103 protein-coding genes and 4 tRNA genes are annotated in these 114,642 nt (G+C 60.5%); 66 read left to right on the top strand and 41 right to left on the bottom strand.

What is annotated here, in order from left to right; translation table 11 throughout:
• Positions 1–646 precede the first annotated feature (646 nt).
• Together ACB028_RS18365 and rsmD are read right to left on the bottom strand one after the other, a co-directional pair.
• Positions 647–958 carry a DUF1145 domain-containing protein gene (locus ACB028_RS18365; protein ID WP_042028997.1) on the bottom strand — a complete coding sequence of 104 codons (312 nt, stop codon included), beginning with the start codon at positions 956–958 and terminating at the stop codon, positions 647–649.
• Entirely contained in the window at positions 942–1,571 is a 630-nt protein-coding gene (gene rsmD, locus ACB028_RS18360; RefSeq protein ID WP_042028999.1) for a 16S rRNA (guanine(966)-N(2))-methyltransferase RsmD, read from the bottom strand. Before rsmD ends, ACB028_RS18365 begins: the two co-directional genes overlap by 17 nt.
• A 110-nt stretch (positions 1,572–1,681) precedes the next feature.
• On the opposite strand from rsmD, the gene ftsY reads away from it, so the two are divergent.
• The 11 genes from ftsY to hutH all read left to right on the top strand — a co-directional run bounded on the left by ftsY (position 1,682) and on the right by hutH (position 15,276).
• Positions 1,682–3,769, top strand: a complete 2,088-nt coding sequence (gene ftsY, locus ACB028_RS18355) for a signal recognition particle-docking protein FtsY (protein WP_371144902.1) — start codon at positions 1,682–1,684, stop codon at positions 3,767–3,769.
• A 51-nt stretch (positions 3,770–3,820) separates the two neighbouring features.
• The gene (gene ftsE / locus ACB028_RS18350; RefSeq protein WP_026457129.1) at positions 3,821–4,489 is read left to right on the top strand and encodes a cell division ATP-binding protein FtsE; all 669 of its coding nucleotides are present in this window, start codon (positions 3,821–3,823) and stop codon (positions 4,487–4,489) included.
• A 1-nt stretch (position 4,490) separates the two neighbouring features.
• The gene (ftsX, locus tag ACB028_RS18345) at positions 4,491–5,444 is read left to right on the top strand and encodes a permease-like cell division protein FtsX (protein ID WP_026457130.1); all 954 of its coding nucleotides are present in this window, start codon (positions 4,491–4,493) and stop codon (positions 5,442–5,444) included.
• Positions 5,445–5,894: 450 nt separating this feature from the next.
• On the top strand, positions 5,895–6,749 hold the full coding sequence (rpoH, locus tag ACB028_RS18340; protein WP_026457131.1) for an RNA polymerase sigma factor RpoH: 855 nt from the start codon (positions 5,895–5,897) through the stop codon (positions 6,747–6,749).
• A gap of 126 nt (positions 6,750–6,875) precedes the next feature.
• The gene (gene can / locus ACB028_RS18335; RefSeq protein WP_026457132.1) at positions 6,876–7,535 is read left to right on the top strand and encodes a carbonate dehydratase; all 660 of its coding nucleotides are present in this window, start codon (positions 6,876–6,878) and stop codon (positions 7,533–7,535) included.
• Between the two features lie 10 nt (positions 7,536–7,545).
• Positions 7,546–8,250: a histidine utilization repressor gene (gene hutC, locus ACB028_RS18330; RefSeq protein ID WP_026457133.1), complete on the top strand. Its 705-nt coding sequence runs from the start codon at positions 7,546–7,548 to the stop codon at positions 8,248–8,250.
• A 107-nt stretch (positions 8,251–8,357) separates the two neighbouring features.
• Positions 8,358–9,680 carry a YjiH family protein gene (locus tag ACB028_RS18325; RefSeq protein WP_371144901.1) on the top strand — a complete coding sequence of 441 codons (1,323 nt, stop codon included), beginning with the start codon at positions 8,358–8,360 and terminating at the stop codon, positions 9,678–9,680.
• A 156-nt stretch (positions 9,681–9,836) separates the two neighbouring features.
• The gene (hutI, locus tag ACB028_RS18320; RefSeq protein WP_371144900.1) at positions 9,837–11,060 is read left to right on the top strand and encodes an imidazolonepropionase; all 1,224 of its coding nucleotides are present in this window, start codon (positions 9,837–9,839) and stop codon (positions 11,058–11,060) included.
• Entirely contained in the window at positions 11,057–12,001 is a 945-nt protein-coding gene (hutG, locus tag ACB028_RS18315; protein WP_371144899.1) for a formimidoylglutamase, read from the top strand. Before hutI ends, hutG begins: the two co-directional genes overlap by 4 nt.
• A gap of 28 nt (positions 12,002–12,029) precedes the next feature.
• Positions 12,030–13,739 (top strand): urocanate hydratase, encoded by a 1,710-nt coding sequence (hutU, locus tag ACB028_RS18310; protein ID WP_371144898.1) that lies wholly within the window; start codon positions 12,030–12,032, stop codon positions 13,737–13,739.
• A gap of 4 nt (positions 13,740–13,743) precedes the next feature.
• The gene (gene hutH / locus ACB028_RS18305; protein WP_371144897.1) at positions 13,744–15,276 is read left to right on the top strand and encodes a histidine ammonia-lyase; all 1,533 of its coding nucleotides are present in this window, start codon (positions 13,744–13,746) and stop codon (positions 15,274–15,276) included.
• Between the two features lie 66 nt (positions 15,277–15,342).
• Here the strand turns inward: hutH and ACB028_RS18300 are convergent, their stop codons facing one another.
• The 3 genes from ACB028_RS18300 to ACB028_RS18290 form a co-directional block, all read right to left on the bottom strand.
• The gene (locus tag ACB028_RS18300) at positions 15,343–16,440 is read right to left on the bottom strand and encodes a calcium:proton antiporter (RefSeq protein ID WP_371144896.1); all 1,098 of its coding nucleotides are present in this window, start codon (positions 16,438–16,440) and stop codon (positions 15,343–15,345) included.
• A gap of 189 nt (positions 16,441–16,629) precedes the next feature.
• Positions 16,630–18,117 (bottom strand): EAL domain-containing protein, encoded by a 1,488-nt coding sequence (locus ACB028_RS18295; protein WP_371144910.1) that lies wholly within the window; start codon positions 18,115–18,117, stop codon positions 16,630–16,632.
• Between the two features lie 329 nt (positions 18,118–18,446).
• Entirely contained in the window at positions 18,447–18,617 is a 171-nt protein-coding gene (locus ACB028_RS18290; protein WP_156130737.1) for a hypothetical protein, read from the bottom strand.
• A gap of 66 nt (positions 18,618–18,683) precedes the next feature.
• Between ACB028_RS18290 and ACB028_RS18285 the strand changes: the two genes are divergently transcribed.
• The gene (locus tag ACB028_RS18285; protein ID WP_216993198.1) at positions 18,684–20,612 is read left to right on the top strand and encodes an EAL domain-containing protein; all 1,929 of its coding nucleotides are present in this window, start codon (positions 18,684–18,686) and stop codon (positions 20,610–20,612) included.
• Positions 20,613–20,633: 21 nt separating this feature from the next.
• Here ACB028_RS18285 and ACB028_RS18280 read toward each other — a convergent pair whose 3' ends face one another.
• Positions 20,634–21,560 (bottom strand): 1-aminocyclopropane-1-carboxylate deaminase/D-cysteine desulfhydrase, encoded by a 927-nt coding sequence (locus ACB028_RS18280; protein WP_371144895.1) that lies wholly within the window; start codon positions 21,558–21,560, stop codon positions 20,634–20,636.
• 86 nt (positions 21,561–21,646) lie between these two features.
• Here ACB028_RS18280 and ACB028_RS18275 point away from each other — a divergent pair, with 86 nt between their 5' ends.
• The 25 genes from ACB028_RS18275 to tldD all read left to right on the top strand — a co-directional run bounded on the left by ACB028_RS18275 (position 21,647) and on the right by tldD (position 50,175).
• Positions 21,647–22,513, top strand: coding sequence for an MSHA biogenesis protein MshI (locus ACB028_RS18275; RefSeq protein ID WP_342011068.1), 867 nt, complete (start codon positions 21,647–21,649; stop codon positions 22,511–22,513).
• Positions 22,513–23,106, top strand: a complete 594-nt coding sequence (locus ACB028_RS18270) for a PilN domain-containing protein (protein WP_342013814.1) — start codon at positions 22,513–22,515, stop codon at positions 23,104–23,106. Before ACB028_RS18275 ends, ACB028_RS18270 begins: the two co-directional genes overlap by 1 nt.
• Positions 23,106–23,753 carry a type 4a pilus biogenesis protein PilO gene (pilO, locus tag ACB028_RS18265; RefSeq protein WP_371144894.1) on the top strand — a complete coding sequence of 216 codons (648 nt, stop codon included), beginning with the start codon at positions 23,106–23,108 and terminating at the stop codon, positions 23,751–23,753. The genes ACB028_RS18270 and pilO overlap by 1 nt, the downstream gene beginning before the upstream one ends.
• Entirely contained in the window at positions 23,746–24,075 is a 330-nt protein-coding gene (locus ACB028_RS18260; RefSeq protein ID WP_342011066.1) for an MSHA biogenesis protein MshK, read from the top strand. Before pilO ends, ACB028_RS18260 begins: the two co-directional genes overlap by 8 nt.
• A 67-nt stretch (positions 24,076–24,142) precedes the next feature.
• Positions 24,143–25,876: a pilus (MSHA type) biogenesis protein MshL gene (gene mshL / locus ACB028_RS18255; protein WP_026455893.1), complete on the top strand. Its 1,734-nt coding sequence runs from the start codon at positions 24,143–24,145 to the stop codon at positions 25,874–25,876.
• A 92-nt stretch (positions 25,877–25,968) separates the two neighbouring features.
• Positions 25,969–26,859 carry an ExeA family protein gene (locus ACB028_RS18250; protein WP_026455894.1) on the top strand — a complete coding sequence of 297 codons (891 nt, stop codon included), beginning with the start codon at positions 25,969–25,971 and terminating at the stop codon, positions 26,857–26,859.
• On the top strand, positions 26,856–27,947 hold the full coding sequence (locus ACB028_RS18245) for a tetratricopeptide repeat protein (RefSeq protein WP_371144893.1): 1,092 nt from the start codon (positions 26,856–26,858) through the stop codon (positions 27,945–27,947). Before ACB028_RS18250 ends, ACB028_RS18245 begins: the two co-directional genes overlap by 4 nt.
• Positions 27,948–27,980: 33 nt before the next feature.
• Positions 27,981–29,690, top strand: a complete 1,710-nt coding sequence (mshE, locus tag ACB028_RS18240) for an MSHA fimbrial ATPase MshE (protein ID WP_371144892.1) — start codon at positions 27,981–27,983, stop codon at positions 29,688–29,690.
• Positions 29,691–29,693: 3 nt separating this feature from the next.
• A complete protein-coding gene (locus tag ACB028_RS18235; RefSeq protein WP_371144891.1) occupies positions 29,694–30,914 on the top strand; it encodes a type II secretion system F family protein in 1,221 nt (406 codons plus the stop codon).
• Between the two features lie 102 nt (positions 30,915–31,016).
• The gene (locus ACB028_RS18230; RefSeq protein ID WP_201942629.1) at positions 31,017–31,481 is read left to right on the top strand and encodes a hypothetical protein; all 465 of its coding nucleotides are present in this window, start codon (positions 31,017–31,019) and stop codon (positions 31,479–31,481) included.
• Positions 31,482–31,554: 73 nt separating this feature from the next.
• On the top strand, positions 31,555–32,226 hold the full coding sequence (gene mshB, locus ACB028_RS18225) for an MSHA fimbrial major subunit MshB (protein ID WP_026455899.1): 672 nt from the start codon (positions 31,555–31,557) through the stop codon (positions 32,224–32,226).
• A 14-nt stretch (positions 32,227–32,240) separates the two neighbouring features.
• Entirely contained in the window at positions 32,241–32,717 is a 477-nt protein-coding gene (locus tag ACB028_RS18220; RefSeq protein WP_201942627.1) for a prepilin-type N-terminal cleavage/methylation domain-containing protein, read from the top strand.
• 54 nt (positions 32,718–32,771) lie between these two features.
• A complete protein-coding gene (locus ACB028_RS18215) occupies positions 32,772–33,269 on the top strand; it encodes a type II secretion system protein (RefSeq protein ID WP_201942625.1) in 498 nt (165 codons plus the stop codon).
• Positions 33,256–33,816, top strand: coding sequence for a prepilin-type N-terminal cleavage/methylation domain-containing protein (locus ACB028_RS18210; RefSeq protein ID WP_201942623.1), 561 nt, complete (start codon positions 33,256–33,258; stop codon positions 33,814–33,816). The genes ACB028_RS18215 and ACB028_RS18210 overlap by 14 nt, the downstream gene beginning before the upstream one ends.
• Before the next feature lie 98 nt (positions 33,817–33,914).
• Complete coding sequence (locus tag ACB028_RS18205) at positions 33,915–34,700, top strand: type II secretion system protein (protein WP_234924682.1); 786 nt, start codon at positions 33,915–33,917, stop codon at positions 34,698–34,700.
• A complete protein-coding gene (locus ACB028_RS18200; protein ID WP_201942619.1) occupies positions 34,690–35,163 on the top strand; it encodes an MSHA biogenesis protein MshP in 474 nt (157 codons plus the stop codon). The genes ACB028_RS18205 and ACB028_RS18200 overlap by 11 nt, the downstream gene beginning before the upstream one ends.
• Positions 35,160–38,813, top strand: coding sequence for a DUF6701 domain-containing protein (locus ACB028_RS18195; RefSeq protein WP_371144890.1), 3,654 nt, complete (start codon positions 35,160–35,162; stop codon positions 38,811–38,813). Before ACB028_RS18200 ends, ACB028_RS18195 begins: the two co-directional genes overlap by 4 nt.
• Before the next feature lie 205 nt (positions 38,814–39,018).
• A complete protein-coding gene (locus tag ACB028_RS18190) occupies positions 39,019–40,059 on the top strand; it encodes a rod shape-determining protein (RefSeq protein WP_005340051.1) in 1,041 nt (346 codons plus the stop codon).
• 42 nt (positions 40,060–40,101) lie between these two features.
• Positions 40,102–40,995 (top strand): rod shape-determining protein MreC, encoded by an 894-nt coding sequence (gene mreC / locus ACB028_RS18185; RefSeq protein WP_061476914.1) that lies wholly within the window; start codon positions 40,102–40,104, stop codon positions 40,993–40,995.
• A complete protein-coding gene (mreD, locus tag ACB028_RS18180) occupies positions 40,995–41,480 on the top strand; it encodes a rod shape-determining protein MreD (RefSeq protein ID WP_026458460.1) in 486 nt (161 codons plus the stop codon). The genes mreC and mreD overlap by 1 nt, the downstream gene beginning before the upstream one ends.
• Before the next feature lie 2 nt (positions 41,481–41,482).
• Positions 41,483–42,070: a nucleoside triphosphate pyrophosphatase gene (locus tag ACB028_RS18175; RefSeq protein ID WP_042070296.1), complete on the top strand. Its 588-nt coding sequence runs from the start codon at positions 41,483–41,485 to the stop codon at positions 42,068–42,070.
• Between the two features lie 93 nt (positions 42,071–42,163).
• The gene (gene rng, locus ACB028_RS18170) at positions 42,164–43,633 is read left to right on the top strand and encodes a ribonuclease G (protein ID WP_042029033.1); all 1,470 of its coding nucleotides are present in this window, start codon (positions 42,164–42,166) and stop codon (positions 43,631–43,633) included.
• The gene (locus tag ACB028_RS18165; RefSeq protein ID WP_371144889.1) at positions 43,634–47,530 is read left to right on the top strand and encodes a YhdP family protein; all 3,897 of its coding nucleotides are present in this window, start codon (positions 43,634–43,636) and stop codon (positions 47,528–47,530) included.
• A gap of 28 nt (positions 47,531–47,558) precedes the next feature.
• Complete coding sequence (locus ACB028_RS18160) at positions 47,559–48,380, top strand: carbon-nitrogen hydrolase family protein (RefSeq protein WP_371144888.1); 822 nt, start codon at positions 47,559–47,561, stop codon at positions 48,378–48,380.
• 346 nt (positions 48,381–48,726) lie between these two features.
• Positions 48,727–50,175, top strand: a complete 1,449-nt coding sequence (gene tldD, locus ACB028_RS18155) for a metalloprotease TldD (RefSeq protein WP_026457711.1) — start codon at positions 48,727–48,729, stop codon at positions 50,173–50,175.
• A 144-nt stretch (positions 50,176–50,319) separates the two neighbouring features.
• On the opposite strand, the gene ACB028_RS18150 is transcribed toward tldD, so the two are convergent.
• The 3 genes from ACB028_RS18150 to ACB028_RS18140 all read right to left on the bottom strand — a co-directional run bounded on the left by ACB028_RS18150 (position 50,320) and on the right by ACB028_RS18140 (position 52,862).
• A complete protein-coding gene (locus ACB028_RS18150) occupies positions 50,320–50,523 on the bottom strand; it encodes a hypothetical protein (RefSeq protein WP_026457710.1) in 204 nt (67 codons plus the stop codon).
• Positions 50,524–50,685: 162 nt separating this feature from the next.
• On the bottom strand, positions 50,686–51,402 hold the full coding sequence (locus ACB028_RS18145) for a MarC family NAAT transporter (protein WP_026457709.1): 717 nt from the start codon (positions 51,400–51,402) through the stop codon (positions 50,686–50,688).
• Positions 51,403–51,545: 143 nt separating this feature from the next.
• Positions 51,546–52,862 carry an MFS transporter gene (locus ACB028_RS18140; protein WP_061476908.1) on the bottom strand — a complete coding sequence of 439 codons (1,317 nt, stop codon included), beginning with the start codon at positions 52,860–52,862 and terminating at the stop codon, positions 51,546–51,548.
• A 166-nt stretch (positions 52,863–53,028) separates the two neighbouring features.
• Between ACB028_RS18140 and ACB028_RS18135 the strand changes: the two genes are divergently transcribed.
• Complete coding sequence (locus ACB028_RS18135; protein ID WP_371144887.1) at positions 53,029–53,703, top strand: ATP-binding protein; 675 nt, start codon at positions 53,029–53,031, stop codon at positions 53,701–53,703.
• A 103-nt stretch (positions 53,704–53,806) separates the two neighbouring features.
• The gene (gene aphA, locus ACB028_RS18130) at positions 53,807–54,526 is read left to right on the top strand and encodes an acid phosphatase AphA (RefSeq protein ID WP_026458340.1); all 720 of its coding nucleotides are present in this window, start codon (positions 53,807–53,809) and stop codon (positions 54,524–54,526) included.
• 81 nt (positions 54,527–54,607) lie between these two features.
• Here aphA and ACB028_RS18125 read toward each other — a convergent pair whose 3' ends face one another.
• Positions 54,608–54,874 (bottom strand): hypothetical protein, encoded by a 267-nt coding sequence (locus ACB028_RS18125; protein ID WP_061476904.1) that lies wholly within the window; start codon positions 54,872–54,874, stop codon positions 54,608–54,610.
• 169 nt (positions 54,875–55,043) lie between these two features.
• Here ACB028_RS18125 and ACB028_RS18120 point away from each other — a divergent pair, with 169 nt between their 5' ends.
• Positions 55,044–55,865 carry an HDOD domain-containing protein gene (locus ACB028_RS18120; RefSeq protein WP_042070309.1) on the top strand — a complete coding sequence of 274 codons (822 nt, stop codon included), beginning with the start codon at positions 55,044–55,046 and terminating at the stop codon, positions 55,863–55,865.
• 126 nt (positions 55,866–55,991) lie between these two features.
• Positions 55,992–56,513 carry a GNAT family N-acetyltransferase gene (locus ACB028_RS18115; RefSeq protein ID WP_371144886.1) on the top strand — a complete coding sequence of 174 codons (522 nt, stop codon included), beginning with the start codon at positions 55,992–55,994 and terminating at the stop codon, positions 56,511–56,513.
• Positions 56,514–56,630: 117 nt separating this feature from the next.
• Here ACB028_RS18115 and ACB028_RS18110 read toward each other — a convergent pair whose 3' ends face one another.
• On the bottom strand, positions 56,631–56,807 hold the full coding sequence (locus ACB028_RS18110; RefSeq protein WP_371144885.1) for a hypothetical protein: 177 nt from the start codon (positions 56,805–56,807) through the stop codon (positions 56,631–56,633).
• 556 nt (positions 56,808–57,363) lie between these two features.
• Here ACB028_RS18110 and ACB028_RS18105 point away from each other — a divergent pair.
• The 3 genes from ACB028_RS18105 to mdtD all read left to right on the top strand — a co-directional run bounded on the left by ACB028_RS18105 (position 57,364) and on the right by mdtD (position 61,385).
• Positions 57,364–58,758: a D-arabinono-1,4-lactone oxidase gene (locus ACB028_RS18105; protein ID WP_371144884.1), complete on the top strand. Its 1,395-nt coding sequence runs from the start codon at positions 57,364–57,366 to the stop codon at positions 58,756–58,758.
• 43 nt (positions 58,759–58,801) lie between these two features.
• Entirely contained in the window at positions 58,802–59,929 is a 1,128-nt protein-coding gene (locus ACB028_RS18100) for a GTP-binding protein (RefSeq protein WP_371144883.1), read from the top strand.
• Between the two features lie 61 nt (positions 59,930–59,990).
• Complete coding sequence (mdtD, locus tag ACB028_RS18095) at positions 59,991–61,385, top strand: multidrug transporter subunit MdtD (RefSeq protein ID WP_371144882.1); 1,395 nt, start codon at positions 59,991–59,993, stop codon at positions 61,383–61,385.
• Here mdtD and ACB028_RS18090 read toward each other — a convergent pair.
• The 4 genes from ACB028_RS18090 to folB all read right to left on the bottom strand — a co-directional run bounded on the left by ACB028_RS18090 (position 61,370) and on the right by folB (position 64,987).
• Positions 61,370–63,205: a methyl-accepting chemotaxis protein gene (locus ACB028_RS18090; protein WP_371144881.1), complete on the bottom strand. Its 1,836-nt coding sequence runs from the start codon at positions 63,203–63,205 to the stop codon at positions 61,370–61,372. The two genes, mdtD and ACB028_RS18090, sit on opposite strands and share 16 nt — an antisense overlap.
• A 305-nt stretch (positions 63,206–63,510) precedes the next feature.
• The gene (locus ACB028_RS18085; RefSeq protein ID WP_371144880.1) at positions 63,511–63,999 is read right to left on the bottom strand and encodes a YbaK/EbsC family protein; all 489 of its coding nucleotides are present in this window, start codon (positions 63,997–63,999) and stop codon (positions 63,511–63,513) included.
• 107 nt (positions 64,000–64,106) lie between these two features.
• Positions 64,107–64,616: a 2-amino-4-hydroxy-6-hydroxymethyldihydropteridine diphosphokinase gene (gene folK / locus ACB028_RS18080; RefSeq protein ID WP_371144879.1), complete on the bottom strand. Its 510-nt coding sequence runs from the start codon at positions 64,614–64,616 to the stop codon at positions 64,107–64,109.
• On the bottom strand, positions 64,616–64,987 hold the full coding sequence (folB, locus tag ACB028_RS18075) for a dihydroneopterin aldolase (protein WP_371144878.1): 372 nt from the start codon (positions 64,985–64,987) through the stop codon (positions 64,616–64,618). Before folB ends, folK begins: the two co-directional genes overlap by 1 nt.
• Before the next feature lie 158 nt (positions 64,988–65,145).
• Between folB and plsY the strand changes: the two genes are divergently transcribed.
• The 7 genes from plsY (at position 65,146) to ACB028_RS18040 (ending at position 68,394) form a co-directional block, all read left to right on the top strand.
• Positions 65,146–65,808 (top strand): glycerol-3-phosphate 1-O-acyltransferase PlsY, encoded by a 663-nt coding sequence (gene plsY / locus ACB028_RS18070; RefSeq protein ID WP_026455833.1) that lies wholly within the window; start codon positions 65,146–65,148, stop codon positions 65,806–65,808.
• A 47-nt stretch (positions 65,809–65,855) separates the two neighbouring features.
• Positions 65,856–65,931, top strand: a tRNA-Phe gene (locus ACB028_RS18065).
• Positions 65,932–65,983: 52 nt separating this feature from the next.
• Positions 65,984–66,059, top strand: a tRNA-Thr gene (locus tag ACB028_RS18060).
• A 3-nt stretch (positions 66,060–66,062) separates the two neighbouring features.
• Positions 66,063–66,138: transfer RNA gene (locus ACB028_RS18055), tRNA-Phe, on the top strand.
• An 8-nt stretch (positions 66,139–66,146) separates the two neighbouring features.
• Positions 66,147–66,222, top strand: a tRNA-Asn gene (locus ACB028_RS18050).
• A 395-nt stretch (positions 66,223–66,617) separates the two neighbouring features.
• Positions 66,618–67,655: a diguanylate cyclase gene (locus ACB028_RS18045; protein ID WP_371144877.1), complete on the top strand. Its 1,038-nt coding sequence runs from the start codon at positions 66,618–66,620 to the stop codon at positions 67,653–67,655.
• A 160-nt stretch (positions 67,656–67,815) separates the two neighbouring features.
• Positions 67,816–68,394 (top strand): hypothetical protein, encoded by a 579-nt coding sequence (locus ACB028_RS18040; protein ID WP_042029055.1) that lies wholly within the window; start codon positions 67,816–67,818, stop codon positions 68,392–68,394.
• A gap of 225 nt (positions 68,395–68,619) precedes the next feature.
• Here the strand turns inward: ACB028_RS18040 and ACB028_RS18035 are convergent, their stop codons facing one another.
• Complete coding sequence (locus tag ACB028_RS18035) at positions 68,620–68,937, bottom strand: hypothetical protein (RefSeq protein ID WP_042029056.1); 318 nt, start codon at positions 68,935–68,937, stop codon at positions 68,620–68,622.
• A 325-nt stretch (positions 68,938–69,262) separates the two neighbouring features.
• On the opposite strand from ACB028_RS18035, the gene ACB028_RS18030 reads away from it, so the two are divergent.
• On the top strand, positions 69,263–70,150 hold the full coding sequence (locus ACB028_RS18030; RefSeq protein WP_371144876.1) for a diguanylate cyclase: 888 nt from the start codon (positions 69,263–69,265) through the stop codon (positions 70,148–70,150).
• A 668-nt stretch (positions 70,151–70,818) separates the two neighbouring features.
• Positions 70,819–71,874 carry an amino acid permease gene (locus ACB028_RS18025; RefSeq protein ID WP_223379787.1) on the top strand — a complete coding sequence of 352 codons (1,056 nt, stop codon included), beginning with the start codon at positions 70,819–70,821 and terminating at the stop codon, positions 71,872–71,874.
• A gap of 64 nt (positions 71,875–71,938) precedes the next feature.
• On the opposite strand, the gene ACB028_RS18020 is transcribed toward ACB028_RS18025, so the two are convergent.
• Positions 71,939–72,577 carry an exopolysaccharide biosynthesis protein gene (locus ACB028_RS18020; protein ID WP_026455838.1) on the bottom strand — a complete coding sequence of 213 codons (639 nt, stop codon included), beginning with the start codon at positions 72,575–72,577 and terminating at the stop codon, positions 71,939–71,941.
• A gap of 138 nt (positions 72,578–72,715) precedes the next feature.
• Complete coding sequence (locus ACB028_RS18015; RefSeq protein ID WP_026455839.1) at positions 72,716–73,021, bottom strand: monooxygenase; 306 nt, start codon at positions 73,019–73,021, stop codon at positions 72,716–72,718.
• Positions 73,022–73,140: 119 nt separating this feature from the next.
• Between ACB028_RS18015 and ACB028_RS18010 the strand changes: the two genes are divergently transcribed.
• On the top strand, positions 73,141–73,473 hold the full coding sequence (locus tag ACB028_RS18010; protein ID WP_371144875.1) for a winged helix-turn-helix transcriptional regulator: 333 nt from the start codon (positions 73,141–73,143) through the stop codon (positions 73,471–73,473).
• 322 nt (positions 73,474–73,795) lie between these two features.
• On the opposite strand, the gene ACB028_RS18005 is transcribed toward ACB028_RS18010, so the two are convergent.
• Positions 73,796–73,960, bottom strand: coding sequence for a hypothetical protein (locus ACB028_RS18005; RefSeq protein WP_268856269.1), 165 nt, complete (start codon positions 73,958–73,960; stop codon positions 73,796–73,798).
• 143 nt (positions 73,961–74,103) lie between these two features.
• Between ACB028_RS18005 and amt the strand changes: the two genes are divergently transcribed.
• Positions 74,104–75,519 carry an ammonium transporter gene (gene amt / locus ACB028_RS18000; RefSeq protein ID WP_371144874.1) on the top strand — a complete coding sequence of 472 codons (1,416 nt, stop codon included), beginning with the start codon at positions 74,104–74,106 and terminating at the stop codon, positions 75,517–75,519.
• Positions 75,520–75,596: 77 nt separating this feature from the next.
• Here amt and ACB028_RS17995 read toward each other — a convergent pair whose 3' ends face one another.
• The 9 genes from ACB028_RS17995 to ACB028_RS17955 form a co-directional block, all read right to left on the bottom strand.
• Positions 75,597–76,064 carry a glycine zipper 2TM domain-containing protein gene (locus tag ACB028_RS17995; protein ID WP_026455841.1) on the bottom strand — a complete coding sequence of 156 codons (468 nt, stop codon included), beginning with the start codon at positions 76,062–76,064 and terminating at the stop codon, positions 75,597–75,599.
• 98 nt (positions 76,065–76,162) lie between these two features.
• On the bottom strand, positions 76,163–76,660 hold the full coding sequence (locus tag ACB028_RS17990; protein WP_042029059.1) for a GNAT family N-acetyltransferase: 498 nt from the start codon (positions 76,658–76,660) through the stop codon (positions 76,163–76,165).
• A gap of 101 nt (positions 76,661–76,761) precedes the next feature.
• Positions 76,762–77,166, bottom strand: a complete 405-nt coding sequence (locus ACB028_RS17985) for a nitrous oxide-stimulated promoter family protein (RefSeq protein ID WP_371144873.1) — start codon at positions 77,164–77,166, stop codon at positions 76,762–76,764.
• Between the two features lie 88 nt (positions 77,167–77,254).
• Complete coding sequence (locus tag ACB028_RS17980) at positions 77,255–79,057, bottom strand: aminopeptidase P family protein (RefSeq protein ID WP_371144872.1); 1,803 nt, start codon at positions 79,055–79,057, stop codon at positions 77,255–77,257.
• 32 nt (positions 79,058–79,089) lie between these two features.
• Positions 79,090–79,755, bottom strand: coding sequence for a GntR family transcriptional regulator (locus ACB028_RS17975; protein WP_026455845.1), 666 nt, complete (start codon positions 79,753–79,755; stop codon positions 79,090–79,092).
• A gap of 190 nt (positions 79,756–79,945) precedes the next feature.
• Complete coding sequence (gene pckA / locus ACB028_RS17970) at positions 79,946–81,571, bottom strand: phosphoenolpyruvate carboxykinase (ATP) (RefSeq protein WP_124239487.1); 1,626 nt, start codon at positions 81,569–81,571, stop codon at positions 79,946–79,948.
• 148 nt (positions 81,572–81,719) lie between these two features.
• Positions 81,720–82,604, bottom strand: coding sequence for an Hsp33 family molecular chaperone HslO (gene hslO, locus ACB028_RS17965; protein ID WP_371144871.1), 885 nt, complete (start codon positions 82,602–82,604; stop codon positions 81,720–81,722).
• A gap of 86 nt (positions 82,605–82,690) precedes the next feature.
• On the bottom strand, positions 82,691–83,089 hold the full coding sequence (hslR, locus tag ACB028_RS17960) for a ribosome-associated heat shock protein Hsp15 (protein WP_026455848.1): 399 nt from the start codon (positions 83,087–83,089) through the stop codon (positions 82,691–82,693).
• A 244-nt stretch (positions 83,090–83,333) separates the two neighbouring features.
• On the bottom strand, positions 83,334–83,711 hold the full coding sequence (locus tag ACB028_RS17955; RefSeq protein WP_042029063.1) for a hypothetical protein: 378 nt from the start codon (positions 83,709–83,711) through the stop codon (positions 83,334–83,336).
• Between the two features lie 193 nt (positions 83,712–83,904).
• Between ACB028_RS17955 and ACB028_RS17950 the strand changes: the two genes are divergently transcribed.
• Both ACB028_RS17950 and ydiK read left to right on the top strand, forming a co-directional pair.
• Positions 83,905–85,302, top strand: coding sequence for a phosphatase PAP2 family protein (locus ACB028_RS17950; protein ID WP_371144870.1), 1,398 nt, complete (start codon positions 83,905–83,907; stop codon positions 85,300–85,302).
• Positions 85,299–86,390: an AI-2E family transporter YdiK gene (gene ydiK, locus ACB028_RS17945; RefSeq protein WP_371144869.1), complete on the top strand. Its 1,092-nt coding sequence runs from the start codon at positions 85,299–85,301 to the stop codon at positions 86,388–86,390. The genes ACB028_RS17950 and ydiK overlap by 4 nt, the downstream gene beginning before the upstream one ends.
• Before the next feature lie 190 nt (positions 86,391–86,580).
• On the opposite strand, the gene ACB028_RS17940 is transcribed toward ydiK, so the two are convergent.
• Positions 86,581–87,561, bottom strand: coding sequence for a DUF2971 domain-containing protein (locus tag ACB028_RS17940; RefSeq protein ID WP_371144868.1), 981 nt, complete (start codon positions 87,559–87,561; stop codon positions 86,581–86,583).
• Between the two features lie 575 nt (positions 87,562–88,136).
• Between ACB028_RS17940 and dhaR the strand changes: the two genes are divergently transcribed.
• Positions 88,137–90,032 carry a dihydroxyacetone kinase operon transcriptional regulator DhaR gene (gene dhaR, locus ACB028_RS17935; RefSeq protein ID WP_371144867.1) on the top strand — a complete coding sequence of 632 codons (1,896 nt, stop codon included), beginning with the start codon at positions 88,137–88,139 and terminating at the stop codon, positions 90,030–90,032.
• A gap of 87 nt (positions 90,033–90,119) precedes the next feature.
• Here dhaR and ACB028_RS17930 read toward each other — a convergent pair whose 3' ends face one another.
• The 7 genes from ACB028_RS17930 to ACB028_RS17900 form a co-directional block, all read right to left on the bottom strand.
• Positions 90,120–91,202: a glycerol dehydrogenase gene (locus tag ACB028_RS17930; RefSeq protein ID WP_371144866.1), complete on the bottom strand. Its 1,083-nt coding sequence runs from the start codon at positions 91,200–91,202 to the stop codon at positions 90,120–90,122.
• A gap of 136 nt (positions 91,203–91,338) precedes the next feature.
• On the bottom strand, positions 91,339–92,055 hold the full coding sequence (dhaM, locus tag ACB028_RS17925; protein ID WP_354688864.1) for a dihydroxyacetone kinase phosphoryl donor subunit DhaM: 717 nt from the start codon (positions 92,053–92,055) through the stop codon (positions 91,339–91,341).
• A gap of 2 nt (positions 92,056–92,057) precedes the next feature.
• Positions 92,058–92,687: a dihydroxyacetone kinase subunit DhaL gene (dhaL, locus tag ACB028_RS17920; RefSeq protein WP_042029074.1), complete on the bottom strand. Its 630-nt coding sequence runs from the start codon at positions 92,685–92,687 to the stop codon at positions 92,058–92,060.
• 9 nt (positions 92,688–92,696) lie between these two features.
• A complete protein-coding gene (gene dhaK, locus ACB028_RS17915; protein WP_216993160.1) occupies positions 92,697–93,767 on the bottom strand; it encodes a dihydroxyacetone kinase subunit DhaK in 1,071 nt (356 codons plus the stop codon).
• Between the two features lie 230 nt (positions 93,768–93,997).
• On the bottom strand, positions 93,998–95,356 hold the full coding sequence (locus ACB028_RS17910) for an NCS2 family permease (protein ID WP_026458174.1): 1,359 nt from the start codon (positions 95,354–95,356) through the stop codon (positions 93,998–94,000).
• Positions 95,357–95,657: 301 nt separating this feature from the next.
• Entirely contained in the window at positions 95,658–95,870 is a 213-nt protein-coding gene (gene cspA, locus ACB028_RS17905) for an RNA chaperone/antiterminator CspA (protein ID WP_026458175.1), read from the bottom strand.
• A 458-nt stretch (positions 95,871–96,328) separates the two neighbouring features.
• Entirely contained in the window at positions 96,329–97,231 is a 903-nt protein-coding gene (locus tag ACB028_RS17900) for a cation diffusion facilitator family transporter (RefSeq protein WP_371144865.1), read from the bottom strand.
• Positions 97,232–97,655: 424 nt separating this feature from the next.
• Here ACB028_RS17900 and ACB028_RS17895 point away from each other — a divergent pair, with 424 nt between their 5' ends.
• Positions 97,656–97,778 carry a hypothetical protein gene (locus tag ACB028_RS17895; protein ID WP_005306071.1) on the top strand — a complete coding sequence of 41 codons (123 nt, stop codon included), beginning with the start codon at positions 97,656–97,658 and terminating at the stop codon, positions 97,776–97,778.
• A 74-nt stretch (positions 97,779–97,852) separates the two neighbouring features.
• Here the strand turns inward: ACB028_RS17895 and ACB028_RS17890 are convergent, their stop codons facing one another.
• Both ACB028_RS17890 and ACB028_RS17885 read right to left on the bottom strand, forming a co-directional pair.
• Complete coding sequence (locus ACB028_RS17890) at positions 97,853–98,596, bottom strand: ABC transporter substrate-binding protein (RefSeq protein WP_042029081.1); 744 nt, start codon at positions 98,594–98,596, stop codon at positions 97,853–97,855.
• Positions 98,597–98,720: 124 nt separating this feature from the next.
• Positions 98,721–99,287 (bottom strand): single-stranded DNA-binding protein, encoded by a 567-nt coding sequence (locus ACB028_RS17885; RefSeq protein ID WP_026456622.1) that lies wholly within the window; start codon positions 99,285–99,287, stop codon positions 98,721–98,723.
• Between the two features lie 381 nt (positions 99,288–99,668).
• Here ACB028_RS17885 and uvrA point away from each other — a divergent pair, with 381 nt between their 5' ends.
• From uvrA to ACB028_RS17860, 5 genes are all read left to right on the top strand, one after another.
• Positions 99,669–102,494 carry an excinuclease ABC subunit UvrA gene (gene uvrA / locus ACB028_RS17880; RefSeq protein WP_371144864.1) on the top strand — a complete coding sequence of 942 codons (2,826 nt, stop codon included), beginning with the start codon at positions 99,669–99,671 and terminating at the stop codon, positions 102,492–102,494.
• Between the two features lie 117 nt (positions 102,495–102,611).
• Complete coding sequence (locus ACB028_RS17875; RefSeq protein WP_225633465.1) at positions 102,612–104,318, top strand: diguanylate cyclase; 1,707 nt, start codon at positions 102,612–102,614, stop codon at positions 104,316–104,318.
• 434 nt (positions 104,319–104,752) lie between these two features.
• Positions 104,753–105,367, top strand: a complete 615-nt coding sequence (ompW, locus tag ACB028_RS17870; protein WP_216993154.1) for an outer membrane protein OmpW — start codon at positions 104,753–104,755, stop codon at positions 105,365–105,367.
• Between the two features lie 220 nt (positions 105,368–105,587).
• The gene (locus ACB028_RS17865) at positions 105,588–107,567 is read left to right on the top strand and encodes a methyl-accepting chemotaxis protein (protein WP_371144863.1); all 1,980 of its coding nucleotides are present in this window, start codon (positions 105,588–105,590) and stop codon (positions 107,565–107,567) included.
• 8 nt (positions 107,568–107,575) lie between these two features.
• Positions 107,576–108,955 carry an ABC transporter substrate-binding protein gene (locus tag ACB028_RS17860; protein WP_371144862.1) on the top strand — a complete coding sequence of 460 codons (1,380 nt, stop codon included), beginning with the start codon at positions 107,576–107,578 and terminating at the stop codon, positions 108,953–108,955.
• 76 nt (positions 108,956–109,031) lie between these two features.
• On the opposite strand, the gene ACB028_RS17855 is transcribed toward ACB028_RS17860, so the two are convergent.
• A complete protein-coding gene (locus ACB028_RS17855; RefSeq protein ID WP_371144861.1) occupies positions 109,032–109,829 on the bottom strand; it encodes a GNAT family N-acetyltransferase in 798 nt (265 codons plus the stop codon).
• Between the two features lie 324 nt (positions 109,830–110,153).
• Here ACB028_RS17855 and metF point away from each other — a divergent pair, with 324 nt between their 5' ends.
• A complete protein-coding gene (gene metF, locus ACB028_RS17850; protein ID WP_371144860.1) occupies positions 110,154–111,050 on the top strand; it encodes a methylenetetrahydrofolate reductase in 897 nt (298 codons plus the stop codon).
• 162 nt (positions 111,051–111,212) lie between these two features.
• On the opposite strand, the gene ACB028_RS17845 is transcribed toward metF, so the two are convergent.
• Complete coding sequence (locus ACB028_RS17845; protein ID WP_061476706.1) at positions 111,213–112,379, bottom strand: benzoate/H(+) symporter BenE family transporter; 1,167 nt, start codon at positions 112,377–112,379, stop codon at positions 111,213–111,215.
• Positions 112,380–112,487: 108 nt separating this feature from the next.
• Between ACB028_RS17845 and ACB028_RS17840 the strand changes: the two genes are divergently transcribed.
• Positions 112,488–113,057, top strand: a complete 570-nt coding sequence (locus ACB028_RS17840; RefSeq protein WP_371144859.1) for a helix-turn-helix domain-containing protein — start codon at positions 112,488–112,490, stop codon at positions 113,055–113,057.
• A 16-nt stretch (positions 113,058–113,073) separates the two neighbouring features.
• Here ACB028_RS17840 and ACB028_RS17835 read toward each other — a convergent pair whose 3' ends face one another.
• Complete coding sequence (locus tag ACB028_RS17835; RefSeq protein WP_371144858.1) at positions 113,074–114,270, bottom strand: NnrS family protein; 1,197 nt, start codon at positions 114,268–114,270, stop codon at positions 113,074–113,076.
• Positions 114,271–114,642: the final 372 nt, after the last annotated feature.

Below are 114,642 nucleotides of genomic sequence, written 5' to 3'. Positions count from 1 at the left end.
CAGAAAAGGTGACCTTTCTAGTGAAACTAACTAATTGCTTGTTTTTAAAGGAATAGTTTTTAAGGTTGTTTTTTGTCATCTATATGGCAGCGGATATTTCTCCACGGATGGCCCTTGCTCGGAGAGTCCATTGCCTTAGTATGGGTCTCACAAGGACGAAGCTGGTTCGGCAGGATGCAGAGCAGCGAATAAAGATGGAATAGTCCACAGGATGTGGGCAAGGACACCTCAGGATGAGCACGATAGTCAGGATGATTATCGTCATGGATGAACAGGGAACACCGCGGGATGCGGCAGGACACTCTCGGGACGAGAGCAGAACGAACCGGATATCGTTCTTCAGGATGAACAGGACCTCGCGGGATGCGAGAAGGACGCTTCAGGACGAAGCGAGATAACCCGGATGGTTATCGGTCAGGAAGACGCAAGGACCCCCACAGGACGTGGTAATGGACACCTCCAGGATGGAGACAGTGAAGCGGTTCAGGATGAATTGCCAAGCCAGGAAGGCTGCTGGACACGCCAATGGATTGGAAAGGGGATATTCCAAGGGATTAGGATAACGTCAGGGATTGCAGGGAGCATTGCAGTTCTAGGGACAGGACGACATGACTCTAGGGGACGGCCACCGCCGTCCCCTTTTCTTTTATTGCTTGTCCGGATTGTTTGCGCGTTGGGCTGCTTCAACGATCCCTTGCAGGCGCTGGCGAATGTCTACCATGCCAAAGACGCCGAAGATGAGCACACCGATGAACTCACCCCGGGTCACCTCAAAGTAGCGTTTGCAGGCTGCCTTGATCATGCTGGCTTGCACCCAGTGCAGCAGGGCGACTATCACGCCACAGACCGGCAAAAAGCCGTTCAGTTTGCCTGGCAGGGGCAGGATCAGGCTCATCAGTACGCCGAACCAGAAGAACAGAATGAGCCCCATCGCCAACAGATTAAATATCCGCTTCATCGTTTACCTCCCGCACATAGAGTTGATAGCAGACCTGACCGGCCTGCTTGTCCTTGAGTAATTGCCAGCTGGCAGGCAGTGGAAGATCTGCCATCTCCTTCTCCCGCTCCAGATAGATGAGGGCATCCGGAGCCAGCCAGCCTCGCTGCTCCAGCAGATCGCACACCTGGGGCAGCAGTTCGCGGCGAAAGGGGGGATCGAGGAACACCAGATCGAACGGGGTAGCCGGGCCTTGCAGCCAGTTCACCGCATCGGCCTGGATCACCTGGCCCTGGCTGCTGCCGAGGGTGGTCAGGTTCTGTCTGATCTGCTCGGCGGCGCCTCTGTCCATCTCGATCAGAGTGACCTGTTCGGCGTAGCGCGACAGCGCTTCCAGACCCAGACCACCGCTGCCGGCGAACAGATCGAGGCAGCGGGTACCGCGGATGTGGGGGGCCAGCCAGTTGAAGATGGTCTCCTTGACGCGATCCGTGGTAGGCCTGAGCCCTTCTACATCCCTGACCGGCAATTTACGGCCACGCCACTGGCCGCTGATGATTCTTACAAAGCCCGATTTTCCTTGCTGGGCTGGGCGTTTATTGGGGTTGCTACGGCTGGATTTCACTCTGGGCATCGCGTTTCATCGTCAGAAAATAAAGTGGTAGTATAAGGCAGTTCATTTTTATGCCGGCCCTCCCGGGACGGCTATCTTAGCAGTCAGCCAACGATGTGAGTATTTTTTAGATGGCAAAAGGTTTGTTTTCCTGGCTGGGTTTCGGCCGCAAGAAAGAAGAGGCTGAGGCTGTCCAACCACAGACACCGCAAGCCACCCCTGTTACCGCTGAACCTGAGGTTCCTGCTACCCCAGCCGCTGACACAGTGCCGGCTGTCTCTCCCGAGGTGTCCGCCAGCGAGCCGTCCTCTGCCGAGCATGATGAATGCTGCCAACCCGCCGAACCCGATGCCAAAGGGCCGTTGGTGGTGGAGGAGTGCACCTCCGATCTGGAACCGGTGATCGTCAATGAATCACTGATGACAGATGAAGCCCGGGCGGCCGAAGAGGCCCGCATCGCCGCCGAGGCGAAGGCCGCAGAAGAAGCCCGTATCGCCGCCGAAGCGAAGGTTTTGGAAGGGGCGCGTATCGCCGCTGAAGCGAAAGCCGCGGAAGAGGCCCGCATCGCCGCCGAAGCGAAGGCCGCAGAAGAAGCCCGTATCGCCGCCGAAGCGAAGGCCGCGGAAGAGGCCCGTATCGCCGCTGAAGCGAAGGCCGCGGAAGAGGCCCGCATCGCCGCCGAAGCGAAGGCCGCGGAAGAGGCCCGCATCGCCGCCGAAGCGAAGGCCGCGGAAGAGGCCCGTATCGCCGCCGAAGCGCAGGCTGCGGAAGAGGCCCGCATCGCCGCGGAGGCACAGGCCGCGGAAGAAGCCCGTATCGCCGCCGAAGCGCAGGCTGCGGAAGAAGCCCGCATCGCCGCCGAAGCGAAGGCAGCGGAAGAGGCCCGTATCGCCGCTGAGGCGCAGGCAGCGGAAGAGGCCCGTATCACCGCCGAGGCGAAGGCTGCAGAAGAGGCCCGCATCGCCGCGGAGGCACAGGCCGCGGAAGAAGCCCGTATCGCCGCCGAAGCGCAGGCTGCGGAAGAAGCCCGCATCGCCGCCGAAGCGAAGGCTGCGGAAGAGGCCCGTATCGCCGCTGAGGCGCAGGCAGCGGAAGAGGCCCGTATCACCGCCGAGGCGAAGGCTGCAGAAGAGGCGCGAATCGCCGCCGAAGTGAAGGCAGCGGAAGAGGCCCGGATCGCCGCTGAGGCGCTGGCTGCGGAAGAAGCGCGTATTGCCGCCGAGGCTGAAGCCGCCGCGCTGGCAACCTTGCCACTGGCCGCTGCCGTAGAGGATGACACCCAGGAAAAACCGCAGCGCGAAGGCTTCTTTGCCCGTCTCAAGCGCAGCCTGGTGCGCACCAAGGAAAACATTGGTTCCGGCTTCTTCGGCCTGTTCCGTGGCAAGAAGATCGATGACGATCTGTTTGAAGAGCTGGAGACCCAGCTGCTGACCGCCGATCTTGGCGTGGATACTACGACCCGTATTATCGAAGGGCTGGTGCAGCATGCGGATCGCAAGCAGTTGAAGGATGCCGAGGCGCTCTACGGTCTGCTCAAGCAGGACATGGGCGCCATGCTGGCCAAGGTCGAGCAGCCGCTGGTGATCGACACCGACAAGAAGCCTTACGTCATCCTGATGGTGGGCGTGAACGGGGTCGGCAAGACCACCACCATCGGCAAGCTGGCCAAGCAGTTCCAGGCCGAGGGCAAGAGTGTGATGCTGGCCGCCGGTGATACCTTCCGGGCCGCTGCCGTCGAGCAGCTGCAGGTGTGGGGTCAGCGCAACAATATCCCGGTGATCGCCCAGCATACCGGTGCCGATTCTGCCTCCGTCATCTTTGATGCCATCGAGGCCGCGCGCTCCCGTGGTGCCGACGTGTTGATCGCCGATACTGCCGGTCGCCTGCAAAACAAGAGCAACCTGATGGAAGAGCTCAAGAAGGTGGTGCGGGTGATGAAGAAGCTCGACGAGGAGGCCCCTCACGAGATCATGCTGACCCTGGACGCAGGCACCGGCCAGAATGCCCTGAGCCAGGCCAAGCTGTTCAGCGAGGCGGTGGGCCTGACCGGTATCACCCTCACCAAGCTCGACGGCACCGCCAAGGGGGGTGTCATCTTCGCGGTGGCGGACAAATTCCAGATCCCGATCCGCTATATCGGGGTCGGCGAAGGGATTGACGACCTGCGTCCCTTCGTGGCCAACGATTTTATCGAGGCGCTCTTCAGTCGCGATGAGTAACCGCAGCATGCCCCGGCCCAGGTCGGGGCTTGTCAATGTCAGGGAACCGTTATGATTCGTTTTGACAAGGTCAGCAAGGTATACAGCGGCGGTCATCAGGCGCTGCAGAAGGTCAGCTTTCACCTGCGCAAGGGGGAGATGGCTTTCCTGACCGGGCACTCGGGCGCAGGCAAGAGCACCCTCCTGAAACTGATCAGTGTGATGGAGCGACCGACCGATGGTCGCGTTTTCTTTCATGGCGATGACGTCAGCCATATCCAGCGCAGCCAGATCCCCTATGTTCGCCGCCAGATCGGCATGATCTTCCAGGATCATCGTCTGCTGATGGACAGAACCGTGTTCGACAACGTGGCCCTGCCGCTGGTGATCGATGGCTACAGCCACGCCGATATCAACAAGCGGGTCGCTGCAGCCCTAGACAAGGTGGGGCTGCTCGGCAAGGAGCGTTACCAGCCGCGCATGCTGTCCGGTGGTGAGCAGCAGCGGGTGGGGATCGCCCGCGCCATCGTCAACAAGCCACCACTGCTGCTGGCGGACGAGCCGACCGGCAACCTGGATCCCCAGCTCTCCATGGACATCATGCGGCTGTTCGAGGAGTTCAACCGCTTCGGGGTATCTGTGCTGATTGCCACTCACGATCTCGGCCTCATCGCCCGCATGCGTTACCGTACCCTGACCCTCAAGGCGGGTCGCATGTATTCGCAAGGGGAGGAGCTCTGATATGGCCATCGTTCGTCATAAACAGCCACCGCTTCGCCGCTTGATGATGTATGGCGTGGATCATGTGCGCCAGGCTTTCGCCAGCCTGGGGGAGCTGTGGCGCAATCCGCTCGCCTCCCTGATGACGCTGGCAGTGCTGGGGGTCAGCCTGGCGCTGCCTTCCTGCTTCCACGTGCTGCTGAAAAACGCCGAGATCGTAGAGGGAAGCTGGCAGAACAGCTCCCAGATCTCCCTCTATTTGCGCAAGGACCTGCCGGAGCAGAGCATCCTTGATCTGCAGCAGCGGATCCTGCTCTATCCCGAGGTGGACTCGGTGACCTATCTGAGCCGGGATGATGCACTCAGGGAGTTTCGCGAGATCTCCGGTTTCGGCGATGCGCTTGATTACCTCGACAGCAATCCGCTGCCGCCGGTGCTGAGTGTGATCCCGGATCCCCGCTGGCAGAATCCGGAAGGGGCCGCCGAGCTACTCGGCAAGCTCAACAACGAAAACGGGGTGGAGCAGGGCAAGCTGGATCTGCAGTGGCTGACCCGGCTGCAGGGGATCATGAACCTGCTGCGCCACACCATCACCGGCATCGCCGTGCTGCTGCTCTCCGCCGTGCTGCTGATCGTCGGCAACACCCTGCGCCTCAATATCCTCAACCAGCGATCCGAGATCGAGGTGCTCAAGCTGGTGGGGGCGACCGACTCCTTTATTCATCGTCCCTTCCTTTATACCGGCATCTGGTTCGGCGTCATTGGCGGCATGCTGGCCTGGTGGCTGACCGAGGTGATGGTGATCTGGAGCGAAGGGGTGGTGAAGGAGCTGGCGGGGCTTTACAACAGCAACTTCCGGCTGGTGGGAATGGGGGCGTTTGACGGTTTCAACCTCATACTGCTCGGGGCCTTGCTGGGGCTGATCGCCTCCTGGTTCTCGGTTCATCGCCACATTCGCGACATAGAACCGTCCTGATTAATTTATCATCAAAGTAAATCACTGGATTTTGCGAACTGGATCAAGTAAAAAAGTGGCCTTTTCTGGCTCGGACCGCATTGTCAGAGTATTCTGGGTAATAATGATCCCCGGGATCTTCGCGGGATCCAGTGAACCTTCTGCACTATAAACGGTCTATCAAGCTGAAGCATTTATACGGGTATGGCCCCTATGCCTTGCTCGTCTGACTTGGCAAGCATGTGAAGGTTGCGAGCTCCGCAACAATGGACTTAGCATGCTACTTTTCGGGGGTCCTTGATTGTGACCCCCTTTTTTTGACTGTTCATTCATGATTCATCCTGCCAGCCTAAGATAACCCAGTCTGAAACTGGGTTTGATGTATGATGCAAGCCGCAGAATGACGTCCGGTCAGTAGACAGACCCTCTCAGGGTGTTAGACTGATTTGATTGAAAAGTAAGAGGTAACAGATGGGAACTTCATTGCAGCGCACTATGGCTTTGATTCCGCAAGGTAGTCTGGAAGGCTATATCCAGGCAGTTAACTCGATTCCGGTGCTGAGCGCAGAGGAAGAGCGTGAGCTGGCTGAGCGTTTGCAGCAGGATGGCGATCTCGAGGCTGCTCGTCAGCTGGTTATGTCGCACCTGCGTTTTGTCGTTCACGTGGCCAAGAGTTATGCCGGTTACGGCCTGCCCCAGGCTGACCTGGTTCAGGAAGGCAATATCGGTCTGATGAAGGCGGTCAAGCGCTTCGACCCTAGCGTGGGAGTGCGCCTGGTCTCCTTCGCCGTGCACTGGATCAAGGCCGAAATTCACGAGTATGTTCTGCGCAACTGGCGCATGGTCAAGGTGGCTACCACCAAGGCCCAGCGCAAGCTCTTCTTCAACCTGCGCAAGTCCAAGAAGCGTCTGGGCTGGCTGAACCACGAAGAGGTTCAGGCCGTGGCCGCCGATCTTGGCGTCTCCGCCAGCGACGTGACCGAGATGGAAGCGCGCATGAGCAACTATGATCAGGCGTTCGATCTGGTCGGCGATGATGATGAAGAGGGTGGCTTCGCCCCCGTCCACTATCTGGAGGACAAATCCTCTGATCTGGCCGCCACCATCGAGAACGACAACTGGGACGATCACGCGACCCGTCGCCTGAGTTCCGCCCTCGCCACTCTGGACGAGCGCAGCCAGCACATCATCCGCGCCCGCTGGCTGGACGACGAGAGCAAAACCACGCTGCAGGAGCTGGCCGATACCTACGGCGTCTCCGCCGAGCGCGTGCGTCAGCTCGAGAAGAACGCCCTCAAGAAATTGAAGGATGCCATGGAGGCCTGATGCCTCCGTCATTGAAAACAGGGCCTGATGGCCCTGTTTTTGTATCAGGCCGGATCTGTTGAGGCTTGCCCAGGTTACCCATGGGTGTGTTATGTTGCCGCCACTGCCAAATAATGGAGAGCAGAAGTGAAACTGTTGAACGATCTGTTTACCAATAACCGCGAGTGGGCCGAGCGGATCAAGGCCGAAGATCCCGATTTCTTCGCCACCCTCTCCGCCCAGCAGGCGCCGGAATACCTCTGGATCGGCTGCTCCGACAGCCGGGTGCCGGCGAACCAGCTGATGGGACTGTTGCCGGGGGATGTGTTCGTCCATCGCAACGTCGCCAACCTGGTGGTGCACACCGACTTCAACTGTCTGTCCGTGCTGCAATATGCGGTCGAGGTGCTCAAGGTGAAGCACATCATCGTCTGCGGCCACTACGGCTGTGGTGGCGTCAAGGCGGCGATGCAGAACCAGGAGCTGGGCCTCATCGACAACTGGCTGCGCAACATCAAGGACGTCTACTTCAAATACAGCGAACAGCTCGATGCCATCGACGACGAGCATGAGCGCTTCGACTATCTGTGCGAGCTGAACGTGGCCGAGCAGGTGGCCAACGTCTGCCATACCACCATCATCCAGAACGCCTGGCGCAAGGGTCAGGAGCTGGCGGTACATGGCTGGATCTACGGCATCAAGGACGGTTTGCTGCACGATCTCGATCTCTGCATCAGCGGTCCCGAGCAGATCCCGGACGTCTATCGCGCCTGGCCGGACATGCGTCCGCCCCACCGCCGCCGCTGAGGATCCGACCTTGGCTCCAGCCCTCTACCTGCAGATAAAGCAACACATCCTGGACGGGATCCGCGAACGCCACTATCAGGCGGGAGACAAGATCCCGACCGAGGCGGCCCTGTGTGATCAGTTCGGCGTCAGCCGGATGACGGTCAACAAGGCCCTTCGCGAGCTGACGGCCGAGGGGTGGCTGGTGCGCACCGCGGGATCCGGCAGCTTTGTGGCGGACAGGCGCACCGAGTCGCCACTGCTCGAGATCCGCAACATCGCGGACGAGATCACCGAGCGCGGTGCCCGCCACGGCAGCCGGGTTATTCGGCTGGAGCGGCAGAAGGCGGACGAGAAAGTGGCGGTGCAGCTTGGTCTGCGAGTCGGCGCCCCCATCTTCCACAGCCTGATCGTCCATCAGGCCGACGACGAGCCGCTGCAGCTCGAGGAGCGCTTCGTCGACGCCGAGCGCCTGCCGGGCTACGGGGAGCAGGACTTCACCACCCTGACCCCCAACCATTACCTGATGCAGGTCTGCCCCCTTTCCGAGATGGAGCACGTGGTCGAGGCGGTGCAGCCGAGCGCCGGCGAGGCTGCCCTGTTGCAGGTGCGGGTCGATACTCCTTGCCTGCTGCTGCACCGGCGCACCTGGTCGGACGGCGTACTGGTCTCCTACGCCCGCCTGCTGTCGCCGGGATCCCGCTACAAACTGAGATCCAAGACACGGATCGGATAGAAGTTGTAACACAAAGGTAACTTTTCATTTCCTTCCTGCTATCGGGCGCTATAAATGTATATACATTTTGGCGTCCGGAGGACGCCCGTTCACTCAGGGAGGAAATCATGGAACCGGAACACACTCTCGACTCGACCGCGCGTGGCGGCGCCGGTCTCAAGCTGTTGCTCACCAGCGTGCTCGGCATCGGCGCTTTCTTCGTGCCGTTCGAGCTGGCGGGGCGCAGCACCATACTGGTGGATCACCTGGCTGGCGCCCTGATGGGGCAGCGACCCCTGGCCGTCGGTCTGATCCTGGCGTTGATCGCCTATGGCGCCGCTCGCCCCTTTTTTGACGGCCGCTGGCGTGGCCGCTTCATCGACCGGCTGCTGACCCTGTTCAAGCTGCTCGGTCTTGCGTTGGCGCTGCTCTACGTGACAGGCACGGGGCCCGTCTGGCTGATGACGCCGGATCGTCTGCCCTTCCTGTTTGACAAGCTGGCCCTGTCGGTTGGCCTCATAGTGCCGCTCGGCGCCATGTTGCTCACCTTCCTGCTCGGTTTCGGCCTGCTCGAGTTCATCGGAGTGCTGATGCAGCCGGTGATGCGCCCCCTGTGGCGCACCCCGGGCCACTCGGCCATTGACGCGGTGGCCTCCTTTGTCGGCAGCTACTCGGTGGGCCTGCTCATCACGGATCGGGTGTTTGCCGCCGGCAAGTACTCGGTGCGCGAGGCGGCCATCATCGCCACCGGTTTCTCCACCGTCTCGGCCGCCTTCATGATCATCGTGGCCAAGACGCTCGGCCTGATGGAACACTGGAACTTCTACTTCTGGTCGACCCTGGTCATCACCTTCCTCATCACCGCCATCCTGGCCCGGGTGCCGCCCATCAGCCGGCTGGATGACGCGGGGGAGGCCGAGGTGCCCCTGCCCGACGGCGTCAATCGCTGGCAGATGGCGCTGGCCACCGGGCTGGCCCAGACCCGCGGTGCCGACCCCATCGGCCGCCAGCTGCTCGACAACCTGCGCGACGGCATCCGGATGGCGGCGGCCGTGGTGCCCACCATCCTCTCGGTGGGGCTGCTTGGCCTGCTGCTCGCCAAGTACACCCCCCTGTTCGACGTCATCGGCTGGCTGCTCTGGCCGCTGACCTGGCTGCTGCAGCTGGGGGAGCCTCTGGAGACGGCGCGGGCCCTCGCCGCCGGCCTGGCCGAGATGTTCCTGCCAGCCATCCTGCTCAAGGAGGCGGATCTGCTGACCCGCTACGTGGCCGCCGTGGTGTCGGTGAGCACTGTATTGTTCTTCTCCGCCTCCATCCCCTGCATCCTGGCCACCCGCATCCCCATCGGAGTGGGGCAGCTGCTGGTCATTTGGTTGCAGCGCACCCTGCTCGGCATCCTGTTGGCCGCGCTGGCTGGTCGCCTTGGCCTTGCTCTGGGCTGGATAGGTTGATTGTATATACAAAATAGCGCGCTCGTTTTGCCCGCATTGTGCGGGCTTTTTTCTTTTCGGCCCTTGTGTTAAGCCTGTTACAGAAATGTGATGAAGGATCTTCCCTTTTCACCCACGATCGACTATACATATTTGTATATACATTTGGAGTCTGGCATGAACAAGGAACTGTTGGCCTGCGATCGGGTCTGGATCAACCTCATCCCCGCTACCATGAGCGATGGCTATGGCCTCCTGGCCTCCCATGCCCTCGGCGTGAAAGCGGGCCGGATCCACGCCCTGATCCCCATGAGCGAGCTGACCGGGCCCTTCCCCGAGAGCTGGCAGGATATGAAGGGCCGCCTGGCGACCCCGGGTCTTATCGACTGCCACACCCACCTCATCTATGCCGGCAGCCGCGCCGCCGAGTTCGAGCAGCGGCTGCAGGGGGTCCCCTACAGCGAGATCGCCCGCCAGGGTGGCGGCATCCTCAGCACGGTGCGTGCCACCCGAGCGGCCAGCGAGGAGGAGCTGTTCATGCTGGCGGCCGCCCGGCTCAAGAGCCTGCTGCGCGAAGGGGTCACCACGGTCGAGATCAAGTCCGGGTATGGCCTGACCCTGGAAGACGAGCTCAAGATGCTGCGGGTCGCGCGTCGCCTTGGCCGCGCTCTGCCGGTGCGGGTACGCACCACCCTGCTGGCGGCCCACGCCGTGCCGCCCGAGTTCGACGCGGATGGCTGGGTCGATCTCATCTGCGACCAGCTGATCCCGATCGCTGCCGCCGAGGGGCTGGCCGACGCGGTCGACGTCTTCTGCGAGGGGATCGCCTTCAACCTGGCCCAGTGCGAGCGAGTCTTCGCCGCCGCCCGTGCCCACGGCCTGCCGGTCAAGGGGCACATGGAGCAGCTCTCCAACTTGGGCGGCAGCGCGCTCGCCGCCCGCTACCGCGCCCTCTCGGTGGATCACCTGGAACACCTGGATGCCGCCGGCATCGCCGCCCTGGCCGAGAGCGGCACTGTGGCGGTGCTGCTGCCCGGCGCCTTCTACTTCCTGCGCGACACCACCTTGCCGCCGGTGCAGGCGCTGCGCGAGGCTGGCGTGCCCATCGCGGTCGCCTCCGACATCAACCCCGGCACCTCGCCGCTGGTCTCCCTGCGTCTGGCCATGAACATGGCCTGCACCCTGTTTCGTCTCACCCCGGAGGAGGCGCTGTGTGGCGTCACCCGTCACGGCGCCACGGCGCTTGGCGAAGCAGGGCTGGGTCAGCTCAAGGTAGGCATGGAGGCCGACTTCCTGGTCTGGTCGTGCGCCCACCCGGCCGAGCTGGCCTATCAGGTCGGCGTCGACCAGCTGGTGGCGCGGGTAGTGAAAGGACAGGAAACCCTGGGAGGTCTGGCATGAGCGAGATGCAGGTATGGCAGGGTCGTCAGGACCCGGAAGACGGCGCCCTGGCCCTGCGCTGGCACGACAAAGTTCTGCCTTGGCAAGAGGCGCAGCCCTGGCAGGCGCAGGACGAGGCGCTCGGCGTGGTGTTGCTCGGCTTTGCCTGTGACGAGGGGGTGCGCCGCAACAAGGGGCGGGTCGGTGCCGCCGGCGCGCCGCTGGCCATTCGCAAGCTGCTCGCCAACACCGCCTGGCACCTGAGTCAGCCCGTCTACGACGGCGGTGACGTGTGCTGTGAGGACGGGGATCTCGACGCCGCCCACAGTCGGCTGGCCGAGCGGGTTGCAGCGGCCCTCGAACAGGGCCACTTCCCGCTGGTGCTGGGGGGCGGCCACGAGGTGGCCTTCGGCAGCTGGAGTGGCCTCAACCGCCATCTCAATGGCAAGGGTCGTGTGGGCATCATCAACCTGGACGCCCACTTCGACCTGCGCATGAAACAGGAGCAGGCGAGCTCCGGCACCCCCTTCTTCCAGATCGCCGAGCAGTGCGCGGCGCAAGGCTCGTCCTTTATCTATGCCTGCCTCGGGGTGGCCGAGACCGCCAATACTCAGGCGCTTTTTGCCAGAGCGCAAACGTTGGGGGTGTGGCACGTGCTGGATGAGGCCATGACCCAGAGCGAGCTGCCTGCCCTGCTGGCGGGGCTAGATGCCTTCATCGCCCGCTGCGATCACCTCTATCTCACCATCGATCTCGACGTGCTGCCCGCTGCCGTGATGCCCGGCGTCAGTGCGCCGGCCGCCCGCGGCGTGGAGTTGGCGGTCATCGAACCACTCATCGCCCATATCCGGGCCAGCGGCAAGCTCAGGCTCGCCGATCTGGCCGAGTACAACCCGAACCTGGATCTCGACAGCCGCAGCGCCCGCGTGGCGGCCCGTCTGGTCCACCAGTTAACCAAGTAGTGACCGAATCCATAAACAAGGAGTGTCTATGTCCCTGCAAAACCAGGATCCCCGCCATGATCCGAGCCGGATCATCCGTGCTCCCCACGGCACCCAGCTGACTGCCAAGAGCTGGCTCACCGAGGCGCCCCTGCGGATGCTGATGAACAACCTGGATCCGGAAGTGGCCGAGCATCCCCAGTCTCTGGTGGTGTACGGCGGCATCGGTCGCGCTGCCCGCAACTGGGCCTGCTACGACAAGATCGTCGAGGTGCTGACCCGCCTCGAGGAGGATCAGACCCTACTGGTGCAATCCGGCAAGCCGGTCGGCGTGTTCCAGACCCACAAGGACGCCCCGCGGGTGCTGATCGCCAACTCCAACCTGGTGCCGCATTGGGCCAACTGGGAGCACTTCAACGAGCTCGATAAGAAGGGCCTGATGATGTACGGCCAGATGACCGCCGGCTCCTGGATCTACATCGGTACCCAAGGGATCGTGCAGGGCACCTACGAGACCTTCTTCGCCGTGGCCAACCAGCACTTCAACGGCGAGCCCAAGGGCCGCTGGATCCTGACCGGCGGGCTCGGTGGCATGGGCGGTGCCCAGCCGCTGGCCGCCACCATGGCCGGCTTCTCGATGATCGCCGTGGAGTGCGACGAGACCCGCATCGATTTTCGCCTCAAGACCCGCTACGTTGACAAGAAGGCCCATAGCCTGGATGAGGCGCTGGCCATGGTCGAGGAAGCCAGGCAGAGCGGCACTGCCGTCTCCGTCGGCCTGCTCGGCAATGCCGCCGACGTCTTCGCCGAGTTGGTGGCCCGTGGCATCACCCCGGACGTGGTGACCGACCAGACCTCAGCCCACGACCCGATCCACGGCTACCTGCCCCAAGGCTGGAGCGTGGCCCAGTGGCGCGACCTGCAGAAGAGCGCGCCGCAAGAGGTCAATGTGGCCGCTCGCCGCTCCATGGCTCGCCAGGTGGAGGCCATGCTGACCCTGCAGGCCCGCGGCGCCGCCACGCTCGATTACGGTAACAACATTCGCCAGATGGCGCTGGAAGAGGGGGTCAAGAATGCCTTCGACTTCCCGGGCTTCGTGCCGGCCTACATCCGCCCGCTGTTCTGCGAGGGCATTGGCCCGTTCCGCTGGGTGGCCCTCTCCGGCGATCCGGAAGACATCTACAAGACCGATCAGAAGGTGAAGGAGCTGATCCCGGACGATCCCCACCTGCACAACTGGCTCGACATGGCCCGCGAGCGCATCGCCTTCCAGGGCCTGCCGGCGCGGATCTGCTGGGTCGGGGTCAAGGATCGGGTGCGCCTGGGCCTGGCCTTCAACGAGATGGTGAAGAACGGTGAGCTGAAAGCCCCCGTCGTCATCGGCCGCGACCACCTGGACTCCGGCTCGGTGGCGAGCCCGAACCGCGAGACCGAATCCATGATGGACGGCTCAGACGCCGTCTCCGACTGGCCGCTGCTCAACGCCCTGCTCAACACAGCCGGCGGGGCGACCTGGGTCTCCCTGCACCACGGTGGCGGTGTCGGCATGGGCTTCTCCCAGCACTCCGGCGTGGTGATCGTCTGTGACGGCACCGACGACGCCGCCAAGCGGGTCGGCCGCGTGCTGCGCAACGACCCGGCCACCGGGGTGATGCGTCACGCCGATGCGGGCTACGAAATTGCCATCAACTGTGCCGTTGATGAGAAACTGGATCTGCCGATGATTGACGGCGCCAACGGTGTCAAAGGAAAGGTGTAACACCATGTTTGAATTGACTATTACCCCGGGCGAGCTGGATCTCGCCACCCTGCGCCGCGTCAGCCGCGAGCCGGTACACGTTTCACTGGATCCCGCCGCCCTGGCGGGGATCCACGCCTCCGCCGCCGTGGTCACCAAGGTGATCGAACAGAATCGCGTGGTGTATGGCATCAACACCGGCTTCGGCCTGTTGGCCAACACCCGGATCCCGGTGGAACAGCTGGACGAGCTGCAGCGCTCCATCGTGCTCTCCCATGCCGCCGGTATCGGCGAGTACATGGATGACGCCACCGTGCGGCTGATGATGGTGCTCAAACTCAACTCCCTGGCCCGCGGCTTCTCCGGCATCCGGCTGGTGGTGCTGGAGGCCCTGATGCGCCTCATCAACGCCGAGGTGTATCCGGTGGTGCCGAAGAAGGGCTCCGTCGGCGCCTCCGGCGATCTGGCACCTCTGGCCCACATGAGCTGCCTGCTGATCGGTGAAGGCAAGGCGCGCCACAAGGGCGAGCTGATCGATGCCACCACGGCCCTCAAGATTGCAGGCCTGGAGTCCATCGCACTGGCACCGAAAGAGGGGCTGGCGCTGCTCAACGGCACCCAGGCGAGCACCGCCTTCGCGCTGGAAGGGCTGTTCCACGCCGAGGATCTCTACGCCGGTGCCATCACCATAGGTGCCATGAGCGTGGAGGCGGCGCTCGGCAGCCGCCGTCCGTTCGATGCCCGCATCCACGCGGTGCGCGGCCAGCGCGGCCAGATCGATGCGGCCGCTTGCTACCGCCACCTGCTGGTGGATGGCAGCGAGATCGGTATGTCCCACCACAACTGCGAGAAGGTGCAGGATCCTTACTCCCTGCGCTGCCAACCCCAGGTGATGGGCGCCTGCCTGACCCAGATCCGCCAGGCGGCCGAGGTGCTGGTGTGCGAGGCCAACGCGGTTTCAGACAACCCGCTGGTGTTTGCCGAGGATGAGGACATTCTCTCCGGTGGCAACTTCCACGCCGAGCCGGTGGCCTTCGCCGCCGACAACCTGGCGCTGGCCATCGCCGAGATCGGCTCCCTGTCCGAGCGGCGCATGGCCCTGCTCATCGACTCGCGCATGTCGGGCCTGCCTCCCTTCCTGGTCAACAATGGGGGCGTGAATTCCGGCTTTATGATCGCCCAGGTCACCTCGGCGGCGCTCGCCTCCGAAAACAAGACCCTGGCCCACCCGGCCTCGGTGGACAGCCTGCCCACCTCCGCCAACCAGGAGGATCACGTCTCCATGGCCACCTTCGCCGGTCGCCGGCTGGCGGATATGGCCGAGAACACCCGCGGCATCCTGGCGGTCGAGCTGCTGGCTGCCGCCCAGGGGCTGGATTTCCGTGCCCCGCTGCGCGCCAGTGAAGGGGTGGAAGCGGCCAAGGGACGCCTGCGCGCCCACGTGCCCTTCTACGACAAGGACAGGTACTTCGCCCCGGACATCGAGGCGGCGGCGAGCCTGCTTGGCACCGCCAGCTACAACGATCTGCTGCCGGCCGGCATGCTGCCCAGCCTCTAAGCAGTCACTCCGCTCATAACAAAAGACCGCCCATCGGGCGGTCTTTTTCATATCCGGGGCATGGTGTCAGCCGTGCTCGAACATCAGAAACAGATAGACCACGAACAGCACCAGGTGGGTAGCCCCGTGCAGGGCGTGGGTGCGACCGCTGCTGAAGGTCACCTTGCACACCATCAGGGTGGTGACCAGCAGCACCATGTCGGCAGGGGCGAGCCCCAGGCGCACCTCCTGTCCCATCAGGGAACCGATAAAGAGCACGGCCGGCACCGTGAGGGCGATGGTGGCCAGCACGGAACCGAAATAGAGGTTCATGGCCCGTTGCAGCTGGTTGTTGAAGGCCGCCTTGATGGCGCCCACCGCCTCGGGGGCCAGCACGATACAGGCGACGATGAAACCGCCCAATGCCGCCGGGGCCTCCATCACCTGTACCCCGTGGTTGATGGGGATGGCCAGCGTCTTGGCCAGCAGGATCACCACCACCAGGTAGGCCAGCAGCAGCAGGGTGTGGTAGACGTTGCTCTTCAGCGGGCCATGGTGCTCCTCGTGATCCGCGTGGTCGCCATCGACGAAGAAGTGGCTGTGGCTGCGGGTCTGGATCAGCAGAAAGACCCCGTAGAGCAGCACGGAGACGATGATCAGCATCCAGGACATGGCGCGTGACAGGCTGCCGGCGTTGCCCCCCTCGGTGAAGTTGGGCAGTACCAGACAGAGCAGCGCCAGCGGAATGATGGCCACCAGATAGGATTTGATCCCGTCCAGATTGAAGTTCTGGGTGTGGTAGCGCCAGCCGCCAAACAGCAGGGTGAAACCCACCAGACCGTTGGTCACCAGCATCACCACCGCAAACATGGTGTCACGGGCCATGGTGGGGTTGGGTTCACCGGTCAGCATCACCGAGGAGATCATCACCACCTCCAGCGAGATGACCGACAGAGTCAGGATCAGGGTACCGAAGGGCTCGCCAAGCTTGATGGCGAGGGCATCGGAGTGGCGCACTACGGAGAAGATGGCCCAGGTGACGACGGCCAGCAGCCCCAGTGACACCGGCAGATAGAGCCCGAGCGGCGTTGTCTCTGTCAGCAGGTCGCTGCCTGCCGTCTTGAAAAAGAACAGGGTCAGCAGGCCGACGGGCAGGGCAATCTCTTGCCGGATAAATGACTTCATGAGCAAGGGTCCTCTTGCGGGGGGGTCGTATGACCGGGGAAACAGGCGCGCAATGGCCGGTTGCGCGTGAGTTGGCCCGGTATGATAAAGGCTGTCCGTCACTGGAGCGGGATCATTTTGTTGCGAAATGTAACTGTGTGGAGTGAAGAGTGGCTCGCGGTGCAGGAGCCACGAGCCGACGAAGAAGGGTCAGGCTGCATGTTCCCCTCCCTGGGGATGATCAAGCAGCCACTCCTCCTGCCAGCGCAGCAGGGCCGACAGGGGAATGGGTTTGGCAAACAGATATCCCTGCAGCAGATAGACGCCTCTCTGGCTCAGGTAATCGGCCTGAAGCTGGGTTTCCACCCCTTCCGCAATCATCTCCATGCCGGACTCCCGGCCCGAGGCGATGATGGCATCCAGCACGCTGCGCTTGAGGTCGTGGGTGCCTATGGTATCGACGAACATCTTGTCGATCTTGATCTGGCGGATCCCCAGTCGTTGCAGATAGGCAAAGCCGCCGTAGCCGGTACCGAAGTCGTCCAGCTTGAAGCGATAACCCATCTGATGCAGTGCGGTGATCTCGTGGGTCGCCGCCTGGATATTGGTGATGGGTTTGCGTTCGGTCAGCTCGAAGAGCAGGCGGTCGGGAAAGGGGGTATCGTGCTGTAGCAGCAGGTTGCGCAGCAGGGGGCGTTCGATATGGGCCGCCACCAGGTTGACGCTGACCCACTGCCTCTCGGCCAGCTGTGGCAGATCGCGGAGCACCTGCTCCAGCAGTTGTTCGGTCATCGGCAGGATCAGCCCCTGGGCCTCCGCATAGTCGATGAAGGTACCCGGTGGCAGCAACTCTCCCCTGTGTTGCCAGCGCAGCAGCGCCTCGAAGCCGACCACCTGCTGGCTGCGACTGTCCACTATGGGTTGGTAGAAGGGGATGAACTCCCGCCGTGTCACACCGTTTTGCAGCATCCCCTTCAGAGAGTGGCGGTAGCTGCGCAGCAACCAGTAGGTGGCGTTGAACAGGAGGCCCAGTGCGCAGCCGAGCCAGAGGGCATATTGCCGGGTCTGGAGCAGGGCGTAGTGGGCGAGGGTTTTTCCAGCCCAGACGGTCTGCTTGGTGAGAGCGCCCGTTTCCTGGAAGCTCAGGCTGCGGTTGTCCGCTTCCGCCTTGATGGACTTGTCGCCGCGGGGGAGGATCATGGGTGGTGCTGCGGGGTCTCGCTGGCTGAACTCGAGGTAGAAACAGTTGGGGCAGGGGTGTTGCAGCAGATCGTGGCTCCAGCTGTTATCCAGCACCCAGTAAACGATGTTGTCTTTGACATGGTAATAGGCGATCAGCTCCTGTTCCGTGTCGTCATAGGCCGCAGTGACGGTCAGGCCCGCTTTGCCTGGCAGCTTGCCGCTGCGCTTTGCCTCGCTGATGAGGGAGAGGCCAGGCCCCAGGCTGGAGCAGCTGACACCGGACGCCAGCTCCAGTCCCTGCAGGCGCAGGTGAGTGCTGTAAAAGCGGGGATCCCGCAGCAGGGCCATGTCTTGCTTGCCGCAATCGAAGTGGAATTGCTGCAACTGGGCGCTGAGCGCAGTATCCAGAACCTGGTGGCGTGCCCTTATCGCCTCCCTGATCTCCCCGGCTTTTTGCTCGAGCAGGTGGCGTGCTACGAGATCGCTGAACCAGGGGCTGAGGGGTTGGCTGATCATGAGGGGGGTGGCAAACAGCAGCAAGCTGATCCAGAGGGGAGAAATGCGTAACACGGGTTACCTGCCAGATTGGACGAGACGCAAATGGGTTGCGTCATCTTAGCGCATTAGCAGAATCAACTTGAGACTGATGTATCAGATTTGAGGTTGCCGTTTGTAACTCACTGTAAGAAAACGATTTTTAGGACTTGATTGAGTTTGATTTAATCGATGACCTGTCATAAGTGACAATTGCCTGGCTTATCCGAAACGCATTAAAGTAGCCCTGCGGTTTGACTCACCGTGTGTTCAATACTCCTGTATCTGTTTTTTGTCAGTAGCACAGAGTGTTAGTTTTGATATTTTGATATGAGTGTTCCTTTTGGTCCCTTTTCAGGGACCATTTTTCTCTCTGTCACTTCTCCTTTCTCCGGGCCTGCAGCCCACCATCTTTGGTATTCTTCCGGCACCTTGGTTATGCTCCCTGCGGCGTAAATTGCAGAAGCGGGATCTTCATCCATAGCTGCGGCGTGATCCCCACTGCTACCATGAGGCCACAAGGATGGTCCGGGCATACGGAAAAGCACATGAAACTGACTACACAGCTTGTCTCATTCATCACCCTGTGCGTGATCGCCGCCATGGCGACCGTGCTCATCGGCGGGGTCTTCAGCTTTCGCGAACTGGGCATGGAGCTGCAACAGAAGAAGGTCGACGCCCTGGTCGAGGTGATCGACGAGCAGCTGGATGTCAGCCAGAACGTGGATGCGATGAGCAACTGGCTGCCTACCCTGCTGCGGGCCGCCCATGTGGTCGAGCTGGAAGTGCGCCAGAACGATCAGCGGGTCTACTGGTTCCGCGATGTGCAACGCCCGGTCGATGAACAGCTGCTGCTCTCCTACAGCCATTCGCTTCCTCACCAGGCCGGCATGCAGGCCAATTTCCGGCTCGAGCGTCCCTTCAAGGAGGTGGAGTACTCCATCGAGGCAATGTCGGGCATCTCGTTTGGCATCTTCATCGTGGTGTTCGGTCTCTGGTACTCCATCCGCTGGTTGCGCCAGCAGTTGCGGGGGGCCGAGTTGCTGGGGATTCGTGCCCAGCTGATCCTGGATGACAAGCTCTCCAAGCTCAGCCATGACCCGTCCGAGGAGTGGCCGGTGGCCGCCAGTCAGGCCCTCGATCATCTGCTGGCCGAGCTGGCCGATGCCCGCAAGGAGCGCAGCCGTTTCGACAACTTCATTCGCAGCAACGCCTTTGTCGACAAGATGACCGGCATCGGCAATCGCCTGTTTTTCGACAACCGGCTGGAGAGCGCCATCATGGAGGCGAGCGTGATGAGCGGCGGCGTGCTGCTTATCGATCTCGCCTGTCTGGAGGAGCTGGAGGCCGAACAGTACGAGCAGCTTGGTCCCGACCTGCTGGCTCAGGCGAGCGCAACCATAGGCGCCTTCGTGCGCAAGCACAGCGGCGCCCTGCAGGCGCGTTACGCCGGCCAGGTGTTTGCCGTACTGCTGCCCAACATGTCCGAGAGCGAGATGGTGGACAGCGCCAGCCAGCTGCTCAAGAGCCTGCAGCGTCTGCATTGGCCGGACGAGGTCAACCCCGAGACCGCCGTCTATCTCGGCGCCGTCTGTTACCACTCCCAGGACAATCTGCTCAAGGTGCAGGAGGAGGCCGAGCTGGCCCTCAAGAGCGCCCGCCTGCAGGGGCACAATGGCTGGTTTCTTTACGAGAAGCAACTGGAGGAGGAGCAGAGCAGCAAGGGCTCGGTGCGCTGGCGCACCCTGATTGGTCGTCGCCTCGAGGAACATGGCATCGACTTCTACACCCAGGCGATCCAGCAGGATCGCGGCCAGGTGGTATTGCAGCAGGAGCTGCTCACCTATCTCCACGATGAGCAGGGGCGCGCCCTGCCAGCCGGGGTCTTCATGCCGATGGCGGAGAAGGTGGGGATGCTGCTGCAACTGGATCGGCTGGTGGCGGAGCAGACCTTGCAGCTCCTGCGCCAGCGCGCCGAGCACAGCTGCCCCATCAGCCTGACCCTGAGCGCCCAGAGTCTGCTTCATCGCGAATTCCAGCGCTGGCTCTTCTTCGCCCTGTTCCAGCTGCCGCGCAGCACCAACGAACGGCTGGTGCTGCAGCTGTCGGAAGCCCAGGTCACCCGTCATTACGAGGCGCTCAAGCGGCCGCTGCGCTCCCTGCGCATGCTTGGCTGCCGCTTGGCCATCGACCACGCCGGCCAGGATGTGGTGAGCACCCAGTACATCAAGGAGTTCGAGATCAACTTCCTCAAGCTGCATCCCAGCCTGGTGCGGGAGATCCACTCCCGCCAGGTCAACCAGATGGCGGTGCGCAGCCTGGTGGGAGGCTGCGCCAACACCCCGACCCGGGTGCTGGCGGTGGGAGTGGAGAGCGAAGAGGAGTGGAAGATGCTGCGCCACCTCGGGGTGCACGCCGGTCAGGGGCCCTGGTTTGCCGCGCCGGAGCGGCTGCTGATAGAACCGGTCGGCGTCTGAGTCGGGCGGCGCGAGCCGCCGTCAGAGACGCCCCTGCTCCTTGAGCCCCGCCAGCCCCTGCAGGCCGCCGGTGTGGATGAAGACGATCCGGCTGCCGGCCGGGATACGGCCCGCTGCCAACTCGCGAAACAGTCCCCACATCGCCTTGCCGCTGTAGATGGGCTCGAGCGGCAGGCCGGTCTCGGCGCTGAAGGCCTGCACCCATTGCCAGAGCGCCGGGCTGAAACGGGCGTAGCCGCCGTCATGGTGATCCAGCGCGATCCGCCAGCCGGGCATCATGGCCGCGGCCGGGTAGAGCCGGCACACCTCGTCGGCGATGAAGCTGCCCCCCTTGAGCACGGCGATGGCAAGGATCTGTTCCGGATCCCGCTTGCCCGCGATGAGGCCGGCCAGGGTGCCACCGCTGGCACAGGGCAGCACCCAGAGATCCGGCGAGAAGGGGACTTCGCCGACCAGTTCGGCAACCCCCGGGATGGCGAGGGGGCTGCTGCCCCCTTCCGGCACTATCAGGGTGTCTGCGGCCGCAAACCGGGCCAGCCACTCGGGGTCATGTCGCCTGCGGTAGGTCTGCCGGTCGACAAAGCGCAGGGCCATGCCCCAGCGGCTGGCATCCGTCAGGGTCGGGTTGCCGATGGCCTCAGGTTCGCCCCGGATGATGCCGGTGGTGCGCAGCCCGTAGTGGTGGCCCGCCGCCGCCAAGGCATGGATGTGGTTGGAGTAGGCGCCGCCAAAGGAAAGCAGGTGCTGCTTGCCCTGTTCGCTGGCATGCTGCAGGTGATATTTCAGCTTGCGCCACTTGTTGCCCGAGATGGTCGGGTGGATCAGATCGTCCCGCTTGCACCAGAGTTCCACCCCGTAGTGGGCGAGCAGGGGATGCCGGATGGGTTGCAGTGGCGATGGCAGGGAGCTGTCCCCCTCAGTTGCCAGAGGTGTAAGGCTGTCTTGCAAGGGTGAGTCCGTCTTTTGCTGGAGGCTAATTCTCTGTTTATGTTAAGATTTCATGCTTTTTGCCAATTAATGACGGGGCGGCTTACATGAAACAACTGTTCAAACGGTCAACGCCAAGTCGCCAGGTGGGGCTCCTGCTGGCCAATGACAGGATCATGCTGGCTGCCGTCGCCAATCCCCCCGTCTTCGCCACCCGGGCCATCAACGGACCGCACGAGTGGGGCCAGGCCGTCAATGAACTGTTCAGCCGTCATGGCCTCGCCAAGTCTAAGGTGCGTGTCGCCCTGGCCGCCAGCCTTTATCAGCAGATCCAGATCGACAAGCCCGCCGTGCCAGAGGCCGAGATGGCCGGCGCCCTGCCCTGGGCCATCAAGGATTATGTCAGCGAACCCGTGCTGCAGCTCGCCATGGATTATGTCGACCTGCCCACGCCCCCTGCCGGTCAGCCGCGGATCAATGTGATCTGCCTGCCCAAGAGCCGGGTACAGCAGGTGGCGGAGGCCATCAACGGCGTCGCCACTCTGGATGCCATCGTCAGCGACGAGCTGGCACTCACCTCCCTCTACGAGGCCGACAAGGCGGTGCGCATGCTGCTGTGGCAACCCAGGGGGCAGGATCTGCAACTGCTGGTGTTCCATCAGGGCGGACTCTGCTTCTCCCGCCAGCTGCGCGGTTTTGGGGCGCTGACCGGAGAACAGGAGGAGCCGGATGCCCTGCTGCTCGATACCCTGGCGCTGGAGATCCAGCGTTCCCTCGACTATCTGACCGGTCAGCTCAAGCTGCCGGAGCTGGGCCAGATGCAGCTGGCCATCGCCTCCTCCTTCATCGGTACCCTGGTGCGCCACATGGAACAGACCTTCGGCATGGCTGTCTCCGCCATGGCCAACAAGGCGGTGCTGGCGGGGGTCGAGTATCTGTCTGCCTATGCCGCCGCCATCGGGGAGGATGCGTGATGAAACGCCAGATCAACCTCTACGGCGCCGAGTTTCGTCCCAAACGCCAGTGGGCCAGTCTCAACCAGATGGCGCTGGCCTGGGGCGCCGGCCTGCTGCTGATCCTGCTGATGGCTGCCGGCTATGGCTGGCAGCAACAACAGGTCAGTCGGGCGTTGGCACAGGTCAATACCGAGCTGGCGCACAAACGTAGCGAGGCTCAGAGGCTCGATGCCGAGCTGGCCCGCCATCAGGCCGACCCCCGCTTGCAACAGCGGCTCACCGGTCAGCAGGAGGAGTTGACTGCCAAGCAGGGGCTGATGCGCCAGCTGGGCAGCCTGAGCCTGCAAAAATCCCTGGGGTATGCCAGCGTGATGGCGGATCTGTCGCGGATCCGCAGCAGCAACCTCTCGCTGCAACGTATCGAAATCAACGAAGGGCGGTTTAATCTCTCCGGTTTTGCCGGGCGCAGCCAGGATGTGCCCGCCTGGGTCAATCGTTTCAAGCAGACTCCCAGTCTGGCGGGCCAGGAGTTTGGCGAACTGACCCTGAGCCGTGACAAGGAGGGTCGCCTGACCTTCCAGCTCAGCGGCATAGCGCGGGAGAAACCCTGATGACCCTGAAAGAACAGTGGCAGGACTGGAGCCAGCGCATTGCCGCCCTGAGCCAGCGTGAACGGGTGCTGATCCTGCTGACCGGGCTGGTGGTGTTGGGGGCGGTTGGCTTCTATGGCTGGCTCGATGGCGCCGCGACCCGACTGCAGCAAGACCGCATGGCGCTGAACGCCGCCGAACGGGATCGCGAGATCATGGATCTGGAGAATCTCGGCAAGCAGGCTCGCCTCAAGCGGGATCCCGATCAGAGCGTTCGGGAACAGCTGGCGCGCACCGAGGATGAGCTGGCCCGGCTCGACGAGCGGCTCAAGGCCCAGACCGTGGATCTGATCCCGGCCCGCGAGATGCCGCAGGTGCTGGAGGCGCTGCTCTCCCGCTCTGCCAACCTGCACATGCTGGCCCTTAGTTCCCTGGAGCCGACCCCATTGATGGCTGGCGAACAGAAGATCAATCTCTACAAGCACGGCATCCGGCTGCAGCTGGAAGGGGGCTATTTCGACGTGTATCAGTATCTCAAGGCACTCGAGGCCCTGCCGCGCCACTTTTACTGGAAGCGGTTCGACTACCGGGTGAAAGATTACCCGGGGGCCTTGGTGGAGATGGAGATCTACACCCTGAGCACCAGCAAGGAGTTCATTCGTGGCTAGATGGTTCCTATTGTGTTGCTGCCTGTTCGGAGCCCAGATCATGGCGCAGCCGACCGAAGTGTTGCAGGATCCCACGGCACCGCTGGCGGAGATGGCCGGTGGCTCCGCGGCCAGTGGTCAGGGGAGTGCCGGGTTGCCGAAATTGCAGAGCATAGTGCTGGGCAACGGTCCCTCGCTGGCGGTGCTCAACGGCAAGAGTTACCGGATAGGACAGCAGATCGAAGGATATACGCTGGTGGCCATCCAGGCCGATGGTGTTGTGCTCGAGAAGGCGGGAAAACGCCACGCGCTGACACTGTTTGCCAGCAAGGTTCGGGTTTGAATCCTGGCGACCCCACTGGGGCGCCGGGTTTATCGCATTTAATTGCAAGTCAGGGTGCATTGATTACATGAAAACACACCGTCTCTGTCTGATCGCCGTGGCCATGATGGCTGCTGGCTGTACCACGTATCGACACCCTGAGCCCACCCAGGCCAAGGACGCCCTCAAGCAGGCCATGAGCGAACAGCAGAAGCAGGCCGCCCCCCTGACCACCCTGCCCGAATCGGTGCAAAGCGAATTGCTGCAGCTGAACCGGCCGCAAACGCCCGTTCCCATGCCGGAAAAACGGCTGCGCATCGCCGCCCATGACGTGGAGGCAGTCGAGTTTTTCGGCTCCCTGTTCAAGGGATCCCGCTACAGCGTGGCGGTGCACCCCGGAGTCTCCGGGCTGGTCTCCGTTGAGCTCAAGGACGTCACCCTGCAGGAGGTGCTGGCGGTGGTGGGAGACATGTACGGCTTCGACGTGCAGCGCAAGGGCAACGTGTTTCACATCTACCCGGCCGGCCTGCGGACCGAGACCATTCCGGTCAACTATCTGATGATGTCCCGGCGCGGCCTCTCCCGCACCTCGGTCAGTACCGGCGGGGTCACCTCCAACGACAATAACAACAGCAATAACAACAGTTTCGACAGCGCCAACAGCAACAATACCAGCACCAGCAACTCGTCCGGCAGCAATGGCAATTCGGACAACAGCAACGGCACCCGTATAGAGACCGACACCAACAGCGACTACTGGACCGATCTGCGTACCTCTCTGGAGATGCTGATCGGCACCGGCGACGGCCGCGCCGTCATCACCAGCCCGCAGGCGGGTCTGGTGACTATTCGTGCCTATCCGAAGGAGCTCAAGGCGGTGCGCGAGTTCCTCAACCAGTCCGAGAGCCACCTCAAGCGCCAGGTGGTGCTGGAGGCGCGGATCTTGGAGGTGGCCCTCAGTGAGGGTTATGAACAGGGTGTGGACTGGAGCGGTCTGACCGCCAGCTGGGGTGGCAACAAGGGCATTCCGACGGTGGCCCAGCCTATCCTGACTGCGCCGGGCAGTACCCCTGCTTACAACTTGCTGAATGGTGCCGGTTCGCTGGGAAGCAGCCTGGTTGGCGCGGCGAACCCCATATTCAAGGCGATTGGCGGTGGTGCCGGTTTCACCATCACGGATGGCAACTTCAACGTGGCGGTCAACCTGCTCAAGACCCAGGGGGATGTGAATACCCTCTCGAGCCCGCGGGTGACGGCGACCAACAACCAGAAGGCGGTGATCAAGGTGGGGACGGATGAGTATTTCGTCACCAACGCCTCGACCACCATCACCACCAACTCCTCCGGCGTCTCCGACAAGACTCCGAATGTGGAGCTGACCCCCTTCTTCTCCGGCATCGCCCTGGATGTGACGCCGCAGATCGACGAGGAGGGCAAGGTGCTGCTGCACATCCACCCCTCCGTCATCGACACCGAAGAGCAAAACAAGGTGATCGACATGGGGACCACGGGGGGCAAGCTGGAGCTGCCGCTAGCCAGAAGCTCCATTCGGGAGTCCGATACCGTGGTGCAGGCCAACAACGGCGACATCATCGTCATTGGCGGCCTGATGAAGACCGACAAGCAGGAGATCGTCAGCAAGGTGCCACTGCTCGGCGATATTCCCTGGGTCGGCGAGGCCTTTACCAATCGTCGCGAAAGCACCAAGAAGGTGGAGCTGGTGATCCTGCTCAAGCCGACCGTGGTGGAGAAGGAGACCTGGCAGAACGAGCTGCAGCGCTCCGCTGATCTACTCGACAAATGGTATCCCCCCAAGGGTTGATGGCATGAGCGCGGATCCGGCTCTGTCCCATGGTCTGGTGCTGGCGGGTGGTCTGTTGCAGGCCGCCCTGTCCGGGCGCGGGAGCTGACGGCATGTACCTGGAGCACTTCGGGCTGCAGGAGGCGCCGTTCGGCCTCACCCCCAATACCGGTTTTTACTACGGCCTGCCCCCGCACGAGGAGGCGTTACAGGTGCTCAACTGGGCGCTGTCGCAGGGGGAGGGCTTCATCAAGGTGACCGGCGAGGTGGGCACCGGCAAGACACTGCTGTGCCGCAAGTTGCTGGGGGAGCTGGGCTCGGAGGCGCATCCGGTGCGCATCGCCTGGTTGCCCAACCCGCATCTCTCTCCGGCCGAGCTGCGCATCGCCCTGGCGCTGGAGCTGGGTCTGTCGGTGCACGATGGCAGCGAGCTGGATATCACGGATCGCATCCATCGCCACCTCATCGCCCTGCATCAGCAGGGGAGCCGGGTGGTGGTGCTGATCGACGAGGCCCAGGCCCTGCCGGACGAGACCCTGGAGGCGATCCGGCTGTTTGGCAACCTCGAGACCGAATCGAGCAAGCTGTTGCAGATAGTGCTGTTTGGCCAGCCCGAGCTGGATAGCCGGCTCGGCAAGCCCCATCTGCGCCAGCTGCGCCAGCGGATCGGTTTCTCTTACTGCCTGCGGCCCCTGAGCCGGGATGAGACCCGCGCCTATCTGGAACACAGGTTGCAAGTCTCCGGCTATCGCGGCGCGCCGCTGTTCAGTCACCGCGCCCTGACGCTTCTGTGGCGCGCTTCGCGCGGCGTGCCCCGACTTATCAACGTACTGGCGCAGAAGTGCCTGATGCTGGCCTATGGTCAGGGGGCGCGGCAGATAGCGCCGCGTCTGGTGCACCTCGCCATCCGCGATACCGATGATGCGCGCAAGGGCGCCCCGGGTCGCTGGTGGCCCCTGTTACTGCTGCTGGGGTGCGCCCTGGCTTATGGAGTCTGGCAATGAGCGTGATCAACCAGATGCTCAAGGATCTGGAACAGCGCCAGCAAGGATCCGCGGGAGCTGCCGTCTATGTCGCACCGGCCCGCAAACAGGGCTGGTGGATGCTGCTATTGACCCTGCTCTGTGGCCTGGCCCTCGGGATCCTCGGTTGGCGCACCTGGATCTACTGGCAGCAGACCCGGGCTATGAGTGTGGTCAGTGAACCCGTGGCGGCCGATGTGGTGGCCCGGGTGGCACCGTCGCCAATGCTCGCGCCCGTCGAGTCGGAGCCCGCCGAGGTGGCGGTGACGCTGCCGCAGCCCCGCTCAGCCGCCGATGAGAATAGGGATGAAGAGCCGTATACCTTGTCCGGGCCCGCGTTTGATGAGGCAGATGAGGCTGGGGAGGGCGATGAGCCCATGCCCAGCGATGAGGAGTTGCAGCCGGATCTGCATGCCGAACTGGCCGCAGAGCAGCAGGCGGTGGCCGAGCCACCGCGCAAACCGGGCGTGCTGAAGATCGAAACCGTCGAGCTCTCCCCGCAGGAGCTGGCGGTGCTGGCCGAGCGCAAGGCGACTGTCGCCATGGCCAAGGGCAACCTGAGGGATGCCCAGGACAATTACTATCAGGTGCTGGAACACGATCCCCACAACCAGGGGGCGCGGGAGCAGCTGGCGGGTCTCCTCTATGGCGAGGGTCGGCTGGCCGAAGCCCGCCAGTTGCTGGAGGAGGGGCTCAGGTTTGAGCCCCAGCAGGCGGATTTTCGGCTCCTGCTGGCCCGCCTTGCCATCAGCGAGGGCCAACGGCAACAGGCGCTTGGCTGGCTCGCCGGTTATCAGCCGGAGCTGGCCGCCAATCTCGATTATTACGCCACCTGGGCCGGGCTGACCCAGGAGCTGGGACGCAACGCCGAGGCAGCAGAGCTCTATGTGAAGCTGCTGCGCCAGCAGCCGGATCAGGGCCGTTGGTGGCTCGGGCTGGGCGTGGCCGAGGATGGCCAGGGCCACAGCCAGCGGGCGCTGGACGCCTATCGCAACGCCCTGCTCCATGGCAATCTGGGTGAGGCTTCCACCAGCTGGCTGGAACAGCGCGTCGCCCAGCTCGCCCCCTGACGGGCGACAGGGTCAATCAACTTCGGAGTTTCAATGGCACAACCCAGACTGAAAATGCGCCTCGGCGATCTGCTGGTTCAGGAGCAGATCATCTCGGATGATCAGTTGCAGCTCGCCCTGCAGCAGCAGCGTCAGACCGGCCGCAAGCTGGGCACCACCCTGATCGATCTCGGCTTCATCAGCGAGGTGCAGTTGCTGCAGTTTCTCGCCCGCCAGCTGGATGTGCCCTTCTTCGATCTCAACAACCTCACCATAGACGCGGCGGCGGTGGCTCTGCTGCCGGAGGTGCAGGCTCGCCGCTATCGGGCGCTGGCGGTCAACCTCAGGGATGACAGGGTGACGGTGGCCATGTCGGATCCGGCGGATCTGAGCGCCATGGATGCCATCGCCGCCCTGCTCAGCCCCCGCGAGATGGTGCTGGCGGTGGCGCGGGAAGGTCAGCTGCTGGAGTATTTCGACCGCCTCTATCGCCGTACCCGCGAGATCGAGAGTTTCGCCGAGCAGTTGCAGGAGGAGTACCAGGACACCGGCTTCGAGCTGGGGGCCAGCAACCTGGGGGCGGCCGACGAGGGGGAGGCGACGGTAGCCAAGCTGCTGCGCTCCCTGTTTGAGGACGCGGTGCAGGTGGGGGCATCGGATATCCATATCGAGCCGGACGAGAAGGTGCTGCGCATCCGCCAGCGGATCGACGGCATCCTCCACGAAAACATCCTCAACGAGGTGCGCATCGCCCAGGCGCTGGTGCTGCGCCTCAAGCTGGTGGCGGGGCTCGACATCTCCGAGAAGCGCCTGCCCCAGGATGGCCGCTTCAACATGAAGGTGCGTGGCCGCGATGTGGACGTGCGGATCTCCACCATGCCGGTGCAATACGGTGAGTCCGTAGTGATGCGTCTGCTGGATCAATCCTCCGGCATCCTGTCGCTGACCGAGACCGGCATGCCGCCGGAGATCCTGACCCGCTTTCGCCGCCAGCTCAAACGTCCCCACGGCATGATCCTGGTGACGGGCCCGACCGGGAGCGGCAAGACCACCACCCTCTACGGCGCCCTCTCCGAACTCAATCAGGCGAGCCAGAAGATCATCACGGTGGAAGACCCGGTGGAGTATCGCCTGCCGAGGATCAGTCAGGTGCAGGTCAATCCCAAGATAGGGCTCACCTTCTCCCATGTGTTGCGCTCCACCCTGCGTCAGGATCCGGACATCCTGCTGGTGGGGGAGATGCGGGACAACGAGACGGTGGAGATAGGTCTGCGCGGCGCCATCACGGGTCACCTGGTACTGACCACGTTGCACACCAACGATGCGGTCACCAGCGCCTTGCGCCTCATCGACATGGGGGCTCCTGGCTATCTGGTGGCGAGCGCGCTGCGGGCCGTGGTGGCCCAGCGCCTGGTGCGGCGGGTGTGCGAACACTGCGTCGAGGAGAAGGCGCCGGACGAAGGACAGACCACCTGGCTTACCGTGCTCTCCGGCGAAGCGCCTGGCCAGTATCTCTATCACAAGGGGCGTGGCTGCCAGAGCTGCAACTTCACCGGCTATTCCGGCCGGATCGGGGTCTACGAGCTGCTGGAGCTGGATCAGCCCATGATGGATGCCTTGCGTCGCAACGATGCGGAAGGGTTCGCCAAAGCGGCCCGCCAGCATGAACACTATCGGCCGCTGGCCCTGACTGCGCTCGATTATGCCCGCAAGGGGATCACCTCGGTGGATGAGGTGCTGAGGCTGGCCGAGGATCTGGGGTAAGCGATGGCCAACTTTGCCTACAAGGGACGCGACAGCCAGGGCAATGCCACCAGCGGCGTGGTGGAGGCCGCCAACGAGATGGCGGCTGCCGAGCAGCTGATGCGCCGTGGGGTGATGCCCACCGAGCTCAAACCGGGCAAGGCCAAATCGGCGTCCATCGACTGGTCACTGCTGCTGGAGGGGGGCGTGCGGCTCGAGGAGCTGGTGATCTTCAGCCGCCAGATGTATGCCCTGACCCGGGCGGGGATCCCGATCCTGCGCGCCATCGCCGGGCTGGAGGAGAGCACCCACAACAAGCCCCTCAAGCGGGCGCTGCACGCGCTGGGGGAGGATCTGGGCAACGGCCGGCCGCTGTCGAGCTCGATGCAGGCCCATCCCAAGGTATTCAGCAGCCTGTTCGTCGCCATCATCCATGTGGGGGAGAACACGGGTCAGCTGGAAGAGGCCTTCCTGCAGCTCGCCACCTATTTCGAGCTGGAGCTGGAGACCCGCAAGCGGATCAAGACCGCCATGCGCTACCCCAGCTTCGTGCTGATTGCCATCGGTATTGCCATGGTGATCCTCAATGTCATGGTGATCCCGGTGTTTGCCGGCATGTTCGCCAAGTTCGGGGTGGAGCTGCCGCTGGCGACCCGGATCCTGCTCGCCACCTCCCACTTCTTCGTGCACTACTGGTGGCTGCTGATCGCCATCCTCAGTGCCATGGTATTCGGCTGGCGACGTTGGACCGCCAGTGAGAAGGGCAAGCTGACCTGGCACAGATGGCAGCTGAAACTGCCCATCGTCGGCACCATCATAGAGCGCTCCCTGCTGGCCCGTTTTGCCCGCAGCTTTTCCATGATGCTCAAGGCCGGGGTGCCGCTGAACACGGCGCTGACTCTGGTGGCCGACGCGGTGGACAACGCTTACATGGCGGGCCGGATCCGTGATATGCGGGCCGGCATTGAGCGGGGCGAAAGCCTGCTGCGCACCGCCGGTGGCAGCGGCCTGTTCACCCCGCTGGTGATGCAGATGATCGCCGTGGGGGAGGAGACAGGTCAGGTGGACGATCTGCTGCACGAGGCAGCCGAGTATTACGAGCGGGAGGTGGATTACGACCTCAAGAGCCTCACCGCCCGCATCGAACCCATCCTGATCGGGATAGTGGCGGTCATGGTGTTGATCCTGGCGCTCGGTATCTTTACGCCCATGTGGGACATGATGCGGGCCGTTCGCGGTCAATAAGCCGCATCTTCACGGTCATATGGTGAGACATGATGCGTGCCGTTTGCGGTAAGTGATGAGCAACCGATAACGGACAGGCCGGTTGGGGGAGTGCGGGACAAGATGAGCAGGCAGTCACAACAGGATGAACGCTGGTTGAGCGGCTATCGGCTGGGGATCACCCTGATCCTGCTGATGATCATCGTCGCCACCCTGGTGCAGAGCTATCAGGGCAACCGGGAGGAGGCGCAGCGGGTCACCCTCACCCTGCTCGGGGAACAGTTTGCCGAGCGGGTACAGCGCTTGCACGGTCTCTGGCTCGACGAGCGGCGGCCGTCACTGCTCCATGCCGGTGATCTCGCGTGGCAGTTTGATGAGCGGGGTTGGCCGCTTGCGGTGATGCCGCCGCAATCTCCCTCCGGCAACTGCCGTCAGCTTTGGTTGACACTGGTCGGGGAGGCGGAGAGCGGCATGCCGCCTCTACAGTTTCTGGCCCGTCCGGATGGTAGCGGATGCGAAATTGGTTGGGACGGTTATTGGCTGATGTATCAATTTTCTGACGGGCGTGTGACGAAGCGCTCTGAATGAGGCCTGATAAATGGGTCAACTACATGATTTTTTTGAACTCACATGAAATAATAACGCCCATTTCGGAGGGAGTATGGCAATGAAATCAAGGGCATCAACAATCCCGCACAGAGGGATGGTGAAGCTGGCTGCCGGCTTCTCCCTGATCGAACTGGTGATCGTCATCGTGATCCTGGGGATCCTGGCGGTGACGGCGTTGCCACGCTTTCTCGACGTGACCGACGAGGCCAAGAAGGCGAGCGTGGAAGGGGTTTCTGGCGGCTTTGCCACCGGCGTGTCGCTGGTACGGGCCCAGTGGGAGGCCGAGGGGCGTGCCAAGCAGGACGGGCTCAATACCGTGCTCTATGACGGTTCCCGCTTCTACCTGACCACGCCGACCGAGACCCAGATCAGCAATGGCGAGCTCTCGCCAGGCTATCCCATGGATACGTCCGCCGAGGGTGGCATCGATGTGGATCCGGCCAACCTGAGCGCCCAGCGCTGCCTCAAAATTTGGGAGGGGCTGTTGCAAAACCCGCCCAAGGCGACGGCAAGTTTCAGTGAAGTGCGCAGTAGTGGCAATGACCTGAAATATTATGTCAGCGTGACCAATAACGGCCTGGATTCGGTCTGTCGTTACTATCTGGTCAACAGTCTGAGCAAGGGCAGCGATGGCAAGTATCAGGATCCGCAGGGCAGCACGGATGCCTTTATGAGTTTCAGTTACCGTCCGGCCTCCGGCCAGGTGACCACCAACATCAATTAACAGAGGAAAATGAAATGAAAAAACAGGCGGGTTTTACCCTGATCGAGCTGGTCATCGTGATCATCATTCTGGGCATTCTGGCGGTGACTGCTGCACCCAAGTTCCTGAATCTGCAGGATGATGCCAAAACGGCCGCAGCCAGTGGCGTACTGGCAGCCGTGCAGAGCTCTTCCCAACTGGTATACAGCAAATCCGCTCTGGAAGGCATTGAGGCTGCTGCCACTGGCTCCGTGTCCAGCGCTGATGGTACCGCGATCGCCGTGGTGTATGGCTATCCCAAAGCCTCTGACGATGGCATTGTCAAGGCTGTGACCATTGATAGTTCCTGGAAAGGTACCTCCGGGGCAAATAGTACTTTCAGCTTTGCACCAGCCGATGCCAAGGAGAAGGCTGACTGTGTGCTCTATACACAAGCAACTTCCAGTGCTCCGGCGACATCGGCACTTGGCAAAATCAATGCCAGCAGCCAATGTGCTATTGTGACACAGTGATGTGACAAGGCGAGGCTTCGGCCTCGCTTTCTCTTTTACATGATGAGAAGACCCATGGCTGCAACCAAGGGCTTTACCCTGATTGAACTGGTCGTGGTGATCCTGCTGCTCGGGATTCTGGCCGCCTTTGCCGTGCCCAAATGGCTGGGCAAAGGCGGCGTTGAAACCCAAAGCCTGCGCGATGAACTGCTGACCCGGCTGCGGCTGGTACAGACAGTCAATATGCATGAACCCGCCAACCGTTGTACCCAGCTGGTGGTCGACGCTTCCCGATTCGCCCATATCACCCAGTCCATGGCCGGCACTACTTGCCCTGCGCCTGGCTCTATTGCTGGCTGGAGCGACAATTTGCGTACGCGAGGCCGCCCTGTCATCCCCTCAGCCGGCATGACGATCTCCTTGAATAACAACAGCAGTTTCGTGTTGCGTTTCGATCGGATGGGGCGCCCGCTGGGGGTTTGCAGCAATGGGTGCATAGTGCAGGTCAGTGATGGGCGGGAAGCCGGTCGTATCCAGATTGAATCCGAGGGGTATATCCATGAGATCCCCTGAGCGCGGTTTTACCCTGATTGAGCTGATCGTTGGCATAGTGCTGCTGGCGGTGGCGCTGACCGGCATACTCGGGTTGCTTATCAACCAGGCCCCCAGGGCGGTGGATCCGGTACAGCAGGTGCGCGCCGCCCAACTGGCCCAGCGCCTTGCCGGCGAGATCCTGCAAAAGTCATTCGATGAGCAGTCGGATCACAACGGTGGCCGCTACCGTTGTGGCGAGACGGTCACCGGTGTCACCATCCCGGCCTGTTCGACCAGCTATGGCCCGGACGGTGAGCCGGCGCCCTACGCCTACAACGATGTGGATGACTTCGATACGGCAGGCAACTGGGTCGATGCCAATCGCTTCACCCAGACCTCGGCGGGCGTCAGTGGCGACGAGTACCCCAACTATCAGGTAAAGATCGCGGTGAGCGGCGTCGATTTCAGCGATGGCAGCTTTAAAAGCTGTAGCGAACCCTGCTCGGTGGGCAAGCGTATCGAGCTGCAAGTACGGCTGCCCGATCGCAGCGTACTCGACTTCTCCCTCTATCGGGGGAACTACTGATGGGCAACCCGATATTCACGAGACACTCCGCAACCGGGTCGTGCAGACTTGGCGCCCCCCGGCAGTTTGTGCGCGGCTTTACCCTGGTCGAGCTGGTGATGGTGATCCTGCTGCTTGGCATCATGGCGACCTTCAGCAGCCAGTTTATCGGTATCGGCAGCCAGATCTACGGCGATGCCAGCAGTCGCGAGCAGCTGATGAGTGATGCCCGCTTTGCCATGGAGCGGCTCAATCGCGAGGTGCGCGATGCCGTGCCAGGTTCGATGCGCATTGAAACGGCGACAGGTGACTGGGTGGATAGCGGCTCCTGCCTGCGTTTTTGGCCCATCAGTGCCACCAGTCGTTATCTCACCCTGAACCGTGCCGTCTCCGGCAGTGCCGGTACCCTGGAACTCTTGATGCAGACCCCAGCCTCGGCTACTAATCCGTTGCAGGATGATGGCGGTGCCGTGGCGGCAAACCGTGATCTGCTGGTCGTGTTTCCCATCCCCCGCAGCGATGGCGACTCCCTCACACAGGGATGCGTCTATGGCAGCTGCGTGGCCAGGGTGAACGCCGTACAGGCACCGGTGACCGGCGTACAGGCGGTCCATTATGCCGCTTCCGAGCAGCTAGATGGCCTCTCCCCCGCCAACCGGGTCTACTTCGCGCGCCAGCAGGTGCGTTATTGCGTGGAGGGAAGCCGGTTGTTTCGCAGCAGCGGGCCGATTGACGGGGAGCTCTCTTCACCGAGTCTGATGGCGGAGTGGATCCGTGTCGGCAGCTTCTATCGGGAACCTGCCGCCTTCAATGCTTCGGGGGAGGTTGGTATCCGGTTCGTATTCGAGCGCAAGGGGGAGTCGGTCACTTTCAACCACAATATAGGGGTGAGCAATGTGCCCTGACGTGAGAAGGCCGACCCGCGCAAGGGGCAGCGCCCTGATGATCGCCTTGTTTGTCATCGTGGTGATGGCCCTGCTGGCGGCGGCGCTCGGTCGCATGCTGACGGACAGCAGCGAGAAAAATACCGTGGAGGTGCGCAGCGTGCGTGCCTTGCTGGCGGCACAGAGCGGGCTGGAGATGGCCTTGTCTCAACTATTCCCCAAGCTCCCAGCCGCACCAGCCCCGGCCAACCTCTGCGACCTGGTCAATGTGCCCCCGACCTTTGGCAGCGATCAGGGCCTGGCCAGCTGTCAGGTTCGAGTCGAGTGTGTGCAACTGCCCATCACCTATCAGGGAGAGACAGTAAACGGCTACCGTCTGCTCAGCACGGGGACCTGCGGCCAGGACGATCTGGCCAGTGCCAACCCGGATTTTGCCGTCAGTCGGACGGTCACCATTGAAGCCTATGGCGGAGCCACACCATGATGTCCCTTGTTCGCTACCTTTGCCTGCTGGTTTGTCTGTTGTATTCTCAGGTGTTGTGGGCAGATGTATGGTTGCCGGGCTCATTCTATGTCGGCGACAACCGCAACGATGCGCTGCGCCCTACGACGATGGTTGGCAATTACGGTGGCAGTTTTTTCCCCGTTGCCCCCATCCACTTCTCTCTCTCCGAGTCACAGGCGATTTCGGAGATCCGGGTGGAGGGGCAGTCTGGACTGCACGGTGGCGTCAATATTGTTATCTGGAATGCATACGGTTCCGTGGTGGTTGATGCACAAGCTTCCCTGATGACTCCGGACCGGGTCACCGGGCTGATCAATCTGCCTGCTGGTGAATACCGGATGGCTGTGTGGGGTGGCTGTTATTCCAATGGATATTACTTGGGGCGATTTTGGAACAATTGCCAGGATTGGGATGATTTTCGTTTTAGCGGTATTCGTCTGGTCTCCAGTGGCAGCAGCAATGCGGTGCATTTCATCGAACGCACCCATATTGGTGACAACGTGGATGCCAATCGTTGGTATCCGCCGGCCCCATCAGGTACTTATGTAAAATTAGGATTTACCCTGCCAGAGAAATCCCGCCTCGATAACCTGACGCTTTATAACTTGCGTGATTGGTCTATAGCCAATGGCAGCCGCATGTTTATCCGCACTCAGGGTTCTGTGGACACTCCGCTGGTGTTTTATTTCAACAGCAATGGTGATGTGAATTGGGATATCAATTACGAACTGTCTGCCGGCAACTATGAACTCTGGATTGAGACATTGAGCAGAGCGGATCGTGATGATATCTCATGGGATGATATTATCCTGCGCTATACCCCCATTCCTGCCGTGACTGATTTTGCTGCATTGTGCCAGCAGGCATTTCCCTATCCGGTGCAGGGGCGAAACGTTAATCACTATCTTGATCTGGGGGGCTCTCATAATGGACCTCCCAATGGATTTATTTGGGGAACAAAAAACGGCTCTTTGGGGTATTACAACAGCGGCATGATAAAAGGTTCCTATCTGCAAGCCTGTGATCGTGACCAGTGTTTGCCAGCAGGAAACACTTCATCGCTCTCGTTGCCCGCATCCCGTTTTCCGCTTCCTGGCGGGTCTAATCTGCGTATTCCCTATGACACTCATTACCAACTGACAGCGGCCAATGGCAACCGTTTCGGCCTTATTGAAACGTCCTATATGGCATCGCTGGATATCCAGCAGGCCGGTCTTTACATCAAAAACTTGCGGCTGGATGGAGGGCGAGGAGGCAAGCCCTACACGGTTCGTCTGGCGGCCGGGGATTACTGGATTGAAGAGCTGTGGATGGATTCCGACACTTCCATCGTGCTGGATGGGCCGGTCAGATTGTTTGTCAAATCTCTGGTCATGGATTCGGCAAACCTGATCAACAGTCCCGGGGTAAACCGGCGCGGGGATATCAACCAGCTATTGCTGGTCAGTTATGGCCAGGTGGTGATGGATAACCTGGATACCATCAGCGGTCTGCTTTATCAGATAGAGGGGAGCTCCCTGTATATGGGATCCAACTCCTATTGGCATGGGCGAGTCAGCTCAGCCAGCGTCGTTATGGGTTACCACTCCGTTATAGACAGCAGCGGTTATGAGTGTGAATCCATCCAGCAGGGGCCGGATCACTACGAGCTTTACTACCCTTCGCAGTCATTGACCTGCGAAGGGGCATCGATCCAGCTGTTGGCTTGCCAGGATAATAATTGCAGCCAGCGTTACGTGGATGGCGCCGAGGTGACACTTGCACCTGCCAGTGGCTGGAGTAGCAATCCTGTGACTGTTGACTCGTCTGGCCAGGCTGCGCTGGCCCTCTCCCGCCTGACCAGCGGGAATGTCACCCTGGGACTGACGAGCAGCGCCCCGAGTGCACCATTGCGCTGCTATCGGGACGGAGTGCTTGATAACAGTTGTTCCATGAGTTTTACCGATGCGGCCCTGCGTTTTGATTTCTCTACCTTTTATGCGGGTGACACGGCCAGCACGACGATCCGGGCTATCCGTTCCAACGATGCCGGAGCAACCCGGGTCTGCGTCCCCCTGCTGACGGGTAACCAGACCCTTCAGTTTGGCCACGCCAAGCTGGTGTCCGAGCCGACCAGCAGTTCAGTCCCGTCGATCAATGACAGTGCGTTGACGCCAACTGGCAGCGTAAGCGTGCTGTTCGATGGCAACGGGGTGGGCCAGCTGGCACTGAAGTATCCGGATGCCGGCGTGTTGCGGCTGGATGCTACTTTCCAGAAGAGCGATACCACCGGTTCCCTGACCCTGACCGGCAGCGATACGGTGGCCGTGTTGCCAAGTGCCATTCTCTTGCGCGGTCAGGATCAACCGGCCTGTAGTGGTTCGGATGATGCCAGCTATATGGGGAATTGTGGCGTATATCGCAAGGCGGGGGAAACCTACACACTACTGGCTCAGGCGATCAATCGACAGGGCGTGACCACGGCCGGCTTCGGGGCGACAAACTTGCCTTTGCAGTGGGCGACCTTGGCTCCGAGCTCAGGGGTCAGTGGCACACCGTCACCGACATCTCTATCTGTCGCTAACGGTATGAGTCTTACCGCTGCGCAATGGGATGAGGTGGGGGTGCTCAAAGCGGGTGTCAGCAATTTTATCCCCTATCCCGGTTATCAGACCGAGTCACCACAACTGGAGGTGCCTCTGCGCTGGAGCAGTCCCATTGGGCGCTTTGTGCCCTGGGATTTTAATCTGGTTCGCGGGGATATCATCCCGGCCTGTGGCCAGTTCAGCTATATGGGTCAGCCTTTTGGTGTCCAGCTGGAGATCATGGCGCGCAATAAAGCCGGGGATCTGACCCAAAACTACAAGGACGCCTTTGCCAAGGGCAGCGCTTATCTGACCACGGCCAATGACAGGGATGGTCACTCCCTTTCAACCCGGCTACAAAGTTTGTCGGCCCTTCCCTGGGAAAACGGGTTGGCCCGGCTGGATGAAGTGAGCGCGTTTTTACGCCTATCGGAGACACAGCCGGATGGCCCTTACCAATCCTTGTTATTCGGTCTTTATATGAAGGATAACGATGGTGGCCATACCCTGATTGCCGATCCGGATTTCAACGAGGCGTTGCAGGGGGCATGCAGCGGCGGCCAGTGCAATGCCAGATTGATCGATTCTGCCGCCATGACCGCCTATTTTGGTCGCGTGAGTGCGGGTACGGAGGCGGGACTTGCCTCGGCCCCCCTCGCCATTGTCCAGCAGATGCAATATTACCAAGCCGGTAACTGGCGGTTGAACACGCAGGATCAATGTACCGCGCTCTCGCTGGCCAATGGGGGATTCAGCTTCCCTGGCGCGGGCCAGCACTTCGATGACGCCAGCCGGGATCTCGATTTGGGTGATAACCGCAAGATCAGGCTGGGGCTGGGGCGCTCGGCCCCAGGTGGCGTATCTGCCATCGCCAGCGATGGCGAGCTTCTGTTCCACTTCGCCCCGCCCGGGATAGCGGTGCGCATTCCCTACCGGATCGATCTGGCCAGGCAACCTGCGGCACCCCTCTGGCTGAGCGATCCCGATTCCCTGCAGGGGGAGGCCATTTTTGGCTCGGCGCGGGGCAATGACCGGATTATTTATCGACGCGAGGTTTTGAACTGACAGAATCCGACAGGGGGAACAGGTGAGTACCTTTCCCCTGATTTTCGGTTTATGAGCGTTTATAAGCCCGGGGCAGTGAGTGACGACTCGCATTTTTGTCGTGCGTGATTGATTGGCGACAGTTTGAGCGCTTGCCCATTGGGGTGGGCATTGGTAAAGTTAGCCGATTTTCTGCACCTCCCAATTCTTAGGATTTCCCGTAGCCATGTTCAAAAAGCTCAGAGGCGTTTTTTCCAACGATCTGTCGATCGACCTGGGAACTGCCAACACCCTGATCTATGTAAAAGATCAAGGGATCGTCCTTAACGAACCCTCAGTTGTCGCCATTCGCCAAGAGCGCGGGAACGCCAAATCGGTCGCTGCCGTTGGCCATGCCGCCAAGCAGATGCTGGGACGTACCCCGGGCAATATTTCCGCGATTCGCCCGATGAAAGACGGCGTGATCGCCGATTTCTACGTGACCGAGAAGATGCTGCAACACTTCATCAAGCAGGTTCACGACAACAACTATTTCCGCCCCAGCCCGCGCGTGCTGGTGTGTGTACCGTGCGGCTCCACCCAGGTGGAACGTCGCGCCATCAAGGAATCCGCACTGGGCGCCGGCGCCCGTGAGGTTTACCTGATCGACGAACCCATGGCGGCCGCCATCGGTGCCGGCCTGCCGGTCTCCGAAGCGACCGGTTCCATGGTGGTGGACATCGGTGGCGGTACCACCGAAGTAGCCATCATCTCTCTGAATGGTGTGGTCTACTCCCAGTCCGTGCGCATCGGTGGCGACAAGTTTGACGAAGCCATCATCAGCTATGTCCGTCGCAACTACGGCAGCCTGATCGGTGAAGCCACCGCCGAGCGTATCAAGCACGAGATCGGCTCCGCCTATCCGGGTGAAGAGGTGCGCGAGATCGAAGTCCGTGGCCGCAACTTGGCCGAAGGGGTACCGCGCAGCTTCACCCTGAACTCCAACGAGATCCTGGAAGCGCTGCAAGAGCCGCTCTCCGGCATCGTCGCGGCCGTCATGGTGGCGCTGGAGCAGTCTCCGCCCGAGCTGGCCTCCGACATCTCCGAGCGCGGCATGGTGCTTACCGGTGGTGGTGCCCTGCTTAAAGACATCGACCGCCTGCTGATGGAAGAGACCGGCATCCCAGTGGTCGTCGCCGAAGATCCCCTCACCTGTGTGGCCCGTGGTGGCGGCAAGGCGCTGGAGCTGATCGATATGCACGGTGGCGATCTGTTCCACTACGAATAAGACCCAAAGCCGGCCAGCGTGCCGGCTCTTTTTTGACGACCCATGAAACCCATTTTTGGTAGAGGCCCTTCGCTTCAGTTACGGTTGTTTCTCGCCGTCATCATCTCCATCGCAGCCATCGTCGCGGACTCCCGCTTCGGTGTGTTCACCCATGTCCGCGTCTACCTGAGTTCACTCGTCAGTCCGTTGCAATACATGGCCAATGCCCCCGGTACCCTGCTCGACACCATGTCGACCCAGGTGCAGACCCGGGCCGATCTCATCGAACAGACCAAGCAACAGGAGCAGCAGCTGTTCACCCTGCGCTCGCGCCTGCTGAAGATGGATCATCTGGAGCATGAGAACCAGCGCCTGCGCGAGCTGCTCGGTTCCCCGGTGCACAAGGATTCCCGCAAGATGGTGGCCGAGCTGCTGTCGGTGGATTCCGACCCCTTCAGCCACCAGGTGCTGATCAACAAGGGGGCGCTGGATGGCGTCTACAACGGCCAGGCGGTGATCAACGATCAGGGGGTTATCGGTCAGGTGCTGCATGTGGGCTCCACAACCAGCCGGGTGCTGCTCATCACCGACTCCAGCCACGGCATTCCGGTGCGGGTGCTGCGCAACGATCTGCGCGCCATCGCCTCCGGCAGTGGTGAGCTGGACAAGCTGGAGCTGCGCAACCTGCCGCGCAATACCGACGTGCAGGTCGGCGATCTGCTGGTCACCTCCGGCCTTGGCGGACGCTTCCCGGAAGGCTACCCGGTGGCCACAGTGACCCGCTCCGACTATGTGGAGGGCAAGCCCTTCGCCCAGGTCGAGGCCAAGCCGCTGGTGGAGCTGGATCGCCTGCGCTACCTGCTGTTGCTGTGGACTGACAAGAAACCTGACGTACGAGATGATGAGGAAGGCGAACGCGCTGCACCGGCAGCGTCCGCCGCAGGAGCCACCCGCTGATGTTACAACCCGCCAGCGGCAGGGTCTGGATCTGGATTTCCATCCTGCTGGCCTTGAGCCTGTCGATCCTGCCGCTTCCTTTCGAATTTGATCCTTTCCGCCCCGACTGGTTGGCCATGGTGCTGATCTACTGGGCGCTGGCGCTGCCGCACCGAACCAACGTCGGCACCGCTTGGGTGGCCGGCCTGCTGCTGGACGTGCTGCTGGGCAGCACGCTCGGGGTGCGGGCCATGGCGATGGCCATCACCACCTATCTGGCGGCCTTCCAGTTCCAGAAGATCCGCAACTTTTCACTGTGGCAACAGGCGCTGATCATCGGCGGCCTGTCACTGGTGGGCAAGGTGACGGTATTCTGGGCAGAACACCTGTTCAGCCGGGCCAGCCTCAACTTCGCCTATTTTTGGTCGACGTTGACGACGATGCTAATATGGCCCTGGGTGTTTCTGGTGCTGCGCAAGGTGCGGCGCCGTTTCAATATCAGGTAAATATGAACAAGAACAACGAACCGCAACTCTATCTCGCCTCGGGCTCGCCCCGCCGTCATGAACTGCTGACCCAGCTGGGTTACCGCTTCGAAGTGCTCAGGCTGGATGTGCCGGAACAGCGCGAGGAGGGGGAAAAGGCGCAGGATTACGTCTGCCGCCTCGCCCGTGACAAGGCGATGGCTGGACTGGCGTGTGCGCCGACGGCGTTGCCGGTGCTGGGGGCCGACACCATAGTGGTGCTGGGCGACCGGGTGCTGGAGAAACCGTCCGATCTGCTGGATGCCAAAGACATGCTGGAGGCGCTCTCCGGCAAGGTGCATCAGGTGATGACGGCGGTGGCGCTGGCCACTCCGGAGCGCTGCGACGTGCGACTGGTCACCACCAACGTGGCCTTCCGCAAGCTGGATGAGGCCGAGATCGAGGCCTATTGGCAAACCGGCGAGCCCTGTGACAAGGCCGGGGCTTACGGCATTCAGGGTATTGCGGGCAAGTTCGTCAGCCGCATGGAGGGGAGCTACAGCGCCGTGGTCGGCCTGCCCCTGCTGGAGACGGATCTGCTGATCAAACACCATCTGGAACAGCTCAAATAATTTCCCGTCAGCTGGGCTCTGCTGCGTCTTCCTTGCGCGAGTTGTGCCGGATTGGCTTCATAGAATTCAAAACTGGAACAGGCAAGGTTACTTATGTCGGTAGAACTACTGGTTAACGTTACCCCCTCCGAAACCCGGGTCGCTCTGGTCGAAAACGGCCAACTGCAGGAAGTGCACGTCGAACGTCAGGCCAAGCGCGGCATCGTCGGCAATATCTATAAAGGCAAGATCAGCCGGGTGCTGCCCGGCATGCAGGCGGCCTTCGTCGATATCGGCATGGACAAGGCGGCCTTCCTGCACGCCTCCGACATAGTCCCGCACACCGAGTGCGTGGCGGTGAAGGAGAAGGAGCAGTTTCAGGTCGGCAACATCGCCGAGCTGGTGCGCCAGGGGCAGGACATCATGGTGCAGGTGGTCAAAGACCCGCTGGGCACCAAGGGGGCGCGCCTCACCACCGATATCACATTGCCTTCCCGCTACCTGGTGTTCATGCCGGGCAGCGCCCACGTGGGGGTTTCCCAGCGCATCGAGTCCGAAGCGGAACGGGAGCGCCTCAAGCGCACCGTGGCCGGCTATGTGGACGAGCTGGGTGGCTACATCATTCGCACCGCCGCCGAAGGGGTGGGGGAGCAGGAGCTGGAGCAGGATGCCGCCTTCCTGAAACGCCTGTGGCGCAAGATCCTCGAGCGCAAGCAGAAGTATCCCCCCTGCAAGATCCTCTATGAGGATCCCAGCCTCGCCTTTCGGGTGGTGCGCGACTTCGTCGGCACCGAGCTCGACAAGATCCGGGTCGATTCGCGCCAGAGCTTCGAGCAGCTCAAGCGCTTCACCGAGGAGTATGTGCCGGAGCTCGCCGGCAAGCTGGAATACTACCCCGGCGAGTCTCCCATCTTCGATCTCTACGACGTGGAGAACGAGATCCAGCGCGCTCTGGAGCGCAAGGTGGAGCTCAAATCCGGCGGCTATCTCATCATCGACCAGACCGAGGCGATGACCACGGTGGACATCAACACCGGTGCCTTCGTTGGCCATCGCAACCTGGAAGAGACCATCTTCAACACCAACGTCGAGGCGACGGCGGCCATCGCCCGTCACCTGCGGCTGCGCAACCTCGGCGGCATCATCATCATCGACTTCATCGACATGCAGTCGGAAGATCACCGCCGCCGGGTGCTGCACAGCCTGGAGCAGGCGCTGGCCAAGGACAGAGCCAAGACCAACGTCAACGGCTTCTCCCAGCTCGGCCTGGTGGAGATGACCCGCAAACGCACCCGCGAGAGCCTGGAGCACGTGCTCTGCTCCGAGTGTCCAGAGTGCAAGGGGCGCGGCCGGGTCAAGACGGTGGAGTCGGTCTGCTTCGAGATCCTGCGGGAGATCATCCGGGTCAACCGCGCCTACGATGCGGATCAGTTCACTGTCTATGCTGCCCCGGCGGTGGCCGACTATCTTCACGGCGAAGAGTCCCACAGCCTGGCGGAGCTGGAAGTCTTCATCGGCAAACAGGTACGGGTGGTGAGCGAACCTCTCTGTGGTCAGGAGCAGTTTGACGTGGTGATGATGTAATTGGTCTATCGCTGGCTGAGTCGGGGCTGGCTGGCCCTGGGGATCCTGTTCGTACTGCTGGCCATGGTGGTCACGCTGGTACGGGTTGGGGGTCCTTTGCTCAATCAGCACCGTCAGGCACTGATCGATACCCTGCTGGCCGACAGCCAGCTGAAGGTAAGTGTGGGAGAGGTAGGGCTGGATTGGACCCGTGCCGGCCCTGCCCTCGAACTGCAGCAACTCTCCATCGCCCCGGACTCGGGGCGTTTTGCCGTCAAACTGGGCAAGGTCTGGGCCCATCTCGACTTCTGGCGCTCCCTCAACGAACTCAAGCCGGTCTTTGGCGAGTTGATCCTGGGAGATGGGGAGATCACCCTGGATTTCAGCCAGCCGGCCGATAAGACCCCATCCAACCACGATCCCCAGCAGCGGGCGCTGTTGCGCTTCCTGCTGACCCAGCTCTCCACCTTCGATGTGCTCAATACCCGGCTCAACGTCACCACCGCTCTCGGCGAGCTGCGGGCGCTGGATATCGCCCAGCTGCGCTGGCAGAACCGGGGCAAGCGTCATCAGGGGGTCGGCAAGGCCTATCTCATCAACGGGGTCGGCGAGAGCACCCTCGATCTTATCCTGGATGTGGATGCGTCGAGTACCAGGCTCGATACCCTCAAGGGCCGGCTCTATCTGGGGGCCAGCCAGCTCGACATCACCCCCCTGCTGGCGCGGATCCATGCCGGTGAGCCCAGGATTGCGGGTCAGCTCGACTTCCAGCTCTGGAGCGAGTTTGCCGATGGTCAGCTGGGGGATAGCCTGCTGGCCTTTGGCAACAACTACCTGATCTGGAAGGATCCCAAGAAGCGCAAACTGCATCGCCTCGCCCTCGACGGCGGCAAGATCCAGCTGCGCCGGGATGGTGAGGATTGGCAATTGGCCAGCTACAAGATGACCTTCAAGCTCGATGACAAGCCCTGGCTGCGCAGCCGGTTGCAGCTCGAGCGGGTCAGTTCGCGGATCCGCGGCTATGTGCCACAGATCGATCTCGATCAGGTTACCAACCTGAGCCAGCTGGTCTCAGGCCTCTATCCCGAGCTGGCCGAGACCCTCAAGCGCACCAGCCCGAGCGGCAAGATCCAGGATCTCGTCCTGCAGGCAAAGGCCGACTGGCAGGGGCTGTCGCTGAGCGGAAACTTCTCGCACATCAAGGTCAATGCCTGGCAGGATGTGCCCGGGGTGCAGGACCTCAACGGCGAATTCTGGCTCACCCCGAGCGGCGGCAGCGCCAGGCTGACTCTCGGCAAGGACAAGCTGGATCCGGCCCGTCACTTCAAGGAAGTGATCCCCATCGACAGCTTCTCGGCCCGCCTCGACTGGTGGCGCGAATCGCAGGGCTGGGTGCTCTATGGCCAGGACATAGCACTGGACAACCCGGATCTGCGCCTCGCCAGCCGTTTTCGGCTCGATCTGTTCGAACACCCCTTCCTCGCCCTGACCGGTCGCATCGACGTCAAGAATGCGGGCAACGCCGATCGCTACTTCCCGCTGCAGGCGATGGACAAGGAGCTGGTGGACTACCTGAGCGGTGCCATCAAGGGGGGCAAGGCGAAGGGGGCTGACCTGCTCTGGTACGGCGAGTTCCGGGATTTCCCCTACAGCAAGGGCGAGGGGATCTTCCAGGTGGCGGTGCCGCTGGAGAAGGCCACCTACGAGTTCTTTCCCGGTTGGCAACCGCTCACCGACCTGCAGATAGATCTCCTGTTCCAGAACGCCAGTCTGGACATGCGCAGCCGTTCCACCCGCCTCGGCAAGGCCAGCTCCGACTCGGTCCATGCCTGGATCCCGGATCTCTATCCGGGGGCCCATCTCTATGTGGATGCCAGGGTGGCGGGCGAGGGCAAGGCCATCAGCGACTACCTGCAGGACTCCCCGTTGGGGGGGACCGTGGGGCAGGCGCTGCGGGAGGTCGAGGTGCGCGGCCCCTTGAAGGGGACGGTCAAGCTGGATATCCCCCTCGATGGCGAGAGCGAGGTGAAGGCGAGCGGCGATGCCACCTTCAACAACAACAAGGTACGGGTTGCCAGCCTGGATCTGCCGCTGGAGCAGGTGCAGGGCAAGCTTGAGTATGACAACGAACAGACCCGTTTCAGCAATCTCAAGGCGACCCTGTGGAACCAGCCGCTGACCCTCAACTATCAGGGCCGTCAGCACCCGGATCGCTATCAGGTCGACCTCGGCTTCAAGGGGGAGTGGGACAGCCGTCGCCAGCCCCCCGCCATCGCCTCGTACGGCATCCTCGCCGGCCGCAGCAACTGGAGTGGAAAGCTCGATCTGGCCCTGCCCGATGACAAGCCATTCAGCTTCCATCTGGCGCTCGACTCCAACCTGCAGGGGATGGGGCTGGACTTGCCCAAACCGCTGACCAAGGCGGCGCCGGACCGGTTGCCGCTCAAGGTGACTGCGCGCGGGCGCGACGGCCGTGCCGACATTCGCGCCGTGCTGGGGGCCGATGTGGATATGCAGACCCGGCTGGTGTACGGCGAGGGGGAACCTCATCTCAGCCGGGTGCGGGTCGATGTGGGGCAGCCCGGTGCCAGGATATTGCGGGATGTGCCCATGTTGCTGGCCATCAACCAGCAGGAGGCCGATGTGGGAGGCTGGCTGGCCCGGCTCAAGCAGTGGCTGCCGGCCCAGGGCAAGGGCGGCAACGCCGTGGTCGGTCCCTCCTTCCTGCCGCAGGATTGGTGGGTGGATGGCCAGCTGGCTCGCGCCAATATCGGCAGCGCCACTCTCAAGGCGACCCGTTTCACCGTGGGGCCGGTCAAGCAGGCCACCGAGGTGATGATCGACAGCCCCGACGTGATGGGGGTGATCCGCCTGCCAGTCGTCCCCAATCAGCCGGTCGATGCCAAGTTTGCCCGCATCTATTGGTCGGGCAAGAGTTCGGATCTGCGCCCCGAGCCCGATGCGAAACAGGACAAGGCCATCATGGACGCCATCCCCTGGCTCACCTTCAGCTGCGTGGATTGCCGTTTCGGCGAGTTGCCGCTGGGCGAGGTCAAGGGGGAGCTGCTGCCTGGTGCCGACAGGCTGACCCTCAAGGGGCTGGATATGCGGCTGGCGGGCAGCCAGCTGACCGGCAGCGTCGATTGGCGCAACAATGGTGGGCGGATGCAGACCCGGGCCCGTGGCAAGCTGACCAGCAACAACAGTGAGTTGCTGGTCAAGCGCCTTGGCTATACCTCCCCCATCAGCGACGCGCCGGGCTCACTATCGTTTGATGTGAACTGGCAGGATGCTCCCTATCGTCTGAGCCTGCCCACCCTGGCGGGCAGCGCCAACTACCAGCTGGAGGGGGGGACAGTGCGAGAGGTCAGCGACAAGGGGGCACGGCTGCTCTCATTGCTGAGCCTGGACTCCCTGATCCGCAAGCTGCGCCTCGATTTTCGCGATGTGTTCGACAAGGGCTTCTACTTCGAATCCATGTCTGCCTCGGTCAACATCAAGCAGGGGCAGGTGAGCAACGACGATTTCTACATGAAGGGCGCCGCAGGCAACCTGCGCGGGGAAGGGGTGGCCGATCTGGTGCGCTGGCGGCTCGACTACGAGCTGAGCTTCTCCCCCAATCTGGGAGGAACCCTGCCGGTGGTGGCGGCCTTCTCCCTCACCCCGGTGACCGGCCTCTATGTGCTGGCTCTCTCCAAGTTGCTGGAGCCCGTGGTGGATGTGGTGACCCGGATCGATTTCTGGATCTCCGGCCCCCTCGACGCTCCCAAACTGGTTGAAGCGGGGCGTGACAGGGCCAGGATCAAGCTCAACCAGCAGCAGAAAGAGGCGGTGGAAGAGGTCGCGCCCACCCTGCCTGCCAACGAGGTCAGCCCCTTCCTGCTGACCCCCAAACACAGCGGGCCGGATCAGCGTTGATGGTGCCCCCAATCTCAAGGAGTGAGTCATGTGGTTAGCCGCAATACAGCTGGTGTCTGGCCGTCACTGGCTGGATAACCGGGCGCAGATTGCCGCCGAGCTGGCGGCATTGCCGGCCGAACGGCCGCTGCTGGTGCTGTTGCCGGAGAATTTTGCCCTGTTTGGCGAGCGCCAGGGCTATCTGGACGGGGCCGAGACGATCGGCCCCGATCTGAGCGGAGCTGCGCCGATCCAGCAACAGCTTGCCGCGTGGGCCCGCGAACATGGCATCTGGCTGGTAGCCGGGGCCATGCCGACCAGGATCCCGGGATCGGATCATATCCACACCAGCTCGCTGGTGTTTGATCCGGCTGGCGCGCTCAAGGGGCATTACCACAAGATCCACCTGTTCGACGTGGACGTGGCCGACAATCAGGGGCGTTATCGGGAGTCGGAGACCTTCAGCCCGGGGAATGCGCCCGTTACGGTGGACTCCCCCTTTGGTCCCCTCGGCCTCTCCATCTGTTATGATTTGCGCTTTCCCGAGCTCTATCGCCAGCTGGCCCGTGCCGGTGCCCGGGTGCTGCTGGTGCCCGCCGCCTTCACCGCCGTGACCGGCGAGGCGCACTGGGAGCCGCTGCTGCGGGCCCGTGCCATCGAAAACCAGTGCTATGTGGTGGCCGCCAACCAGGGGGGAACCCATGAGACGGGACGCCAGACCTGGGGTCACAGCATGGTGATCGACCCCTGGGGTCGGGTGCTGGCCTGCCAGAGCGCGGGGCGTGCCACCGTGCTGGCGAAGATGGATGACGGGCTTGTCGATGAATTGAAACGCACCATGCCCGTGATGGAGCACGCCCGTTTGCTCTGATGCTGTGGTAAAGAACTGAAACGCAGCGGTTTGCCGGTGCTGCAACACACCCGTTTGCTCTGATGGTGTGGTGAAGAATTGAAACGCAGCGGTTTGCCGGTGCTGCAACACACCCGTTTGCTCTGATGGTGTGGTGAAGAACTGAAACGCAGCCGTTTGCCGGTGCGACAACACGCCTGGTTGCTGTGAACATGCGCAGGTTCGATCCGCCCTGTGGCGGGGGGAGCGGACGCTCGCAAACCCCATGGTGTCTTTGACGTCCGATTACGCTTCGCCAATCGACCCTCTGGTCGATTCGCACGAATTAACTGTTACGACATCTCGCATCGAGATTGGAGAGAAAGATTTGAGTCTATTGAGCCAGGTTAGTGCCTCCCTGTTGGCCCCGAACGATCTCGACGAAGGACGCCTGCAACAGCTGCTCGGCAGCCTGATGAGCCATCAGGTGGAGTTCGGCGACCTCTATTTCCAGCGCAGCTGGCATGAGTCCTGGATGCTGGAAGATGGCATCGTGAAAGATGGCAGCTACAACATCGATCAGGGGGTCGGGGTGCGCGCCGTCTGCGGCGAGAAGACCGGTTTTGCCTACTCCGACGAGCTGAGCCTGCTGGCGCTGCAGCAGTCGGTGACTGCCGCCCGCGGTATCGCCGCCGCCGGCGCCCGGGGCAAGGTGAAGGCGTGGGCCAGAACCGAGGCCAACCTGCTCTATCCGGCGCTGGATCCCCTGCAGACCCTCGACAAGCAGCAGAAGATCGCCCTGCTGGAGCAGATGGACAAGTTCGCCCGCAGCCTGGATCCCGCCATCAATCAGGTGATGGCCTCCATCAGCGGGGTCTATGAAGAGGTGTTGGTGGCCGCGACCGACGGCACCCTGGTCGCCGACGTGCGTCCGCTGGTGCGCCTTTCGGTGACCGTCATCGCCGAAAAGGGCGATCGCCGCGAGCGTGGCAGCGCCGGCGGCGGTGGCCGCTTCGGTTACGATTATTTCCTCGAACTGGATGGGCTGGAGAGCCGCGCCTTCGGTTATGTGCGTGAAGCCGTGCGCCAGGCGCTGGTGAATCTGGAGGCCATCGATGCGCCGGCCGGTACCATGCCGGTGGTGCTGGGCTCCGGCTGGCCGGGTGTGCTGCTGCACGAGGCGGTGGGTCATGGCCTGGAGGGGGACTTCAACCGCAAGGGGTCGTCCGCCTTCGCCGGGCGCATCGGCGAGCAGGTCGCCTCCAAACACTGCACCATCGTCGATGACGGCACCCTGCCGGGTCGGCGCGGCTCCGTCTCCATCGACGACGAGGGGACACCGGGCGGCTACAACGTGCTGATCGAGAACGGCATTCTCAAGGGCTATCTGCAGGACAAGCAGAACGCCCGTCTGATGGGCGTGCCGCTCACCGGCAACGGCCGCCGCGAATCCTACGCGGCCTTGCCGATGCCGCGCATGACCAACACCTACATGCTGGCGGGTCAGTACGACCCGGCCGAGATCATCGCCTCGGTGAAGAAGGGGATCTATGCCCCCAACTTCGGCGGCGGTCAGGTGGACATCACCTCCGGCAAGTTTGTCTTCTCCGCCTCCGAGGCCTACCTCATCGAGGATGGCAAGATCACTGCGCCCATCAAGGGGGCGACCCTGATCGGCAACGGCCCCGAGGCCATGAGCCAGGTCTCCATGGTAGGTTGCGATCTGGCGATCGATCGCGGGGTGGGTGTCTGCGGCAAGGAGGGGCAGAGCGTGCCGGTCGGAGTGGGTCAGCCCACCCTCAAGCTGGATCAGCTCACCGTGGGCGGCACGTCGTAACTCGGTTTGGCCAGCTCACGGCGTCAATCGATGCGGTGAGCGCAAACTCAAACCCCGGCCTTGTGCCGGGGTTTTTGCTGGCGGGTTGGCGGCGGGCAACAAAAAGCCCCGGTCAGCTGGCCGGGGCGGATCCAATCATTGGCATCAATTGACCGAGATGGCGCGGGCGTCGATGAAGTAGCGGGCATTGCCCTGCTTGTCGATCTGGATCTTGGCGACCAGGTGCTCCTGATCCTTGTACTCCCAGCGCTGCTCGATCTTGGCAAGGGATGGGCTAGTGATCCCAACCACATTCAGGTACTCGTGAAACAGGCTATGGCTCCCTATTTCGGTCAGCATCTTGTCCATCAGCATACTCTCCTGAAATTGAATGGGTATTCACCAACAAACCTACCAGCGTCCTTCTGAATAGAGTCTGTATGAAAAACAGACTAACTCATTTGTGTGTCAATAACATGATCAGGGACAAGATCAATGCAGATCGTCAGCCTGTTTTGATAACGCTTTCACTCAGTGCTGGCGGGCACCCGGCAGTTGCTCGAGATTGACGGGAGCTGGCGCGGGAGCCGTGATCGCCTGGGTAGCCGGCGCTTCATGGAATACCGGGTCCTGCGCTACCTCCTTGATTCCATTGATACAAAATTGCATACCCATGCACACCAGCAGAAAACCCATGATCCGGGTCATGGCGTCGATGCCGGTGGCGCCCAGGATCTTGCAGACAGGATCCGCCAGCTTCAGCACGCCCCAGCTGAGCAGGCTCATCAGGGCGAAGGCGGTGACCATGGCGGCATAGATGGTCATGCGGTTGTAGTCATCGGGCAGTTCCGCGATCTGGGCGGCGCCGCTGATCACCAGCGCCATGGTTCCCGGCCCGCACATGCTGGGCATGGTGAGCGGCACGAAGGCGATGCTCTGGTTGATATCCACCCCGTCGGCCTGGCTCGGTGCCGGGAACAGCATGCGAAAACCGATGAAGCCGATGATGAGCCCTCCCGCCAGCCGCAGGCCCGGGATGGAGATCCCGAACAGATCCAGGATGGAAGAGCCGATGAAGAAGGTGATGCAGAGGGTGCAGAACAGGTAGATGGCGGCCAGATTGATCTGGCGGCGGACATGTTCCCGCGACATTCCCTTGCTCAGCCCCAGCAACAGGGTGGCCGTGGTGGGCGGATTGACCATGGGCAGCAACGCCAGCAAGGCGAGCAGAACGACCTGAAAGTACATGTATTGCCTCGGATGAACAGGGGTAGATGGATGAAGCCGGCACCAAGCCGATTTCGAAAGGGTGGTTATATTATGCCCTGCAAACTGAACCCAGGCCGTACAAAAAGCCCCGACCTGGGTCGGGGCTGAACTGAGAGTGGGTATCAGGCTGCCTGGGGCAGCGTCTGGCGCTGGCTGCGCTGCTGTACCCAGAGCCAGAGGCCGATGACAAAGCCAAGGGCCGACAGGCTCATCACATAGTGGGAGGGGGCCAGCACGTCGTTCTTCATCCACAGGGTGACCAGCATGGGGGTCAGGCCGCCGAAGATGGCGTAGGCCACGTTGTAGGAGAAGGAGAGGCCGGAGAAGCGCACCACCGCCGGGAAGGCGTTGACCATCACATAGGGTACGGCGCCGACGATGCCGACCGCAAATCCCGCCAGCATGTAGAGGGGCACCAGCTGGGCCGTGCCCGCCACCAGACCGTGGTAGAAGGCATAAGTGGAACCCGCCAGCAGCAGGGAGCCCAGCATGAAGGTCAGACCGCTGCCTAGGCTGTCGATGAGGCGACCATAGGCGATGCAGCCCAGGGTGAGCGCGACTATGGCCAGGGAGTTGGCGGTCAGCGCCTCGGCGGGAGTGATGCCATACACCTTCTGCAGGTAGGTGGGGGTCATCAGGATCACCACCACGATCCCGGCGGAGAGCAGCCAGGTCAGCAGCATGGAGACGACGACGCTGCCCTTGTGCTCGCGCAGCACCGTCTTGAGCGGCAGCTCCTCGGCCAGGGACTTGTTGGCCTGCATCTCGGCAAAGACCGGGGTTTCGTGCAGCCAGCGGCGCAGGTACATGGCGACGATGCCGAATACCCCGCCGAGGATGAAGGCCAGGCGCCAGCCCCACTCGCTCACATCGCTCGGGCTCATGCTGCGGTTGATGGCGGTGGCGACCAGGGAGCCGAGCAGAATGCCGGCCGTCAGCCCGGCGGTCAGGGTGCCGCAGGCGAGGCCAATCCGGCGGGTGGGCACGTGTTCGGCCACAAATACCCAGGCCCCTGGCACTTCACCACCGATGGCGGCCCCTTGCAGGATCCGCAACAGCAGCAGCAGCAGCGGGGCGGCGATGCCGAGGGCCGCATAGGTGGGCAGCAGGCCAATCAACAGGGTTGGCAGCGCCATCATGATGATGCTCAGGGTGAACATGCGCTTGCGGCCGATGAGATCGCCGAAGTGGGCCATGATGATGCCCCCCAGCGGGCGGGCCAGATAGCCGGCGGCGAAGATGCCGAAGGTCTGGAACTGGCGTAGCCATTCGGGGATATCGGCCGGGAAGAAGAGCTCGCCGATGACCACGGCGAAGAAGACGAAGATGATGAAGTCGTAAAATTCCAGCGCGCCGCCCAGCGCCGCCAGGCTCAGGGTCTTGTAATCCTGTCGGTTGAGGGGGCGACTGTGATCGTAGTGTTGTGTGGCTGTCGTCATATCCTTATGTTTCCCATTGCTTTTTTTAGTTATTGTTCCCCATCCTTGCCGGGGACACGCTCCTCTTCGAGGGTATGCTTTTGCATCCCGGTATGTAAATCGCGCAATTCGCAACACTGTCTTGCATCTTTTTGGGGCATATTGACGCCCGTCAGGGGGAAGAATCATGGAAAAGAAACGGGTATTGCTCTCCTGGAGCAGCGGCAAGGATTGCGCCTGGGCGCTGCATCGCCTGCGCCAGGATCCGGCCATCGAGGTGGTGGGGCTGTTCACTACCCTCAATCAGGCTTTCGAGCGGGTGGCGATGCACGGTGTGCGCAAGCAACTGCTGTTGCAGCAGGCCGAGTGCGTGGGGCTGCCCATCATCTGCATCGATCTGCCCTGGCCCTGCAGCAACGAGGATTATGCCCGCATCATGGAAGGCTTCATCGCCGATGTGCTGGCGCAGGGGATCCATCACATGGCGTTTGGTGATCTCTTCCTTGAGGATGTGCGGGCCTATCGCGAGCGGCAGCTGGCGGGAACCGGCATAGAGCCGCTGTTTCCGCTGTGGGGCAGCAAGACGCCCGAGCTGGCGCGGGAGATGATGGCGGCGGGCATGAAGGCCAGGATCAGCACGCTGGATCCGAAGAAGCTGGATGCCGGTCTGGGTGGCCACGATTTCGATCCGGCCCTGCTCGCCGCCTTGCCCGAGGGAGTGGACCCATGCGGCGAAAACGGCGAGTTTCACACCCTGGCCTACGACGGGCCCATGTTCCGGCGCCCGCTGGCAATCCGGTTGGGGGAAACCGTGGAACGGGACGGTTTCATCTTCACCGACCTGCTGCCAGTCACCGATTGATTATTGGGCGTCAAACGCTCCCTTCTGTAGGGTAACTCACAGTTTGGACAAGGGGATGGGGGCACCATGAGCCCTCTCTTTTGTTTGAAGAAGAAGACGTGCGATGAAATCTGTTTCCTGTCCCGTGCTGCTCGCCTCCCTGCTGGCCGCCGTCCTTTCTCTCCCGGCCGTTGCCGACGTTACCGCCACACCCCAACCGGCCCCTGCCGGCGTGACCACCGCCTCGCTGGCCGAGCAGGCGCCCGTTCACTGGGTGTCACTGGCCCAGATTGCCGCCAGTCTGGATGGTCTGCCGCCGATGGCGGTGGGCTTTGACATCGATGACACCCTGCTCTTCTCGAGTCCCGGCTTCTATCGCGGCAAGCAGGAGTTCTCCCCGAAAGACGAGAGTTATCTCAAAAACCCCGCCTTCTGGGAGAAGATGAACAATGGCTGGGATGCGTTCAGTGTGCCAAAACAGGTGGGCAAGGCGCTGATCGCCATGCACCTCAAGCGAGGCGACAGCATCTACTTCGTCACCGGGCGCTCGGCTACCCGCACCGAGACGGTGACCCAAACCCTGCAGCAGACCATGGGGATCCCGGCCGATCGGCTCAATCCGGTGATCTTTGCCGGTGACCAGCCTGGGCAGAACACCAAGGTGCAGTGGCTCAAGGATAAAAAAATGAAGGTCTTCTACGGCGATGCCGACGGGGACATCAAGGCGGCGCAGGCGGCGGGTATTCGCGGCATCCGCCTGCTGCGGGCAGCCAACTCCACTTACCGGCCACTGCCGCTGGCGGGGGCGCTGGGGGAAGAGGTGATCATCAACTCCCAGTATTGATCGGTCAAAAGCTGATTCATGAAAGAAGGGCGGGGCCATCGGCACCCGCCCTTCTGTTTGCTCGTCGTACGGAGACGTGGTTCAGTCGGCCCAGGGCATCTCGGGCAGGCTGTCGAGAAACTCGCCGTAACGGGTCAGGTTGAAGGGGCCCTGTTCGGCTTCCATCGCCATCAGCTCGGCGCCGAGGGCGCAGGCGATGTATTGCAACGCCTCTTCTCGCGGGGTGCCCGTCATCACCAGCCGCATCAGGGTCGCCTTCACCTGGGGCGGCTGGCCGTCGGCGAGCTGGTTGTCCACCATCTCCAGCAGGGCGGCTTCGTCGAAAAATTCCTGAGAGTCGTCGTTCATGGGATATCCGCAACAGTGAATGTGGCGGCCAGTATAGCCCGAATGCTTGCTAACACCTTGAGTCATGGGCAAATAAAGAATCCGTTATAGCGCTGGCTTGTTACTCATAATTAGTAGGCGTTTGCCCCGCAAACAGGTTTGCACACATACCAGATGGATGGATAAGCCTATGCCTACGATAGATGCCCTGCTGGCACAGCCACACAACCTGCCCCAGATCCCCGAAGTGATGCGCGAACTGATCCAGACCTTCAACGAGAGGGAGCCGGATCTGAGCAAGATCAGCAAGCAGATCGCCAAGGATCCGGTCATTTCGGCCAAGTTGCTGCGCCTGGCCAACTCAGCAAAATTCGGCGGCAGTCGCCAGGTTGCCACTGTCAACGAAGCCACGGTCCGGCTTGGGTTGGCCATGGTGCGCAACATGGTACTGGCCTGCGGCCTGACCGAGTCGGTCAAGGCGGTGCCCGGCCTCGACCTCAGGCACTTCTGGGGTTGCGTCTTCAACGTGGCCGAATTGGCGCGCCGTCTGGCGGTGCGAAAAGGGATGAAAGGAGAGGAGGTTTTCACCTGCGCCCTGCTGCACGATCTCGGGCGCCTCATCATGCATGTGGGACTGCCGGAAAATACTGTGCTGCACATCAAGGATCTGGAACTGCACAAGGGGCGGGCCAAGGCTGAGGAGCTGGTGGTCGGTTTCAACTATGCCCAGGTGGGAGCGGCCATGGCCAAGTTGTGGAAGTTTCCCGACACCATCTGCAGCGCGGTGGAGTACCACTACAACCCCATGCTGGCCAAGGAGTTTTCTACCGAGGCAGGACTTATTCACCTGGCCATAGTGCTGGCGGCCCAGTCGGATGTGGGGGAGGCGGCGCCCCCAGAGTGGCCTGACAAGGTGGCCGACAAGCTGGGGTTGCCCTGGGCTGACTGCGCGGCCGAATTCACCGCACTGCGCGAGCAGGGCAATGGCTACGCCGGATTGCTGGCAGCCTGACGCTACGGGGTTGCAAAGGGGGCCGAAAACGGCCCCTTTTTCATGCCGACAGCCACGCGGGCTTGCCAGTACGGGATGAGGGGAGCACTCTTTGCTCTCTATCTCCTTGTTTTGAGAGCCGTTGTCATGATCTTCACACCCCGTCTGACCCTGCGTGAAATGAATCTCGCCGATGCCCCCTTTATCCTCGAGCTGCTCAACGATGCCGATTTTTACCGCTTCATCGGCGACCGGGGAGTTCGTACCCTGGAGCAGGCGCAGGAGTATATCCAGCAGGGGCCCGCAGTCAGCTATGCCCGTCACGGTCACGGCCTCTATCTGGTGGAACGCCAGGAAGATGGCACCAGGCTCGGCATGTGCGGCCTGATCAGACGCGACAGCCTGCCCTGCGAGGATATCGGCTATGCCTTTTTGCCTGCTTATCGCGGGCAGGGCTATGCCATCGAAGCCGCACATGCCGCCTTGCAGGATGGTCGTGAGCGGCTCGGGATCGAGCGGGTCATCGCTATCGTCACCCCGGGCAACGAGCGTTCCATTGGTCTGCTGACCAAGCTGGGGCTGGTGCGCAGCCGTCTGGTGAAGCTCGCAGAAGATGCCGACGAGTGCCTGCTGCTGGAGGCGGCGGACGTCGAGCCGTGCCAGATCTGAGAGCGGTTCTCTGATCGGAGAGGCTGATTATTCGGTTGTAAGGGAGATGGCTGTCGCAAAGAGGCCGCCGTGAGTTGCGGCCTGTCTGCATCGGGCGCTGCCGTGTGGCAGGCAGGATCAGTGGAGGTCTTCGATGGAGAACTCGCCAGCGATGCCATCACAGGAGATGGCGAAACCGCCGCTGAAGCGGGTGCTGAACTGGATCAGAAACCCATCGTCATCGTGCTCTTGCACAGGCAGGCTGATGGGTTTGCTGCGACGCAGGGGCTTGTGTGTTTTTACTGCTTTCATCATGGTATTTCTCTATATAAATTAAATGTTTGCTCCTTGTGTTGGCAAATGACAGGTCAATGGGCGCGGTCAGCCCGGATGGCTGACAGGCGCGCAGGAATACCCAGCCCGTCTCACGGGCGTCTGCACTTTCAAGGAATATGCCAAGGAATATGCGGATGCATGGTTCACATGGGTGGGCAGATCGGGTCTGCGCCGTGAGAGCCGGGCAACGCAGGCGGACAGCCTGACGGTTCTCGAGGCGAGTAAATCAGAAGAAGGTTATGCGGGTACTGACAGGATTCATCGTGAGGTGAAGCATTGCAGGGTAAACATAAACAGGGCTGATTAACTAGCCGGCGCGCATTCTCGCCGTGAAATGAATAAAAAGCAAACAATTATTTTGTTGTGGCGTAAATAAGTGTCCGCACTTCCTCCTCATCGAATGACGAAAGGTGCTTGAATGGTCGCCACGACGCATATCCCCTCCTGATCGCAAGGGCTTGTTTTTCATGCCTTGGCGCGGACTTTTCGGTAGAATCGTCGCTCATTTTGACGTCAGATAGAGATGAGGCGCGGTATGACGGTTCAGTTCCAGGCATTTCACAGCATCAAGGCGATCGACAATCGGGAGGTGCTGTTCAACTGGTCCAGAACCAATCCGCTCGGGGCGCTGGAGCAGGTGTGGCGCCCGAAACATCGCGACGAACTGCAGGCGCTGCTGCGCGAATACCCCGAGCGCAAGCTGCGGCTCATCGGCTCCGGCCTCTCTTTCGAACCCATCCACAGTGTCTATGCCGAGGGCAATCAGGCGCTGCTGGTGGACCTGCACCACTTGCGCGGCCAGCTGGCACAGACTGCCGATACGGTGACTTACCAGGCAGGCACACCGCTCGACACCGTCTACGCCGAACTGATTGCCATGGAGCGAATGCTGCCGGCCTCCCCCGGCGTCATCGGCATCCAGACCCTGGGCGGTGCGCTCAGCACCGGCACCCACGGCCAGGGGCTGCACCAGTCCGCCCTCTGTGATGCGGTGGCGGCCATGACCGTGATGCTGGCCAGTGGCGACATCATCCGGGTGGATCGCACCGACCCGCGCTTCGGCGCCTTCGTGATGGGGATGGGGATGCTCGGCATCCTGCTCGACGTCACCCTGCGCACCGTGCCCAACCGCATCATGCGCTGCACCAAGTTCACCACCGACTATCCCTTCCTGCTGGAACATAACGAGCGGCTGAACTGCGAACACGGTTTCGTGAAGAGCTGGTGGTTCGCCTGGACCGGCGAGAGCCACATCTGGCTGGTGGATCCCGCCAGCGAGGAGGAGGTGGCCCGCTACCGGGCCGCCGGCAGCGAGCCGCTGCTGCTGGATGGCGACATCGACGCCCGCATGAATGCCACCATCGACGCTACCCTGCAGAAGATGGCGAAGGACACCAAGGACGAGGCGCTGGCGGGGGAGCACTTCGAGACGGTGCGTCGCTTCAAGGATGCCTCGGACCTGGTGGGCAACGTCTACCAGATCCTCTGCAAGGGGATCCCGGCCCCCCAGATCAACTGCGAGGTGGCGGTGCCGCTGCATCGCATGCAGGAGGCGCTGGAGATATTGCAGGCGTGGCAGGAGGCCAACCCCGGCGTGCTGCACTACCCCTTTATCCTGCGCTGCACCGGCCCCTCCGAGGCCTGGCTCAGCGCGGCCTATGGCCAGTCGGTCTGCTGGATTGGTTTCCTGGTCTATCTGGCGGCGGACGGCACCTTCGTCAACGGCTCCATGGAGCAGATGCGCGAGTTGCAACAACTGCTGGTGCCCCTCGGCGGCATTCCGCATTTTGGCAAGCACCTGGCGATGGATCTCTACGACTTCCCTGCCTTGCTTCCGCGCTGGCACGACTTCCTGGCCCTCAAGGGCGAGCTTGACCCCCATGGCCGCTTCGAAAACCGCTGGCTGGCGGATCTGTTTGCCAACAAGTGAGGGTGGCTGTCCCTCTCATCACGCCAGGTTTTAAGGATTTGATATGACAGATATGCAAGATACCCGCATCCCAGTGACCCTGCTGACCGGCTTTCTCGGCAGCGGCAAGACCACACTGCTCAACCACTGGGTGAAGCAGCCCGAGCTCGGCGAGTGTGCCGTGCTGATCAACGAATTCGGCTCGGTGGGGCTGGATCATCATCTGGTACAGCAGGTGGATGAACAGGTGGTGCTGCTCGATTCCGGCTGCATCTGCTGCTCGGTGCAGGGCTCCCTGGTAGAAGCGCTGCAGGGGCTCTTTATGAAGGCCATCCAGCGCAAGATTAAACCCTTCAAGCGACTCATCATCGAGACCACAGGGCTGGCGGATCCGGCCCCCGTGCTGTTTACCCTGCGCGAGGAGGGCTTTATCGCCCAGCGCTATCGTTTCGACGGCACAGTCACAGTCGTCGATGCGGGTCATATCGAGCAGCAGCTTATCCAACAGTATGAAGCGGTGAAGCAGGTAGCGCTGGCGGATCTGCTGGTGGTGAGCAAGGGCGACCTGGTGGATGAGGAGACCCTGACACGGGTCGAGAGCCAGCTGGCGGCCCTCAATCCGGCGGCGCCCATCGAACGGGTGATCAATGGCGAATTGTCACCGATCGTGCTGGAAAAATTGGGCGCCTACAACGAGACGGCCGGGCGCGACGTGCGTCAGCTGCTGGCCTGGCTGCGCACCGAGTCCCCCAAACAGGGGCTGGCCTCGCCGATGCAACCCAAGATGAAGCCATTCGCCGCCAAGGTGGGGACGGCTGCGCCGACCCATTTCGAGCATGGCAACATAGAGAGTTTTTCCCTGCGTATCGGCGAGCCGCTCAAGCCCTCCCGCCTGCTGGCGGCCATCGATGCGGTGCAGGCGCACTATGGCGATGCCCTGCTGCGGCTCAAGGGGATCCTGCAGCTGGAAGGGGAGAGCCAGCCGGTGGTGATCCACGGGGTGCACGGTCAGCTCTATCCGCTGCAGGCTCTGGGGGACTGGCCGGAGGGCAAGGCCCAGTCGCGGCTGGTGTTCATCGTGAAGAGCCAGGACAAGACGGGGATAGAGCGGTTGTTCCTGGATACCCTCAAGGCGCCCGAACCCAGTCTGGAAGAGCAGCTCAGAGCCATGCTCGGCCAGCCGGATGCCTGATAGTCTGATGTGACCCGCTTTTGTGCGGGTCTTTTTTTGTCTGAAGAGGAGGTGGCTGCTCATGCCCGATAGCACACACATGGTTACCCCGGCCCAGCGCAAGTGGCTGCCTCTGCTGACGGCGGTCGGTTTCTTCATGCAGACGCTGGATGGCACCATTCTCAACACTGCCCTGCCCAGCATGGCCGAGGCGCTGGGGGAGAGCCCGCTGCAGATGCAGTCCGTGGTCATCGCCTACATGTTGACGGTGGCGCTGCTCATCCCTGCCTCCGGCTGGCTGGCGGACAGGTTCGGCACCCGTCGTATCTATCTGACTGCCATTCTGTTGTTTACCCTGGGATCTTTGGCCTGTGCTGCCGCCAATACCCTGCCCATGTTGGTGGCGGCCAGGGTGTTGCAGGGGATAGGTGGCGCCCTGCTGATGCCGGTGGGCAGGCTCGCGGTGCTGCGGGTCTACAGCAAGCACGAACTGCTGCGGGTGATGTCGTTCGTCACCATTCCGGGACTGCTTGGCCCCTTGATGGGGCCGGCGCTCGGGGGCTGGCTGGTAGAGGTGGCGAGCTGGCACTGGGTGTTTCTTATCAACCTGCCGGTGGGGGTACTCGGTTTTATCGCCAGTTGGCACTTCATGCCCGATCTGCGCCAGGAGACGGCGAAATTCGACTGGCAGGGGTTTGTGATGTTCAGCATCGGCATGGTGCTGGTGTCGGTAGGTTTGCAGGGATTGGGGGAGCACAGCCTCTCCACCGGCTGGGCGCTGTTTGCCCTTATCTTCGGGTTGGCGGCCATGGCGAGCTACTGGCTCTACGCGGCCAATGCGCAGGAACCGCTGTTCAGCCTGGCGCTGTTCAAGACCAACACCTTCGCCATCGGCATCTGGGGCAACCTGTTTGCCCGCCTCGGCAGTGGTGCCATGCCGTTTCTCACGCCACTGTTTTTGCAACTGGGACTGGGATTCTCGCCGAGCAAGGCGGGGATGACCATGATTCCCACCGTGCTGGGGGCCATGCTGACCAAGACGCTGGTGAACAAGCTCATTCCGCGTATCGGCTATCGCCGCATTCTGATCGGCAACACCCTGGCGCTGGGGGCCATGATCGCCAGCTTCTACTTTATCGACAACCAGCTGCCTTACGAAGTGCTGCTGGGCTGGCTGGCCCTCTTTGGCGCGCTCAACTCCTTGCAGTTTTCCGCCATGAATACCCTGACCCTGCAGGATCTCGGTCCGACCCACGCCAGCAGTGGCAACGGCCTGCTATCGGTGGTGATGCAGCTCTCCATGAGCCTGGGGGTCGCCATTGCCGCCAGCCTGCTTGGGCTCTTCTCCGCCGGGGCTGACGCCGCCGGCGGGCAGTGGCTGGCGGGTTTTCACCTCACCTATCTCTGTGTCGGGCTGCTCTCCATGCTGGCGGCGCTCATCTTCGCCCAGCTGGAGCGGCCTCAGACCCGGAATTGATCGATGGCGCTGGCCAGCTCGCTGGCCTGTTGCTCCACCTGCAGGGTAGCGGACAGGGACTCTTCGGCCTGGCCACGCACCTGGTTGGCGATGTCGCGGATCATCACGGCGTTGCGGTTGATCTCGGCGGCGACAGAGCTCTGTTCCTCCACGGCGGTGGCGATCTGGGTATTCATGTCGAGCACTGCCTCCATCCGCTCCGTGATGAGATTGAGTTGCTCTCCGGCCAGCTGGGCCGCCGAGACGCTTTGCTCGCCATTGTCGCGACACTCACCAATCTGCGCCACCATGCTGGCGGTGCGTGACTGCAGGCTGCCTATGATGGTGGCGATCTCCGTGGTGCTTTGCTGGGTGCGCATCGCCAGGCTGCGAACCTCGTCGGCCACGACGGCGAAACCACGCCCCTGATCCCCGGCCCGGGCCGCCTCGATGGCGGCGTTGAGGGCCAGCAGGTTGGTCTGTTCGGCGATGGCCCGGATCACGTCCAGCACGCTACTGATGGTCTGGCTCTCCTGCGACAGGGCTTCGCCCTCATGGCCGGTTTCATCCAGCCGCTCCGAGAGTTGGCGTATGGTCTGGCCGGTCTGCTGCACGCTGTCGCGGCCCTGTTCGGCGGCGCTGTGGGTGTCGCGGGCGCTGGCGGCGGCGGTTTCTGTGTTGTCTGCAATATTGGCGATGGTGGATTCCATCTCGGTGGCGGCGCTGGCCACCAGATCGCTCTCCTCAAGCTGTTTTGACAAGGCCTGCTGGGTCAGCTCTGCCTGTTGGCTCAGCAGCCGGGTCTGGGACTCCAGGTGCCCGACCGAGCCTTTAACCCGTTCGATAAGGGCGTGAAAGTGATCCAGCATGGTATCGAAGTCACGGCCCATGGCGGCCAGTTCGTCCTTGCCGGTCAATCTGGCACGCAGGGTGAGATCGTTGTTGCTGGTGACCCGACGCATCACGTCGGCCAGCTTGTCGAGGCCGCTCATGATGCTGCGCCCGATGGCAAGGTTGAGCAGCAGGGCGGTGATGATGCCAACGGCACACAACATGATCATCATCCAGGTCTGGCGATCATGCTGGGCATTGACGTAGGTGGTCAGCTCCTTGAGCAGGGTGGCACTTGCCGATGCCATCTTCTGCTCTTTCTGGATCAGGCTGGCGCGCAGGCCATCCTTGCCGGTCAGACCCAGTTGCTGTTCAGCGCTAACCAGCTCCTTGAAGTACTGGCGGTAGCGCTGGAGCAGCTCGGCCTGTTCCGGATTGGCGGCCAGCGCCTCGGCCAGCGGCGTTGCGTTGGCTTCCAGCTGATCCAGGTAGCGTGCATCCCGGCGCAGCATGAAGTCCTTCTCGTTGCGGCGAAGCTGCAACAAGATGACTTCAAGGCGGGGATCGTCGTGCTCCTTGAGGGCCGACTCAAGCGCATGGGTAGCAGCTCTGAGCTTGCCGTAGAGGCCTGCTTCCGGCGTGAGGCCGATCCGTTCCTGCTCGCTCTGCAGTCGTTTGAATTCAGCCTGGTAGTCATCGAGTGCACCACCGAGCACGGTCAGGTGCGCGTCCATCTCCGCTGGCAGGTAGCCTTGGAGCAGCTGGATGGTCTCCCGGATCCGCTGGCTCTGGGCGGCGAACTCGGTGACAAGGGAGGGATCCTTGCGCAGCAGGTATAGCTTCTCGTCGAGCGCCAGCTGGGTGCGTTCGGAGTCAAGCTGCTGGGTCAGTCGCTGTGCCATGGCAAGCTGCTCGTTTCGCTCCGAGAAGTAGGATAGGCCTCCGACCAGCAGCAGCTGGATCAGGGTGATGAGGAAGGCGGACCAAAGTAACTTCTGTTTGACGCTCATTACTGCCTCACAGCAACAGGGGAAGTACCCGTCATTATCGTTCAGTCGAGCAAAAACTTTAATATTATGTTTATTGTCAATAAGTTGCCGCTTCGTCTGTCACCTGACAGTTTGTGAGGAGGACAGACAATCTCGTTCGGGATCAGGCAGTTGTTTTGTTGGTGGCTAGCCGCCCACAAAGTGAGGAAGTACTTCCTTATGGCAGAGGGAAGACAGTCCTCAGGGGGATGGTTGTCGTGAACGTGGCATAAGGCCGCCCCCCGGAGCGGTGACGCGGCTCTTCGGTCCACAGAAGTGGGGCTGACTCAGGTCGTTGCCACGGGCAGATAGCTGACCTCACAGGGCAGCTGTGCCAGCACCCGGGGCAGGTGGGCGGTTTCCAGCAGAAAGGTTTGTTCCGGGTGACCCGGGGTCCAGGTAAAGGCGTGATGGGCGAGCAGTTGCGGATCTATCAGCAGCGGGATGTCGGCGCGCGGCAGAAAGGGGCAGACGGCTCCCGGCAGGCAGCCGATCTGCGCCTGCATCTCCTCGGCCGTGCAGATGGAGGGTTTGGCTCCCAGGGTGGCCTTGACAGCCTTGTTGTCGAGCCGCCCGTCCCTGTGGGTCAGCAACAGGGCGAAACGGCCATCCTTGAACTTGAGAAACAGGGTCTTGCTGAACTCCGCCTGCCAGCCAAGGCGTGCCTTGACCTGCTCGTCGGTGGCGTAATCGAGGATGGGCTCGTGTTGATAACGCTGATGGGGCAGATCGGCGAGCAGCTGGCAATTGAAGTGATGGATGGTATCGAGTGGCATCTACTCCTCCTTTTCATGGGAATTATCCTGCCAGCAGTACAGGGCAAGGGCCAATCATGCTTTCTAATCTGTCATAAGCGACAAGGGCACCGAGGTGCCCTTGTCGATCAGCTGTGCTGCAATGCCGGTGCTTCCCAGTGAAAGGGAATGGGGCAGAGCCGCTGGGAGGCCTTGTCATAGGCGTGCCACAGTTCGTCCATGGTGTGGCCATCGAGCGGATGACGCAGGGCCGGTGCCAGCTCGGCCAGTGGCCACAATACGAAGGCGTTGGTGAGTATCTCGCCGCGGGGCAAGGTGATCGGTGTGTCACAAACCAGATCGCCATAGAGCAGCAGGTCGAGATCCAGGGTGCGGGGTGCGAACTTCTTGGCATCCGGTTCGCGGCCGTGGGCAAACTCCATGGCGCGCAGGCGCTGGCAGACGGCCGCCAGTGGAAGATCGGTCTGCGCCGCCACCACCAGGTTGTAGAAGGGGCGACCATTGAAGCCCACCGCCTCGCTCTCGAATACCCGTGACACCAGCAGCTCGCCAAACTCGCCGTACAGGGCATCAAGACCGGCGCGGATATGGCGCTCCCGCTCTATGTTCGAGCCCAGGCTGATATAGAGGGTGGTCATCAGTTGGCGCTCGCTACCGGTGTGCGATGGCGCAGGATCTCGACGCCGACGCCTTCGGCATTGGGTACGGCACCGGGCTTGGTGAGAGTCACTTTGACCCACAGTACCCGCTCATCGGCAAGCACCAGGGTGGCGACCTGCTCAGCCATAGTTTCGACCAGTTCGACTACCTTGCCGCTGACATGTTCACAGATCCGGTTGGAGAGGTCGGCATAATCCAGTGCCAGCTTGATATCGTCGGTTGCGGCGGCGGGGCGGTTGTCGAACCCCATCTCAAGGTCAAACCGGAGTTTCTGGCGAATGCCCTTCTCCCACTCATATACACCTATGGTGGTCAAAACCTCGAGTCCGCGAATAAACACCTTGTCCATGACTGTACTTCTTCTTTACTCTTGATGGGCTGTGATGACAGCGCAGGGATGCTGGCCGGGCGACATGCTTGCCGAGGCTGTCTGGTTGGGCAAAGGGTCCAAGCCAGCGTATGTGGCCCGCATCATACCCCATTCATATCGTGGTAAAAACGACCAAGATGACGGCCCTGACGATTTTGATGATTATTCTGGCCTACCTGGGTGGTTCACTATCCAGTGCTGTGCTGGTCTCCCGCTTCACCGGTCTGCCTGATCCGCGGGATCATGGCTCCCACAATCCGGGGGCGACCAATGTGCTGCGCCTCGGTGGCCGGATGGCGGCTCTGGTGGTCTTGCTGCTCGATGTGATCAAGGGAATGGCCCCCGTCTATCTCGCCTGGTTTTTGCAAATCAAACCCGTCTACCTCGGCTTTATCGGCGTGGCGGCCTGTCTTGGCCACATGTATCCCCTCTTCTTCCATTTCCGGGGAGGCAAGGGGGTGGCGACGGCGCTGGGAACCATGCTGCCCATCGGTTATGGCATGGGAGGCGCCGTGATAGGTACCTGGCTGCTGGTACTGCTGGTGAGTGGCTACTCATCTTTGGCTTCCATCATTACCGTACTGTTGACGCCGCTCTTTACCTACCTGCTCAAACCCGAATATACCTTGCCGGTTTCGCTGCTCTCCTGCCTCATCCTGATCCGCCATCACGAGAACATTGCCCGTTTGCTCAAGGGAGAAGAACCCAGGGTGTGGGGGCGCAAGCGCAGGGCCAGTGAGGGGGAAGTGGAGGAAATGGGGCGCGTTGAGCAAAAAAGAGACGAACGAGACAAAAAGTGAAATTTCCCGTTGACCACCAGCCTTAAAATCCGTTTAATAGCGCCCACGCCCAGATAGCTCAGTCGGTAGAGCAGGGGATTGAAAATCCCCGTGTCGGCGGTTCGATTCCGTCTCTGGGCACCAAATTTTGGTGTCATGAAATAAAAATTCGTTCATGCGCAATGGTTTGAAGTGTGCCGGCTTAGCTCAGTAGGTAGAGCAACTGACTTGTAATCAGTAGGTCACCAGTTCGATTCCGGTAGCCGGCACCATTTGCCCAGATAGCTCAGTCGGTAGAGCAGGGGATTGAAAATCCCCGTGTCGGCGGTTCGATTCCGTCTCTGGGCACCACTTACAATTCCTCCTTAGTTCAGTCGGTAGAACGGCGGACTGTTAATCCGTATGTCACTGGTTCAAGTCCAGTAGGAGGAGCCAACACAAAAGCCCAGCTGAAAAGCTGGGCTTTTTTTTATCCGTTTCGTCATGGTGACGAGCGGCTCGCTTGTTGCCGTCGTCGACCGTCACCATCTGTCGCCGGGCGTTGACTGTTTGTTGCGTCAAGCCATCTCATCCGCAAACAGGGTTCCACCTTGATCCATTATGGAGATACGGGGCTTGGATGGCCGGAGAATATCGCTTCCTCATTATTAATCTGCAGATGACTGGCTATAGTAAATAATAAAGTTAATTACTTTATAATCGACATTTACAATGCGGTTTATCTGTTCTATATTTATTTGAATGGTTGTTTTGTTATGCAGTTGAAGTTCATTTTATAGCTGATAGAACAATTAAATGCAGTCTATTTGATGAGATATATGGGGAATGTTATGCATAATGAACGTTATCTTGATACAGCCGAACTGGATAAATTAAATTCCGGCGGTGATATAACCATGCCAGTATCATTTATCCTTGATATATCTCGTTCCAAATCACTGCAAGATGTGTTGAATGTGGTGGCAAACTGGATTCACCATTTATTTAAAGCCGAACGAGTCAGTATTACAATTAAAGAAAATGAACATTTCCTGAAGCTTTATTCCATTTCCGGTAATCGGGCCATTCCTCTTGATTTTCTTATGCCCATTAAAGATACATTTGTCGGTGGTGTATTTTCATCGGGTCGTTTGGCCATCTGTGATGATTTGAGCATGTCTGACAAGCTGGACTGCCAGATGTTGTATCACAAGGGGATGGGCTGTTGCATGGATGCCCCCATGCTGCAAGGTGACAACTGTATCGGCACCCTGAATGTGGCGCATCAGGATAAATTTTTTTACTCAACGAGAGACGCTGTCATTTTACAGTGTCTGGCCCATTGGCTTGCCCTCAATATCCAGCTCTATCTGCAAGTCGATGAAATGAAAGTGCTGGCTTCTACCGATTATCTTACCGGCATATACAACCGCAGGGCATTCATGGCAGAAGGGCAGAGCCGGGTCGCCCATTCGTTATTGACGGGGGTTCCCTGTACCGTGGCGATTCTTGATATCGACAATTTCAAGGAGTTGAATGATCGCTATGGTCATGAGGCGGGAGACCTCGTGCTCAGGCAGTTGGCTGCTGCCGTTTGCACCGTCGTCCGGGAGCATGATGTATTTGCCCGCATTGGCGGGGAAGAGTTTGCATTGATTATTGCCGGGGCCTCCCATGATGACAGCGATGATATTTTTGAAAAAATAAGAGCCTTGATTGAAGAGTTGCTTATCGAATATGGCGAATACACCATTCAAGTCACGACCAGCATAGGGGCGTCAGTCTCCACCCCTGCGGATGTCGAGATCGGACATCTTCTGCGAAGAGCGGACATGGCGCTCTATCAAGCCAAGAGTGCCGGCAAGAACAGGGTAATCTTCGAGTTGTAACGGACTTCTGTACTGGCCTGCGAAGGTGGACGAATCGCTGGGGCAGGCCCTGTCGCCCGCAATGCTGCGGGCATCGATCTTCCCCGAAAATTTACCTAGCATGGAAACTTTGGCGAGCCAAACATGCCGCCGTTACCTTACTGTCGAGAGAATCCACAAGATGAAAATGCGTCCCCTGTTGTTGCTGAGTGTCCTGCTGCTGGGCGGGTGTAGCGTCAATCCCTATCGTTGGCCCGGCAGTGAGCCCCAGACGCCTGCCCCGAGCGAGCCAGTCACCCAGCCTCCCGTGACTCAACCCGAGGTGAAACCGCCGGTACAAAAACCGGTGGCACCGACCGCGCTGGCCGTGGCCATGGCGGATGCCTTCGTCCAGGCCCCCGAGGTGCGGGAGCTGGCCAATGGCAACCCTGTGCTGCTGCTCACGCCACCCCAGAATGGAACGGGGGAATCTCTCGACACACGCCCCATGGCGGCGGCCATGATCAAGCGGATCCAGTCCAAAAGCGAGTTTCGCTTCGTCGACCCGGGCCAGGTCGCGGCCATCACCAGCCAGCTCGAATATCAGCAAGGGGGAGTCAATCCTGCCTCTTTGGTCCGCCTGGGACGCCAGACCGGGGCGGGTTACATGCTCTACGGGGATCTGGTGCAACAGGGGGGACGTTATCGGCTTGCCATGAGCCTGATGGATCTGCGCAGTGGCGAACTGCTCTGGAATGCGAGCCGCTTCGCCAGCCGATAGTTTGGACTTTGTCGGGGTCACCACGGCACCAGGCCAGAGGTGACCCTTGCGGGCCGGTGGGGGGATGGCAGCCTCCCTTCAACAGATACCGGTTGTCGCGTTCCTTTACCCTTGCCCCTGCGCATACGCTATGGCCAGCGAGGCCGATAGTGATTGCTCGCTTGCCATCATCAACAATTCCTCACACCAGAGCCGCCATGGCAGTCGGTGGCACACCACCTTGTCTCAGAGCATCGGGAAGTAGCAGGCGGTGATATCGACGGGCTGATCCGCGCAACCCGGTTGATAAAACTGCCAGCCGGCGTCCGAGAAGGCGCGCAGCTCGCTCTCGACAAATGCCAGCGCCAGGCTCAGAGCCTGCAGGGCATCGATACCATGGATAAAGGTCTTGTCACGCAGGCCGGCGAGCTTCACCTTGCAGCGATGGTCACCGTTGGCGGATCTGGTGTCAGGTCTGGGCCTGTGGATGGCAATCTTCAGGCGAAGTTGCTCACCCTCTGGGCTGACGACATCGAACCTGGCGGTGACTAGGGTCTTCTTCATCCGGATATTCCTTTTCCGTTGGTGGGTACAGGCTTGATGAGCCCTGGCCGGGGACCAGAAGGCGCTCTGGGGTATCAGCCTAATGGAACCTGGAGACTCAAACAATCTGCTGTCAGCTCATGGCTGATGCCAAAATGAATCAGAGCCTCTCATGCTGGTGTTGCTGAATACCGGCAAAGAGCTTGGTTGATTACCAGGTTGAACATTATTTGCGCATCAAAGTTCATCGCTGGTTGAATTTGATGTTCGCTCCGGGTCCGGCACGGTACGATATTTTGACAGTCAGCCAGCCTTTCGCTGTCTGAGACTCGCAGGAGGAGACGGAATGGAGCTTTCGGTCAAGCAACTCTATGAAGTGATGGCCCAACTGCCGGATCCTCTCTTTATCCTGAGCGAAGATGGCTACTACATCGAATACCTGGGCGGGATGGAGGAGCAGTCCTATCAGGACGGCAACCCCCTGACGGGAAAGAGACTGTTCGACGTACTGCCTGCGGTGATGGCGCAATGGGTGATGGAACAGGTGATGCTGGCGCTGGATAGTGGCCAGATCCAGGTGGTGGAGTATGATCTTGCGGCCACTGAGGTGGCAGGGATCGATGCAGCCGTCGGGCCGCAAGGGATGCAGCGATTCGAGGGCAAGATTGCCCCCTTGCCCTCTCTGTATGAGGGGAAGCGAGCGGTCGTCTGGGTAACCCGCAATATTACCTGCCAGCACGAGCTGCAGCAGCGACTGAAATTGCAAAGCGAAACCGATCAGCTCACCGGTCTCTACAACCGGCGATTCTTCTTCGATCACTGGGCCCGGTTGCAGCAGGGGGAGGGTCATGGCCTTATCATGCTGGACATCGACCATTTCAAGCAGGTCAACGATCGTTTCGGCCATCAGGAAGGCGATCGGACCCTGCAACGTTTCTGCGAGTGTGTGGCGACCCAGTTGCGCAGCGAGGATCTCTTTGTTCGTAGCGGCGGCGAGGAGTTTCTGATCTTGCTGCCGCGGCTGGACGAACTGACGTTATTGCGCATTGCGGAGCGGATCCGTGCGGCTGTGGCGGCCCTGGCCGCCGACCCTGTTACGCTGACCGTCAGTCTGGGTACGACGCTGGTGCGACCGGGTGAGGATATCAATCTGGCGTTGGCGCGCGCCGACGAGTGGCTCTATCGTGCCAAGCGGGCAGGGCGCAACCGGGTGGCTCACTGCCCATCGCGCTGACGGCCGGCCATCAGTGATTAATAATATCGTCCACCTTCGCTATTATTTCATTGAGGTGGAATTAAGCTCATTTTATTTATTGAAGGTTTTTTACGCCATCATGTTAATATTAATAGGTCGGCTAGTTCTCATTAATCTTGTTGAGAAAAAAGCCGTGGTTTTACCATTATGTTATCAGGGCGCTGTCGCACAGCCCTGACAAGACTGGAATGATACATTTTATTGTTTTTTGAAACATCTCGGTTTAAACGGTCATGAATTATTAACCTTGACCTTGATGATGATTTCAATGATGGTAAAACGGCATTTTCGTATTGCCCCGGCGTGCATTATTGAATGTCGGTGGATTTATTATGGTACGAAGTATTCGATATTTTATTGAATATCGCTTGCCAGTTATTTCTGGCCAATAAAAATAATGATGACAGAACAATAAGGTATGTATCGCAATGAGTCTTGCTATTGCAGAAAAGAGTAATACTGTTTCAAAGTTGAAATGGGAGAAAAGTGATTCGGTATGGACCATGGGGCTATATGCCACAGCTGTGGGGGCCGGCACTTTATTTCTCCCGATTACCGTAGGCAGTAACTCCTCGGTTATCTTGCTGTTTATTTTATTACTGGCGTTTCCACTTTCTTATTATTCTCACCGTGCGCTGAGCCGGTTTGTGCTCTCCAGTTCCCATCGGGAGGGAGACATCACCCATGTGGTGGTGGAGCACTTTGGCGCCAGAGCCGGCCAATTGCTGATGCTGGTCTACCTGATGGCCTTTTACCCCATCATTCTGGTCTACAGCATCTCCATCACCAATGCGATCCAGAGCTTCCTGGTGAACCAGCTGGGGAGTGCCGCGCTCCCTCGTGGCTGGCTGGTACTCGGGGTCATGCTGGGTCTGCACCTGATCCTGCTGGCGGGCAAGCATATAGTGGTATCGGCCATCAGCGTGCTGGCCCTGCCCATGGTGGCGTTTCTGCTTGGCCTCTCCTTCTATCTGCTGCCCCAGTGGAGCCTCTCCTATTTTACCGAGAGCCAGGCGGTGGATTGGCATGATCCCGCCTTCTGGAAATCCCTCTGGCTTATCGTGCCTGTGATGGTGTTCTCTTTCAGCCATGCTCCCATCATCTCCTCATTCAGCGCGGCCCAGAAGAAGCGGGATCATCAGCATGCGGACCAGCTCAGCAGACGCATCATCAAGTGCAGCAGCCTGCTGATCTGCGGCAGCGTGATGTTTTTTGTCGTGAGCTGCGTGATGAGCCTGAGCCAGGCCGAGATGGCGCTGGCCCGTACCGACAATATTTCCGTGCTGTCGGCGCTGGCGAACAAGTTCTCCAACCCGTTGATTGCCTATGTGGGGCCGCTTATCGCCATCCTGGCCATGTCGAAATCCTTCCTCGGCACTTCCATGGGGGTGAGCGAAGGAACGGTGAGCATGGTGAGTGGCGCCTGCCAGGGGCTCGGGCTCTCCCTCAAGGAGTCGACCATTACCCGGGTCTCCTCCCTGATCCTGTTCGTCGTGACTGGGGTCATCACTTACCTCAATCCCAACGTGCTCGACATCATAGAGCGCATCAGCGGGCCGCTCATCGCCGTGATCCTGTTTCTGCTGCCTGCCTGTTCCATCTATCGCTTGCCCGCGCTCAGGCGCTATCGCGGGGCGAGCACCCTGTTTGTGCTGGTGATGGGGCTGCTTGCCATCTCGGCCCTTATCTACGATCTGTTCTGACGAACCGGATCCGGCACAATGCAAAAAGGGCGGCCCATGGCCGCCCTTTTCATATTTCTGGCTGTCAGCCAAACAGGGTCGAGATATTTTGTCCCGCCATCAGCAGGCCGATGGCCAGGGCGCTGAACCAGACCAGGGTCGCCGTGACCAGCAAATAACCGCCAGCGACGAACAGGCCATCGCGCTGCAGCATGCCGGTGCTTAGCAGCAAAATGGCCCAGGCCGGCATGGCGTTGGTGAAGGGGATGGCACCCAGGGGGAGCATCAGCAGCAGGGCCGCCAGCATGATCAGCAGGCCATTGCAGCGGTTGATGGTGGTACTGCCAGTCAGCAACAGCAGGCGCGGGCGGATGAAGCGATCGATGCGGGCCAGCAGATCCGCCCCCTTGTGCAGGGTCGGCTTGAGCTGATCCGCAGCGAAGCGACGTTCCATCAGAAAAGCAGGCAACCAGGGCACCCGGTTGAGAGTGATGCCGATGCCGATAAACAGGATCAGCAGACCAAACGGAGTGCTGACGCCCGGAATGGAGACCGGCAGCAGAAAGGGCACGGTGAGCAGCACGCAAAACAGCAGCATGCCCTGTTCTCCCACCAGGGTCAGCATCTGGCGCAGGCTGATGTGGCTCTCGTCGATGGCGTGTGCCGTGGATCGCAGGGTATCCGAGAGCGTGCTTTGTGGATCTTTGAGTTGCGCGGCAACCATGCCTGATGTCCTTCTGATGAGTGCTGAGGGTCACCATGACCCGGTTGCGCGTCAGAATACGGGGGCAAGGTTAATAGCGGATGAATAGGGGGAGCAGATAGCGAAGCGCCGCCCCGATCTGGCGGCGGGGCGAGCGGTTCATTTGATGCCGAATGTGATGCGGCTGAGGGGCTCGTTGACGTCGAACAGCTTGTATTGCACGTCGCTGGCGCCCATGGCAAGCACTCGCTGTTCGTGCATCTGCACGTATTGCCGTGCGCTCGCCTCATCCTCGAACAGATAGATGCCACCTGCTTCGCCGGTGCGCGGGTTCTCCGTCCATATCTTGGAGATAAAACCGGGCTCGCGGGTGATGGACTCGGCCAGCGGCACGGCGGCCTCGGTCAGTGCCGGCCCCATCTGCTCGGCGGGAAAGGTGAAATGGATTTGCAGCAAACTGGGCATGACGGCTTCTCCTGTTGAATGATACGACTCGTCGCATCATAGGAAGCCGGCATTTGGGCTGCAAGAAAGCACATTTTCGTGGCATAGTTACCCTGAAGTAACCATTAGCGAGGTACGCCTTGAACCCGCCCCTCTGTCCTGCCTATGAGGTGTTGCGACTGCTGAACGGAAAATGGAAACCGGCCATCCTGTTTCATCTGCAAAGCCAGACCCTGCGTTTTGGCGATCTGCGTCGCCGTTTGCCCGCCGTCAGCCAGAAGGTGCTCACCGCCCAGCTCAAGGAGCTGGAGAGTGACGGTGTCATCAGCCGGACCCTCTATCCCAGCGTGCCTCCCCGCGTGGAGTATGCCCTGACACAATTGGGCACGGCTCTGCTGCCCCTGTTGCAACAGATGCATGACTTTGCTCTTGCCAACGCCGGGTTGCTGGCACAGAAGCAGGATGCGACTTAGGTCGCTTAGTGCCAGCCATGTCTCTTATGTCTCTTATCCGCAGATGATCAGGGGAGGGATGCCCTTCGCCAGGGGATGAGCCTGACCCTATGCCCGGTGTCAGTGAGCTCTCGCTGCACTCTTTCCTTCCGCTAGTTGCCGAATGCCTGCGCTCATATCCAGCCAGATCTCTCCTGTTCGTGGGGCACGCCCGTTTTCTTGTCATATCGCAGCCAGATCATTCCTGGTGATGACGGATCTTCCCGATATTGGCTCGCCAGCGGCCAAGAGGCGTCCCTGGTTTGGCTGCGCCGTTCTGGTGCGCCCGCCATGACCTGCCCTGTCACGGGGCGGTCGAGGGCTGGATGGCGCATCTCGTGCGCCAACTTGGTGCGACAGATGCTTGCTTATAAGTCAATTGCTTGATTTTATTGAATTTTAATTTTTGGCTCACTTTATGCTTTTTATCTGTCAGGTGGTGTCTGCGGCCATCGGTGACAGCAGTCATGATGGCGCTCCTGTGCAGACTCCTCCCCGTGCCGGGCACGGGCGTGATTTTGGCAAGCCGTGAACAGTGCTGCGGCCGCCACGGATTCAATCAAGGAAACGGAGCCGGTCATGGACCGGCACGACAGGGAAGGAGAGTGCTCTATGGTCAAAAAATGGATGATGGCGGGTTTGCCAATACTGTCTGCCTTGCTGGCTACCCCAAGTTGGGCCGAAGAGGTCGCTCAGGTGCAGGCTGCGGCCACTATCACCATCAACAAGGGGGACAATACCTGGATGCTGCTGTCGGCGGCGCTGGTGATCCTGATGTCGATCCCCGGTCTGGCGCTCTTCTACGGCGGCCTGGTTCGCGCCAAGAACATGCTGAGCGTGTTGATGCAGGTATTCACCCTGTTTGCCCTCATCTGCGTGCTGTGGGTGATCTACGGTTATTCGCTGGCCTTCACCGAAGGAGGCAGCTTCTACGGCTCCTTTAGCAAGGTGCTGCTCGCGGGGGTCACACCTGATTCGATCGCCGCCACCTTCAGCAAGGGGGTCGGCATCAGCGAATTCATCTACGTGGTGTTCCAGGGGGCATTTGCCGCCATCACCTGCGGCCTGATCGTCGGAGCCTTTGCCGAGCGCATCAAGTTCTCCGCCGTGCTGCTGTTCTCGGTGATCTGGTTCACCTTCGCTTATATCCCGCTGGCCCACATGGTGTGGTACTGGGCCGGCCCCGATGCCTACACGGACGCCGCCGCGGCTGATGCCGCCAACGCCACCGCGGGTTATCTGTTCCAGCATGGGGCCCTCGACTTTGCCGGCGGCACAGTGGTGCACATCAACGCCGCCGTGGCCGGTCTGGTCGGCGCCTATCTGGTGGGTAAACGCCTGGGTTACGGTCGCGATCCCATGACTCCCCACAGCCTCACCATGACCATGATCGGGGCCTCCCTGCTCTGGTTTGGCTGGTTCGGTTTCAACGCGGGGTCGGCTCTGGAGGCCAATGGCACGGCGGCGCTGGCCTTCGTGAACACCTGGGTGGCACCGGCGGGCGCGGCCCTCTCCTGGACCTTGGCCGAGTGGGTGATGAAGGGACGTCCCTCCCTGCTGGGCGCCGCTTCCGGTGCCGTCTCCGGTCTGGTGGTGATCACGCCGGCGGCCGGTTTCGTCGGGGTCGGTGGCGGTCTGGTGATGGGCCTTATCAGCGGTGTGGCCGGCCTGTGGGGGGTTCACGGTCTCAAGCGCTGGCTGGGCGCTGACGACAGCCTGGACGTGTTCGGGGTGCACGGGGTGTGCGGCATTCTCGGCGCCCTGCTGACCGGCGTCTTTGCCAGCCCGGATCTGGGCGGTACCGGGGTGTGGGACTATGTCTCCAACCAGGTGGCCGACGGCTATTCCATCCTGGCCCAGGTGAAGGTTCAGGCCATCGGGGTGGGGGTCACCATCCTCTGGTCCGGCGCCGTGGCTGCGGTGGCCTACAAGGTGATCGATATGGTGATCGGATTGCGGGTGAAGGACGATGCCGAGCGGGAGGGGCTGGATGTCACCACCCACGGCGAGAAGGCCTACAGCATGTGATCCTGGTTTTGCCAGACCACAAAAAAACCGCCGGGAGACCGGCGGTTTTTCATTGTTATCGAGAGAGGGCGAGCTGCTTAGTTGACCACGGCGACGTTGATGGTGCCGTTGCCCTGGGTCATGCGAACCCGGGCGCCCGGAACGAAGGTCGGGCTGGCTTTCTGGACCACCACGATGGATTCCCCGGTCTCTTTCTTGATCTCGAGCTCGACGCCATCAACCTGGTTGAACTTGTCTCCGGCGGCCTTGCCTGCGGCTGCACCGGCGATGGCGCCCCCGGCTGCAGCCAGGTCACGGCCGGTACCGCCGCCAATGGTGCTGCCCAGCAGGCCGCCGACCACTGCGCCACCTATGGTGCCGAGCAGGGCGTTCTCTTCGGCCTGGATCTTGACCGGGCGGGTCGAGATGATGGTGCCGTAGCTGACGGTTTGTACCTGTTTGGCGCGATCCTTGGTGTAGACATCGCCGGAGTAAACATCGCTATTGGCGCAGCCAGTGATGGTGGTGGCGGCAAGCATGGCAATGATGGTCATACGTTTAAACATGGTGGTTCTCCTGCACTGCACGCAATTTGAACAATCTGGTTGGTGAGTCGCACTCTACTCCAACCCGGTTGCACATGAAATTGGCAAAATGTAACCAATTATGTGTCCTGAGGGTGGCTTTGTCCTTGAATCCAGCCTGTACCAGAGAGTTTTTTCGCCAGTACCAGGCGATCTTCTCCCGGGCCGAAGTAGCCTGCGACTTCCTCCATCAGCTGGTAGCCGAGGCGGTAGTAGAGACGCTGGGCCGGGTTGGCGGGATCGACGGTGAGCCGCAGCTCGTCGACATTCAGGGCTCGCTGGTTCACCTCCATCTGGCGCATCATCCGCTCGGCCAGGCCGAATCCGCGTGCCTCTGGCAGCACCGCCAGCGACAGCACCCAGCCTTGCGCGCGATCCTGGCCAAATCCCCCCAGCACATAGCCCACCAGATGCCCTTCATGCTCTGCCACCAGCAGCAGCTGTGGCCACAGATCCATGGCCTGGCGGAAGAAAAAGGCCGGATAGAGATCCTCGCCAAAGACCTTGGCATCGATCTGCCAGATCCCGTGCATGTCGGCATGGGTGGCGGTGCGCAAAACGGGCGGGGTGTGGTGCATCAGGACTCCATGGTTGCAGTAGTTCGCCGTTGAGCGGGAGGTCAACGGCAACAAAGGAGCCATAGGGTACTGGCCATCCCTTGCCCGATGCAAGGGGGCATTCAGGGCGGCAGCGGGCGACTGTGGGGCAGTTTGGGCGCCTTGCGCAAGCGGTCGAGCAGGTGGCGCAGGGTAAGCCAGGGGTGATGCCACAACATGCGCGGGCCGCTCCATTTCATGACCTGGAGGATCTGCTTGCGCATCGCGGAGGCGTAACAGTGGATGCCGCAGTTGGCGCAGGTCGGTTTGTGATCGTGGCCATAGCGACAGCGATTGAGCCTTTGGTAGGCAAAATCCCTGAGCTGGTGGCAGCGTTGGCAATGGGGATCCTGGTGATGATGCTGGCAGTAGAGGCGGATCATGGCGCTGACCGTCTTTTGCTCGCGCATCAGTCTGGGGTGGTCACTCGTCTCGCTGTGGGTAGCAGCGTGTGAGCCCCCGGCTGGGCTGGCATGATGACTTTTCATGGGCGCCATTTTCCTGACCCGCCCGCCGAGGGTGTTGATACAGGTCAAAAGGGGGGGCAAAAAAACAGGGCCCGTGGGCCCTGTGTCATCAGATGAGGCTGGTTGCCTGCTCAAGCCAGGCGAGATCGTCCCCGTCGAGCAGCGGACTCAGGCGGCGGAACACCTCGGCATGGTATTCGTTGATCCAGCGGAACTCGTCCGGGCTCAGCAGGTTGCGATCGATGAGGCGGATATCGAACGGCACATAGGTCAGGCGCTCGAAGCCCAGCATCGGCAGCTCGCCAACCTGCTCCTGCTCGGTCACCACCACCAGATTCTCACAGCGGATGCCGAAGGCATCTTCCCGGTAGTAACCCGGTTCGTTGGAGAGCACCATGCCCGGTTGCAGGGGGACCATGCTCCCTTTCGGAGAGATGCGCTGCGGACCTTCGTGCACGCTGAGGAAGTGGCCGACCCCGTGACCGGTACCATGGTCATAGTTGTAGCCGGCCTGCCACAGCGGCATGCGGGCCAGCACATCGAGCTGGATACCGGCGGTGCCGCGCGGGAAGCGGGCCTGATCTAGGGCGATGTGGCCCTGCAGCACCCGGGTGAACATGGCTTTCTGTTCGTCGGTCACCTCACCCACCTTGATGGTGCGGGTGATATCGGTGGTGCCGTCCAGATACTGACCGCCGGAGTCCACCAGATAGAGGCTGTCCTGACCGAAGGGGCGCGGCGTGCCGTTGCCATGGTGGTAGTGGCACATGGCGGCGTTGGGGCCCAGCGCCGAGATGGTATCGAAGCTCGGCTCGATATAGTGTTCCTGCTCGCGGCGGAAGGTTTCCAGCTGGTCGGCCAGGGTGCCTTCGTCCATGCCCTCGAAGGAGCTTGCGGCGATCTGCCGATCCAGCCAGGCGAGGAAGCGGGTCACGGCCACGCCGTCGCGCAGGTGGGCGGCGCGCATGCCGGCCAGCTCCACCTCGTTCTTGCAGGCTTTCGGCAGCATGGTGGGGTCCTGGCCGGCGACCAGGATGGCGCCCGCCTCTTCCATCACCAGCTGGGTCCAGGCGTTGGCGCTGTCCGGGTCGGCCAGCACCTTCTGCTGATCCTCACCGATGCGTACCAGCACGTCACCCAGCTTGTCGATGGGGTAGACGGAGACGTCCTGACCCACGTGCTGGCTGAAGGCGAAGCAGTCGATCTTGTCGGTATCGACGAAGAAATCCACAGTGGTGTTGGCGTACAGCACCGCAAAGCCCAGCACCACCGGCAAGCGCTCGATGTCGCGGCCACGCAGGTTGAGCAGCCAGTTGATGGGCTCGGCCTGGGTCAGCAGCACCGCATCCAGACCGCGCTTGCGCAGATCCGCCGCCAGCAGCTCACGCTTGGACTGGCTGGACTGGCCAGCCAGCTCCTCGCTGTAGAGAATGACCGGGCTCTTGGTCGGCGCGGGGCGATCGGTCCAGTGCAGGTCGATGGGGTTTTGCTCGACGCGCACCAGCTCGATGCCGCGCTCGGCCAGCAGCGCCTTGGCTTGCTTGTACCAGGTCAGGCTGTGCAAACGTGCATCGAAACCGACCCGGGCGCCGGACGGCAACTGTTCGGTCAGCCACTGCACGTGGGGATTGTCATTCAGGTGAAGAAACTCGAACAGCTCGGCGGGGGTCTGCATGCGGGCCTGCACCGTATAGCGGCCATCGACAAACAGGGCGGCGCGCTGAGCCATGATGATGGCGACGCCGGCGGAACCGTTGAAACCCGTGATCCAGTCCAGTCGCTCGGCGTAGGCGGGGATGTACTCGCCCAGGTGCTCATCATCGTGGGGGATGATAAAGGCGTCCAGCTCCTGCATGGCCAGCTCGGCCCTGACTTGGGCGACGCGGGTTTCAATCAACTCGAAATTATTCATATCGTTATGCCAGATGGTTGCTATATGAGTGTTCAGTTGTTGTGGCTGCTGTCCAGGATCCGCTTGATCGACTGGCCTGCGGCCTCGATATGCTGCTTGAGCAGCACCACCGCCTCGTGCTTGCGCCGGGCGCGACATAGCTCCAGCAGCTGGGCGTGTTCACGCTCCGCCTTGTCCACGCCATCGCTGGCAAACAGCAGCTCGAAGCGGACATAACGGTCACAGCTCAGGTTGATCTGGGCGATGAGATCCAGTGCCTGGGGGCGGCCGGCAGCCTGATAGAGGGTGGCGTGAAAGCTGTGGTTCAACTCGGCCCAGTGTTCGATCTGGGTGCCTGACTCCAGGGCGTGATCGAACTGGGCGAGGATCGCCTCCGCTTGCGCGAAGGTGGCTTCGGTCATCTTGTCGACGGCATGAAACAGGGTATCGGCTTCCAGCAACGCTCGCAAATAAAACAGTTCCTCGATGGCCGAGGCGTCCAGCATGGTGACCACGGCGCCGCGATGGGCTTCGAACTTCACCAGCCCCTGGGCCTCCAGCTGCATCAGGGCTTCCCGCACCGGGATGCGGCTCACCGCCAGCTCCTTGGCGATGGCATCCTGGCGCAAGGGGGCGCCGGCGGGAATTTCCCCACGGAGGATCCGGCCACGGAGGTTTTCCATCACCATCTGGGTTCGGGTCTTGTAGGGTGGGGTCATGGCAGGGTCACGATAGCGCGTTACGAAATTGTATATTGTATAAAGTTTGGCTGAATCTACCCCGTTGGGGCGAGCAAGGCAAGGTTTACGGGCGTCCAGCCCAATGCCAGCAGCGTTCGGAGCCTGTGTAAAAAACAAAAATGCCGGTCAGCAAGGCTGACCGGCATGATTCACTCGTCGCGAGGAGTTATTACAGCTGCGGACCAGCCGCCACCAGGCGCTTGCCCTCGTCGTTGTCGGTGAAGCGCTCGAAGTTCTTGATAAAGCGCTGGGCCAGATCCTGAGCCTTGGCATCCCACTCGGCCTTGTCGGCGTAAGTGTCGCGCGGGTCGAGGATCGCCGGGTTCACGTCGTGCAGCTCGGTCGGCACTTCCAGGTTGAAGATCGGCAGAACCTTGGTCGGCGCCTTCTCGATGGAGCCATCGAGGATGGCGTCGATGATGGCGCGAGTGTCCTTGATGGAGATGCGCTTGCCGGTACCGTTCCAGCCGGTGTTGACCAGGTAGGCCTCGGCGCCCGCCGCTTCCATCCGCTTCACCAGCTCCTGGCCGTACTTGGTCGGGTGCAGGGAGAGGAAGGCCGCGCCAAAGCAGGAGGAGAAGGTCGGAGTCGGCTCTGTGATGCCGCGCTCGGTACCGGCCAGCTTGGCGGTGAAGCCTGACAGGAAGTGGTACTTGGTCTGCTCCTTGGTCAGCTTGGCGACCGGCGGCAGCACACCGAAAGCGTCGGCGGTCAGGAAGATCACCTTGGTGGCATGACCCGCCTTGGAGACCGGCTTGACGATGTTTTCGATGTGGTAGATGGGGTAGGAGACACGGGTGTTCTCGGTACGGGAGCCATCGTCGAAGTCGATGGTGCCGTCGGCAGCCACGGTCACGTTTTCCAGCAGCGCATCGCGGCGGATGGCGTGGTAGATGTCCGGTTCGGCCTCTTCGGAGAGCTTGATGGTCTTGGCGTAGCAGCCCCCTTCGAAGTTGAACACGCCGTGGTCGTCCCAGCCGTGCTCATCGTCACCGATCAGCTGGCGCTTGGGATCGGTAGAGAGGGTAGTCTTGCCGGTGCCGGAGAGGCCGAAAAAGATGGCCACGTCGCCGTCCTGACCCACGTTGGCGGAGCAGTGCATGGAGGCGATGCCGCGCAGGGGCAGGAAGTAGTTCATCATGGAGAACATGCCCTTCTTCATCTCGCCACCGTACCAGGTGCCGCCGATGAGTTGCATCTTCTCGGTCATGTTGAAGGCGACGAAGTTCTCGGAGTTGAGGCCCTGCTCCTTCCAGTTCGGGTTGGTGCACTTGGCACCGTTCATCACCACGAAGTCCGGCTTGAAGGTCTTGAGTTCTTCTTCGCTCGGGCGGATGAACATGTTCTTCACGAAGTGCGCCTGCCAGGCCACCTCGGTGATGATGCGCACGGCCAGGCGGGTGTCCGGGTTGGCGCCGCAGAAGCCGTCGACCACGAACAGGCGCTTGCCGGAGAGCTGCTTGGTTACCAAGGATTTCAGATGTGACCACACTTCCGGGGTGATGGCCTTGTTATCGTTCTTGCCTTGGTCAGACCACCACACAGTATCCTGGGTAGTTGCGTCTTTGACGATATATTTATCTTTCGGGGAGCGGCCGGTGAAGATACCGGTGTTGACGTTGACGGCGCCCAGCTCGGTTACTACGCCGCGCTCGAATCCTTCCAGGTCTGGGCGAGTCTCTTCTTCGAACAGCTGCTCGTAAGAGGGGTTGCGTACAATTTCCTGGCTGTTTTTGATGCCGTACTGGTCCAGACCTAATTGTTGGGCCAGGGTGGGTTCTGCCACGATTGTCATTGTATTCTCCTGGGGTCAGAGGTTGTAGGGTTCTATCTGGCGTCCATCCTATCACTTAGGTGGTAGAGTTTAGCGATCGCCATCAAACTTTATAAAATAGGGTGTTTTTTTGTTATTAAAGTTAAAGGCGGGTTTTGCCCGCCTTTAATTAGTGTAACTTGTTTGCATCATTGCCGGGAGCCCTGCTGAACAGGGTTTCGACGTCGATCCCATTAAATTGGTACTGGGCGCCGCAGTAATCACAGTGCATGTTGATCTTGCCTAGCTCCTGCACCATATCCATGACCTCTTCCTTCTCGATCTGCAGCAGGGCCCCTTCGCAACGCTCGCGGGAGCAGGTGCAGCGGAACTCGACCACCTGCGGATCGAATACCCGTACCTTGTCCTGGTGGTAGAGGCGGTAGAGGATCTCTTCCGCTTCCAGACCGAACAGCTCTTCATCCTTGATGGTGCTGGTGAGCTGGGTCAGGTGGTCAAAGTCATTGCTGTGATCCTCGCTCTGGGCGGGCAGCTCCTGCAGCATGATGCCGGCTGCGCGCGGGGCACCTTCGTGGTAGCCGGTGCGGATCCACAGCTTGGTCGCCAGCTGTTCGGATTGGGCGAAGTAGTGCTCCAGACAGCCTGCCAGGGTGTCGGCGTCCAGCGCAATGATGCCCTGATAGCGCTCGCCCTGCTCCGGGGTGATGGTGATCACCAGCTGGCCGTTGCCGATCAGGCTCTGCAGCTTGTCGTCGTTCGGCAGCTCGCCCTCGTAGCGGGCCACGCCACGCAACTGCTGGTTGTTGTCGCCGTTGATGACGGCCAGACGGACCGGGCCGTCCCCCTGCAGCTGCACCGTGATAGAGCCTTCGAACTTGAGGGTGGCGGTCAGCAGGCTGGTGGCCACCAGCAGTTCACCCAGCAGCTTTTGTACCTGCACCGGGTAGTTCTGGGCTTCCACCACATGGCGATAGGTGTGATCCAGCTGGACCAGCTCGCCACGTACTTCGTACTCTTCAAACAGATAGCGATACAGCAGATCTTGGTTGCTCATCATGTATTCCTGGGTTGTTCGGTGAGGTCAATCGGTCGGGTTGGCTCCTGCCTCGCGGTGGCCAGCCCGTCGTTAAATGGGTCGGGTCAGTATTGCTTGACCTTGAGCAACTGGCGCCGCTCCTGTTTGTCGGGGCGACGCTCCGGGCTCGGGGCAAACTGGCTGTTGAAACGGCGGGCCTCGCTGTTCTCGGCCCGTTTCTTCAGGCTGTCAGCCGTCTCTTCATAGAGTTGCTGGGCCAGCGGTGCCGACTTGCGCTGCTCGCTGAGGGCCAGCACTCGCACTTCCCGTTCATCCTGGCCCTGCCAGAAGCGGATTAGTGCCCCTACTTCCACATGTTTGCCCGGTTTGCTGCGCTGACCATTGTAGTGCACCTTGCCCCCGTCAATCTGATCCCGCGCCAGCGAGCGGGTCTTGTAGAAGCGGGCCGCCCACAACCACTTGTCGAGACGAACCTCGAGGGTGCTTTCTGCATGTTTGGACATGAACGGGCTCCATAACGGGGAAAAGAGGCGGTCGATTATACCAGAGGCGATGGCCGGGATAGAAACCGGGCGACAGGGGAGCCGGCATCGGCGGGCATCCGTGTCACCATCATGTTGGCAGCCTGCTGATCGGAAAGGAGAAATATTGCCAGACTGGGTAAACGTCAGGGCTTGGCGCAACACGGTGTCGAAGGCATACAAATGCCGCCTGGTGGGGCGGCATCAAGGGGCGGCGGGGCCGGGATCAGAAACGATCCTGTTGCTCCGGCTTGTTGCCCTGCTCTTTTTCGCTGTGTTCGATGGCGGTACGGATGAGATCCACCCCGGCGCGGATGATCAGCACCCCCATGTTGACCAGCTTGACGCAGACCCACATGAAGGCGATCAGCAGGATCAGCTTGAGCACTGTCTGGAACGCCTCCAGGAAGTTCTGCTCCAGATTGGCGGTCAGGCCGCTGGCGCTGCTCATCAGCCAGGTGTAGACCTCGCGCACGAAGGGGATGCGGCTCGGCATCTCCAGCACGTCGAGGGCGGCGGGCAGGGCCTGGAAGATGACGATGCTGCCAAACAGGATCAGGATGACACCGAGGGAGATGCCAAGGAAAAAGCCGAACTGTCTCATTAAGGGCTCCAGCATTTGCTGTGTGACATTGAGGTTAGCCCTCAATAGTAGGGAGTCACTCCTCTGACCGCAATCGTGGCGGCGCAGGAGTGAGGGGCAAGCCCGGGCTGGCAAGGGGCGACCGGTGCGATGGCATTGCCCGTTTGACGGATTTCTGGGAGGCTTGTCACCCAGCTTGTCTGAGTGACGGATCATGTTGAAAATCCTGTTGTTACTGTTGATTGCCCTGGGGGCCGGCCTGCCGGTTCAGGGGGCCGAATTGCCGCCGCAAACGGCGCCAAGTGCTGCCGTTTGCGCGATTCGGCACCAGGGTGACGTCTTGCTGGTGCAGGATCGCATCTCTTCCCGCTATAGCCTCAGTGGCGGTTATATCGACGAAGGGGAAACGCCGGTCCAGGCGGCGCTGCGAGAGCTTTATGAAGAGACCGGAGTCTCGGGCGAGGTGATTAAACCGCTGGGGCGCTGGCAGCGGGCGGAGATCTTCGCCTGCCGCACCCTGGCGCCGATAGTGGCGCAACAAGGCTCGGGATTTGTCTCCCTCCTGCGGGCCCCGAATCTGGGGGGGGAGATCCTCAACGCCCGTCTGATTGCCATCGATAAGCTGCCCGCCGCAGAGCGCCGCTTTCCGGATCAGCTCGACTGGTTGCAGGGGCGGCTGGACGAGGTGCCCGAGAGCGAGGTGAGCTGGCAATCGGACTTCGTGGCGCAGGGAAGTAGCTTGCACCGGGCCGAGATCCCCCTGATGGTGCGGTTGCAGCAGTGGCTGGGGCCTGATGTATGGTGGCTCTCGGTCTGCAACCTGTTCGGTTCAGGCGGCTTTCAGCTGGCCCTGATACCTTTGCTGCTGCCTCTGCTGGGCTGGCCACGGTTGCGCCGACTGCTGTTTGTCATGCTCTGGCTCGGCCTGCTGGTGCAGGTGGGCAAGGCGAGCATTGGCTGGCCACGTCCCTTCCATTTGTTGCCGGAGCTTGCGGCCAGCAGTGCCCAGGGATTCGGCATGCCGAGCGGCCACACCGCCTCGGCCATGGTGTTCTGGGGGGCGCTGCTCGGCTGGTTGTGGCCGGCGCACCGCTGGCGTGCCACCCTGCTGGCGTTGGTACTCGCTCTTGCTACCGGGTTGGCGCGAGTCTGGCTCGGTGTGCACTTTATCTCGGACGTGGCAGTCGGGCTGCTGCTTGGCGCCCTGGTGCTGGCGATGCGAAGCGCCTGGCGCTATGACGCCCGAGCCGCTGGCTGGCTGGTGCTGGCCACGTTTGCCTTGGTCAGCGCTGGTTGGGCCCAGTCGACTCATTTGGCCGGGATTGGCGTGGTTGCCCTCGGGCTTTGGCTGGGGGGGACCGCTTCGCTGGCGCGAGATGGCCACCCTCCCGTGCTGACCGGTATCGTCACGCTGGCAGGTGGCGCGCTTTTGGGAACCGGCCTGTGGGCACTGCCGCTGCTTACCAGCAGTTCGCTGGGGATCCTGCTCGGCCAGCTGTCGCTCTTTTTCGGACTGGGGCTCTGGCTGAGCGCCGGTCTCTGGTGGATACTGTCTCTCCTGAATACTGACTCTCTACCCCGGGGAATGGGCCCCGATAAGGGAACGCTATGAATATGAAAAAAGTGGATTTGGCCAAGATAACCCTGGGGGTGCTGTTTATCAGCATCCTCATCATCTCCTGTTTCATGGTGCTGCGCCCCTTTCTGCCCGCGCTGGTGTGGGCCACCATGATCACCATCGCGACCTGGCCGCTGATGTTGATGGTGCAGCGCCTGCTGTGGGGCAAGCGCACGCTGGCGGCGCTGACCATGACGCTGGGCTTGTTGCTGATGTTCGTCATCCCGCTGTTCATGACCCTGGCGAACGTGGCGGAGAAGGCGCCCATGCTGATCGAGCTGGGCACCAGTATCAGCCACTCGCCGCCGCCCGAGTTGCTCTGGCTGCAGCAGATCCCGCTGGTGGGCACCAAACTCTATGATTTCTGGCAGCAGATCCTGGCCAGCGGTGGTCAGGTGCTGTTTGCCAAGCTGGCCCCCTATTTTGGCCAGACTGCCCGCTGGCTCGCCTCCCAGGCCGGCAATCTGGGCCTGCTGTTTGTCCACTTTCTGCTGACTGTGGGGATCTGCGGTGTGCTCTATCACTCGGGGGAAATGGTCGCGACCGGCATCCGCCGCTTTGCCCATCGTCTGGCGGGGGAGCGCGGCGACAATGCCACCGTACTGGCCTCCCAGGCGATCCGCGCCGTGGCCATGGGGGTGGTGGTGACCGCCATTGTACAATCCTCGGTGGCAGGTCTGGGTCTGTGGATCGCCGGCATCCCCTACACCATGGTGCTGGTGGTGGTGATGTTCATCCTGATCGTCGCCCAGATCGGCCCCTTCCCCGTGCTCTTGGCCTGTATCGGCTATCTCTACTGGAGCGGTGATACCACCTGGGGCACCTTCCTGCTGGTGTGGTCGCTGATCGCGGGGACCATGGACAACTTCCTGCGCCCCTTCCTTATCAAGCGCGGTGCCGACCTGCCCCTCATCCTCATTCTGGTGGGGGTTATCGGCGGCTTGCTGACCATGGGGATCATCGGTCTCTTTATCGGCCCCGTGGTGTTGGCGGTGGGTTACACCCTGCTGGATGCCTGGATAAAGGAAGGAGATCACCTGCCAGAGGCGACCGCTGTGGTTGAACCGCCCAAGGCTGAGTGACGATTCAGCCACCATCGCTGATGCCAAGAGCCGCCCAATGGGCGGCTCTTTTGTTTATGGAGATTGCGTCAGGTCGGTTGGTGCGAGGTTATAACTAGGGCTGTACAAACTCCACCCTAACAGGTGGGTATCCTGGTTTCACTTTGCACAAATCAGCTTGAATTTTTCTTAAATTTTTTGGTGGTTTTTATTAGTTTATTTCTTTTTTATCAAGCTGGTAAAAATAACTATTAACTTCAATTTTATAACACTGTTTTAGACTGGATAACAAACGGTTGTTTTTTATTTCATGCAAGGCTGAATGGTTGTCAGACTTACAGCCAAAATAAACGCCGCTAATAGATTCAGGGTTGATTCTGAACAAATGGATGGCTGGTTCATCTAACATCTTAGTTAAAAAATAAATTTCACTCTTTATACTTTTATCGCCCATATCTTCATGCATTTCATACTCCGAAGGGAAAATTACTTGAATTTTACCACCATCTAACTCTCTCAGCTGTATTGATGGGTCTTTACTGCACTCTCTTCTTACATGCTCATTGTCATTGCAAATAACAGAGTCTGCATCTTTCAAGCGTACAACTGAACGCAGTTCTTTTTCATAAATCCAGTCATTGGATTTAGTAAACAAGATCGTTCGATTAAACTTACTCCAGTGAAATTCATCCATATCATCTGGTGCAGAAAGCTCTGGCCTTGAAAATTCTGGCATTTCTCTTCTATAGCTCACCTTTTCTGGAAATTCAAAAACATCCCCAAGGTAAGTTTTTCCAAAGCGACTTTTTCGCCCGTTCAGCTCGAAAATAGAGTCCATAAAAAATGGTTTTTCAAAATCAAATTCGACCACTAAACCTCTATGCTCATCAGCATAATGGGCCCACATTAATGGATTGTTATGGTCTTCAGTGAATGAAATTACACCTAAATCAAAAAAATCACTTTGAATACAACCTGCAATCTCTTTGCACATATAGTCATCGGTGTCATAAACATCCTGACCATTTTCTCTATAGTATTCAGTATGGTTTCGATCTGCATCTTGCACTTGCTTAATATTAAATCTGCCCTCATAAGGATCATTTAATGCAAATACAGGAGTCGCTCGTATCATCGGTTCATCAAAAAAACCATCCCGTAAAGACATATATTTATACAAATATCTGTTCATAATGTTCTCGATAAGTTAACAGTGACTAGATGTCATCGGGTTATAGTGCCATTCATAAAATCCAGAACCTTTCGGATATCTACCACGAAAAGGAGACTTTAAATCAAAATTCTATAAATAAGCTTTTGATGCTGAGTTCGTCTTGCGTTTTCTTTTGGGTCTTATTTTCTGCTGGGCAAAAATACACGCCTAGAACAGCAATGGAAAGTGCCTCACTGCTTCGGTGTTGTGAACAGGTCAAAAGTGTGAGCGCGGTTACAAAAAATATGGCATCACGGATCACAATCCAGGGCTGAGGCGGGTCAGGGGCTTGTGGTCAACGGAAATGAGCATGGATAAATAACCCGGGGCGTGGCAATGCCTCGGGTTATCAGTGGGTAGATGAGGGTCAGACGGGTTGGTGGAGGGTGATGCAGTGCATGCCGCCGCCACCGGTGGCGATCCTGTCGCCATATTTGGGGGCGAGCCCGATCGGGATAAGGACGGGGTTGCCACCCTCTGAGGCAGGTCACTGAATCGGGCCTGCAAGAGTGGTTAAATGGTCGGCTAACATCTTGCCGGATATTGCTGTGACCATGCCATCTGACCTTCAGCCACTGCAGCCCTGGCCTGACTATCTGCAGGCCTCCTGGTTGCGCTGTGCCCACCAGACCAGCGCGACACTCTGGCACCCGCCTCACTGCGCCAGGGGGCAAACTTTGCAAAGCCTGCGTCAGCGCAAGCGGGAGCTGCTCACCACCGGCGAGATGGCCCTCGAAGATCTCTACGAATTTATGGAGGGGCGCCCCTGCGCTCTGCTGCTCACCGACGAGAGCGGCTGCCTGCTGGCCCGCACCGGCCACGGCGAGACCCTGAAGGCGCTCGATGCGCTGGGTTTTGGCCCCGGCGCCTTCTTCAGCGAGGGGCGCATCGGCACCAATGCCATCAATCTGGCGGCGCTGGAGGGGATGCCGCTCTGCGTCAGCGGCTCCCAGCATTTCAACCACACCCTGCATTCCTGGCACTGCTGTGCCAGCCCGGTTTACAACAGCAATGGCCGCCAGGTCGCCATCGTTGCCCTGATCTGCAAGGTGGAGGCGGCGACGGCCGGGGATCTGGCGCTCACCGTCAGCGCCGGCCGCGAACTGGCCCATCTGCTGCAGGCGGAGCGCCTGATGCAGGAGTCCCAGCACCATCTGAGCGAGCTTTACGCCCTGCTTGATGGCATGGATGACGGCGTGCTGGCCTGGGATCCCCAGGGCCGGCTGCGCTACCTCAACGCCCTGGCGGCCAGGCGGCTGCGGCTTGAGCCGGATCTCTGCCTCGGCCAGCCACTGGAACAGCATTTGCTGATGCCCCAGCGACTGCAACTCGCCATCAAGGGGCAGACGCCGCTCAGCCACGTGGAAGTGACGTTGGAGCGCACGGGCACAGGGGAGTTCATCAATGCGCTGGTGAGCCTCAAGCCGTTGCCCGGGCCGGATGGGGTCAGCTTTATCGTCCTGCTCCATCCGGTCGACAGGCTGCGCGCCATCCATCAGTTGCGCCAGACGGTGCCCGAGCTGTCGGCGCTGGTGGGGGAGTCGAGCGCCATGCGCAAGCTGCTGCGCTACGCCCGTCAGGCAGCTCAGGGGCAGGGGCCAATCCTGCTGCGCGGTGAAGAGGAGGTGGGCAAGGCCCAGTTGGCCGAGGCCATTCATTTCGGCAGCGATCGGGCCGCCGGTCCCCTCGTCACCCTCAATTGTCAGGCACTGCCGAGCGAGCGGATGGCGCTGGAGCTGATGGGCTCCGACGAGGCGGGGCAGGAGCGGGCCGGCAAGTTTGAGCTGGCCCATGGGGGCACGCTAGTGCTGGAACAGGTGGAATTTCTGCCTGCCCCGATGCAGGCAGCCCTGCTGCAGTTGCTCAAGACAGGTCGCATCCAGCGTTTCGATTCGGCTCGCGTGTTGCCGCTCAAGGTGCGGATCATCGCCACCAGCAGCGCGCCGCTGGAGCAGAAGGTGCAGGAGGGGAGTTTCGGTCGTCAGCTGCTCTATGCCCTGCAGGCGTGCGAGCTCTGGTTGCCGAGCCTGCGCGAGCGCACAGCAGATCTGCCCGGGCTTATCAGCCAGCAACTGGCGGCGCAAGGGCGTGAGCCGGTGCGCCACTTCAGCCCGGCGGCCCTCGACTGTCTGCTGGCCTATTCCTGGCCCGGCAATCTGGGGGAGCTGCGCAGCGCCATCGAGCATGCCCTGCTTCACTCCAGCCAGGCGCAGATCCCGCCGGAGGCGCTGCCGGCCGCCATTCGTCATGGCTATCGGCTGGTTGAAGACGAGGTGGTGGGGCAGCCGCTGCTTACCCTGGCCGAGCTGGAGCGCCAGGCCATCCTGCGCACCGCTCACGCCTGCAAGGGGCAGGTCAGTCTGATGGCCAGGCAGCTTGGCATAGGCCGCACTACCCTCTGGCGGCGGCTGAAAACCCTCGGTATCGATCCCGCCGACTACCACGGGTAACGGCTGTGCATCGGTCTGTGCCACCGAAAAGGCGCAAAACAACAAGGCCCCGCAATGGCGGGGCCTCTTCATATGGCCAGAGTGTCGTTACAGCCCCAGTTGGTGGGCGGTGACGATGGCCGCCAGCACATCTTCCGCAGTGACCTTGAACGGCATGTTGTGGATGGTCTCGCCCTCGGCGGTGGAGGCCCTGGCCACGTCCATCAGGCGTGCCATATCCAGCTCCTTGACCCCCATCATGTGCAGGTTGGTCGGCAGACCCACTGAGCGGCAGAAACCCAGCACCGTCTCGATTTCCGCCATGGGGGCATTCTCCAGCACCAGTTGCACTAGAGTACCGAACGCCACCTTCTCGCCGTGGTAGAGGTGATGGCACTCATCAAGCTGGGTCAAACCGTTGTGGATGGCGTGGGCGGCGGCGAGACCACTGCTCTCGAAGCCGATGCCGCTGAGATAAGTGTTGGCCTCGATGATGTTCTCCACCGCTCTGGTGCAGAGCCCCTGTTCCACCGCCAGCTTGGCCTTGTAACCATCGGCCAGCAGTGTCTGGTAGCAGAGCTCGGCGATGGCCTGGGCCGCCAGGGTGGAGGCGCCACCGGCCATGGTCTGGCAGCCGGAGACCTTGTTGGCGCGCGCCTCGAAGTAGGTGGAGAGCGCATCCCCCATGCCGGAGACCAACAGCCGCACCGGCGCGCGGGAGACCACGCCGGTATCCATGATGACCATGTCGGGGTTGGTCGGGATCATCAGGTATTCGCTGAACTGCCCCTGTGGGGTATAGATGACCGCCAATGCGCTGGTGGGTGCATCGGTGGAGGCGATGGTCGGCACTATGACCACTGGCAGTTTCTGGTAGAAGGCGACAGCCTTGGCGGTATCGAGCGTCTTGCCGCCGCCGATGCCGATGATGACGTCAAAGGGCGTCTGGCTGCAGCGGGCCAGCAGCCGGTCGATCTCGGGGCGTGAGCACTCGCCGTTGAAGCAGTCGAACTCGGGCTGGATCCCGGCCCCGTGGCAACTGGTGGCGACCGTGTCACCCACCAGTCTGGTGACGAAGGCATCGGCCAGAATGAGCGGCTTGCTGCCGAGCGCCTTGACGTAGTTGCCGAGATTGGCGAGGGCCCCGTTGCCTTGTACATATTTGCTGGGGCTGATGATGATGCGATCCATTTTCTATCCCTCTTTCTGTGAGAATCGGGGCGAAGTGTCCGGGGATAACCCCGGAGCACCTCGTCTTGAAAAGGCGCCAAATGTGCGGCGAATCGGGCCGATACGGCGCCTGAAACAGCAGACCGGTGAGCGGCGGTCAGTCGCCGAAACGCTCATCGGCAAGCTGCCGGAAGCAGGCCAGTGCGGCCTCGGCATCCTCTCCGCGGGCCAGCAGGGTCAGGCGATCCCCCTGGCGTACGTCGAGCATGGCGAGCCGGGTCAGGCTGCGGGGATTGGCTTCTTTCTCTCCCTTTTGCAGTTTCAACTCGGCGGTGAAGGGCTTGAGGCTGGCCACCAGACGGGCTGCAGGGCGCACGTGCAGACCGTGGGCATTCTCTACCACCACTTCGCAGTGCAGCCAGCCCTGCTCGGCGGCCGGGGTTGGGTCGGCAGTATCTTGGGGCGCGCTGGTCGGCAGCATGGCCTGTTTCGGGCCCAGGGCCCCCAGCGCCTCGGTGGCCACCTCGTCCAGGCTGAGGCCGGAGCCGGCTGCCACCACGGCGGCCAGGGTGCCCTCGACCAGCGGGGCAGGGCAGAGTCGCACCCGGGCGCCCAGCTCGGGAGGCAGCAGCTCAAGGGCGGTCTCGGCGCTCAAGAGAGCGCTGCCAAGATCCATCAGCACCAGCACGCCGCTGCCGTCATCTGCTTCTTCGATCGCACTCATCACGGCGATGGCATCGGTGCCGATGGGGTGGTCGGGGTCATTGACCCCGGCCGCCAGCCGCAACCGGGCCGGGCTACCCAGCTGACCGGCCAGTTCCTGCAGACCGGCCGCCAGGGTGGCGCTGTGAGAGACAACTACGATTCCTATCATGTTTACAACCTCGCTCTGTCACGCAGGGCGGTCAACAGCAACAGGGTCGAGGTGGCCCCGGCATCCTGATGGCCTATGCTGCGCTCGCCGAGATAACTGGCGCGCCCCTTGCGGGCCTGCATCTGGATGGTGGCCTCGGTGCCGGCGGTAGCGGCTGCCACCGCCTTGTCCAGTGCCTCGGGCAGCGGCAGATCCTGCTGCTCGGCCTGCTGCAGTGCAGCCAGGGCGGGCCACCAGGCGTCGCACATGGTCTTGTCGCCCGGCTCGGCGCGACCGCGGGAGACGATCCCCTCCACCCCGTCGCTCAACATCTTGCAAAGCTGGTTCAGGTTCAGGCTCTGGCAGGCATCGCTGCTGGCCGCGGCACGGATGAAGAAGGTGCCGTAGAGGGGGCCGCTGGCGCCCCCCACGGAGGAGAGCAGGGTCATGCCGGTGGTTTTCAGCACCTGGCCGATGTCCTTGTCCGCCACTGCTGGCAGCTTTTCGGCCACCTTGACAAAGCCGCGCTGCATGTTGAGGCCGTGATCCCCGTCGCCGATGTCGGTATCAAGCGCGGTGAGATAGTCACGCTGATCGGTGAAGATGTGCTCGCAGTCGAGCAGCCAGTTGACGATTTGATGCTTGCTTAACATGGACATTCCTTAGCAGCCGCGACGCAGGGCGGGGGTGTTAACGGGGGCATCCCACAGGGTCATCAGCTCGTCATCCACCTTGAGCAGGGTGATGGAGATGCCGGTCATGTCGAGAGAGGTGCAGTAGGGACCGATCAGGTTGCGCACCAGATGAATGCCCGCTTCTTCACACAGGGTGGCGAGCCGGCCATAGACGCCGTAGAGCTCGGAGATGGGGGTTCCCCCCAGGCTGTTGACCAGCGCGATGACCCGGTCGCCCTTGTTGAGCGGCTCGATGAAGGTGTGCTCCTCCTGCCAGCTGCCACTGGCGCGATCCCAGTGACGCAGGGTACGGCCATAGGGGCGGTTGTCGGTCAGCTCCTTGAACATGTCATCCACCAGGGCGTTGAGGTCGGTGAAGGGGCGGCGCTCGATGCCCGGCTCGCCATGGATGCCGACCCCGAATTCCACCTCGTTGTCGGCCAGGGTGAAGGAGGGCTTGCCGGCGGCCGGCACTGTGCAGGCGTGCATGGCCACCCCAATGGTGCGGCTCTGATTGTTGACGCGGCGGGCCAGGGCCTCGCAGCGCGCCAGGTCATAGCCCGCCTCGGCGGCGGCACCTACCAGTTTTTCACACAGCACTGTGGTGGCGACGCCGCGACGGCCCGCGGTGTAGAGACTGTCTTTGACCGCTACGTCGTCATCGATGAGGGCGAAGCCCACCTTGACCCCGTCACCGTGCAGCAGTTCGACTGCGGTCTCGAAGTTGAGCACATCGCCGGTGTAGTTCTTCACCAGAAACAGCACGCCGGCACCACCGTCGACCGCCTGACCACACTCGTACATCTGATCCGGGGTGGGAGAGGTAAAGATCTCGCCGGGACAGGCACCATCCAGCATGCCCTTGCCCACCAGACCGCCGTGCATCGGCTCGTGGCCGCTGCCACCGCCGGAGACCAGCGCCACCTTGCCTTGTACGGGGGCATCGGCGCGGGTGATGTAGTGGGGTTCGATACGGACCTTGAGCTCGGGATGGGCGGCAGCCATCCCCATCAGTTGTTCACGGACCACGGCATCGACGGCATTGATCAGTTTCTTCATGGCTCACTCCTTGGCTTGCCACCGCATGGTGGGCAAATGGTTGGTAGAGCCAGTCTAGCGAGAGAAAGCGGGAGAAAAATGACGGCCGTTCCGGTTCGGATCTGAAACAGCCTGAGGGCACTTGTCGTTTCAAACTGAAACGCAGACGGGGGGAATGGAGGGGAAATGTTAGCCGGGTCACAACCACGAAAAAGGGCCCCAGCAGGAGCCCTTTCCGATAACCGAAGGTATTAGATGGCCCAGCCACCGGCGTAGAAGATCACCAGCGCCACGGCGATGATGACGGTGCCGATGTTGAGTTTTTTCCACTCGGCGGCAAACAGGCGGCCGATCACCAGCGCCACGAAGCCCAGCATGATGCCGGTGACTATGTTGCAGGTCAGCACGATAAAGACGGCGCACAGCATGCCGGAGAGAGCATCGACCGAATCGCTGAAGTCCAGCTTGGTGACGTTGCCCAGCATCAGCAGACCCACGTACATCAGGGCCGGTGCGGTGGCGTAAGCCGGCACCAGATAGCTCAGCGGAGAGAGGAAGATCATCAGCAGGAACAGCACGCCAACCAGGGTGGCGGTCAGGCCGGTCTTGCCACCTGCGGCGGTGCCTGCGGCCGATTCGATGTAGACGGCGGCCGGTGCACCACCGACGGCGCCGGCCACCATGCTGCTGACGGAGTCGGCGGTCAGGGCCTTGCCGCCACTGATGATGTGGCCGCGCTCGTTGATAAGGCCGGCCTGGCCAGCTACGGCACGGATGGTGCCGGTGGCGTCAAACACGGCTGTCATCACCAGCGCCAGCACGGTGGGGATGACCACCGGGTTGAGGGCGCCCAGCAGATCCATGCTGCCTACCAGAGAGCCTTTCTCGCCGGTCAGGCTCGGCATGGCGAAGAAGCCCTGCCAGGTCACTTTCGGGTCGAATATGAGGCCGAGGATAGAGATGGCGATGATCACCATCAGGATGCCGCCCGGCACCTTGCGGCGCTCCAGGCCGAAGATGGCGGCCAGACCCAGCACCGTCATGATGACGGGGAAGGCGGTCACTTCACCGAGCTGGACCGGCAGGCCGGCCCCTTCGTTCTTGATCACCATGCCGACGCCGTTGGTGGCGATCAGCAGCAGGAACAGGCCGATACCGATACCGGTGCCATGGGCGATGCCGGAGGGGAGGTTATCCAGGATCCATTGGCGTACGCCAGTGACGCTGATCAGAGTGAACAGCACCCCCATCAAGAAGATGGCGCCGAGGGCGACCGGGATGCTCAGCCCTTGCCCCAGTACCAGGCTGAAGGCAGTAAAGGCGGTGAGGGAGATGGCGCAACCGATGGCCATGGGCAGCTTGGCCCACAGACCCATCAGCAGGGAGCCGAAGGCGGCGATCAAGCAGGTAGCCACGAAGACGGGACCCTGCTCGAAGCCGGCGGCACCCAGCATGTTCGGCACCACTATGATGCTGTAGACCATGGCCAGGAAGGTGGTCAGCCCCGCGACCAGCTCCTGACGCACGCTACTGCCGCGCGCAGAAATGGAAAAATAAGAGTCCAGAAAGCCGCCGTTCCCTGATTGGGCGGCCATATCTTGCTTTGCCATAACTAATCCTGAAAGTGTGAAGGAAATCGTTTGCGTTGGTGGCGCGCAAAATAGCAAGAAATCGCGGCAAAAGCAGCGGATAACCTGAAATTTTCGTCAAGATCTCCACATAAGGAGCCATTCGGGATTCTTTTCGAGCTAAAGCGACTCGAGCAGGAGAGGCATGTGTGATGCTGGTTGTCTGGTGAGAGGTTAAAGGAGTGACATATGGATAACAAAAAACCCGCCAAGGCGGGTTTTTTCAATGCTTGCAGTGTACTCAGCCAATGGCATGAGTCATCGCCAGACGGTTTGACCTGAATTACAGGGCAACGACGTTGGCAGCTGCCGGGCCTTTCTGGCCTTGTTCGATGGTGAACTCTACGCGCTGACCTTCTTCCAGGGTTTTGAAACCGTTGGACTGGATGGCGGAGAAGTGAACGAACACGTCCTTGCTGCCGTCAACCGGGGAGATGAAACCAAAACCTTTCTCGGCGTTGAAGAACTTAACAGTACCAGTCACTTTGTTAGACATAATAATTTCTCTTTAAATAGTGTTTGAAATGCCATTACGGCAGTCGGTGATTATTCGTCAGCAATACGTATGGGGAGCACTAAAGAAGGAGAATTATTTGACAGGAATTATAAAGATAATGCCTATTGTAATCACTGCTTTACTAAAATGTCTGCCTAACATAAACAGGTCTGAACTGCCGAACCATCGTGAAGGATTAGAACACTCTCCCATTTCTAAAGCAAACTTTATCTTGAAATCGCACATATGTAACAGCAAGTTTTCCTTGGTGGCGTCACAAAGATGATATTTTTCAATCGCATAGAGACAATGGGTAATGTTCTTGCATTTTCGAGAAATGCCATCGCATCTCATTTTTCCTGTCAAAGGGAGTGGCGGATCATTTGCGCAGAAATGAAGTCGAAGGGCGAACAGGCAGGAGCAGGCAGCGAGAAACCCAGCTCCGCCTGACGGGGTCATCAGCAGGGGCTAGCCGCGAGAGCCCCGCTCTGTTCATCAGGTTCGACGTGGATCAACACGATGGCGTGCGGCAGCTGCTGCATGATGGCCTCCTCTATCCGGTCACAGATGGTGTGTGCTTCGCCGATGCTCATGGCGGGCGGCAGGGTGAGATGAAAATCGATATGGCGACGACGACCCGCTCGGCGGCTGCGCAGATCGTGAAAATCGGCACCCGGTGGGCAGCAGTCGGTGATGATGCGGCTGGTCATCGCCAGTTCCTCGGGACTCATGCTGCGATCGATCAGGGGGTGAAAGGCTTCCATCAGCATGGCGATGGCTTCCTTGACGATAAACAGCGCGACACCGATGGCCACCAGGGGATCCAGGATGGCAAGAGAGTAGCCAAACAGGCTGGCCAGCCAGATACCGCCAAGCCCGGCAGCCACGCCGGCCGAGGTGAGCACGTCGGCCTTGAGATGAAGGGCATCGGCAGCTAGGGCGACGGACTCCTCTTCTCTGGCCACCTTGTAGAGGTACGCCGAGACGACACTGTTGACCAGAGCCGAGATCACCATCACCAGCACACCCCAGCCGATGCTCTCTATGGGGGAGGGGTTGAGCAGCTTGCCGATGGCTTCAACCATGATCCAGCCTGCGGCCAGCAGGATCAGCAGCGCTTCAATGACGCCGGAGACATTTTCAATCTTGTCGTGACCATAGGGGTGGTGCTCGTCGGGGGGCAGATCCGATTTCTTCACCGCAAACAGGGCGATCAGGGCGGCGACCAGATCCATGGCCGAGTGAATGGCTTCCGAGATGATGCTGACCGACCCGCTGATGAGACCGGCCACCAGCTTCATGATGATCAGGCTGATATTGGAACAGACGGAGACCAGGGCTGCGCGAGATTTTCGGGACATGATTCGGGTTCCTGACTCAATAACGGCATTTGCAAAGTGGTGCATTATATATTTCAGCCACCAAATAACCCGTGCCACTTTGTAATATTATGTTTCCGGTGATAGTGAGAATGCTTATTAAAATATTGTTCTTTGCAGTCACATATATTTCATCTGGCAAATGCATATAAATTATTTGGCGGTGTCATATCAAAATGACGATCGTTAATCGCGTTTTTTTATTGCCAGAACAGATCGATCGGAAAATTGTCGCAGCGGCAAGTTTGCGCGGAAACCGGGCTGGATCCCGGGGCATGGCGGGGGTATGCTGGCTCTGGTGATGGCCTTGCGCCATCGCACCAAGCGTACTGATGTTGATGATTCGGATGACATGCTGGCGCCCTCACGGGACCAACTGTCTGGGTAACATTTTTGGAGTTTGATGATGAGTAACAAAGAACATCACAACGGCAAAGATGCCAAGAAAAAACCGCAGATGTCACTGAAGGAAAAACGCGAAGCCAAGCGGCAAAAAGCCGAGCTGAAAAATGGCAGCGCAATGAAGTAACGCTCCTCTTGCTGTTGTTCCTCCGGAGCCAGTACAAAGCCAGCCTGTGATGGGCTGGCTTTTATGTTTGTGCGTCAGGGCGTGGCGCCGTATGTCTCGAATACTTTCAGATAGCGACCATCCTGCTTCATGGCTGCGAGCTGGCGGTCAAACAATTCCCGTGTGTCGGGTGAGCGAAACGCAAAGTGATAGATGGTGGGAGGGAACAGATCCGCCTGATTGATCTGGGCTCGTTGATAGCGTTCGCCGGAATGGGGATGGGTGATCAGCTGGTCCAGATAGTAGTAGAACACCCGCTCTTCCAGCACGATGGCATCGACTCTGCCACGCAGCAGCTGGTGTACCTGGCCTTGCTGCTTGGCAACCTCTTCATAGCGGGGATTCTGGCTGACCATGGTGGCAAAGTCTTCTCCCAGGATGACTTTTGCGCGCTGAAAAGAGGTGACTCTCAGGTGTCGCAGCTCATCCAGGGTGGTGACGGGGTGGTCGTACAGGGTAAAAACCCGGTTATGAAAGGTGATGACAGGCTGGGTCAGGAAGCGGCTATCCATCATGCCGGGTTTGACGTTGATGATGGCATCCAGTTTGCCGGACTTGAACATGCGAAAGGTGCGCTCCAGCGGCAGAAATTCGAACTGAAGCTGGTATCGGGTGCCGGTAAAGGCTTGCGTCAGCAGATCCAGTTCTATGCCTCGCTTTTCCCCTTCGATGACATAGGGAGGAATGGCAAAACTGACTCCGACCCTGAGAGGTTTTGCCAGCAGGCATCCGGGGGCAAGGGCGATCAGCAACAGCAGGACATGGATAATCAGCTTCATCGCACCTCGTACGAACGATCCTGTCGATACATCAATCTGGTTGGAGTGCCTTAAACTGGCAAAATTCTGCTTACTGGCAGCTCAAAAAAAGCCCTGGCTAGGCAGGGCTTTGCATTGCTTCATTTTAGAACGGAATATCGTCGTCGAAATCCATCGGCGGCTCGTTATAGACCGGCGGAGCTGACTGGGGCTGCTGAGCCGGACGGCCGTAACCACCCTGCTGCTGCATGTTCTGCTGCGGAGCGGGACGCTGCTGGTTCATCGGCTGCTGCATGGCCTGCTGCGGCTGGCCCCAGCCACCCTGGTTCTGGCCACCCATACCCTGACCGGCACCTTGCGGACGGCCACCCAGCATCTGCATCACGCCGCTGAAGCTGTCGACCAGCACTTCGGTGGTGTAGCGTTCCTGGCCGCTCTGATCCTGCCATTTGCGGGTTTGCAGCTTGCCTTCCACATAGACCTGGGAACCCTTTTTCAGGTATTCACCGGCGACTTCGGCCAGCTTGCCCATGAAGACGACACGGTGCCATTCGGTGCGCTCTTTCTGCTCGCCGGTTTGCTTGTCGCGCCAGGTTTCAGAGGTGGCCAGGGTAATGTTGGTCACAGCACCGCCACTCGGCATGTAGCGTACTTCCGGGTCTTGCCCGAGGTTACCGATCAGAATGACTTTATTGATGCCTCGACTGGCCATAATCTCTCTTCCACCTTTATATTCCGGCCAGGCAGCAAGCCTGGGCCAACCAAATGAGTTCCGCGATTTTTATCTGTGCCATGCTGTTATCGCATTGAACAACATGGTTTTCTATAACCCTTGTAGCAGTCAGGCTGATGATCGCTGATTACCTGGCACAGGTTTAGCGCACAATAGTAACAGCTGATGCGCCCCTGCGCATCCTCCAGCGAGCGTACTCGCAGGTCAGGCGGCGGGTGAATGGTCTCTGTTGACAACCCGCTCCGGCGTGGCCGCTTATCGTCAAAAAGGATAACCGCGATAGATAATGCCTGTCTATTCATCCAGTAGTCTCTGTGCCATACTGGCTCGCTCTGGTCTGTGTATCGAGCGTGCAACAAGATGGAAAAGATCGTGGTCCGGGGTGCCCGCACCCACAACCTCAAGAACATCAACCTGACCCTGCCCCGCGACAAGCTGATCGTGGTCACCGGCCTCTCCGGCTCGGGCAAATCTTCCCTGGCATTCGATACCCTCTATGCAGAGGGGCAGCGCCGCTATGTGGAGTCGCTCTCCGCCTATGCCCGCCAGTTCCTCTCCCTGATGGAGAAGCCGGACGTGGACCACATCGAGGGGCTCTCCCCGGCCATCTCCATCGAACAGAAGTCCACTTCCCACAACCCGCGCTCCACGGTCGGCACCATCACCGAAATTTACGACTACCTGCGTCTGCTGTTTGCCCGGGTCGGCGAGCCGCGCTGCCCGACCCACGGCATCCCGCTTACCGCCCAGACCATCAGCCAGATGGTGGACCAGGTGCTGGCCCAGCCGGAGGGGAGCAAACTGATGCTGCTGGCCCCCGTGGTGCGCAACCGCAAGGGGGAGCACGTCAAGCTGCTGGAGAACCTGGCGGCCCAGGGTTATATCCGTGCCCGCATCGACGGGGAGGTGTGCGATCTCTCCGATCCCCCGACCTTGGAGCTGCAAAAGAAGCACACCATCGAGGTTGTGGTGGACCGCTTCAAGGTGCGTGACGATCTGCAGCAACGCCTCGCCGAGTCGTTCGAGACGGCGCTGACTCTCTCCGGCGGCATCGTCCTGGTGGCGCCCATGGACGGAGAGGAGGGGGAGACCCTGACTTTCTCGGCCAACTTCGCCTGCCCCGAGTGTGGCCACTCGGTCTCGGAGCTGGAGCCGCGGATCTTCTCCTTCAATAACCCGGCCGGCGCTTGCCCCACCTGCGACGGTCTCGGGGTGCAGCAGTACTTCGATCCGGACAAGGTGATCCACGACCCGGGCCAGAGCCTGGCCGGTGGCGCCATCCGCGGTTGGGACAAGCGCAGCTTCTACTACTTCCAGATGCTCAAATCCCTGGCCGAGCATTACGACTTCGATCTGGAGGCGCCCTGGGAGGATCTGCCGCCCAAGGTGCAGGAGGTGATCCTGCGCGGCTCCGGGCGCGGCGATGTGGAATTCCGCTACATGAACGACCGCGGCGATGTTGTGGTGCGCAAGCACCCGTTCGAGGGGATCCTGCACAACATGGAGCGGCGCTACCGGGAGACCGAGTCCAACGCGGTGCGTGAAGAGCTCTCCAAATACATCGCCAACAAGCCCTGCGCCAGCTGCGGCGGTAGCCGGCTGCGGGAAGAGGCGCGCCACGTCTTCATCGAGAACCGCAACCTGCCGGCCATTGCCGAGGACTCCATCGGCGATGCCCTCACCTTCTTCGCCGGCCTGACCCTGACCGGCCAGCGCGCCCAGATCGCCGAGAAGATTTTGAAAGAGATCGTCGAGCGGCTCGGCTTCCTGGTGAACGTCGGCCTCAACTATTTGAGCCTGTCGCGCAGCGCCGAGACCCTCTCCGGTGGCGAGGCCCAGCGGATCCGGCTGGCCAGCCAGATCGGTGCCGGCCTGGTGGGGGTCATGTATGTGCTGGATGAACCTTCTATCGGCCTGCACCAGCGCGACAACGAACGGTTGCTCAAGACGCTCACTCACCTGCGGGATCTCGGCAACACGGTGATCGTTGTGGAGCACGACGAGGACGCCATTCGCCTCGCCGACCACGTGCTCGACATCGGCCCGGGGGCCGGGGTGCACGGCGGCGCCATCGTCGCCCAGGGCACACCGGCGGAGATCATCGCCAACCCCGAGTCCCTCACCGGTGACTACCTCTCCGGTCGCAAGCAGATCGCCATCCCGGCCGAGCGCACGCCGCTCACCGGCAAGTGGTTGAAATTGAAAGGGGCGAGCGGCAACAACCTGCGTAACGTCAACCTGGATCTGCCAATCGGGGTGATGACCTGCGTTACCGGGGTCTCCGGCTCCGGCAAGTCGACCCTGATCAACGACACCCTGTTTCGCATCGCCCACCGTGAACTGAACAAGGCGACCGAGTCGACCCCGGCTCCCTATCGCAGCATCGAGGGGCTGGAGCACCTGGACAAGGTGGTGGACATCGACCAGAGCCCCATCGGCCGTACCCCGCGCTCCAACCCGGCCACCTACACCGGCCTGTTCACCCCGATCCGCGAGCTGCTCTCCGGCACCCAGGAGGCGCGCTCGCGCGGCTATCAGCCGGGCCGCTTCTCCTTCAACGTGAAAGGGGGCCGTTGCGAGGCGTGCCAGGGGGATGGCGTCATCAAGGTGGAGATGCACTTCCTGCCGGACGTCTACGTGCCGTGCGACGTCTGCAAGGGCAAGCGCTACAACCGCGAGACCCTGGAGGTGAAGTACAAGGGCAAGAACATCCACGAGATCCTCGAGATGACGGTGGAAGATGCCCGCGCCTTCTTCGATCCGGTGCCTGCGGTGGCGCGCAAGCTGCAAACCCTGATGGACGTGGGCCTCTCCTACATCCGCCTCGGCCAGTCGGCCACCACGCTGTCGGGGGGCGAGGCGCAGCGGGTCAAGCTGGCGCGCGAGCTCTCCAAGCGCGACACCGGCCAGACCCTCTACATCTTGGACGAGCCGACCACTGGGCTGCACTTCCATGACATTCAGCAGTTGCTCAAGGTGCTGCACCAGCTGCGGGATCGCGGCAACACCATCGTCATCATCGAGCACAACCTGGACGTCATCAAAACTGCCGACTGGATCGTCGATCTGGGGCCCGAAGGGGGCTCGGGGGGCGGCCGCATCCTGGTCACCGGCACGCCGGAGGCGATCTGCGCCAACAAGGAATCCCACACGGCACGTTTTTTAGGGCCGATGCTGGCGAAATAAACTGCGTAATGAGAGAGGGGCCATCGGCTCCTCTCTGCTATCAAATCCACTAGATTGAAAGAGGCATTTCAATGCCGACAGGCTACTGAACTGCCATTGGCAACTACATGGTGACGTATGACCAGATCTCCCCGCTCCCTCGATCATCTGCTGGCATATTCCATGATCCCCATCTGGGTCGGGGCCATCTTGATGTTGCTGGTGTTGATCGCGCTGACGCAGGTACCGGCTGCCACCCGTATCGAAGAGCAGCGGGTGAAAGAGCATCTGGTGCGAGTGCTCAAGGCGATTCAACTCGATATCAGAGCGGTGGATGCCTTTACCCGGGATTGGGGGATCTGGGATGACAGTTACTACTTCATCACTCATCACAACCGTGACTATATCGAGGCCAATCTGCTCAGCGACATGCCGATGCGGGATTTCGGTCTCAACCTGATCAGCTACATGGACCTTCAGGGGAATGAGATCTGGACCCACACCCAGTTGCCGGAAAATAACGACTCCGGTACCACGGCGACCGAGTTGCCCAATTTCCTCGATGATCTGAAACGTCAGCTGCGTCAGGACTCCCTGGCGCAAGGCACGGTCAATCTGCACGGGATCCGGAATTCCCTGTGGGGGCCCCTCATCTTCTCCTGGCAGCCTATCCGCCTCAGCGATGGCAGCGGTACGCCCAACGGTTTTCTGCTGGCATTGCGCTGGCTGGATCGTCCCTACATCGAGCAGATTTCCGAACGTACCGCACTGCCGATCATGATTGCCCCCGCTCGCCAGGGTGAGGGGGAGACGGGTTTTCAGCCACTGCAGGCGCAGATGACCTATCGCCTCATCGATCTCGGCCTGCAACGGGTTCGTGGTGAGGGGCGTCTGCTCAACAATGCTGGCCAGCCGGTGGTGACCCTGGTGCTGGAAGAGGAGCGGAAGGTGCTGCAAGCTACCCTGGAGGGGGCCTTGCTGACGTTTGCCGGCATGCTGGTCGTGAGTGCGCTGTGCATGCTGCTCGCCATGCACAGGTTGAAGAGCATAGTGCTGACTCCCCTGCATCAGTTGATGACGGCGTTGCAGAGTTTTGGCGACAAGCCGGATGTGGCGCTGATCCCCCATATCGACAGCAGTACCGAGTTGGCGACTCTCAGCAGCAAGATGCGTGAAATGGCTGGCAAGGTGAGTCAGCAACACGATGAGTTGTTGGCCAGATCCAACCTTATGGAGATGGCGGCCTTTACGGATCCCCTGACTCGCTGTTTCAACCGCCGTTACCTTGAGGGGTGGTTACAGGATCACAGGGCTGAACCCTGTACGCTGTTGCTGCTGGATCTCGATCACTTCAAGCGGATCAACGACAAATTTGGTCACGACGTCGGGGATATGGTGCTGCAACAGTTGGCAGAGCTGCTCAGAAAACTGGTGACAACCGATGTCGGGCCGATCGTCCGGCTGGGGGGAGAAGAGTTTCTGCTGTTGTTGCAAGTCGAAGACGAATGCGAGATTGCGCTGTGGGTGGAACGACTCAGGCTGCGCGTTGCCAGTCATCGTTTCGGCAGGGAAGAGACACCGCTCTGGCTGACGGTTTCCTTGGGATATTGCCGTTATCCGTTACACCCTTCGATGGTCGACAGCTTCTGGAGCCATAGCTTCAAGTTGGCGGATATGGCTCTCTATCGTGCCAAGCAGGAAGGGCGCAACCAGTGGCAGGGTTACACGGGAACCTTGCCACCAGATGCGATCGCGCTGACTCCCGAGCAGATTGTCGATGGTGATCATCTGCAGCTGAACAGGCTGGAGTTCCGGGATCAGCCCTGTCGCACCAGTACCAGATAAGCCATGGCGACGATAAAACCGATCAGGATAAAGAGAAAGGATCCTATCCCCCACACGGCGGCGAGAAATGCCCCCACCTTTTGCCATCTCGACTCATTCTTCATAAATAAATAATTACTTTCCAGTAACTTGCGTGCCACAAAAATACGCTCGTCAGGCCTTGCACACAACTGTTAATTGTTTATTCCGCAAAATGGATAAGATGCCTCAATTCGGCATATTTAGTCGCAATCAGACGGGCGAAATAAAGTCGTGTGAGTGATGGCTGGTGTGTCGCAAATAGTGTGACGGCAACGAAAATTTGCCAATAAAGATGCCATGCCAATCAATCTATTTCTGCTTAACATTTGTCCCAAATCAATAACCCTGCACTTACAAGCTTTTATAGTCAGCACGCTTACAGCATCGAATGACAACAAAAAAAGGACTTAGTGATGAAAAAGATTCTTCCTCTGATGATTGCAGCAGCCCTGACCTCTCCCTTCGCCATGGCACACCAGGCTGGCGATATTCTGGTGCGTGGTGGTGTCGCGGTAGTTTCTCCTCAAGAGAGCAGCGATGACGTATTGGGCAAAGGTGAATTTGACATCAAGAATGACACGCAGCTGGGACTGACTCTGAGCTATATGATCACTGACAACTGGGGCGTCGAGTTGCTGGCTGCTACTCCTTTCTCCCACAAGGTCAGCACTCCTGGCCTGGGTGAGATAGCCAAGGTTAAACATCTCCCTCCGACACTGATGGGCCAATATTACTTTGGCGATGCCCAGAGCAAAGTTCGTCCATACATCGGGGTTGGTGTGAACTACACCACCTTCTTTGATGAGAAAGGAGTAGGGGCTCTTGATGGCGCCAATATCAACCTTGACGATTCCTGGGGCCTGGCTGGTCAAGTCGGCATTGATATGGCGATTACCGACCGCTGGTTTGTAAACGGTTCGGCTTGGATCATGGATATTGATACTGATGTCAATGTTGAAGGTGTCGGCACCTTCAAGACCAATATCGATCCCATGGTCTTTATGGTCGGCGTCGGCTACCGCTTCTAATAACCGGATTCTGATGGCGTAATGCCGCAGATATATAGCTAAGCACGTCTCCTTTCAGCCCGGCTCGGTCCGGGCTTTTTTATGTCTGCCATTAATTACAAAATGATTAATTAGCCTCGGCAGATCAATAAAATAGCTCCTCTCCTCCCTCTATAATGCGCCGTTTCTGCCGATAGTGACTATGTTCACTTTACCTTTCCCCACGAGCGAGGATGTCTCCATGGGTTTATCTATTGTGCAGCGGATCATCGCCGGATTTGTGTTGATGCTGCTGTTGCTGATCCTGCTTGGTGTGATCAGCACCTTTAAAATCAAGGGTATCAATGACGGCCTCTCCGCCGTCTCCGATCGGGCGACCCCCCTGGTGGTGGCGGTGGCCAATCTCAAGGGGGCATTGCAAGAGAGCAATCGCTGGGTGCTGGTTTACCGCACCAGTGAAGATGCTGCTCAACTGCCGCAGTTCGCCAACCAGTTCAAGGAGCAGCAAGCCCGCTTCACCCAGCTGAGCCAGGAGATGGGCAAGTTTACCGAAGTGGCGGAGGCGCGTGCCCGCTTCCGGCAGGTAGAGAGTGCGACCGGCCAGTTCTATAGCCTGGCGGAACAAGTGCTGGCCCAGCATGGCAAGTGGGTCGATGCCCTGGCGCAGCGGCACAAATTGCAGCTGGAGTTTATCCGGCTCGAGGACACCTATCAGTGGGCCGCCGATCTGCTGTTGCAGCAGAGTGCCAGCAAGCGCTCCATGCGCAACAAGGCCGAGCTCATCACCTCGGGGATCGCACGGGATCTGAAGAATATTCGCCGGGCCGATGCCAAGACGGATCTCAATGAGCTGGAAAAGGTGCTCAGCAAGGACATTGAGATGGCCCGCAAGCGCCTGGAACGCGTGCTGGTGCCGGATGATGTGAAGCAGCGTTTCGTGACCAATCTGGATCGGATGCAGGAGCTGGCACTGGGCCCGCAAGGCTTGCTGGCCACCATGCGTCAGGCACAACAACTGGAGCTGGCGCTGGTCAGCCTGAACCAGCAGCTGGATGCCAGCCTGGCCAGCAGCCTGAGCCTGCTTGACGAAATGGGTCAGTCGGCCGGTTCCATTGCCAGCGAGAGTCGCGTCAATGCCGATGCCGCCGTCAGCAGCGCCAGTGTCTGGATCCTGATCGTGGCCACCGTCTCGGCGGCTGCGGCGCTGCTCATCGGTTACACCACGGCACGCAGTATTCAGCGTCCGTTGCAGATGATCAACCGGGAGCTGGAGTACATGGCGGCCGGGGACATGACCCGCCGTATCAATTACCGCAGCAGTTGCGAGTTTGGTAGCCTTTCTCGCTCCATCGACACGCTGGCGGGCAAGACCGGAGAGTTGCTTTCCCAGATCAATGCGGGTTCCCGTCATCTGGTGGAGGAGGCGAGCCGCGCCGCCGAAATCAGCGAACGGGCCATGTCCCGGGTACAGGATCAGAAGAGCCAGACCGATCAGGTGGCAGCTGCCATCACCGAGCTGGAGGTAAGTGCCACCGAGGTGGCCCGTTCCACCGATGGTACCAAACATGAGGTGGATCTGGCCGATGAGGAGGCCAGAAGCGGCCGCCAGAAAGTAGCGACCACCCGTCGCATCACAGAACAGCTGGCCAGCGCCATGGAGGAGGCGGTCGGTATCACCTACAAGCTGGGGGAATTCAGCAACAACATCGGCAGCATTCTCGACGTGATCCGCAGCATCGCCGAGCAGACCAACCTGCTGGCGTTGAACGCGGCCATTGAGGCGGCCCGGGCTGGCGATGCCGGTCGCGGTTTTGCCGTGGTGGCCGACGAGGTACGGGCACTGGCTAACCGGACCCAGACCTCGACCGAGGAGATCCAGAGCATGATCGAAAACTTGCAGAGCTCCAGCAAGCATGTGGTGGAAGTGATGGGGCGCAGCCAGGAGCAGACCCATAACTGCGTTGAGCAGACCCGCGAGATGGATGCGGCACTGCAATCCATCGCCGATCGGATGAGCGCCATCAAATCGATGGCGGATCAGGTAGCCAATGCCGCCCAGGAGCAGATCTCCGTCAGCCAGGGGGTGGCTCGCCATATCGCCGGCATTGCCGATGTGGCCTACGAGACGGAACGGGAGGCACGAGAGTCGGCCAGCAGCAGTGAAGTGCTGGCGGATCTGGTCGCCAAGCAGCAACAACTTATCGCACATTTCAAGGTCTAGGAGGGCTTATGGCTAACAAGTGGATTGGAGCCCTGAGTCTCCTGTTGTGTGGCCAGCTGATGGCCAGCGAGCTGGTGATCGAGAGCTGGCGTGCCGATGACAAGGCGTTGTGGGAGCAAAAGATCATCCCGGCGTTCGAAGCGACGCATCCGGGGATCAAGGTGACGTTTCATCCGGTGCAAAACGTCAACTATATGCCTACCTTGTTGGAGAACCTGAAGGCCGGCAAGGCGGGGGATCTCATCACCTGCCGCCCGTTTGATGACTCCCTCGCTCTGTTCAAGGCCGGTCATCTGGCCGAGCTGACCGAGATGGCGGGGATGGAAAACTTCCCGAGCTTCGCCCAGTCGCCCTGGCAGACCGACTCCGGTGCCCAGACGTTTTGCGTACCCATGGCGTCCGTTATTCACGGCTTTTTCTACAACAAGAAGATCTTCAGTGAATTGGGGCTGACCCTGCCGCAGACCCGTGATGAGTTCTTCGCCGCGCTCGACAAGGTGAAGGCCGATGGCCGTTATGTGCCGCTGGCCATGAGCGGCGGCGAGAGCTGGGTCTCCTCGGAACTGGGTTTCCAGAACATTGGTCCCAACTACTGGAAAGGGGAAGACGGGCGCCTGGCGCTGATCGGCGGAAACGAGCGGTTCGACAACCCGCATTATGTGAAGGTATTCGAGGAGCTGGCTCGCTGGCGCCCCTATCTGGGTGAAGGGGGTGAGAGTCGGGATTATGCTGCCACCAACGAGCTGTTCACCTCGGGCAAGGCCGCCTTCTATGTGGCCGGTTCCTGGGAGATAGCACCTTTCGCCGGCAAGGTCGATTTTGGCGTCATGCGCCCGCCGGTCGCCAAGCAGGGTTCTGGCTGTTTCTTCACCGATCACACCGACATCGGCATGGGGATGAACCCGGCGAGCAAAAACAAGGAGGCCGCCATGGCCTTCCTGCAGTGGCTGACTACGCCCCAGTTTGCCGAGCTCTACACCAACGCGCTGCCGGGCTTTTTCTCCCTCTCCAACCACTTCTTCGAGGTCACCAATCCGGCGGCCAGAGAGATGATGGAGTGGCGGGATCAGTGCGATTCCACCATACGGGTGGCCACCCAGATCCTCTCTCGCGGCGCACCCAAACTGGGAGATGAGCTGGCCGAGGTGAGTCAGGCGGTATTGCTGGGCAAGATGGAGCCCAAAGCGGCGGCCGAACGACTGGAACAAGGGCTCAAAGGTTGGTATGCCCCCCATCAGGGCAGCAAGTCCACAGGGCAGGAGTGCCAGTGTGATACCGGCGTGACTCAGACAAGTGCCGTTACTGCGACGCAAACGGCGCCGCAACCTGCCGCGCAGGATGCCGTCGAGCAGGCGCTTTCCAGCGAGTTGGAAACACCGCAACAGTAGAGCATGGCCAGTAGATTCTGATTGTGCAGAAAACGGGAGGCATCAGCCTCCCGTTTTTATTGGCGAGTCTGACGGTTCAGGTATCGGAGGGCCAGCGGCAGAGGCTGCCGATACGGGCCACGGGAGTGAATCCGAGCGAGCGATAAATCCGCTGGGCGTGGTAGTGCTCATCGGCCACTATGATCAGCCGTTCTACCCGCTTCAGCCCTTGTCGTGCCACATGGCTGAGCAACCGGCGGCATAGCCCTCTGTTGCGCCACGCCCTGTGGGTGCGCACCAGCTGGAAACGCCCCATGGTATCGGTAAAGAAGAGGCCACAGCTGGCGATCAACTGGCCCTCCTGCCAGATCCCCCACCAATCGCCGAGTCCATCGGCGATCATGGCTTGGTAAAGCCGTTGCCGTGAGTGCAGATAGGCGAGATAGCTGGCCTCGTTATGACTCATGTCTCGCTCATGGAGTTCGAAGTCGAGCCACGTCTGCCAGTCGCTTGCCCGGAATGCACGAAGTTCCTGACCCGGATGAGAAAGCATCACTGGTTGCCAGCTCTGCTCGTCGAGCGCCAGCACCACACACTCCAGATACTGATAACCCGTTGTTACAAATCCGGCTATCCGGCTGTTTTGTCCTTCCGCCAGCGGCCATTGGAAAGTGCGGTGACGGATCCTGGGATCCTGGCCGATCAGCTGATCGAAAGTGGCTTCGAGCCAGCCCTTGTCCCTGTCGCTGGGGGGAGTAGGGAGCAGCAGATAGTTGCCAAAGTAGTAGTCGGGAGCATCCGGAGTACGCACGGCCCAGAACTCGTCATGCCGAGTGACTTCGCCCTGATAGCGGTCGAACAGCAGATCCGTGGCAAAGCCGGGGTGGGTGTCCATGGTGATACTCCTGCAAAGATTCAATCTGTTATCGGCAAGAGTGGGGGGAAGAAAAGGGGCCGGAGAAATCTCCGGCCAAACAATCACACGCAGATTCAGAACGTCCAGGACGATCCGGCTTCATCATAACTCGACCTTGGTGATTTTGGGATGGGGTCAGGGGGTTACTTACCGTTAATTTTGTAAATATGGGACGGCCCGAGTGGAAGAGTGACAAATCAGAGTTGACTTTGGGACGCTTTGCTCATAAAAATAGAGACGTTTAGACGTCCAAACATCCGTTTTGACGTACACAGATGGATTGCAGGACAGGGAGAAGAGCAGATGGGATTTCACAGTGCACGTCAGGTTGAGGCGCTCAACCAGAGTCTGGCGGATTTGAATGGCGATATATCGGTCAGCTTCGAGTTTTTTCCGCCCAATAGCGAAGGAATGGAAAATACCTTGTGGCAATCCATCGAGCGCCTGAAAGTGCTGGAACCCAAGTTCGTCTCCGTGACCTATGGCGCCAACTCCGGCACTCGGGATCGCACCCATAAGGTGATCAAGGACATCAAGGAGCGGACCGGTCTGATCGCGGCGCCGCACCTGACCTGTATCGATGCCAGCCGTGATGAGTTGCGCTCTATCGCCCGTGATTACTGGAATAGCGGCATCCGCCACATAGTGGCGCTGCGTGGTGACCTGCCTCAGGGGGTCGACAAGCCGGACATGTATGCCACCGACCTGGTTGCCCTGCTCAAATCCGAGGCCGATTTCGATATCTCGGTAGCGGCTTATCCGGAAGGGCACCCGGAAGCGAGAAGTGCGCAGTCGGATCTGCTCAACCTCAAGCGCAAGATAGATGCGGGGGCCAACCGTGCCATCACCCAGTTTTTCTTCGACGTGGAGACCTACCTGCGTTTTCGCGATCGCTGTGCTGCCATCGGCATCGACGCCGAAATCGTGCCGGGGATCCTGCCGGTCTCCAACTACCAGACGTTGGCCAAGTTTGCCGGGTTTACCAACGTGAAGATCCCGCGCTGGATGCACCAGCGTTTCGAGGGGCTGGAGCATGACCAGATTACCCGTAACATGGTCGGGGCCAGCATCGCCATCGACCAGGTCAGGGTGTTGAGTCAGGAAGGGGTGAAAGATTTCCACTTCTATACCCTGAACCGCTCCGAACTGACCTATGCCATCTGCCATACCCTTGGGGTCAGGCCGAAAGGACAAGCCTGATACAACAGGTGCAAGATCAAAACAGCCAATGAGTTTCTCATTGGCTGTTTTTGTTATGGCGGCCGGCCACCATCCGGCAGGGGCTATGAAGATATGATCTGGACTCCTGAGATCAACCCGGCTGGTTGGGGTTACCAGGTGTGTCCGTGAGTTTTGCCTGGTTTACTGCTTTGCGCGCCCCCTCGGTCGTGACTGGATCAGGTGCAGGCCAAACCCGACGAGCAGTCCCCAACAGGCTGCGCCGACACCGAGCAGGCTGATGCCGGATGCCGTGATGATGAAGGTGAGCAGAGCCGCTTCTCGTGCCTCATCTTGTTGCAGCGCAGTGTGCAGGCTGCTGCCTATGGTGCCAAGCAGCGCCAAGCCAGCCACGCAGGTGATGAGTGTCGCAGGGAAGGCGGTAAACAGAGCCGCGACCGTGGCGCCGAAGCAACCGGTCAACAGATAGAAGCAGCCCGCCCACACCGCAGCCGGCCAGCGGCGGTTGGCATCCGGGTCCACCTCTTTTCCCATGCAAATCGCGGCCGTGATGGCTGCCAGGTTGAAAGCGTAACCCCCGAAGGGGGCGAGCAGCAGGCCGGTCAGGCCAGTCCAGCTGATAAGAGAAGAGGTCGCTGGTTGATAGCCATGAGCCCGCAAGATAGTTATCCCGGGCATGTTCTGGGAGGTCATGGTGACGATAAACAGCGGCAGAGCGATGCCAAGCAGGGCATCGAGGGAGAAAGTCGGCGAGATCCAGACCGGAGTGGCCAGTTGCCAGTGCACGCCGCCAAGTTGCAGCTCTCCTCGCAGAGCACAGATCGCTATCCCGCTCATCAGTACCAGTACCATGGTGTAACGGGGCCAAAGATGGCGGCCCAGCAAAAAGGCCAGCAACAATGAGCCAAGCAGCAAGGGATCCTGCGGAGCAACCTTGAACAGATCCAGACCGAATCTGAGCAATACCCCGGCCAACATGGCGGCGGCCAGTGGGGCTGGAATATGGCGCATCAGCCGATCGAACCAGCCACTGATGCCGCACAGGGTGATCAACAGAGAAGATATGATAAAGGCACCGATGGCCTCAGCCAGGCTAAAGTCGCCGAGACTGGTGATCAGCAGGGCTGCCCCCGGGGTAGACCAGGCTGTGAGCACGGGTATGCGGTAATAAAGAGAGAGACCGATACAGCTACTCCCCATGCCGATACCGAGCGTCCATAGCCAGGACGCGACCTGAGCCGCATCCGCCCCGGCTGCCGTTGCCGCCTGAATGATCAGGATGACGGAGCTGGTATAGCCGACCATCACGGCAATAAAGCCTGCCACTATATGGGGAAGCGCGAAGGGCATGGGTGACTCCTGTCGGTTTGTGCGTTATAGCGTACAATATGCCACCAACTATATCGCTGTGCGTTATAGTGCACAATCGAATTACGCAGGCTCGATAAAGGGGTAACCATGCAAGAGATAAATCAGCATCTGGCTCATCGCCTGAGAGGGTTGCGCAGTGAGCTGGGTTGGAGTCTGGATGTAGCGGCGCGGGAGACAGGGGTTAGCAAGGCCATGCTGGGGCAGATCGAGCGGGGAGAGTCCAGCCCCACGGTGGCGACCCTGTGGAAGATTGCCACCGGTTTTCGGGTTTCCTTCTCCAGTTTTATCGAACCTGCTCCAGTTACTCTGGGAGAGGCGCTTTATCGTACTGCCGATGCCATCCGTCAGCAGCCGGCGGGGGAGGGAATGCAGGTTGCTCCTCTCTTTCCTTATGAGAGCCGGTTTGGTTTCGAGTTGCTTGAATTGACTCTGTTACCTGGCTATCAGCGTGAATCCGACCCCCATGAGCCAGGGGTGACCGAGCATGTCATCGTCATCAGTGGCGTGATGGAGGTGCTGGTGGAAGGGGAGTGGCGCTCGCTGACCCAAGGGGAGGCGGTTCGGTTTGCAGCCGACTCCCCCCACGGTTATCGCAATCTGGGTGTGGCTCCCGCAATCTTTCATAACCTGATCCACTATCCGGTTAATCGGTCATGAACAATCTTCCGGGTGATTACCCCGGGCGGCCATCCGCTCTGGGGCTGGTCAGGATGGGGGCATACACCCAGACAAACAGGCCATAAGCTAGGCTCCAGGCCAGGCCGCTCAAGTTCCAGCCATGCAGGGTGTAAGCAGGCCAAAGCAGCGGAACGAGCACCCGCAACAGCGCTGCCGCAATGGTCAGGACAAAAGCACTGCGGATACGGCGTCCCACCTGCAAGGCGCGACCACTATGGCCGAGAGAAACCCGTGCGATCATGCCCAGGATCATGGTGCCCAGACAGCCTGCGCTAAGCAGGTGGCTGGCCAAGGAAAGGGTAATGGACATCCCGGCAGCTTGAGCCGCGAGCGCGAGCAAGCCCAGAGGAATAAACAGATAGGCGAGGTGCAACGACCAGAGCAGGGGATGACCTAGGGTTGTAGGCAACCGCCAGCGCAGCTGGCGCCACAGGTGCAAACTTGCCGCCACTATATATAGAGGCATCATATAAACGCTGGTCGTCCATTGGTTTGGAAAGAGTAGCCAGATCAACAAAAGCAACCATAAAGAGGCTAGCGCGCCACGTTCCAGCCATACCAGCGGAACCGCTTTATCCAAACCAGTGGCTCTGGCGGTAAAGAAGGGAATGACCCGTCCTCCCATCACGGCAATCAGGGTGGTAAACAACAATACCGTGGTGATCAACAAATGTTCTAGGGTGGCCCACTCGCCATGCAATACCCAGCTTGTTCCGTTGAGCAGCGTCAATACCAGCAGTAATGGAACAAAGAAGAGGTTGCGCCATTGTCGGGTGATTATGATGGGCTTGGCGAGGAACCAAGCGCAAAGTGGCAGCCAGGAAAGATCAGCCATCATCAAGAGGGTATTTTCTTCTCCAAGCCAGGGTAGTAGTAGCCGAGGCAACGCCCACAGACTCACAACCAGAGCCAGTGGCCAGCTTCGCACGCCTGGATGAGCCGTCCAGTTTTGTACCGCGGTCAGCAGAAATCCCGCGACGATGGCAGCACCAAACCCAAACAGCATCTCATGGGCATGCCACCAGACAGGATTGCCGATACCGGGCATCGACAGCCAGCCATTGAGCTGTCCTATCCATCCCAGCATGGCTAACGTAGAAAACAGGGCGCCCAACAGGAAGAAAGGCCGAAACCCCAAACGAAACAGGGGGAGTATCCGCTCTTCCTTGCGGCTATCCAGAATCTGATGCATGACGACAATCTCAAATAAATATTTCAAAAGTCAATTATAAAGTGACTTTTGAAATGTTCAATTTAAATCAGTGCTGATGATGCCTTGATGTAAAAACCATCGAAAAACGCATGGTTTGGTTGGTATTTGAGCGGTTGAGTCGATGTTGGCAATAATCTTCAAAAAACGCCTTGCCAAGCTGATTCGCGGCCCTATAATGCGCCTCCATCGACACGGCAAGCGGCAACGCAAACAAGCCGGTCGATAGCCTCGAAAAGCCTTTGAAAATAAGGCTTGACTCGAGAAGGCGGTTGAGTAGAATGCCACTCCCGCAGCAGCCAAAAGCTGCATCGCTCTTTAACAATTTGAATCAAGCAATCTGTGTGGGCACTC

It is taken from the genome of Aeromonas sp. S9(2024), from assembly GCF_041403185.1.
Classification (GTDB): Bacteria; Pseudomonadota; Gammaproteobacteria; order Enterobacterales; family Aeromonadaceae; genus Aeromonas; species Aeromonas enteropelogenes.
This window is presented reverse-complemented; position numbering and strand designations above follow the sequence as displayed.

Bases quoted from the DNA above. Each gene is read 5' to 3' on its own strand.
- ACB028_RS18275 (WP_342011068.1), top strand. From the start codon at position 21,647: ATGAAACAACTGTTCAAACGGTCAACGCCAAGTCGCCAGGTGGGGCTC.
- ACB028_RS18045 (WP_371144877.1), top strand. From the start codon at position 66,618: ATGCATAATGAACGTTATCTTGATACAGCCGAACTGGATAAATTAAAT.
- hutU (WP_371144898.1), top strand. From the start codon at position 12,030: ATGTCCCTGCAAAACCAGGATCCCCGCCATGATCCGAGCCGGATCATC.
- ACB028_RS17890 (WP_042029081.1), bottom strand. From the start codon at position 98,596: ATGAAGCTGATTATCCATGTCCTGCTGTTGCTGATCGCCCTTGCCCCC.
- ACB028_RS18140 (WP_061476908.1), bottom strand. From the start codon at position 52,862: ATGACGACAGCCACACAACACTACGATCACAGTCGCCCCCTCAACCGA.
- ACB028_RS18200 (WP_201942619.1), top strand. From the start codon at position 34,690: ATGTGCCCTGACGTGAGAAGGCCGACCCGCGCAAGGGGCAGCGCCCTG.
- ACB028_RS17995 (WP_026455841.1), bottom strand. From the start codon at position 76,064: ATGTTTAAACGTATGACCATCATTGCCATGCTTGCCGCCACCACCATC.
- ACB028_RS17980 (WP_371144872.1), bottom strand. From the start codon at position 79,057: ATGAATAATTTCGAGTTGATTGAAACCCGCGTCGCCCAAGTCAGGGCC.
- ACB028_RS18195 (WP_371144890.1), top strand. From the start codon at position 35,160: ATGATGTCCCTTGTTCGCTACCTTTGCCTGCTGGTTTGTCTGTTGTAT.
- ACB028_RS17885 (WP_026456622.1), bottom strand. From the start codon at position 99,287: ATGGCCAGTCGAGGCATCAATAAAGTCATTCTGATCGGTAACCTCGGG.
- uvrA (WP_371144864.1), top strand. From the start codon at position 99,669: ATGGAAAAGATCGTGGTCCGGGGTGCCCGCACCCACAACCTCAAGAAC.
- ACB028_RS18250 (WP_026455894.1), top strand. From the start codon at position 25,969: ATGTACCTGGAGCACTTCGGGCTGCAGGAGGCGCCGTTCGGCCTCACC.
- ACB028_RS18020 (WP_026455838.1), bottom strand. From the start codon at position 72,577: ATGGTTGCCGCGCAACTCAAAGATCCACAAAGCACGCTCTCGGATACC.
- ACB028_RS18290 (WP_156130737.1), bottom strand. From the start codon at position 18,617: ATGGATGAAGATCCCGCTTCTGCAATTTACGCCGCAGGGAGCATAACC.
- folK (WP_371144879.1), bottom strand. From the start codon at position 64,616: ATGACCACCCTCTATATCAGCCTGGGCTCGAACATAGAGCGGGAGCGC.
- cspA (WP_026458175.1), bottom strand. From the start codon at position 95,870: ATGTCTAACAAAGTGACTGGTACTGTTAAGTTCTTCAACGCCGAGAAA.
- hutG (WP_371144899.1), top strand. From the start codon at position 11,057: ATGAGCGAGATGCAGGTATGGCAGGGTCGTCAGGACCCGGAAGACGGC.
- ACB028_RS17930 (WP_371144866.1), bottom strand. From the start codon at position 91,202: ATGGATCGCATCATCATCAGCCCCAGCAAATATGTACAAGGCAACGGG.
- mreC (WP_061476914.1), top strand. From the start codon at position 40,102: ATGAAACCCATTTTTGGTAGAGGCCCTTCGCTTCAGTTACGGTTGTTT.
- mdtD (WP_371144882.1), top strand. From the start codon at position 59,991: ATGCCCGATAGCACACACATGGTTACCCCGGCCCAGCGCAAGTGGCTG.
- ACB028_RS18100 (WP_371144883.1), top strand. From the start codon at position 58,802: ATGACAGATATGCAAGATACCCGCATCCCAGTGACCCTGCTGACCGGC.
- ACB028_RS18295 (WP_371144910.1), bottom strand. From the start codon at position 18,117: ATGATCAGCCAACCCCTCAGCCCCTGGTTCAGCGATCTCGTAGCACGC.
- ACB028_RS17950 (WP_371144870.1), top strand. From the start codon at position 83,905: ATGTTGAAAATCCTGTTGTTACTGTTGATTGCCCTGGGGGCCGGCCTG.
- ACB028_RS18105 (WP_371144884.1), top strand. From the start codon at position 57,364: ATGACGGTTCAGTTCCAGGCATTTCACAGCATCAAGGCGATCGACAAT.
- ACB028_RS18205 (WP_234924682.1), top strand. From the start codon at position 33,915: ATGGTGATCCTGCTGCTTGGCATCATGGCGACCTTCAGCAGCCAGTTT.
- ACB028_RS18150 (WP_026457710.1), bottom strand. From the start codon at position 50,523: ATGGACAAGATGCTGACCGAAATAGGGAGCCATAGCCTGTTTCACGAG.
- ydiK (WP_371144869.1), top strand. From the start codon at position 85,299: ATGAATATGAAAAAAGTGGATTTGGCCAAGATAACCCTGGGGGTGCTG.
- ACB028_RS18235 (WP_371144891.1), top strand. From the start codon at position 29,694: ATGGCCAACTTTGCCTACAAGGGACGCGACAGCCAGGGCAATGCCACC.
- plsY (WP_026455833.1), top strand. From the start codon at position 65,146: ATGACGGCCCTGACGATTTTGATGATTATTCTGGCCTACCTGGGTGGT.
- ACB028_RS17940 (WP_371144868.1), bottom strand. From the start codon at position 87,561: ATGAACAGATATTTGTATAAATATATGTCTTTACGGGATGGTTTTTTT.
- ACB028_RS18230 (WP_201942629.1), top strand. From the start codon at position 31,017: ATGAGCAGGCAGTCACAACAGGATGAACGCTGGTTGAGCGGCTATCGG.
- ACB028_RS18135 (WP_371144887.1), top strand. From the start codon at position 53,029: ATGGAAAAGAAACGGGTATTGCTCTCCTGGAGCAGCGGCAAGGATTGC.
- ACB028_RS18145 (WP_026457709.1), bottom strand. From the start codon at position 51,402: ATGTACTTTCAGGTCGTTCTGCTCGCCTTGCTGGCGTTGCTGCCCATG.
- pilO (WP_371144894.1), top strand. From the start codon at position 23,106: ATGACCCTGAAAGAACAGTGGCAGGACTGGAGCCAGCGCATTGCCGCC.
- ACB028_RS18030 (WP_371144876.1), top strand. From the start codon at position 69,263: ATGGAGCTTTCGGTCAAGCAACTCTATGAAGTGATGGCCCAACTGCCG.
- folB (WP_371144878.1), bottom strand. From the start codon at position 64,987: ATGGACAAGGTGTTTATTCGCGGACTCGAGGTTTTGACCACCATAGGT.
- rpoH (WP_026457131.1), top strand. From the start codon at position 5,895: ATGGGAACTTCATTGCAGCGCACTATGGCTTTGATTCCGCAAGGTAGT.
- mshL (WP_026455893.1), top strand. From the start codon at position 24,143: ATGAAAACACACCGTCTCTGTCTGATCGCCGTGGCCATGATGGCTGCT.
- ACB028_RS17955 (WP_042029063.1), bottom strand. From the start codon at position 83,711: ATGAGACAGTTCGGCTTTTTCCTTGGCATCTCCCTCGGTGTCATCCTG.
- ACB028_RS18015 (WP_026455839.1), bottom strand. From the start codon at position 73,021: ATGCCCAGTTTGCTGCAAATCCATTTCACCTTTCCCGCCGAGCAGATG.
- mshE (WP_371144892.1), top strand. From the start codon at position 27,981: ATGGCACAACCCAGACTGAAAATGCGCCTCGGCGATCTGCTGGTTCAG.
- rng (WP_042029033.1), top strand. From the start codon at position 42,164: ATGTCGGTAGAACTACTGGTTAACGTTACCCCCTCCGAAACCCGGGTC.
- ACB028_RS17835 (WP_371144858.1), bottom strand. From the start codon at position 114,270: ATGCATCAGATTCTGGATAGCCGCAAGGAAGAGCGGATACTCCCCCTG.
- ACB028_RS18160 (WP_371144888.1), top strand. From the start codon at position 47,559: ATGTGGTTAGCCGCAATACAGCTGGTGTCTGGCCGTCACTGGCTGGAT.
- ACB028_RS18270 (WP_342013814.1), top strand. From the start codon at position 22,513: ATGAAACGCCAGATCAACCTCTACGGCGCCGAGTTTCGTCCCAAACGC.
- ACB028_RS18085 (WP_371144880.1), bottom strand. From the start codon at position 63,999: ATGCCACTCGATACCATCCATCACTTCAATTGCCAGCTGCTCGCCGAT.
- ACB028_RS18115 (WP_371144886.1), top strand. From the start codon at position 55,992: ATGATCTTCACACCCCGTCTGACCCTGCGTGAAATGAATCTCGCCGAT.
- amt (WP_371144874.1), top strand. From the start codon at position 74,104: ATGGTCAAAAAATGGATGATGGCGGGTTTGCCAATACTGTCTGCCTTG.
- ACB028_RS17855 (WP_371144861.1), bottom strand. From the start codon at position 109,829: ATGGACACCCACCCCGGCTTTGCCACGGATCTGCTGTTCGACCGCTAT.
- ACB028_RS18035 (WP_042029056.1), bottom strand. From the start codon at position 68,937: ATGAAGAAGACCCTAGTCACCGCCAGGTTCGATGTCGTCAGCCCAGAG.
- ACB028_RS18120 (WP_042070309.1), top strand. From the start codon at position 55,044: ATGCCTACGATAGATGCCCTGCTGGCACAGCCACACAACCTGCCCCAG.
- dhaL (WP_042029074.1), bottom strand. From the start codon at position 92,687: ATGTTAAGCAAGCATCAAATCGTCAACTGGCTGCTCGACTGCGAGCAC.
- dhaK (WP_216993160.1), bottom strand. From the start codon at position 93,767: ATGAAGAAACTGATCAATGCCGTCGATGCCGTGGTCCGTGAACAACTG.
- metF (WP_371144860.1), top strand. From the start codon at position 110,154: ATGGGATTTCACAGTGCACGTCAGGTTGAGGCGCTCAACCAGAGTCTG.
- ACB028_RS17845 (WP_061476706.1), bottom strand. From the start codon at position 112,379: ATGCCCTTCGCGCTTCCCCATATAGTGGCAGGCTTTATTGCCGTGATG.
- ACB028_RS17865 (WP_371144863.1), top strand. From the start codon at position 105,588: ATGGGTTTATCTATTGTGCAGCGGATCATCGCCGGATTTGTGTTGATG.
- ACB028_RS17895 (WP_005306071.1), top strand. From the start codon at position 97,656: ATGAGTAACAAAGAACATCACAACGGCAAAGATGCCAAGAAAAAACCG.
- ACB028_RS18125 (WP_061476904.1), bottom strand. From the start codon at position 54,874: ATGAACGACGACTCTCAGGAATTTTTCGACGAAGCCGCCCTGCTGGAG.
- ompW (WP_216993154.1), top strand. From the start codon at position 104,753: ATGAAAAAGATTCTTCCTCTGATGATTGCAGCAGCCCTGACCTCTCCC.
- dhaR (WP_371144867.1), top strand. From the start codon at position 88,137: ATGCCATCTGACCTTCAGCCACTGCAGCCCTGGCCTGACTATCTGCAG.
- ACB028_RS18245 (WP_371144893.1), top strand. From the start codon at position 26,856: ATGAGCGTGATCAACCAGATGCTCAAGGATCTGGAACAGCGCCAGCAA.
- ACB028_RS17975 (WP_026455845.1), bottom strand. From the start codon at position 79,755: ATGACCCCACCCTACAAGACCCGAACCCAGATGGTGATGGAAAACCTC.
- ACB028_RS17900 (WP_371144865.1), bottom strand. From the start codon at position 97,231: ATGTCCCGAAAATCTCGCGCAGCCCTGGTCTCCGTCTGTTCCAATATC.
- ACB028_RS18220 (WP_201942627.1), top strand. From the start codon at position 32,241: ATGAAAAAACAGGCGGGTTTTACCCTGATCGAGCTGGTCATCGTGATC.
- hutI (WP_371144900.1), top strand. From the start codon at position 9,837: ATGAACAAGGAACTGTTGGCCTGCGATCGGGTCTGGATCAACCTCATC.
- ftsY (WP_371144902.1), top strand. From the start codon at position 1,682: ATGGCAAAAGGTTTGTTTTCCTGGCTGGGTTTCGGCCGCAAGAAAGAA.
- ACB028_RS18285 (WP_216993198.1), top strand. From the start codon at position 18,684: ATGAAACTGACTACACAGCTTGTCTCATTCATCACCCTGTGCGTGATC.
- ftsE (WP_026457129.1), top strand. From the start codon at position 3,821: ATGATTCGTTTTGACAAGGTCAGCAAGGTATACAGCGGCGGTCATCAG.
- ACB028_RS18300 (WP_371144896.1), bottom strand. From the start codon at position 16,440: ATGAAGTCATTTATCCGGCAAGAGATTGCCCTGCCCGTCGGCCTGCTG.
- ACB028_RS18090 (WP_371144881.1), bottom strand. From the start codon at position 63,205: ATGAGCGTCAAACAGAAGTTACTTTGGTCCGCCTTCCTCATCACCCTG.
- aphA (WP_026458340.1), top strand. From the start codon at position 53,807: ATGAAATCTGTTTCCTGTCCCGTGCTGCTCGCCTCCCTGCTGGCCGCC.
- ACB028_RS17990 (WP_042029059.1), bottom strand. From the start codon at position 76,660: ATGCACCACACCCCGCCCGTTTTGCGCACCGCCACCCATGCCGACATG.
- ACB028_RS18175 (WP_042070296.1), top strand. From the start codon at position 41,483: ATGAACAAGAACAACGAACCGCAACTCTATCTCGCCTCGGGCTCGCCC.
- ACB028_RS18215 (WP_201942625.1), top strand. From the start codon at position 32,772: ATGGCTGCAACCAAGGGCTTTACCCTGATTGAACTGGTCGTGGTGATC.
- ACB028_RS17910 (WP_026458174.1), bottom strand. From the start codon at position 95,356: ATGGCAAAGCAAGATATGGCCGCCCAATCAGGGAACGGCGGCTTTCTG.
- hutH (WP_371144897.1), top strand. From the start codon at position 13,744: ATGTTTGAATTGACTATTACCCCGGGCGAGCTGGATCTCGCCACCCTG.
- mshB (WP_026455899.1), top strand. From the start codon at position 31,555: ATGGCAATGAAATCAAGGGCATCAACAATCCCGCACAGAGGGATGGTG.
- ACB028_RS18365 (WP_042028997.1), bottom strand. From the start codon at position 958: ATGAAGCGGATATTTAATCTGTTGGCGATGGGGCTCATTCTGTTCTTC.
- ACB028_RS18325 (WP_371144901.1), top strand. From the start codon at position 8,358: ATGGAACCGGAACACACTCTCGACTCGACCGCGCGTGGCGGCGCCGGT.
- ACB028_RS17860 (WP_371144862.1), top strand. From the start codon at position 107,576: ATGGCTAACAAGTGGATTGGAGCCCTGAGTCTCCTGTTGTGTGGCCAG.
- ACB028_RS17840 (WP_371144859.1), top strand. From the start codon at position 112,488: ATGCAAGAGATAAATCAGCATCTGGCTCATCGCCTGAGAGGGTTGCGC.
- pckA (WP_124239487.1), bottom strand. From the start codon at position 81,571: ATGACAATCGTGGCAGAACCCACCCTGGCCCAACAATTAGGTCTGGAC.
- ACB028_RS17875 (WP_225633465.1), top strand. From the start codon at position 102,612: ATGACCAGATCTCCCCGCTCCCTCGATCATCTGCTGGCATATTCCATG.
- ACB028_RS18040 (WP_042029055.1), top strand. From the start codon at position 67,816: ATGAAAATGCGTCCCCTGTTGTTGCTGAGTGTCCTGCTGCTGGGCGGG.
- ACB028_RS17985 (WP_371144873.1), bottom strand. From the start codon at position 77,166: ATGAAAAGTCATCATGCCAGCCCAGCCGGGGGCTCACACGCTGCTACC.
- ACB028_RS18190 (WP_005340051.1), top strand. From the start codon at position 39,019: ATGTTCAAAAAGCTCAGAGGCGTTTTTTCCAACGATCTGTCGATCGAC.
- mreD (WP_026458460.1), top strand. From the start codon at position 40,995: ATGTTACAACCCGCCAGCGGCAGGGTCTGGATCTGGATTTCCATCCTG.
- rsmD (WP_042028999.1), bottom strand. From the start codon at position 1,571: ATGCCCAGAGTGAAATCCAGCCGTAGCAACCCCAATAAACGCCCAGCC.
- ACB028_RS18110 (WP_371144885.1), bottom strand. From the start codon at position 56,807: ATGATGAAAGCAGTAAAAACACACAAGCCCCTGCGTCGCAGCAAACCC.
- ACB028_RS18210 (WP_201942623.1), top strand. From the start codon at position 33,256: ATGAGATCCCCTGAGCGCGGTTTTACCCTGATTGAGCTGATCGTTGGC.
- hslR (WP_026455848.1), bottom strand. From the start codon at position 83,089: ATGTCCAAACATGCAGAAAGCACCCTCGAGGTTCGTCTCGACAAGTGG.
- hslO (WP_371144871.1), bottom strand. From the start codon at position 82,604: ATGAGCAACCAAGATCTGCTGTATCGCTATCTGTTTGAAGAGTACGAA.
- ftsX (WP_026457130.1), top strand. From the start codon at position 4,491: ATGGCCATCGTTCGTCATAAACAGCCACCGCTTCGCCGCTTGATGATG.
- dhaM (WP_354688864.1), bottom strand. From the start codon at position 92,055: ATGATAGGAATCGTAGTTGTCTCTCACAGCGCCACCCTGGCGGCCGGT.
- ACB028_RS18005 (WP_268856269.1), bottom strand. From the start codon at position 73,960: ATGACTGCTGTCACCGATGGCCGCAGACACCACCTGACAGATAAAAAG.